Here is a 115343-nt window from a genome sequence, read left to right on the forward strand (position 1 = left end):
TAGGGTTGGGGCAATTAAATCCGAACTTTGAGTATCCGTTTCATCGGTTAATGCCGTATCACTATCACTTGCTGTATTGTTATATGCATCACTACCCACCGATGTAACAATTGAACCATCTTTCACTGCATTAGGATTAAGTGCAACAAGTCCTGTTGTAGGATTAATCGAAACATTGGCTATAGTATTGTCCAAACTCCAAGTACCGTCCTCACCTTTAGTCGCAGTCAAAGTCACTGGATTATCAGATTCATCGGTATAAGTAATGACCTGTTTAACATTGTCCGCTCCAGGTCTAACTGCTACAGCGCCTGTCGCCAGCGCCACGACATCAGGCGTATCCGCAGCATTAGGTGTGCTGTCATCCACCCTAGCAGTATCACTATCAGTTGCAGTATTATTACTTGAGTTGCTCCCCGTAGAAGTCACAGTGCTGCCATCTTTTACAGCATCCATTTCCAAGGTAACTAAACCTGTTGATGGGTCAACACTAACTCCAGTTGGGGTTTGATCGAGACTCCATGTGCCATCAGATGCTTTATTCACAGTCAGCGTGACCGTATTATTTGATTCATCTGTATATACAATGACTTGTTTAACATTATCTGCCCCAGGTTTAATTATGACCTGTCCACCATCTAATGCAACTACATCAGGGTTATCAGCAGTTTTAGCAGGTGTTGATCCCCCACTTCCGCCACCGCCCCCTCCACCAGCCGCGGCTAAACCAATCAAAGGAATTAAGGCCAACAACCAATAAGGATTAAATTCGTATGCAGCTGAAGTTAAAGGCTCTCCGCCTAAGGCCTGACCCGCGCTGACTTGATCTGCGAGCATACTGACCGCGTTTTCTTGTAGACCACTTTCAGGAACATAGGCATAGAAATTGCCATTTTCATGCATGCCAATAATCAGGTTGGTTGTGATTCCATCTGTGCCGTAATAGCCTTGTATGATCAAATCAGGATCGAGCGGGTTTGCATTCCCATCATCAAAGCCAATATACAGATCATTTCCAATACGTTGAATTTTGATATTTTCTGGCGCTCGTTGAGTGGCATCATCAATCAATTCATAATTCACGCCTTTTTGTGCCTGAATGGTGATGGGCTGATCGTGTGTTTTGGTAACCTGAAATGCTGAAATAATTTTTTTTGCATCGTGCAATTTTATGCTGACAGTTTGATTTGGCATGTTATTTATCCTTTTCTTATAGTTTGATTCTTTATTTGGTGAATAAATGCAGAGAGAATGCTTTACTCAGCCTTCATTCCATAAGTTACGATTTCTACCCGTCGGTTCGGGAAATCACACTGCTCACGTGCAGATTTATCTTTGGCATAACGCTGTTCACAATCACTCACAATAAGATCCTGCTCTCCACGCCCTTCGACTAAGATATTATTTTTCATCACATTATTTTGTACAAGTAAACTTCGTACCGTTTCCGCTCGACGTTGTGATAGTTGTTGATTAGAAATTTCAGAACCCACTGGATCGGTATAGCCAATCACTGCAATATGACTAATTCCATCTTGATCACGGCTAATTTCTGATGCAATTGCTGCAACTTCTTGCCGCCCCTTCGGGGTTAAATCATTCGCACCTGATTTTGCATAACTAAATAATGTACTGGCTTCCAACGTATATTTTTTTAATACCGTTTTTACTGGAACAGGCACATAAACTGGTTTTACACATTCTTGAACCTCTTTGACTCGTGAAACAGTATGCACCTCTTCTTTCAAGTTCGGCAGAATGGCTAATGCCTGAGTTTCTTCAAGGGCTTGCAATTGAATAGACTGATGCTCGCCATTCACTAATCTAAAATACTGGGTAACGCCTTCTGATAATTGTTGCTGCGAATTTTGCTGACGAACCTGAGAATAATCTAAGTCACTTCTTGTATATGCCGCTGTAATTCTTGTCGGTTGAGTACAGAGTTGTTGTGTTTTATATCCTCCAGGTAAAAGTGATGTTAAATAATGTCCAGCCACAAATATGTTTGCGGCTGGACCTTTTAAACCCTCTTTATCCCGAATAAAAACTACTCGCGTATGTCCCTCTTTAATCACTTCAGACTGAGAAAATGGCTTTGAGCTAAAGATAGTCCAATGTTCTGAAGAAGGCTGTTTATTAGCAGAAGTGCAACCCACCAAAAATAAGGAGCACCCTAAAATTAATACAAATCTCTTAACCAACATAATATTAACCTCGATTATTTATCTTCTAATTTCCTACCCTATCTTCAGGGATATATTTTTTATTTATACATAAAACCATAAAAAAAATATGTATTTATGTGAATTTTCAATCAAGCTTATTTATAAAGAATATTTTAAAAAATTAAAAAAACAATAGCTTTAGTCATATTTTTTTGATTAATTTTAATTAATCATCATATTTACTTGTAAAAAATAAAAATATTATAAATTTTAAAAAAACCATATTAATAATATGGTTTTTACTGATTATTTTAAAAAATCTATTAAAAAATACATTCAAAATATATTTTAATTATTATAGATAAATATATTTTAATTATTATAGATAAATTTATTTTAACCACATTATGGCCAACTCTTTATATCCAAAAACTATTATAAATTTAATTCATAGTTCTACAATTTATGGATTATCTTTCTTGCAATGCTTGTTTCATTCGCGTAATCGGTTTGATTAAATATTGAAATATTGTCTTCTCTCCTGTTTTAACATCAACGCTAGCAATCATACCTGGGATAATCGGCATCACTTTTCCATTTTTATCCCGTAATGAATTTTGATGAGTTTCAACCAAAATGCGGTAATAAGCTTCTTCTGGATTTAAATTTAACTCACTCGGGCGGGTTTTATCTCTGAGTGTATCTGGACTAATTAAGGTGACTTTACCGTCCAAACCACCATATAAGGCATAGTCATAGGCTGTAATTTTTACAATCGCAGCCAAACCTGGATGCACAAAGGCCACATCTTGAGGGCGGATATAAGCTTCAACTAATAATTTGTCATTCAATGGCACAATTTCCATGATGTCTTGCCCCGCCTGAACAACACCACCAACAGTGTTGATTTTGATATTCTTCACAATCCCGCGTAAGGGTGCCCGAATTAAGGAACGATCCACTGGATCAGCACGCATTGCCATGTTCTCTTTAGCTTGTGCTAATTCTGACTCCACACGTACCAGCTCATTATTGGCATCAGCAGCATATTGATTGCGCTTTTCAGCAATCTGTAAAGCTAAATCTGATGATTGGCGGCGCATACGAAGGAGCTCAACTTCTGACATCACCCCTTCAGCCACCATTGGCGCGGTAATTGAAATTTCCCGATCCAGCATGGATTTACTACTTTGTAAGCCAGCAACAGCATCTTCTACTGCACGACGTCGTGCCGTATATGCTGCACGCTCCCGGTGTTTGAGTGACTCACCAATTCCAGCAGGAAATTGAATACTCGTAGCATAAGACTCTGCTCTAAGACGCGCAGCCATCGCTTCTAAATTTTCCACCTTAGCCTTGCTTTCTCTTAAAATCGCGGAGCTACGGGTATCATCTAGCCGCAATAAAATTTGACCTTTTTCAACAACATCCCCTTCTTTCACTAGCATTTCTTTGATGGTGCCAGGATCTAGACTTTGTAAAATTTGCTCTCGGCTGGTCGGAATGACACTCCCCTGACCACGAGTCACTTCTTCCACAGGACTGTGATAGGCCCAAAATACAAACACCACTAAAAGCACAAATAACAAACTGATGGTCCAGAATAAGCCCGTGTGCTGTTCGGTCTGTAATGCAGCATTCAGATCATTCAATAGCTTGAGATCTTTGGACTGAATTCGTTCTTCAGTAACTGGGTTTTGATATTTTTCCATAATCTTTACTCTGGTCGCTTGATTGTCCCAATCTGCAACTATTCCATATTTACTTTTTGTACTTGCGAATGATTCGTTGGATTCTGATAGGTTTGTGACTGATCTGACTTAACAACGATTGTCCGTCCATGTTGTGGTGCTGTTTGCCCCATAGATGAACCCTGTTCCTTGCTAGTCGATGGTTGTGCTGTTGCCGATTCTTTTTGTTTTTGATCATTTGTGGCTAATTTGTTCAGCACCACATCTCGCGGACCATCCATGACCACTTGCCCTTGATCAATCACAATCACACGATTCACAATACTTAATACCTGAGTTCGATGTGTTACGACCAATAAGGTTTTATCTTTGCTCCATTGGTGTAAAGCAGCCAAAGTTTGTTTTTCCGTAAGCTGATCCAAACCATTGGTCGGTTCATCTAACAGAACGACTTTCGGATGTCTTAACGTTAATCGAGCTAGAGCAATAATTTGCTTCTGCCCTCCTGAAAGCCCTAAGCCATCTTCTCCAAGCGGCATATCTAAACCTCTGGGATGATTCTGAATAAGACTATCCAGACCAAAGCGTTTCAAGGCGATTAATAATTCTTGATCGGTTGAAAATCCATCTTGTCGTGCCAAATCTAGATTTTCCCGCAAACTCCCCAGAAACAAGCGTGGTGCCTGACCTAACATTGCCACTTGATTACGTAAAAAATGAGGATCAAGCTGACGCAAATCTACACCATCCAAAGTGACATTCCCTTCCAACGGCTCGAACATGCCACTTGCAAGTTTCAAAGTCGTGGTCTTACCACTGCCAATTTTGCCTAAAATTCCAATCTTCTCTCCAGCTTCAATATTCAAATTGAGGCCTTTCAATACTGCGGGGATGTCTTGTTGATATTTAAAACTGACATTTTTAAACTTCAGCTCACCCTTCACCTGATCTAGACTGATATATTGCCGATCTGGATGTCGTTCAATTTTACGCTCAATAATGCTTTGTAAACCTTGCAAGCCGATTTTTGCTTGTTGAAAACGGACCGCTAAACTCGCTATTTGAGCCAAAGGTGCTAAGGCTCGGCCTGATAAAATCACAGAAGCAATTAACGCCCCCATACTGATTTTATGGTTTGGGTCTGGGCTATGAATGAGATAAGTCCCCAGTATGACCAAAATGACCGTATTCAATTGCTGAACAGCAACCGAAAAATTCACCACAAAATTACTAAGATCACGCGTTTTGGTACTCGAAGCTGCATTTTTAGCGGTGCAATAGTCCCATTTTTGTTGCGCCCAACTGGTCGCATTATTGGCTTTTAGCGTCTCAATCCCTTCAATTGCCTCGACCGCAAGTCCCTGCCGCTGCGAAGCTTCTTTCATGGACTCATTGATAAAGCGTGCTAAAGGAGCCTGAGCCAAAATTCCGACCAACATTACAATTGGAATTAAAATTAACGGCACCAGTGCTAACTGTCCGCCAATCATCCAGATCACGGTAATAAACAACAACAGGAAAGGTAAATCTACCAACACCAATAAACTGGCACTGGTCATAAATTCACGCACAGATTCAAATTCACGCAAATTATTGGCATAGGAACCAGATGAAACCGGACGTTCTGCTAAATCTAGGCTCATCACTCGTCTAAAAATTGCTGAACTAATAATTAAATCGGCTTTCTTGCCTGCAATGTCGGTCAAATGTCCCCGAATCATTTTTGCTAAAAATTCAAAACTGATGGCCAATATCACGCCAATACTGAGTACCCACAGGGTTTCATACGATTTGTTGGGAATTACCCGATCATATACATTCATGACATATAACGAACTGACCAATGCCAGAAAATTAATCACAAAAGTCGCTAAAATCACCTGTGAATAATAGGCTCGAAAGCGCCAAATCACTTTCCAAAACCATGCTTTCGGCAAATGATATTCAGGCAACTCCGAACGTACGTCACTCGCGAGCTTTGCTTTAATAAACCAACAGTAACCAGCATAAAGCTGCGCCAATTGCAGATGCGTAAATGATTGTTTCAAACCATCCGTTTGTTGTAATTCATATACCCGCGCTGTACCGTTGCCTTCAATCCGCGTAATGACCGCGGCCTCGTCATGCTGCAACACAATCACCGCAGGTACAGCCAAATAAGGGATATCTAGAAGTGCTTTTTTTGCTAAGGTATTTTCAAATCCGTGGCTTTTTAATACCTCAATCAATGCGGAATAATTTACATTCAAATGTTGATCATGCGTTACCTGCGCCATCAATGTAGCGACTGGTAATGGATTACCGAGAAGTCGGGTCACCAAAGCAATGTGTTCTATAATGGATTTCATTTTCTTGATGTCATCCTTTTTTAATTATTAGACCCTCTGGTCATTCAGGCATAATCCACGTCCATATGTGAATCAGATCTCGACTCTTCTATTGCCTCACCCAATTACTAATACCCGCCTGTGCACGTAGATATGCCAACGCAGCCATCCTGTAATCATTTTGTGCCGTTACATACGCCATTTCGACGCCTGCTAATTCGTTATAGGCATTCAGCACATCTATTAAACTTTTTCTGGCAATTTTGAACTGTTTTTCGTTATCACTAACCACTTTGCGAGATGCTTGTATTTGCTCCTGTGAAATATGCATTTTTTGTTGACTTTGAAACATGTCAATTTCAGCCGTTCGGGCACGCTCCTCAATATCCCGCTGAATTTGTTCCAATCGGGCTTGTGCAGCAACTACAGACTGACCACTTTGCTCTACCGAATATTTAGATGCACGATTCAGTAAATTCCAAGACAGATTTAAATACACCTGCCGATCCTCAGTCGTCACATTGCCTTCCAAGTTAATACTTGGATAGCGTTTTGCTTGACGATACTTCACCTCGGATCGAATACTGTCGAGCTCAGCATGTTGCGCCATATAAGAGGGATGTTGCCTTACCTCACTCAGTTGATAACGCTGAATAAACTCACTTGGAGGCATGGCAATAAAAGGATCAACAAGGGTATCTTGATTAATAATTTCTGAGGAATATTTTTTTAAATGACTTAATGCAAAACCCAGTTCACGCTGCAAACTACTGATTGTATGCTCTACCTGCATTTGTCTCGCTTGCGCTTGGGTCAACTCTGAGCGCCGACCTGGGTCATATTGCACAATGACCCCAATGTCATGGGTAAATTTGTTGTGGCGCGCTAAACTTCGCATCTGCACCGCAAGCGCCTCGTGTGCATTCAGGGCTTTTAAATATTCAGTGCCAATGTTGTAGCCCAACTCCTCAGCCGTTTCGTCAATCTTCTGCTCAAAGTATAGTGATTTTTTCACATCCCGATCGACTTGAGCGCTGATCGCCCCAAATGAATACAGATTAACGCTACCTCGAAGCCCAGGAGTGAAATCTTCACTCACATAGTCATATTGACTCTGATGATATTGATCAAGAATCTGATTGGCGGTTACAGCCAAAGTGGGATAATGCAATGACTTTGACTCTTTAACCTTACTTAATGCCGCATCTTCGTTGGCTTGTGCTTCTAACATCATTGGGTCTTGCTCCAAAGCTGTTCTTAACAATGCTTTTAATGGCACGGCATATACCGAAGAGGTACAAAATAATGTCAGCAATAGAGCTATTCCTTTGCCCCAATACACTGATTGAACTTGTTTATTTCGCATTGTCATCTTTTAGCTATAAATACTTCTTATACGTATAAAACATTGTGACTTATATCTCACAAGCCAGTTTAACAACTAAATTCAACAAGTTAATAGTCATTTAGCACAGCCGATAGACAAGCCGTATACTTAAGTTATACTTAATAATTAAAAAATAATTCAGGCTGGATTAGTTGATAAAAAATCAATCGACAATTTTTTATACCGAAAAATGACATCACCATGTCATAAAAATGTGGATGCGTTATCAATTTTTTATAATTTAACCATTTTACTATACATATATGTAACATTGATGATTGAATTTTATTATTATCTATTTTACTTATTTTTAAAACAAAACTAATAATTACATAAAACCAAGTAATTTAGTATACATTTTTTGTTACAAATAAACCAACTGCCAGACTCAACTTTCATGAGTAGCAATAAATTCAATTTCTTATTTTAATCTCTGATTTATCCTTCTTAGGGTATCTCTTACCTTAAAATTGATGAATCAAAATTGATATCCCCATTTTTAGGGATATATGGCTTAACAGCGTATTCCTACCACACACCCCCATCCCCCCTATAAGTTGAAATCATAAAAAAAGCCACCTAAAAGGTGGCTTTTTCTTCAGCGAAGCTGAAAATCAACGATTAACCAAGTTTCTTAGAAACATAGTCAATAGCAGATTGAACTGTCGTGATCTCGTTAGAATCTTCATCAGGGATAGTGATGTCGAAATCATTTTCGAAAGACATAACAAGTTCAACTAGGTCAAGAGAGTCTGCACCTAAGTCATCCATGAAAGATGCTTCGTTTTTGATCTCTTCTACTTTAAGACCAAGTTGTTCTGCAACCGCTTGTTTAACGCGTTGTTCGATATCGCTCACAGGAATTCTCCTCATTGCTTGTGGCGTTTTTAAATGCCGTTAGTTTAATTGAAACTCTAATTTTTTGAAAGTTTATACATCAGCCTTAGCTCATGTATAAACCACCATTTACGTGTAAAACCGTACCTGTAATGTAACTTGCCTTCTCAGAAGCCAAGAAACTTACAGCATTCGCGATATCTTGTGGTTCACCTAAGCGCTGAAGTGCCACTTGATCACTCATTTTTTTGCGAATTTCTTCGCTTAACTGTTCTGTCATTTCCGTTGCAATAAAGCCTGGTGCAACCGAGTTCACAGTAATTTGTCGGCTACCCATTTCTTTTGCAAGACTGCGGCTAAATGCCTCAATACCTGCTTTAGCAGCTGAATAGTTGGCCTGTCCTGGGTTTGCGAAATGCGCAACCACAGAGCTGATGTTAATAATGCGTCCAAAACGGGCTTTAGTCATGCCTTTAAGAACACGCTTAGACAAACGGTATACGGCTTTTAAATGAATGTTCAGAATATCATCCCAATCATCTTCAGACATACGTAGTAACAAATTATCACGGGTAATTCCTGCATTATTTACAAGTGCAAGAACTGGACCATAATTTTGTTCGATATCTGTAACCAATGCATCAATTGCTGCCCCATCGCGAACGTCGAGGACTTTACCCGCCCCATTTTCACCAAATGATGCTGACAATTTTTCTGCGCCGGATTCAGATGTCGCAGTACCCACAACAAAATAACCGTCTTGAATTAACTGTTGAGCGATGGCTGCGCCAATCCCTCTACTCGCGCCTGTCACTAAAGCGACTTTGCGTTCTTGTGTCATGCAATTTTCCCTTCTGCCACTAAAATGGCATTCAGTGCATCCTCCATACGACCTTTGGTGTCGAGTGGGAATGCTTTATCAATATTAGGTAAACGCTTCGCAAGATTGGCAAGTACGTTACCCGGACCACACTCAACAATAAATTGAATGCCCTGATCCTGCACAAACTGCATGGTTTTGGTCCATTGTACGGATTGGTACAATTGTGCAGTTAATGCCTGACGTAATTGCGCTACATCTGTCGCGATTTCCGCGTTGACATTTTGTATTACAGGAATGCTAGGTAGCTCAATGGCAGTTTGTTCCAACGCAAGTGCAAATTGCTCTGCGGCAGGTTTCATTAATGCACAATGTGATGGTACAGACACTGGTAAAGCAATGGCTTTACCTGATTGCTCTTTCGCAATCGCCATTACCGCTTCAACCGCAGCTTTTTCACCCGCAATCACAACTTGACCTTGAGCATTGTAGTTTGCCGCTTGCACTGAGCCTTGACCTTGTGCAGTCACTTCAGCACACAACTCTACAACTTTGGCATCTTCAAGACCCAAAATTGCGGCCATTGCACCTTTGCCTTGAGGCACAGCATTTTGCATGAGTTTGCCGCGCAAATTCACCAACTTAACGGCATCCCCCAAAGTCATTGCACCCGCAGCAACCAAAGCGCTGTATTCACCCAATGAGTGACCTGCAAGGTATTTCGGTACAACCCCACCAAGTTCCAACCATACACGCCACAAAGCAATACTCGCAGTCAATAACACTGGCTGAGTAAATTCAGTTTGGTCTAAGCCTTCACCGCTTTGGGCAATATGCCATAAATCAAAACCTAGAGCTTCTGATGCTTCCGCGAAGGTGTCACGAACACCACTAAACTGTTCAGCAAGTTCAGCCAGCATGCCAGCTTTTTGCGAACCTTGACCTGGAAACACAAATGCAGTTTTTGTTGCTTGAGCTGCTTGTTCAAGTGGTCTAGCAGACATATAAGAATCCTTTATGTAGTCACTGCTCATTCATGGAGCGAAAATTTAACACTTAATTTTGTTTTTGGTAATTGCGAAATACAACAAAAATTGGAGACAAAAAAAGGGAGCTTTCGCTCCCAATTTTTTCACTAAGCCTGTCGCTTAATGCTTCATCAATTATTCAGCAGATGCTTTAGCGAATAATTGACGACCACGGTAGATACCATCTTTAGATACGTGGTGACGACGGTGCGTTTCACCAGTAGCTTGGTCTACAGTTAATGCATTCTCGGTTAAAGCGTCATGTGAACGGCGCATGTCACGGCGAGAGCGACTTTTACGGTTTTGCTGAACGGCCATGATGGCTCCTTACAAATCGAAAAAATGGATCAGAACAAATTCAGTTGTCTTAACTTAACAGTATAACACAAAATTTAGTTAAGTTTACCCTTCAAACCTGCCAAAACATCAAACGGGTTATCCCGTTTTTCTTCGACAACGTCCTGAACGGCAGGTCGATGCTTATGCTCACAAGCGTCGTGCTTAGGAGACAAAGGCAGCAACAATAACAGTTCATCTTCCAAAAGTGCGAGTAAATCGGCAGTGGCAGGAGTTGCAAAATCTCCTTTCGTTGTCGCTTCACTTTCACCTAGTACGATGAAATCAGCATCCTCATCCAAGCGCTCTATCAGTGACTCATCATCAATAAGAGCTAGATGAAAATCTGAAACCAACTCAATTTCTACAGCGCCTAAACAGCGCTGGCATTCCATTGGAACTTTGGTTTCAACATGACCATCCAACCATACAATACGATGATACGCATCCATTGATAGCTTACAGTCTATGTTAATCAATTGATCATCAATTGATCCAACAGCTTCACGAGCGATACGAACAAAGCGAGACAATGGCAGGGTACCTGACCATGTAAAGCCTTGTTCAGCCCATTTAAACGGCTCAATCTGTGCCGGAAAGGTATTTGCTGACATAATTAAGGCGGCAATTCTACAAATTCATCAGTACTCTGTCAAAGATTAAGATACAATTTTGTACTTATTTAGACAGACCTATTGGGTAAATTAAGTCATGCATCTGTTGCAGCCGCAAACAGAAGTGAATAAAAAATCACTTGTTAGCACACTTTCAGCTGTTCATTCTGACATTTCACCAGACCAAGTGCAACTTTTGGACTGGGCGAATTTACAGACAGAAAATGAACAAGTTGACTGGCTCATCTTACACTTTAATTACTGGTTTTCCCACCTTAATGTGAATTTGATTCGCGGTGAGCATGAACCTGAATATTTTCCAGCGACACATGAACAGCCAGCGCGGATTCAATTTGCCCATGGTTTCTTTAATAGCGCCCTGCACGAAATTAGTCACTGGACCATTGCGGGAGAACAACGTCGTCTCCTTCCCGATTTAGGTTACTGGTATGCACCCGATGGTCGCACGGCAGAACAACAAGCCTTGTTTGAACAAGTCGAAATTAAGCCACAAGCCATTGAATGGATGTTTGCACAAGCCTTTGGACGAAAATTTCGCGTATCACTCGACAACCTCACAGGCGAAGGTGGTAATGGAGCAACATTCAAAGATAATGTCTATGCTCAAGTCCAACGTTATTGTGCAGGAGAAATCGCTCTGCCACGTGATGCAAAATACTTCATTGACTGCATTTGTACCTGCACCCGAAGTGGCAAAAGATTACAAAGTGACGAGTTTCAACGCGTAATGCTGGATTAATTACAGAAATTCATCAAAGATTCATGTCAACATACTGTAATTTCAACAGATAATATCTAAAAAATCAGGAGAAAAATATGTTGCACTTAAGAATACATCCTGATAATCCACAACCGCGCTTAATCAGTCAGGCAGTGGAACGTATTCGGGCGGGTGATGTGGTGGTCTACCCGACCGATGCTGCTTATGCGATTGGTTGTCAGATTGGGAATAAAAGTGCCATGGAGCGTATTTCACAAATTCGTGGTTTAGGTCCCAAACATCAATATGCGATTATCTGTTCCGATTTATCCGACATTGCCACTTATGCCAAAGTCGACAATGCCATGTATCGTTTACTGAAAAACAATACCCCTGCGGTCACCACCTTTATCTTACCTGCGACCAGCGAAGTGCCGCGTCGTTTGATGCACCCGAAAAAGAAAACCATCGGTTTACGCATCCCCAGCAATCCGATTTGCCAAATGCTGCTAAAAGAGTTGGGCGAACCTCTACTGACCAGTACCCTGATCTTACCCGGGATAGCAGATCCACTCGATGACCCTTATGAGATTGAAATGCAGCTTGAAAAACGTATTGATGTGTTTATCGATGGCGGCTTGGGCACTTTAAGTACCACCAGTATTGTGGATCTGTCTGGAGATCACCCTGTGGTAATCCGGCATGGTGTGGGTGATGTCAGTGCTTTTGAATAATAAAAGCCATAAACATCTAAGGGGGGAAAACTCCCCTTAGACCTATATAACGTTGTAATGTAAATAATTACAATGTTATAGAACCCTCTGTTTGGTCAATTCTTTCAATTCTGGTATCTATTGGATGAACTCAATTCGAGTCCTGTTTATCATCACTCAAAAAAATACTGCATATTTATTTACTGCTTTTTTTGTGATTTAGTCGGTGAAGTAATTTATTCATCCTGCAATTTGCTTTACACTAAGCCCTATTAAAATTATGTATTTTTTAATCACCTCTACTTTCTCTCCTAAGTGCTGATTCAAAAACGCATAATCATGCCTTTGAAAATTCGCGTGGCCAATAACTGTAATGAATCAATCCGTCCATAATGCAATGGAAGATACGCCTCACATCCGTGTTCTAGATGAATGGCAAGACTCCATCCCTGAGGATTTATATATTCCTCCCGCTGCATTTGAAATTCTTTTAGAGCATTTCGAAGGACCACTCGACTTTTTAATTTATCTGATTCAAAAAAATGGGTTTGACTTATTACAGTTAGACATTGCTCCAATTGCGGCTCAGTATCTGTCCTACATGGATGCGATGAAGTCATTAAACATTGAACTCACCGCAGACTATATGGTGATGGCTGCCTTACTGGCTGATTTAAAATCGCGTTTGTTACTGCCAAAGCCAACGGCAATTGCAGTAGAAAAAGATCCTAAGCAGGAATTGATTGACCGCTTAGAAACTTATTTACGGGTTAAGCAAGCGGCTGAACGTTTGGGTCAAATGAGCATTTTAGAGCGGGATACCTTCGAAACCAATGTCAGCCTAGGCGATGTTGCGGTGCGTCATGAAGGGTTTTCAGTCAATCTGCTGCATGATGCTCTATTTTGTGTGTTTAATCGCCCAGAGCCTGTCATGCATAAAATTGAGCAAGAACCGGTCTTGCTAGAAGAACGGATTGCCTTTATTGAAGAAAAGCTGCAAACCGGTAATGTGCTCGAATTTATTGAATTACTGAAACCAAGTCAGGGTCGCATGGGGGTGGTCGTCACCTTTATGGCGGTACTGGAATTGACCCGCCAACAGCGCGTCAAAATTATTGGTTCAGGGATTGAGGCCCCATTGAGTGTACAAGGAGCACAATCATGAGTGAATCGACTCTGCTTTCGACTTCTGAAACGCATCATGAAATGTTGATGCAACTGGAAGCGATTATTTTTGCCAGTGATGCACCTGTTTCCTTGGCACGTCTGAAAGAAGCATTTCAAGATCAATATTCCAAATCTGAACTGCGCCAATTGATCCAACAATTAATGGTATTACAACATGGTCGCTCGATTGAACTGGTTGAAACTGCTCAAGGTTTCCGCTTTCAAGTCCGCGCCAAATACCGACATATTATTAGTCAAACCTGGCCTGAGCGTCCAACACGCTTATCGCCTGCTCTGCTCGAAATTCTAGCGGTGGTGGCTTACCATCAACCCGTGACTCGTGCGGACATTGAACAAATTCGTGGAGTCTCGAATAATAGTCAAATATTGAGAACCCTATTTGACTGGAACTGGATTAAAGAATCTGGTTTTCGGGAACTCCCTGGAAGACCCGCGTTGTTAGTCACAACGCCTCAATTTTTAAATGCTTTTGGTCTAACCTCTGTTGGCCAATTGCCTCCCCTACAGGATGCCAAGGAAGCTTTTATGACCCTCGATGCGCAAGCACCGAAATCATAAATAGGCGAACTGTTGATGATAATTTCTAAGGTTATGCTGTCATGAGTGAAAAATTGCAAAAGGTACTCGCACGAGTTGGACTCGGCTCTCGCCGTTATATGGAAGAAGTCATTGCTGCTGGTCGTGTGAGTGTCAACGGTCGTGTTGCGCAAGTAGGCGAACGTATTGAGCCAGGCGATGAGCTTCGCATCGATGGTCGTAAAGTGCAGTTCCAAATTGAAGACGAAATTCGTCGTCGCGTTCTGATTTATTACAAACCAGAAGGTGAAATTTGTTCACGTAACGATCCTGAACAACGTCCAACCGTGTTTGATAATTTACCTTCGATTGCCAATGATCGTTGGGTGATGGTAGGTCGTTTGGATATTAACTCTACAGGCTTGTTATTGTTCACAAATGACGGTGAGTTAGCCAATCGTTTAATGCATCCATCGAACGAAATTGAACGTGAATATGCTGTGCGTGTAATGGGTGAAGTGACCCCTCAAATCCGCAACAACATGCTGCGTGGTGTGGTATTGGATGATGGTCCTGCAAAATTCGAATCTTTCTCTGAAATTGGTGGTGACGGGATTAACCGCTGGTATCAAGTGGTTGTGAAAGAAGGCCGTAACCGCGAAGTGCGTCGTATTTTTGAATCTCAAGGTTTAAAAGTCAGCCGCTTATTGCGTACTCGCTATGGCACAGTGATTTTGCCACGTGAATTACGTACAGGTCGCTGGATGGAACTCGACAAAAATGACATCGACAACCTAACCAAGTCGGTTGAGTTAAAACCACGTCAGGGTACTGGTTTGTTCGGTATGGCGAAACGTCGTACTGAACGCATGCAAGACAAACCATTGGCTGCACGCCGTGGTGGTTTCTTACGTCAGCAACGTCGTGACAATGATGATGAAGCTCAACCAAAGCCGACGTTCAACCGCGAACGCCGTGAAAACCCGAATGGCCATACACACCGTCGTCAGGACAATGCACCAGCAGGCTACGGCCAACGTGAGCAACGTCAAAACTCTGGTTACGCACAACGTGACAACCGTTCCGACAACTTTGGCAACAAAGCGGCTTATGGTCAACGTGACTCGCGTGATGAACAAGCACCGCGTAAGCCATTTGGTGCAAACAAAAGCTTTAAGAAGTTTTAATTAGCTTCTCACTGCACATAAAAAAACCGCCTTTGGGCGGTTTTTTTATGTCGTTTAAATCAGGTAACCGACGCAATACCTTTCGGAATCGCACCTAACAAGCGCTTGGTATAGTCATGCTGCGGGGATTGATACAGATCATCTGAATTAGCAATTTCCACTATGTCACCATGATTCATCACCATGACCTGATCGGAAATATATTTCACCACCGACAAATCATGCGAAATAAAAATATAGCTCAATCCAAATTCGTCTTGTAAATCTTGTAACAGATTGAGCACCTGAGCTTGCACTGAAACATCCAGTGCCGAAACAGATTCGTCACAGATTAAGATTTCAGGCTTGAGGGTTAAGCAACGTGCAATCGCAATCCGCTGTCGCTGACCACCTGAAAATTCATGCGGGTAACGATGAAATGCTGATGCGGGCAAACTGACCCGTTCCAGTAAATCCAAGGCTATTTTTTTTCGCTCTACCTCATTTTCGCCAATGCCATGAATCTGCATCGGTTCCATGAGAATCTGTCCTACTGTAAAGCGCGGGTTTAAGGAGGCATAAGGATTCTGAAAAATAATCTGAATTTTACGCTGGAACTGCGCAAACTGCTTGTCTGACATGGCCAAGATATCTTGCCCATCAATCCGTGCTGATCCACCTGTGGCTTGTTGCAAACGCATCAGTAAAAGCCCAATGGTGGTTTTACCTGAACCGGACTCCCCTACCAACCCCAAAGTTTTACCTTTCGCCAACTGAAAAGACACCCCTTTAACCGCCTGGTATTCTTCTCGTCCAAACAGCCCTTTACGACTATAAAATGATTTTTTAAGATCACGAACATCAAGAATAATCTCTTCATTGCCTTTTAGCCCGCGTTGACGCTGAGGGCGTACTTGAAGAGGTGCTGCGGTATTTTCAATCCATGTACTGCCTTCTTGATGCATAAAGTCGCTGATCATCGGCAGGCGATACGGCCGCTGTGACAATTGCGGACGACATTGCAATAAGGCACGGGTATAAATATCCTGCGGCTGTTCTAACACCTGTTGCACTGCACCTTGCTCTCGAATTTCACCATGACGCATCACAATCACGTGATCGGCAATTTCACTGACCAGTGCCAGATCATGGGTAATAAACAGCATCGACATCTTGCGACGCTGCTGTAAATCCTGCAATAAATCTAGAATTTGCTTTTGAATGGTGACATCCAAGGCTGTGGTCGGTTCATCCGCAATCAGCAACTTAGGCTCACAGGCAATCGCCATGGCAATCATCACCCGTTGTTGTTGACCACCCGAGAGCTGGCTCGGATAAGCATCCATCTTAGTTTCAGGCGAAGGAATACCGACTTCTTTGAGTAGCGCTAAGGCACGAGCTTTGGCCTGTTTCCGTCCCATCGCCAAATGTAGTCTGAGTACTTCTGCAATCTGATCTCCCACGGTAAACACAGGATTTAAAGAAGACATCGGTTCCTGAAAAATCATGGCGATGTCTTTTCCACACATCTTGCGCATTTCAGCACGAGACAAAGCCAGTAAGTTTCTGCCTTCAAACAAGATCTTACTATCTGCCGAAATTTGACTTTGTTCTGGCGGCAGCAGCCCCATAGTGGCTAAAGAAGTCACCGATTTCCCGCTCCCCGACTCCCCCACCAAAGCAACAGTGGTATTTTCAGGAATTGAAAATGAAATGCCTTTGACCGTTTCAATATATTGCTTATTTTCGCTTTTAAAACTGACTTTTAGATTTTCAACTTTTAATAATATTGAAGGTTGATGCAGTTCAGCCATATTCATACACCTCTTATTTTAGTTTTGGGTCTAAAGCATCACGCAAGGCATCGGTAAACATCGAAAATGCCGTGACCAAGACTGCCATTGCCACAGAAGCAGCAATCAACTGCCACCATTTGCCTAAAATCAATTCACTTTGCGCTTCATTGAGCATACTGCCCCATGACACCACCCCGACAGGGACGCCAAAGCCCAAGAAACTCAGAATGACTTCAGACTTAATAAATGCCACCACCAAAATTGAGACTTGCACCAAGGCAATATGACTCACATTGGGAAAAATATGCACAAACATACGGCGAAAATGACTCACGCCAATGGCTTTGGCCGCCAGTACATATTCACGGGATGTATGCTTCATATATTCAGCACGGATTAAACGGTAAACCCCCGTCCACCCTGTAAGCCCAAGAATCAGCACAATCGACAGAATACCTTTTTGCTGCAACACCGCGGCAATGGCTAAAATCAGTAACAAATAGGGAATCGAGGTGAAGATGTTATAAAACCAGTTCAAGACATCATCGACCCAACCACCAAAATACCCTGAAATCGCCCCAAGTACCGTACCAATCAAGACGGCCAATAATGCAGCCACCACTCCAACAATAATGGATGTTTCCGCCCCTTTAATGGTTTTTTGCAAAACATCTTGCCCCCATTTATCCGCGCCAAAAGGCAGGGTTTGCTTGAGTTCTGCTTGTTGGTCGAGTAAATGCCCATCCAATTGTTGATCTATCGCCTGCATATCCGCTGCCAGAGGATCAACCACGCCATAGTAGTCAATCGCTGCGGTTGCTCCCTGCTCTTGAGCAATTTCGGCATTGAGTTCACGCATTACATCTTTTAAGGGGTCGACTGAATTTTCAGGCAGAGCTTCTGCTTGTGCCGCTTCTTTTTCAGTGGGTGTACTGACAGGGTCTGCGCCAATAAAGGTTGGTGGCGCATAACTCACCGCGACTTCTTTATTCCAGTTGGAAGCAATCACCCCTGTCATCGATAACAGCAGCATCACAAAATAACACAGCACCACAAACAATGAGATCATGGCAATACGATCCGCTTTAAGGCGACGCAGGGCTAAATGCCAGAGCCCAGTAGATGGGGTTTCAGATGAATCGAGTGCTTTTCTTTTAAATAATACACTGAGCATAATTCACCTACTTCAACTGTACACGTGGGTCGACCAGCTTATAAACCAAATCGGCAATCAGATTAAAAATCATGGTGGCTGCAGCCACATACACGGTAATGGCTTTAATCACAGGAAAATCACTGCGTTCCACTGCAATAATCACTTCACGTCCAATCCCTGGAATACCAAAGAAGCGTTCAATCAAAAAAGCGCCAATCAAGAGTGCGGGTAGACTGGCCATGACATCAGTAATAATCGGGATGGAGGCATTTCTTAAAACATGCACGCCCAAAATGCGACGTTCACCGACCCCTTTGGCACGTGCGGTTCGGACATAATCCTGATTCACTTCATCTAGGACAAAGCTGCGGTAAAGTCTTAAGGTTGGCGCAATACTGACCACCAACATGATCAGAATCGGCAACAAGGCATATTTAAATAGATTTTCGCTCAGGCTATCGCTCCAGCCTTGCACCGGAAACCAGCTTAACTGGTAGGCAAAAACATACTGAAACACAATGATGTAGACCAAAATACTGATCGACATACCAATGGTACACAGCATCATGACCATACGATCCGTTAAAGTGCCGCGTACCGCAGCGACCGCTAAAGCTAAAATAATCGAAATCACGGTTTGTAAAAGGGTAAGCGGAATGAGTAAGGTCAGTGATGGCCCTAAACGGGTGCTGATAATTTGCGAAACTGACTCTCCTGTACTCCAGCTCAAGCCATAATCAAAAGTCAGAATCTGCTTAATAAAAATCCACAATTGCACATAGTAGGGTTGATCTACCCCCAACTGTTGGCGAATATTTTCAATCTGTTCAGGATTGGACATTTTACCCGCCAAAATATAAGCAGGATCTCCACCCACCCAGTTAAACAGAAAGAAAATCAGCAGCACGACACCCAACATGGTGGGAATCATCTGCCAGATACGACGGATAATATATGCCAGCATTCAGATTGCTCCCTATTGAACCCGTTGACCGGTAATTTCATCAAAAAAGGCTTTGCTGTCTGGCTTGCGTCCTAGGAAATCTTTGACCAAGTCTTCAGCAGGTTTTTGACTGCCTTGCGATAAAATGGTTTGACGATAACGCCGCCCCACTGCAGGATTATTTAAATTCTTGCCAAAGGCAGACAACATGTCTAAGGCCATCACTTCAGACCACATATAACCGTAGTAGCCCACTTGATAGCCACCCATGATGTGACCAAACTGTCCAGGAAACTCGGTGCTAGGCACATAACCGAGTGCTGTCGCCCCTTCCATTTTCTTCCAGACCTCGATTGGCTGTGCCTTTAGAGCATCAGGCCCATGTAATGCCATATCGTATTGCGCATATAAAGTTTGACGTGCGTAGTGCAAACCACGCCCATAACGATGCACAGCGTTGAGTTTGGCAATTAAGGCATCATCGACTCGCGGGCAAGCGGATTGGCAATAATCGGCGACCTTCGATAAAGTTTCTTTGCGTCGTGCCCATTCCTCATACATTTGTGACGGTGCTTCGACAAAATCACGCTCAACGGAGGTACCGGATTGCCCTGAGTAACGGGTATTCGACAAAATGCCATGTAAAGCATGTCCAAACTCATGCACAAAGGTTTCCAATTCATCACTGTTTAAACCTTTGCGGTTAAAGTTGGTGACCAAGGCGGCTATTGGTTTACGTCCTGTTAAGCGACTACCACCATATACCCCCCAAACTGCAGCATGTCCATATTTGCCTTCACGCGGAAATTTATCGACATATAAACCACCTAAAAGCTGCCCTGTTTGATTGTCGATGACATCGTAATATTCAACTTCGTTGTGCCAGACCTCAACTTTTACAGGCTTGAATTGAATGCCATACAACTGCGCTGAAATGGCAAACAGCCAGTCTTGTGCGGCTTGAGTGGGAAAGTATTCGCGCATTTTTTCTTGATCAACCTGATACTTGGCTTTGCGCAGCTTTTCACTCCAATAGGCCTCACTCCAGCGCTCAATTTTGGCTTGCTCGATAGGAATATTTAAAGTTTTGGCTTGGAACTCGCGTAAGGTCTGTACTTCTTTTTGTTCCAAAGGCACAACCGTGGCATGTACATCGCTTAAAAACTTATTCACGTTCTCAGGGGTTTCTGCCATGCGTTTATGCAGTGCCCATTCGGCATAACTAGATTTACCAAACAATTGCGCCAGTTCATAACGTAAATCCATGGCTTGCTTCAGCAAAAGTAAATTGCGCTCTCCGCCGCGGCGGGTATAGGCAATTTGGTAACGTTTACGTGCAGCATCGTTGTCGGCCAATTCCATGAAGGGACGGTATTCTGGATATTCAAAGCCAAGTAAATAATTGCCTTGCTTACTTTTCTTTAAGGCATTGAGATAGCTTGCCGGCAATCCCGCCAACTCAGCAGGGGTAAACTCCAGTTTTTCCGGATTATCCCGGACATTGCGTGCATATTCCTGCTCAATCTTCGCCAGTTCTGCCAATATCACTTTTAAACGTGCTTGCTTTTCAGCACTCAGCTGAATCCCTGTTTTTTCAAATTCATTGAGTAAATCTTCACGAAACTTCGCATCAATTGCATCTGTAGCTTTGCTGTTCTTAATTGGTTGATAGAGCTTGGCATTTTGATAAATATCGGTTTGGAACTGACTAATCTTGATTTCACAATCTTCGGCTGCTTTACGCAGTGCTGCATCTGGCGATACGTTACTGTATAAACCTATGGGGCCATAAAAATCTTCAAATGAGGCAAAGATCCGATCCCACTCCGCCAATACGGGGGCAGCATCATGCTGCGCCTGAATGGGTTTAGCTTCAAAGTGCTTGAGCTGTTTTTGAATATCCTGAATTTTAGCCTGACATAATGCTGGAATATCTTGGGCTTGATACTGCGGCAAGGTCTGACGCGTAGGAGAATCTGCAAAAGCAAACTGCTGGGTAGCAAAAGTCAAAATACCGAGTGCGGTCAATTTAAAGGTCGGGTTGTTCATCATTACTCCAGTTTTATTTAATTTCTATTTCTTCATATCAATATCGATGTACATCCATTCCGCAGGCAAAATCGGATGCTTTTTAAAACCCATCACGCGCGGCTGAGCCAAGACGTTGCGATAACGTGCCCCAATAATTTGTACTGGCATATAGACTTCTAGTAAGCGTGACATTTTCCGATATAAGGCATCCCGCTCAGGGCTGGGCGGCATTTTTTGCGTTTGCTCATATAAACGGTCATATTCAGGAATTTTGACGCAGGCATTGTTGGTCACGTTAATGTTTTTGCCATAGAACAACTGCATAAAATTGTCGGCATCTGGATAATCGGCAATCCAAGCCGAGCTTTTAAACATGGTCTTGCACTGCTTTTCTAACTTGAGTGCTTCAGCAAATGGCAAGGACTGGGTACTCATTTTAATTTTGATGCTATCCAGCGTTTTCTTCCAAAATTCGGCTTGTTGCTGGCTGCGTGCACTATTCCCTGAGATCGTCATATTAATTTGCAAAGGTTTACCATTCGGCAAAGTGCGCCATCCATCCGCAGCGACTTTATAGTGATAACGGTCTAACAATAAATTGGCCGCTTTAACTGAGTAAGGGATACTGCTTTTATAGTTTGGATCATAGCCCACCACACCGTTTGGAATCGGGGCTTGTAAGCGTTCGGCATCGCCTTTTTGTAAAATACTGATGTAATTATCCGCCGAAAAGGCCATCGCCATGGCACGTCTTAAAGCAATTTTGTCTTTACTAAAGCCACCCACCACAGGGTTTTGCATGTTCCAATAATGGTAATCAATCGAGGGATCGGTAATCCGCGACAGTTGAACACCTTTTTTCGCCAGTTCAGGTTTGAGTTTACCATTTTGCAAAGCCTGAACCGTTAATTCACCATCCAAGGCAAACAGATCAATTTCATCTTTAATAAAAGACAACCAGCGTGACTGCCCTTCTTCCATGACCTGAATATCAATCACACCAATCTGCGGCATTTTTTTGCCTTGCATGGCTTTCACAATGCGCTGATCTTCTGGCGTGGATGCCTTAAAGTTCCAGACAAAACTGTGAAAATCAGGATTGGCTTTTAAAATAATCCGTGAACCTGGCGTCCAGCGCGTCAGCAGATACGGTCCAGTTCCGACAGGATGCCCCATCACAAATCCAGCTTTATCGCGATATTTTTCGATGACTTCACGTGCCACGGCACCCGCAGGCTGGTGGGCTAGCAACATCGGAAAGTTTTGATCGGGACTGGTGAGTCGAATCACCAAGGTATATCGATCTGGTGTTTGCAGACCGGCAATAGGTTGATCGTAATTAAATTTGCCTGTTTTGGCCGCCTGCTTTAACACGGCATCCATACCTAGAATACGCCCGTCGAGTAACCAGCTATTGGGAGAACGTAAATTCGGGTCGAGTAAGCGTTTAAAGGTATAGACATAATCTGCCGAGGTCAGTTCCCGCTTTTTGCCCTTAAACACGGGATCGGCAGCAAAGTAAATGCCTTTTTGCAGATGAATGGTATAGGTTAAACCATCCGCACTGACTTCTGGTAAGGCGGTTGCGGTACGTGGAACCAACTTAGCCGGTGAAGCCAAATAGTCATAAGTAAATAAAGTTTCAAAGATGGAACCATTCACATGCGCCGAATACAGATCATGCACTCCCGCTGGGTCAAACCCCGTTTCCGCCACAGGAAACACATAGCGCAAGACTTTGTGTGGGTCGGCAGGACTTTGTGCCAGCGCGTTCACCGACATGCTCAATAACAGGCTGCCTGCCAATAGCCCTTTGCCCCAATGTGGCATTTTTTTATTGCAAACGTTCATTCTTATTCCACACTCATTTATTTTTTTCAGACTGGATATCCAGATATGGCCAGTTACTATTCATCATGGGATGCGCTTTAAAGCCCTGAATTTGTGGATGCAGTAACCAGTTACGAATGCGGCTGCTATGAATAATCCACGGATTATCCGCTTCAATTTGGCGGCTTAATTTTTCATAAAAGGGCAAGCGTTGCTGTGGCGCCAAACTCAACATTTGCTTGTACAAAGCATCATAGCTTTTCGATTGATAACAGCTTAAATTACCCTGAGCAGCATTCGGCCCGTACAGTAATTGGGCAAAATTTTCCCCTTCTGGATAATCCGCAATCCATGCCCCGCCCCACATCATATATTTGCATTGGGTTGCTGCTTTTAAGTTATCGGCAAAATTACTGACTTTAAAATCCACCCGAATGCCAATCGCATCCAAATTCTTTTTCCACAACTCGGACTGCACCACAGAACCGGAACTGTTTTCGGTCATAAACATTAACGTCAGTGGTTTACCTGTAGGTAAAGTCCGGTAACCATCTGCGGCCTTTTTATAACCAAAATGGTCGAGCAGTTTATTGGCCAATACAGGATTATAGGCCAAACTACTGCGGTAATTCGGATTGAAACCCTGAACGCCATCTGGAATGAGCATTTCCGACCTCACCGCCTGACCCTTGTAGAGTTGTTTAATGGCTTCGTCTTGATTAAACGACAAAGTAATGGCACGGCGTAAGGCAATTTTGTCTAAGCTGAATCCCCCGACAATCGGATCTTTCATATTGAACATGGTGTAGGTAATTTCAGGATCTTTGTTGGGATAATGCTGGATACCCTGCTTCACCAATTCGGGTTTCAGCTTCTGTCCATCTAAGGCTTGTGGCACAGCATTCGAGGTCAATTTGTCAAAGTCGAGCTGCCCAGTTTTGAAGGCCAGCCAACGCGACTGTTCTTCCTCAATAATACTGACCACAACTTTAGCAATTTGCGGCATCTGTTTACCCGACATCTCTTGCACCAGTCGGTTATCCCAAGCTGTACCTGTGGATTTAAAGTTCCAGACAAAACCACGGTAATGCGGGTTGGCTGTCAATTCTATTTTACTGCGTGGTACGTATTTACTCAGTTGATACGGTCCAGTTCCAACAGGATGCTGCGCGATACGATCTCCATAATATTCAACTACCTCACGTGCCGTTGCGCCAAAGGTGACATAGGCCAGAATGTACTGGAAATTATAATCAGGACGGGTCAAGGTGATTTGTAAGGTATAAGGATCCAGCGCTTTTAAACCTGCAATCGGAGCATCGTAATTAAACTTTCCAGTTTTCTTGGCCAGCGCATGAGCTTCATTGCCCCCGACAATTTTGCCATCAATGAAGGAATAGGTGGTGGAACGGTTTTTGGGATCTAAAATGCGCTGAATACTGTAAATATAATCTTGAGCTTTCAGTTCACGACGCTGCCCTTTAAACGCAGGATCAGGCGCAAAATAAATTCCCGGCTTAATTTTAAAAGTGTATCGCTTGCCATTTTGTTCAATCAGCGGCAACGCCTGTACGGTATTCGGCACCAATTGCACAGGTCGCGCCAAATAATCATATTTCAATAACGGCTCAAAAATGACTTCAGCAATTTTTCCACTGTAAAAATTATAAGTTTTGACCATATCAAAACCATCATCAGGGGCTTCCATTGCTACGTGTAAAATCTTGTTGGACTGCGCTGCGGCATTGGCTAGCTGCATACAGCCCGATGAAATCAGCAGGGTTAAAATGGCAATTCTTAAGTTTTTGGCTTCCAATTTTGACCTTTCCTGTGAGACCTGCATAAACGCCGGTTTATTCATTGTTTTTAAACTGATGTGTTTATTGTTATTCATGTTCCATTTAAGCAAATTCTCTCGAATTAGTCCTCTGCTTATGTCATGAATTAACTATGATTTGCTCCTAAAGCGAATTTCGTGCCATCGCTAAGAACTTGCTAGTTTTTAAAAAACCTACTTAATTTAAAGTTATTTTTTATTAGATATTTATCATATTTTCATCTAACTCAATTTGGAGTCTTATTGACTAAAATGTACAGGAAGAATGCCCACAAAAAGGGTATACATAACGCACAAAAAAAACACACAGTTGATTCATAATTGCACATACCATATTTTTTTATAACAAAAAATATATTCAAATTACTGTTTTTATTAAATTTTAACATTTATACGTTTTATAAAATTTATTTATGATTTAGTGAAAAACCACCAATTAGTTTATTTTTTAAACAAAAAGTATAAAAAGATAAAAACCAAACCTGACCATAAGTTCCAAATTGACGCATTTTTACCCATACCTCAATTTTCATATCCCCTACTTATATAGCTAATAAACATTGTGATTAAAACAACATTTTAATTTTATAAAATACTTATTTTTCAATAATTTAAAATTTTAACAACCCGTTAAAAACAAATTGGCATCGCTATTGCTTAAACCTAGCCAGCAATCTTGCTAAATACAAAAAAAGGATTACTTTTACTATGATAAAGAACAAAAATGCTAAGGTGGTGGCCAAGCCGTCAGTTAGCAAAGCCATTCTTAAATTAAGTACACTTAGTTTAAGTATGATGTGCTTGTCTTTAGCTCATGCCGAAGAAACAGAAAGTACAGAACTACAAGAACAACCGGTAAAAGTTGCCAAAGTTACAGTTACAGGATCTTCAATTAAAGGGGTCTCCGCGCAAAGTGCTTCCCCAATTACCATTATTAAAGGCGAAGACCTCACCAATCAGGGGATTACCACCGTCGAAGAAGCATTGACCAAAGTCAGTGCCAACCAAGCAGGCTATTCAACTGCACAAAACGTCGGGGCAAGCAGTACCGAAGGCTCATCGGCCAACTTACGCGCCTTGGGTACAGATAAGACACTGGTGCTGCTCAATGGCCGCCGACTTGCCTATAGCCCTTTCAGTACCTCCACCACCAACCTGAATATCATTCCAATGGCAATGATTGATCGGATTGAAATTCTGCGTGATGGTGCTTCTGCGGTATATGGTGCCGATGCAATTGCTGGGGTGATTAACTTCATTACCAAAAAAAGTTATGAGGGTTTAAGTATTAGTGGCGGTCTGATTCAACCGGAACAATCAGGCGGTGATAAACAAGACATTCAAATCTTTGGTGGTTATGGCGATCTAGATGAACAAGGCTTTAATGTTTTTGGCGTGGTGGACTATCGTCGTTCTAATGACATTATGGCAAAAGATCGGAAAGTCAGTGAACGTGGTGGATTATTACCAGAACTCGGTATTGATGCCAGTTCTGCCAATGGTTTTCCCGCAAACTTCTATGATCCCACCAGTGGCACACTCGCGAATCCTTATGGCAATAGCAACTGTAATAACACACCGAATGTCGTAGCGGATGGTGGGCTCTGTTATCTCAACACTCAAGCCCTCATTGGGATTGTACCTGAATCAGAAACCCTTTCTGCCATGGGTCGAGGTACGCTCAAACTCAGTGATACCTTCAATGCCATTGGTGAATATATTTATTCTCACAGTGAAGTGACTACCTCAATTGCACCCGATGTCTATAGTCGCTCAGTCACCTTACCTTCTACCAGTCCTTATTACCCAGGCAATGGCATTACCCCCGCGGTCAGCGGTTTAAGTGGCGATCCACTGCAACTGTACTTACGTTCGCAAGGGGGTAACCGTGTTTCACAATCGGTGAATGAATCGCACCGTGCTTTTGCAGGCATTGAGGGTGAAGCTTATGGCTGGGATGTCAATGCAGGAGTCACCTACGCCAAAAGTGAAGCCACCGACAGTTTTGTGAGTGGCTATTTGAACCGCAGCAAATTACAGGCCGCTTTAAATGATGGCTTGATTAACCCCTTTGGTGCCAGTGCTGACCCAAGCTTATGGAATTCCTTTGCTGTGACGGGTGACTCAAATATTGCCAGTCTAGATTCGACCACGGTTGATTTCACATTCAGCCGTCCAATATTTACTTTACCCGCCGGTGATGTCGGCTTTGCGATTGGCGGTAGCTTCACCACTCAAGATTGGGAATCCAAAGTCAATGCAGAAGTAGTCAGCCAAGTCCCGAGCAGCGGTATTGATCCAGATGAACCCGTAAATAAGGGTGACCGTGATATTAAAGCAGTATTTACTGAATTCCAGATTCCAATTACCAAAACCTTAGAAGCACAACTGGCCGCCCGATATGATGACTACAGCGACTTTGGCGATACCTTTAATCCCAAAATTGCCTTTCGTTGGGAACCTTTAAAACAATTGATGTTACGTACTTCTTACAGCACAGGTTTCCGTGCGCCAAGCCTGTGGGAAATGAATGCACCACAAAGCCAAACCTACACTGGGGCAAAATATGATGACCCTGTGCTCTGCCCAGGTGGAGTTGCCAACTCTCCCCAATACCAAACCGAATGTAATACCCAATTCATGCGTATGCAGGGTGGCTCATCCGACTTAGAACCAGAAGAATCCACCTCATTTAATGCAGGCTTCGTATTTGAACCGATGAAGAATCTGGTGTTCACCCTCGATTACTACAATATCGAAATTGAAAATCTGATTGGTCTGATTGGTGAAACCACTATTTTCTCTGACCCAGTGAAATATGCGGACCGCTTTGTACGTGATTCCGATGGACGTATTGAATACATCAACACCACGCTGGTGAATATGGGCGGCATTAAAACCGAAGGTTTAGATGTCTCCCTCAACTATCAAACAGCAATGACAGCGACTGGTCGCTTTGGCTTTGGCATTGATGGTACCTACATCATGAAATATGACCGTCAAGAAGAAAAAGGTGGTGAATGGGAAAGTGTAGTTGGAACTTATGATGATCCAGCGATATTACGCTGGAAACACGTCGCCAACATTAACTGGAGTTATGAAAACTGGAAGCTGATCTTCGAACAAGAATTCTTCCGTGGTTATGACGATCAAAATGCCACAGGTGATGATGCCTATGATCACCACAAAGTCAGCGATTACACGCTCTATAACATTTCTGGCACCTATAAAGGCTTTAAAAACTTAGAATTGACTGCGGGTATTAAAAACATGTTTGATGCTGAACCAGCCGCATCGAACGTACTGGACAACTTCCAATACGGCTATGACCCACGCTATAGCGATCCAACTGGACGTGCTTACTTCTTGCGGGGGACTTACAAATTCTAATTGGCGTTCTGCCCATCCTCACTTGAAATCCTCCAGCGAGTCAGGATGGGCACAACATTTAATCCTTCATTTAGCCAAACAACAAATAGCGTCAATCCGTCCATCTTTCATGAGCAGTGCTGCGTGAACGATTTATTGTTTGTCTCAAATTTCAGGAGTAACAATGGGCACGAGTTTCACAGATTTAGAGAACAATTCAGCCAAACGCCTGATTGGTATTGGGGCAGTCATTTTTCTGCATCTTATTATTTTTTATGCCCTTATGGCAGGTTTATCCAAAACCGTCCATAAGCCAGAAGAACAAACGGTGGAATTGATGATTATTCAAGATAAACCACCTGAACCCGAAAAACCAAAACCGAAAGAGATTCCACCTGAACCTGAAAAGCCAGTAGAAAAAGTCGAGCGCGTACAAAAAGCCGCCCCCGTCACTCCAACACAACCCGTAAAAGCGACAACTGCAACGCCAACGGCAGCCGTTTCTCCGAGTCCTGTGGCAGCACCTGCACCTGTGGTCGCTGCTGCTACACCAGCTCCAGTAGCCAAACCCACAGGTGTGACTCGTGGTGTATCTCGTGGCGAAGCAGGTTGCAAGTCACCCGATTATCCGCGAGATGCATTAATGAATGAAGAACAAGGAGCGGTCACGATTTCTGTACTGGTCGGCACCAATGGCAAGGTCATAGACACTAAAGTCAAAAAATCCAGTGGTAGTAAAAATTTAGACCATGCAGCTTCCAAGGCTTTCAGTCTCTGTAGCTTTAAACCTGCAATGAAAGATGGTGAAGCACAAGAGTCTTGGTATGACATTCCCTACGAATTTGTCTTGGAATAATCAATTAAAAAACAAAATTGGAGCATATTGATGAATAAAATGATGAAACCTGTAAAAAACATCGCAATGGCCAGCTTATTTGCAGCAAGCACGCTACTTCCTATTCATTCGGCATTTGCAGAAGATACAGCCCCTGCTACCACCACGACTACAACATCAAGCAATACAACTGCTACACCACAACCTCCAGCAAAAGCTGATGCCGAACCCGCTTATAACCCTTATGGCTTAGAAGCCATGTGGAAAGAAGGCGACATGGTGGCAAAAACCACCCTGTTTATTCTGGTCATGATGTCGATTGGCACTTGGTACATCATGATTACCAAACTGCTGCAACAATCCAAAATTAAAGGACAAGGACGTAAAGCCGATGCGGAGTTTTGGGATGCCAGCACCCTAGAAAGTGCGACAGAAAGTTTAGACAAAGAAAGTGTATTTCGGTTTATTGCAGAAAAAGGCATTCATTCCACCCAAAACCATGAAGGTACATTATTAGAACGCATTGACTTCAATACTTGGGTGACCATTTCCATCCAACGCGCGATTGACAAAATTCAAAGCCACTTAAGCGGTGGATTGGCTTTTCTAGCAACAGTTGGATCTACTGCACCATTTGTCGGCTTGTTTGGTACGGTGTGGGGAATTTACCACGCACTGACTGCGATTGGCATGTCTGGTCAAGCCTCTATCGACAAAGTGGCAGGTCCAGTTGGTGAAGCGTTAATTATGACGGCAATTGGTCTAGCGGTAGCGGTTCCAGCTGTACTGGGCTACAACTGGTTAACCCGTCGCAACAAAGCCGTGATGGAAAATGTACGTAGCTTTGGCTCCGATTTGCACACCGTTTTACTGAGTGGTGAGATCAGCAGTAATCCGAATCATAAAAAAGTCGTAAATAAATAAAAAAGAGGACTTCAAGCATGGGCATGATGGTCAGTTCAGATGACAGTGAAGATGATGTAATCGGCACCATTAATACCACCCCACTGGTGGATATTATGCTGGTTTTGCTGATTATTTTCCTGATTACAGTACCCGTTGCCATTCATACAGTGCCAGTAAAATTGCCAGAGGAAAAAAACATGCCTTATGCCAATAAGCCTGAAAATATTCAACTGGCAGTGAATAAAAATGGCGATGTATTTTGGAATGAAAAATATATTGGAGATAAAGCTACTTTACTCACACGATTACAAGCAGAAGCGCAAAAGCGCCCACAACCTGAAGTACATATTCGCGGTGATCAGCTCACACACTTCGAAGCCATTGATCAAGTCATCAATGCCACCAAACAGGCAGGAATTGGCAAAATTGCTTTTGTCACCACTCCGCCTTCTTCACCTTAATCGTGTGCGAAGGAGAAAGTTATGGGTATAAATGTTGGCTCAAATGATGACGATGATGTAATGCTTGATGTCAACATGACACCATTAATTGATGTCATGTTGGTGTTGATTATTATGTTTATTATCACCATCCCAATTCCAAATAATGCCATCAATATTAATTTGCCGAATGGTGCTCCGCCACCACAAAGCAATGAAAAACCACCTGAAATCATCAATCTCAAATTAGATGCACAAGGAAAAATCTTTTGGAATGGTCAACCTGTAGAGAATAAGCAGGCTTTAGAAAACTTATTTATGACGGTGTCAAAAAAGTCCGAACAAGACCAAATTAAACTCCAGCCCGACCGTATGACTGAGTACAAACAAGTCGCGATGGTTATGGCGATGGCTCAACGTCTGAATATCAGCAAAATTGGGATTGAAAGTAACGCGACACTTTAATCTTGTCAGAAATAATCCGCATTTCCTGTTATTTGAAATGCGGTTTTTTCTTTTAAAGATATAGATACTGACTTAAGTATATTCAACAGAATCTTGGTAATCCTATTTAAAAAAATTTATTTGTAAATAAAAAATTTAATCTATAAGCATGATTCAGCTAGAAATTAATGCATAAAAAATATTCACTATACAAACCATTCTGTATATAATCCGCTTCGAAATTTAATACTTAATAATTCAATAATTTAACTTAGAGTAATACTAATGAAAAAACTAACTGTTTTAAGTCTTGCTATGTCATTGGCATTTTTAAGTGGATGCGGAGGGGGCTCAAGTGATTCTGCTTCTTCTTCAAATTTATCCTCTTCAAATTCAAGTTCTACAGAAACTACTGAATCTCAATGTAATCGAGGTATCTTACTCAACTCAAAAATTACAGGAACTACTATTTTTGATGAACCTTTATATATTATCGACTATGACTATAAGCTTGAGGAATCTGTTCCCCCTCAAACTGGCTATAATGTAACCGATCAATTGTATAGCGATGAAATTAAACTCAAGGGGCAAATGTTATATATCAACTACAAGCCACTTTATAATATCAGCTTAGAAGAAGTCGAAACTAATATGATGGATATCACCACCAATCATAATATCTTAAATTCATTCGGTCTATTTACGCAAAAATCTTTTAACAAGCAGAATGAAGGTTGGCCTTTAGGTTATCTTTCCTCATCTAAAGGGTTAAATATTTCAACTTCACAATTTAATGACACATGTAATTTTAATGCAGGAAAATTAAATTATGACTTTGAAAAATTTGATCTTTCAGGGAAAAAAATAGCAGATATTTTGCCTAGCAATATCTCAACAGACTACCCAAAAGTTCTAGATTATATTTTCATTAGCGATCAAGTGGGTGGCATCCTCAAAAATAATGCCGATGCGTTTAAAAGCCTCTTAAGCAGTAATGCCACGTTCCCTACTGGTTCATTTGTATATGTGCCAAAAACAGTCATCTATGACGAAAACCAATTTTATTTTTGGAATGATAATATTTCCGAAGCCAAAAGTTTAACTGAATGGATACAAACGAATTATCCACAAAGTAGTCAGCAATATAAAATCGACAAAATGTTTAATCTGAACGTTGCTTATACTGTAGATACCAATGGTAATAGTATTTATACGGGTGCAGATCCAGCAATTGAAAAAGATGGCAAAATCTATGATGGTGAATGGGACATGAAAGGTGACATCATCTCACCGAATTACGGGGAAAACATTGGCACTTGGGTCAATTATGAATCCAAAGGTAGCTATACCTTATTTAATAAAGCTGGTCATGATTTTATTACCCAACAAATTCTAGCTTATTATCACTAAACTAATAGACTAAATTCATAGCACTATTACAAGGTTTCATCAAACTCGATGAAACCTTTTTCAAATAAATCACAACACTGGAATATCAATCCATTGTGCTTCTGGGAAATGCTGCGCCAAATAAGTTTTAAGATATTCCGCTGTATCTTTAGAAATGATAGGGTCTTGCGATTCATCATTTAAGTTATAGGCCAATGCATATAAAGACAAACCGCGTGCTTTTAAGGCTTCCAGACTCAATATGGTATGGTTAATGCTGCCTAAACGTCCTGAACTGACCAAAATTACTGGGAATTTTTTTTCTGCCAGATAATCAATCGTCAGCAATTCGGTCGTCAAAGGCACCATTAAGCCGCCCGCGCCTTCCAGTAACACCACTTCAAATTTATCCGCCAACTGCTGCGTTGCATGTTCAATCTTGGCAAAATCAATCTCACGGCCATCGATTTTCGTGGCTAGATGTGGAGAAGCTGGATAGGTAAAAATTTCAGGCATGGTCAGTTTGCTGTCATCTTCTGGCAAGAAACCTGTACCCATAATTTCACGATGCTGCTCAATATCTTCAGACACATCCACATTGCCAGTTTGAATCAACTTTTGGGTAATAGTGCGTTGACCTTCGGCATTCCATAATTTCGCCAAATATCCAGTGGCGTAAGTTTTGCCAATACCCGTATCAATACCACTCACAAAATAGATGTCTGCGGTCATGTTGTTCTCCGTGCAATACAATAAATTGGGTGATAGCTTAAGCAATAGTGCAACTGCCCAAATTCATCAATCTGTGAAAATTGTTGATAATCTTGATAAAACTTTTGCAGCGATTGTTTGGTCCAACGATAGTGCACGCTGGTTGCCGTTACCCCTGTTGCTTTTAAATGTTTGAGCACCTGTTTAGGATGGGCAAAATTTAACGTACTGACCTGCTCACTCAACTGCAAAATTTCAAAACCCGCCTGCTCTAAGGCTTGCTGCAATTCTGGTAAAGTGGGATAGTGCAAGCCTTGTCCTGTTAAGGCTTTAATTTCTTTTAAATTGTTCTGCCCAAAAATCGAAAAACAGAAATAACCTTGCGGGAGTAACGCCTGTGCCACGCGATGAAACATGGCAGGCAAATCCGTCATCCACTGTAATGCTGAACTGGAAGTCACCAGATTCAAATCTTGCGGCAAATCCAATTGCTCGATATCACCAATCAACCATTCAATCTGCGCTTGCTGTGGAAAATGTTGTTGTACCTCAGCATACAGATCATTCAGAATCAGGTGATCTATGTGCAAATTTTGCATGAGCAAATGGCTTAAATTACCCGAGCCACAACCAATTTCTAACACACGTGCTTGTGGCTTTGCAGGCAAATAATTCAGCATCAATTGCATTAAATGCTGACAAATTTGCTTTTGTACCACAGCATGTTCGCTATAGCTTTGTCCCGCCTGTGCAAAGCGCAAGGCCACACGGGATTTATCTATTTGAGATGGATTCACCACTAAAACTCATAACAAAGCGATAAACTGATCCAGTTCATCTTGCTGAAATTGTGTATTTAAACAAATACGTAAACGTGAACTTTGCACAGGCACCGTTGGTGGACGCACTGGCATAATATAAAAACCTGCCTGTTGTAACTGCACTGCAGTATCGACGGTTTTTTGCGACTCACCAATAATGACAGGCACAATATGGCTGGTCGACGGACAAGCATACCCTTTTGCCCGTACGGCTTGTTGTAAATAAGTGCTTAATTGCTGTAAATGCTGACGACTGGCGTTCAAATTACGCATTTTCTGGAAAATAAAATTGGTCCATGCCATACAAATTGGGGGCTGGGCGGTGCTAAAAATCAGTGATCGCATTCGATTAATCAAAAACTCACGAATTATCGGATGGCAAATCAGGTAGCCACCTACAGACGCCATAGCTTTACCAAAAGTCCCGACCAAAAAGTCAATTTGCTCGATGACTTGATACTGTTCAGCACAGCCAAGACCTTGCTCACCGCGTACCCCGATGGCATGCGCTTCATCCACATATAGCATGACTTTGGCAAATTGGGATTTAATGCGAGCCAACGATGCCAAATCCGTTTCATCGCCATCCATACTGAAAATGGATTCAGTCACCACAATGATTCGATCATAGGCCGCATCATCATGGTATTTCTGTAATAACTGCTGCAAATGCTGCAAGTCATTATGGCGATAACGTACATATTTAGCAGATGAAAGACGAATCCCATCAATCATACTGGCATGGACCAGTTTATCGGCCAGAATTAAGGTTTTGGCATCGCTAACTGCGGGTAAAATCCCGATATTCATATGATAGCCACTGTTAAACAACAGCGCGGCACGTCCAGCAAAAGCCTGACTCAAGCTGGCTTCAAGCTGTTCATATTCCGGAAAATTTCCGGTCAGTAAGCGCGAAGAAGAGGCACTCATGACCCGCTGTGCATTCGGGGTTTCATCAAAAAACTGTTCGCGTAAGCTCAGATCTGAAGCCAAACCCAAATAGTCATTAGAAGCCAAATTCAACATCCGACGCTGTTGAATTTCAATCCATTTGCCCTGTTGGGTATTGGAAGTAAATTGACGTAAATTGCCCTGCTGTTTCAGCTCATTCAGTTGCGCTGCATAATGGTCTAACAAATTCATGCCGCTTCCTCTTGCATATGACGCACTACATCGACTAATTCGGTCAACAAGGTATCTAACTGTGCTTCTGAAATCACATACGGTGGCATCACATACACCAGTTTGCCAAATGGACGAACCCAAATGCCACGTTTAACAAACTCTTGTTGCAGGGTTTTCATATCAACATTGAATTTCAACTCAACCACACCAATTGCCCCCAACACTCGCACATCCTGTACATAACTGAGTTGCGCTAATGGCGCTAAATGCTGCTGCAACTGCTGTCCAATGCGTTGAATGGTGCTTTGCCAATCTTGTGAGACCAAAAGCTGCGTACTGCGAAGTGCCACTGCACAAGCCAAAGGATTTGCCATAAAGGTTGGACCATGCATAAACACGCCGGCTTCACCCTGAGAAATGGTCTCTGCCACATGTTTCGAGGTTAAGGTTGCAGACAGGGTCATATAGCCGCCCGTTAAGCCTTTACCAATACACATAATATCGGGTTCTACCTGTGCATGTTCCCAGGCAAAGAGTTTACCTGTACGCCCAAAACCAGTGGCAATCTCGTCAAAAATCAACAGCACTTGATATTGTTCACACAGCAGTTTGGCTTGGCGTAAATATTCAGGATGATAGAAGCGCATGCCGCCTGCACCCTGCACAATCGGTTCAAGAATCAGTCCTGCAATCGTGTCATGCTGTTGCTTTAAGACTTGTTCTAATTCGGCAATATCGGCAGCATCCCAGTCTTGATCAAAGCGGACTTGCGGCGCAGGAACAAAAATACGATTCGGCAAGCTACTGCCAAAAATCTGATGCATACCCGTCACTGGGTCACACACCGACATGGCATTCCAAGTATCGCCGTGATAGCCTGAGCGTGGCGTGACAAAATTGGTTTTGGCTGTTTTGCCCTGTGAGGTCCAGTATTGCACGGCCATTTTCAAGGCAACTTCGACCGCCACAGAACCTGAATCGGCATAAAAGATTTTATCTAAACTCGGTGGGGTAATCTCTAATAACAGTTTGCCCAGCTCGATCGCCGGATCATGGGTAAAGCCACCAAACATAATATGCGACATATTTTGCAGTTGATCGGTGACGGCCTGATTCAATTCTGGGTGATTATAACCATGAATCGCACACCACCATGAAGACATGCCATCAAGCAACTGACGCCCATCATCTAACTCAATCACTGCGCCATAGGCTTTTTTCACCTTAAAAGTCGGCAGTGGATTAGTCATAGAGGTATAAGGATGCCAGATATGTTCAAGGTCAAATAAATCGGTCATCCATAACTCCTGTGGCGTACTCATTTTTTACAATATCGGCTATCTTAAACCTGCAAGTTTCTAAAAAACATTGCGAGAATGGTCATTCCTAGACAGCCTGAACGGACTCTTGCAGAAAATCAGCAATAATTTGCAAAGTTTGTTCTGCTTCAAAGCATGGAAAGCCATGTGAAACATGATCAATACACATAATTTTTGTATTTTCTGCAAGTAATTGCTGCATATTTTCAACAATTTCACTTGGAACTAGCGCATCTTGTGCTGCAAACAGGTGTAATTGTCTTCCTGTATAATGCGCTAAAGTTTCAGTTAAATTCAACTGCTCTAATAACACTAAACCCTGCTCCAACAGTGAAACTGATTGAGGCTTAATCATTTTTTGCATTTGCACAAAATCTTTCTTGGCAGAATCTGCGCCTTGGCAGACTAAAAAACCAAAGCGTTTTAGGGTGCTAATCGCATCTTGCTGGAATGACTGCTTAAACTGGATAAACGTTTCCTGTGGCATGGCCGTGTCCCAACTCGGTTGCACCACAAAACAAGGATTCGATGCCAAAGTAATCAAGGTTTTCTGTTGTGAAAATTGCTGCTGAAGTTGTTGAACCAATAAGGTGGCTAACTGACCGCCCAGTGACCAGCCCATAATCACCTCAAAACCACGCGCATGTTCGACTTGTTGTTGCAGCGTTTCAGGGTCTAATGCATTAAAAATATTGAGCAGTTCGACCTGATGCCCGTGCTGTTGCAGTTTTTGCTGTAAGGGTTCTAACAGTTGCGTACCACCACCCCAACCTGTGATGAGTAAAATACTTGTGCTCAAGGTTTTGCTCTACGAATCAAACTTTGTCGAGCAGTATAACGACTTTTATTTTTAGACTGAGCTGCATTTCCTATCATTCTGCAACTGTAAAGTCACACATCTGAAACAGTAGGCGGGTTGTATTTCAGGCAGTTTGATTGCCGTATCTGCCATGTCAACGATCTATTTTCTTACACTCAGCATAAGCATTCTTTGCTAAGATAAAACATTCAGTCCATCAAAAATCAGAAAAAATATGCATTTGAACCAACTGTGCCGTGTCGGTTTCCTGAGCATCAGCTGTACCATCGGTAGCTATACGCTCAGTCATGCCGAAAACGCTGTCTTTTCTAAATCGAATTCAAGCCAAAAACAATGGGTTGGGCAAACCGCACCGACTTTCAAGCTACAAGACCAAAATGGTAAATGGCACGACTCCAAACAATACCGTGGTCAATGGATGGTCTTGTATTTCTATCCCAAAGATGACTCTCCTGGTTGCACCCAAGAAGCCAATCAGTTTAAAGCGCTCTATCCCAAATTCTTAAAGTCCAATGCCGTGGTGCTAGGCGTGAGTCTAGATGATGTAAAGTCGCATCAAAAATTTTCCAGCAAATTGGGACTGCCTTTTCCGATTTTGGCCGATCAAAAGCAACAGCTTGCAGGACAATTCGGCATCGTGCGTAACTTTGGTGTGGCACAAATTGCCAAACGGGAAACATTCTTGGTCGATCCACAAGGCACGATTGTTTATCACTACAGCAGCGTAAACACCCAGACCCATGCCAATCAGGTGCTCACGGATATTCAGAAGTTTTCAAAAAAGTAAAAATTTGGCACATAAAAAAAGGTTTTCAAACTCAAGTCTGAAAACCTTTTTGAAATGAAGCGACGTGCTTACATTTGCGATTGAATATAGTTTTGCAAGCCAATCAATTCGATAAGGCGAATCTGTTTTTCTAACCAGTAAGTATGATCTTCTTCCGTGTCAGACATTTGCTGACGCAACATATCTCGGGTGACATAGTCCCCTTTTTCTTCCGCCAATTTCACGCCTTGCGCCAGTTTCTCACGGACATGATATTCCAGCGCCAAGTCGGCTTTTAAGCAGCTCACCACATCTTGACCGACATCAATATCATCACGATTCATATTTGGTGTTCCTTCGAGGAACAATACACGGCGAATGAGGGCATCCGCATGGGAAGCTTCTTCCTGCATTTCATGGTCAATACGTTCGAAGATTTTGCTTAAGCCCCAGTCTTCATACATACGAGAATGAATGAGATATTGATCGCGAGCTGCCAGTTCTCCACCGATCAACATATTTAAATAGTCTACTACTTCTGGATTGCCACGCATCTCGTTATACCCCATACCTTTTTCAAATATTATGGCGACAATTAACTAAGAATGCAAAAGTTAAATTTTGTAAGTTTATGATTTTTATAAAATTAAAATGAGAAACATACGCATTTGCAGTTTAAATTCGCCCATTTTCCACATATAAAATAAGCCTTTGCAGTATTTTGCCTCTTCGGGCAAAGGCTATTTCATGCAGAATTTTGCTTATTTTAAAATTTGTAACTATTTAAAATAGTTCTTATTTCGCCGCATCTTTAAAACATCACGAAGTTTAAATTATCACACCACTATTTTTTATTATTAAAAATAAAAAAGTTACACTCAATTTAGAGCTACGAGCCGCCATTGTTGCATAGTAAGCGTTAAACACACTTTCCAAATATTTTTTATTGATGAGATGATCTATAGTGGCGAAGAAAGTCGTATTTACCTCGCCCAATTGGGTTTTATAAGGCACAGCTACCTCTACGTTGAAATGACGCATCAGTTAGCTACCTGTCCCCCATAAGCAAAGACTTTCATTACATTCGCGTTTACACTATGCCAATACTTAAAACAACAACGGTTGATCTATGACAAACTTAGTAACACAAGCACCTGTACTGGTCACAGGTGCCTCGGGTTATATTGCCAGTTGGGTAATTCAAAAATTATTAACCCAAGGCTATACCGTCCATGCTACTGTCCGTGACCTGAACAAAACGCAAAGCTTCGCGCATTTATCGAAAATTGCAGAAAGCAGTACAGGAACACTCAAACTATTTAAAGCGAATTTGCTCGAACCCAATTCATTTAAAGAAGCCATGCAGGGCTGTGAAATTGTGTTTCATATGGCGTCACCTTTCGTTGTGACCAACTATAAAAATGCCGTGAAGGACATCATTGAACCTGCTGTTTTGGGTACAGAAAATGTTTTAAACACCGTGAATGAAACTGAGTCTGTCAAACGCGTCATTGTCACTTCAAGCATTGCATCGACCTATGGCGATGCCGTGGATATTTTAAAAACTGATCATAATACTTTTGATGAAAGTCACTGGAATACCAGCAGCTCAGAGACCCATCAGCCTTATCCATATTCTAAAGTGATGGCTGAGCGTAAAGCTTGGGAAATGGCAGATGCACAAGAGCGTTGGCAATTGGTTTGCATTAACCCAGCCTTGGTTTTTGGTCGTTCATTAACACCAAATACGCAGTCAGGTTCAATTGAGGTCTTACAACAATTTACCAATGGCTTAACGCTCGCGGGTGTTCCACCCATGTGGAATGGGGTGGTTGATGTTCAAGATGTTGCCGAAGCACATCTACAGGCTGCATTTAATCCCAAAGCAACAGGTCGTTACATCGTCAGTGGCGATACGTTGAGTTTGCTTGAAATTGGTCAATTACTTAAAGCCCATTTTGGTTGGAAGTTTCCATTTCCACGCAATGAATTGCCAAAAACTGCCTTTAAAGTGATTGGTCCGCTCATTGGTTTTAGCCGTGAGTTTGTTGAACTGAATATGGGTTATCCTATTTATTTTGATGCGAGCAAGAGCCAAAAAGAATTAGGCTTACAATATCGTGATGTCAAAGAAAGCTTGATTGAGCACTTTCAACAATTGCTTAACGATGGTGTGATCAAACAATATATTCCGTAATGATCACCATAAAAAAAGACACCTTATCGGTGTCTTTTTTTATTTCATACGAATCAAAAATCTAAGCCTCTAACTGACCATAATCTTGCATCAGTTGAATAAACTCAGCTTCGTTGATCACAGCAATACCAAGCTTCTCCGCTTTATCCAGCTTCGAACCTGCTTTTTCACCCGCAACGACACACTTGGTCTTACTCGATACACTACCACTGACACGTGCGCCCAGTGCTTGCAGGAGCTGTGTGGCTTCATCACGCCCCATGCGACTCAGTGTACCAGTCACCACCCAACTTTCACCATTCAAAGGCTGACGGGTTGGTGCAACTGGTGCGTCCCAGTGTATGCCTGCCGCCAATAACCGCTCTAAAACTTCCAAATTATGCGGGGCTTGGAAAAAGTCATAAATCCACTCTGCGGTGATATTACCGACATCTGGGGTTTTCATTAACGACTCAATGTCGGCTTGTTGTAAGGCTTCAAACGTTTGGAAGGTATTGGCCAACATACGCGCTGTGGTTTCACCCACCCCACGAATCCCCAAGGCGTAAATAAATGCCGCCAAAGTGGTTTTTTTGCTGTTTTCAATCGCATCAATCAGATTTTGAACCGATTTCTCGCCCATTTTTTCAATGGTGAGTAATTTTTCACGATGTTCATGCAAGTGATAAATATCTGCCACATCTTGTAGTAAATCCAGATGCAACAAAGACTCTACCCAACGCTCGCCTAGACCTTCAATATCCATAGCTTTACGCGAAACAAAGTGACGGATGGCTTCAATACGCTGTGCAGCACAATACAAACCGCCAGAGCAACGTGCCAAGGCTTCACCTTCAGGCATCACCACAGGGGAAGCACAAACTGGACACTGTTCGGGTAAATGCACTTCCTGGGTATCATTCGGACGAAACTCAGGCCAAACTTTTTCCACTTTAGGAATCACATCCCCACTGCGATAGACACTGACCGTATCGCCAAGACGTACATCCAAACGGTGAATTTCACCAATATTATGCAAAGTCACATTAGAGACTGTGACCCCACCCACTGCCACAGGATTTAAGCGTGCCACAGGGGTTAGCGTCCCTGTACGCCCCACTTGCCAGTCAATATGTTCAACCGTGGTCAAAGCGGCAACCGCAGGGAATTTATAGGCGGTTGCCCAGCGTGGTTCACGACTGAGAAAACCCAACTGCTGTTGCTGTTTTAAATCATTGACCTTGACCACCATCCCGTCAATTTCAACGCTTAAATTCGGACGCTCAAGATTAATTTTTTCATACGCCTGTTGTACCGCTTGAATACTGTCGCAGACAAAATGACGCTCACCCACGGCAAAGCCAAATCCAGCCAACCAGTCCAGACTCTCGGACATGGTTTTCAAGCCATGATTCGGTTCGCATTGCGCAATGCCGTAGGCATAAAATGCCAGTGGACGCGAAGCCGCAATATTCGGATCAAGCTGTCTTAAACTGCCTGCTGCAGCATTACGCGGGTTGGCAAATGTTTTTTCACCTTTGGCTTCGTTTTCAGCATTCAGCTTTTCAAAGCCCGATTTTGGCATCAGTACTTCGCCACGCACTTCGAGCAGACTTGGTATAACGCCTGAAGCATGGCTCAACACTTTCGGAAGGTTACGAATGGTCTTCACATTCTGGGTAATATCTTCACCCGTTTCACCATCACCACGGGTCACCCCGCGCACTAACACGCCATGTTCATACCAGAGCGAAATCGCGAGTCCATCGAACTTTAATTCAACATCATATTCAATTTTTTGGTTTGGTAAGCGCTCTTCAACACGACGTGCAAAAGCAAATAATTCTTCTTGATTAAACACATTGCCCAAAGACAGCATCGGTACCACATGTGTGACCGATTCAAATTTTGCTAAAGGCTTGCCACCGACTTTATGGGTCGGTGTATCGGCTTGTACCCATTCAGGATATTGTTGTTCTAATGCCTTGAGTTGGTGAAATAACTGGTCATACTCACTGTCGGCAATGGTGGGCTGATCCATCACATAGTAGGCATGATTATGCTGTGCCAGAATCTGAATCAGTTGACGCATTTGTGCGACAACAGTGTTTTGCTGAGTCATAGTTTCACCATAAAAAAGGGCGGTTTTTCCGCCCTTCAACAATCTGATCGGTCTATTATAAAAATCAGACCTTAATTTTCAATTTGATTATACCGTAGCTCGCTGATTTGAGCGGTAATCAATTGCTTGATGACGCCAAAATTCACGCAATTGTGCGGTTAATTCCTGCTGATTCTGATCGTAAATTGTGCCATCAATTTCTCGCGCAATCAGGTTAGAAATACTGACCATGGTATCAAAGGCATTTTGCACATCATTATGCGGTAAAGCCAAGAAGAAGGCTAAACCTTTGACTTGCTCATTGGCTAAAGTTTCCAAATCAAATCCTGCCGCACCTTCATCGGTAATTTGTAAGACCGAGAAAGACAGTTTTTGATGTTCTTCGTCATAACGGTGGAAACATGCCATTTCACCATAACGCAAACCATATTTAAGCAGGACTTTCAACATCTTGTCCCCAGTCAAAATGCGACGTTCTGGGTAAATGTTAAAGACAATAAATTCTTCCGCAGTCTGTAAGACACTTTCCTCATCAACACGCTGCTGTTCATGTAAATGTTCATCCAAGATACTGCTTTCTTCATTAAATTCAGTAATCTCGGCTTTTTCTACATGCGGCTGTAAATGTAAGCCTGAATCTGCATCCGCATGTTCTGCTGCGATTGCAGTATTCGGATCAGCTATGGGCGCTTCTGCCGCTGGCACTTGCTGAGTGTTCGCTTCAGTTTGCGTTTGATCTGCAACGGCTACAGGGGCTACTTTATCTTGTTCTACACTCACTGTAGGTTCTGGCTTTTGTTCTGTATCTTCTGCAACAGCAGCTTCATTTAAAGTTGGTTCTACACGCTCTGTAGATTCCGAAGTTTGCAACTGATCACGCACATGACGCGGAATGATAGGAAGTTGACTATCAGAATTCACCTGTAATGCACTTTCAAGGGATGGTGTTGCTTCAGCTGGCTTTTTCAACAGCATGCGTAAACCAACGAATATTATGATTACGGCGATTACGATACCAACTATTGTAGTGACTTCCATATTATGACTCCGCGACTAAACCGTATTCTTTTGCCTGTTCCAAATTCACACTAACAAGTTTGGATGTACCCGGTTCTGGCATGGTCACGCCCAGTAAATCGGTTGCCATCGTCATTGCTAGCTTATTATGTGTAATGTAAATGAATTGAACTTGTTCAGAAAGCTCTTTTACCAAATTACAGAAACGCCCCACATTGGCATCATCCAAAGGTGCATCCACTTCATCCAAAACGCAAAATGGCGCAGGATTTAAACGGAAAATGGCAAATACCAAGGCCAATGCCGTCAATGCTTTTTCACCACCGGACAATAAGGCCAGTGAACTGTTGCGCTTACCCGGTGGGCGTGCCATCAGTTTCACCCCAGACTGCCAATCATCTTCTAAAGTCAAACAGGCTTCTCCCCCATTAAAGACTTTAGGGAACAAGTCCTGTAACTCGGTATTGACGTGATCGAAAGTCGTCATAAACAACTTACGGGTTTCTTGGTCAATACTTTTCATGGCAGCTTGTAGTTGCGCCACGGTTTTCTCTAGATCTTCAATCTGATGACTGAGTTCATCAAAACGTTTGGAGACTTCTTCATATTCTTCCGAAGCCGCCAAGTTGACTGCACCTAATTTGGCAAACTGCTGTTGGGCTTTTTCCAAACGTGCCTGATGTGCCGGTAAATCAATGTTTAAACCCGTAATCAGCTCACTGTCCATGGCTTTTAACTGCTCAGAATAGTGTTGAAAATCGGATTTGGCTGCCTGCCACGCCAAACGCTTTTCTTCGAGCTGACTGCGTAACCGTTCATCTTGCTGTTGCTGTTGATGACGTTGTTCCGTGACCTGCTGCTGTTTTTCTTGCACACTGTTGAGTTCTAACTGCCATGCATTCCAGTTTTTCTGCAATTTTTCAGTCTGTTGGAACTGTTCGGCAAATTGCGACTCCAGACTTGGCAATTCAAGTTGCACAGGGTCAATAAACTTTTTGGCTTGTTCAATTTGTTGGGTAATTTGCAGATTTTGGGTTTTCAGGAAAGAAGCATCTTTTTCCAATAGCTCTGTTTGCTGTTGAGTTTGCGTCGCATGACGGCGTAACACTTCCAGCTCTTGTTGCGAGTGCAAGGCTTGCTGCTGCGCCAACTCGACTTGCTCAGTCAACTCTTCTAGTTGAAACTGCGTAGTTTTATAGTTTGGCAACACCTGTTCAAGCTTCAGCGTCAATGCATGCAAATCTATTTCCAGATCATCTTTTTGCATAGCATCTTCTTCAAGCTGCTGCTCTAACTGGACAAGTTGATCTCGTAATTGTTGCTGTTGCAAGGCAAATGCTTGGGCACTACTTTGCAGCTTGGCAATATTGACATCCAATTGTTGTAGTGTTTTCTGCTGTTGTTTCAGTAACTCTTGCTGCTCCTTCAACACAGCCTGTTGCTGTTGCATCTGTTGCTGCAACTCAGGTAAATGCTGCTCTGCTTGCTCATACTGGGCTTGTAACAGGCTTAATTCACTCTCAATGCCTTCCAGTCGAATACGATGACTGAGTGCGCCCTGACCTGCTTGGCTGCTTTCATCATAATACAGCGCAATAACCCAATCCGCACCGACATGATAACCGTCTAAGGTTAAAATCGACTGGCCTGGCTGAAGCTCAGATTGATGCACTAAAGCCTGTGTCAGTGAGTTGGCAATAGCGACCTGATTCCACAGCGAATGTGATGCTGAGGCAATCCAGTCTGCCAGACAGGGGAATTGTGGCAAAGTCAGCTGACTACTGCCTGTGCTCATTTTAAGCTGACGTGCAATGCTTTCTTGGAATTCCGCTTCTTCATCCAGCACTTCTGCTGAAAGCCATTTGGTCAGAAACTTTTCAATTAACTGCGCATGCGGTTTGCCTTGCTCATTTAATTTTAAGGACTGCATCAATTGCACATTAGAATTATGCGAATCAGGGCTTTGCTTAGCGACCAATTGCGATAAATTTCGGTGTTCCGATTGTAAAACCTGAATCTCCGACTTGAGCTGTAGCAGCTGGCTTTTTTGCAGGGCATATTGCTCTTGTAACTGCTCGTGTTGCTGAGCTTGCTGCTGAATGTCGAGTTCTAATTGCGCTAATCTTGCCTGAACGCCTTGTTTTTCCAGTTCTAATTGCTGTACATCATCGCCTTGGGTTTGCGATTGAATCTGTGCGGCTTGCAATTGCAAAGTCTGTTTCTGCTGTTCAATCCGCTCAATATTCTTCGTTAACTGTTCAGATTGAGCCAGCATCTGCATTTTTTGCTGTTGTTGCTTTTCAACTTGGGTTTTCAGCTGTTCAAACTGCTGCTGCACCTGTTGCTGTTGTGCTTTAAAATCTTGATAACTTTGGCTCTGCTGTTGGTTCAGCACTTCGCATTGCTGCAACTGCTCGGTCTGATCATCTTGTTGTTGTAACAAGGTTTCTAACTGCAATTCAATCAGTTGCAAACGTTCTTTGGTCTGCGCCTTTTGCTGTTCCAGTTGTACCAGTGTCGACGTATTTTGCTGAAACAGTGACTGTTTTTGTTCTAGGGTCATTTTCAGCTCAGCCAGTTTTTTCTCTGCCTGTTGCCACTCATTTTGTAATGGCGTCGATTGTTGAATCAGACGCTGAAAGAGTTCACTGGTCGAACTTAAGTCATGCTCCAAGGTGCTGAGTTCAGAGCGAACCAACTTAAACTGGTCACCCAACTCATTCATCTGTACCGTATATTCCTGCTGCAAACGGCTACTTTGTTCACATTGGAATGACAACACTTCAACCTTAATGCTCCGAATGGTTTTTTCTAATTCTTTATATTGAATCGCAGTTTCAGACTGACGTTTTAAGGTTTTAAGCTGTGACTTTAACTCTTGGGCAATATCTTCCAAACGCGATAAATTCTGGGTGGTATGATCCAGATGCAGCAAGGTTTCGCGACGACGTGCCTGATAACGCGACACCCCCGCCGCTTCTTCAATAAACACTCGCATTTCTTCAGGTTTGGCATCGACCAAACGGTTAATCATGCCTTGCTCAATAATCGCATAAGAGCGTGGACCTAAACCTGTACCCAAGAAAATATCGGTAATATCACGGCGACGACACTTGGTGCCATTCAGGAAATATTCAGACTTACCATCGCGATTGACCTGACGTCGAACAGCCAGCTCATTATAGGCATTATAGGTACCGCCTAACTTTCCATAGGTATTTTCAAAACGCAGTTCGACACTGGCCACACCCACAGGCTTACGCTTGGCAGTCCCGGTAAAGATGACGTCTTGCATGCTGCCACCACGCAGTTGGCGTGCATTAGACTCACCCATGACCCAGCGAATGGCATCAATCACATTGGATTTACCACAGCCATTGGGTCCAACTACCGCGGTACGGTTGGCTTTAAAATGTAAGGTCGTACTGTCGGCAAACGATTTGAAGCCTGAAAGTTTTAAACTGCTTAAACGCATAATGTCCTGTTAACGTCGTGAACGACGCGCCCATGCTAATTCGATTTGTTTCATGCGTGTTAGAGATTCCAACACCAAGTTACGCAAGTGTCGGCAAAAATCGTCCATAAATAAAGTGGCTTGTTGTGATTTTCGGATTAAAATTGCATCACTCACCAATTTAAACAACTCAAACGACTCTTGTAACTCCCTGCGCGATGTATTTAAGGTTAAGAAATAACTGCGACGAATGGAAGGCAACAACTCCTGATAAAAATTCATTAAATAAGGATTCGCCACCATATCCTGCTGTTGGGCAAAATATTGAAAAATTAAATCATAGAATTTCTCGGTATGTCCTTGTCGGCATTCTTCTTGAATCTGCTCCATTAACCGCTGAAACTGTTCAGCTTCATGCTGCCGCCAAGTTTCCGCAATGCGATGCACAATCTGCCCCGCAAGCATGGCACAACTGTCAAATAATGCACGCACCTGTTGTGCCGACATTTCTGAAACTATCGCTCCACGCCGCGGAAAAATCTGAATCAGATGCGTGCGCTCCAAGAGCAACAAGGCCTCGCGCACCGAACCACGACTCACATCCAGTTCTTTGGCAATTCTGAGCTCCTGAATGCGCTCACCTTCGACCAATTCGCCACTAATGATTTGCTCACTAATATGTTTGGCAATTTGCTCGGACAGGCTTTCTATTTCTTCTTGTTGCATACTTTTCCTATCTTGTTTTTATTAAGATGCAATCTCAAATACATCATTCCACCGATGTCATAGTTTTAACTGATTTCAACGGTCTGGCACCATGTCATTGTCAGACAATATTATGTCTAAAAAGCCAATTCAAACAGCAAAAATTATCACAAATCTTTAGAATAATTTTGAAAAACCTTGGTAAATAAAATAAAGCCCCACCGTCGTCAACAATCCTGAAAAGCAGCGCTTGAGCATTGCTGGTGACAATTGATGTGCAACTTTTGCACCAAGTTTAGCGGTCATAAAACTCATCAAACTGATGCCTAAAAATGCATAGACATGAATATAACCAATGGTATTCGGTACATTAACCTGCGCTTTGGCACCAAACCAGATGAAACCTAAGGCACCTGCAACAGCAATCGGTAAACCACAAGCCGCAGACGTCGCCACCGCTTTTTGCATGACTACCCCGTGACGGTTCAGATAAGGGACGGTTAAGCTACCACCGCCAATGCCAAAAATTGCCGAGGCAACCCCAATTCCACCACCCGCGAGCATCTGTTTGGCTGTCGAAGGTAACTGCTTCGAGGTATCCACTTGGGCTTTTGCCCCTTTAAACATGCGATAAGCCACCCAAAGGGCAAAAAAACCAATAATCAGTTGCAAACCTTGTCCCGGCAATAAATCCGCAATGCCCGCCCCCAAAAAAGAGCCGATGACTAACCCTGGAGCTAAATTGCGAAATACCGACCACAACACCGCACCTTGTTTATGATGTGCAGAAACCGAACTGAAAGAAGTTACAATAATGGTCGCCAAGGATGTGCCCAGCGCCATATGCATAATTACAGCAGGATCATAGTGCAACTGAGTAAATACAATATACAGAATCGGAACAATGATCAGACCGCCACCGACTCCAAACAGCCCTGCGGTAAATCCTGCGATTGCACCAATCAGTAAATATATGATTAACTCCATAAATATTTTCCACTATGCCTAGATTCAAATGGATGCCGAAACTCGCCAACTACAACAAAGACTTCAGGCCGCACAACAACTCCCAGAAGTCCTGCTGCTAAAACCGACCACCACATCGACCAATGATGATGTGCGTGAACTTGCACAAAAAGGAATACACAGTGCATTGGTTTGCAGTGCACAACAAACGCAAGGAAGAGGACAGCGACAACGTCAATGGGTGTCACCCGAAGGAAACGTGTATTTAAGCACATTGCTCAATACACGAACAGCAATAGATGGACGTTTAGCTCTAGAAGTTGCGCTCAATATTCTGCACATGCCGAGTCTAGAGCAACTCAACTTGCAAATTAAATGGCCGAATGACCTGTACAGTGTGCAAGGTAAATGGGGCGGTATTTTGATTGAGCCTATCAGTCCCAACCAGGTCATTGTCGGGGTTGGACTCAATATTGCGCCTGTGGCTGATACCAGCATTGATCAACAAGTGACTTCACTCACCGAGCTGGGGCTACAACTTAGTTCCCGTATAGATTTGATTGCAGAACTCTATTTAGCCATTCACCGTGCTGGAGAATGGTTTGATCACCAAAGCTATAACTTGGCCGCGCGTTTTAATCGCTATGCCGCTTTTCAGCAACAAGCCGTCGAATTCGAACATAGTACTGGTCTGTGCTCGGGGACTTTTGTCGGTATTCAGGACGATGGCGCAGTATTGCTCGAAACTGAAACTGGCCGACAAAGTTTTTACCAAGGTCGTTTACGACTCAGTACAGCAACCGAATAGGATGATGTAATGAAAAGTTTATGGCTCGATATTGGCAATACCCGACTCAAATATTGGCTGACTGAACAGAATCAAATTGTGGATCATGCGGCTGAACTGCATCTACAGTCTCCTGCCGATTTATTACTTGGTTTAATCCAGCATTTTCAAGGTTTGAACATTCAGCAAGTGGGCGTCTCATCGGTACTGGATCAGGAAAATAATCAACGAATCCAAACCATTCTGGAACGCTTAGCAGTACCTGTAATCTTCGCCAAAGTACATACTGAATATGCAGGTTTAAAATGCGGTTATGATGATCCAAAACAATTGGGAATAGACCGCTGGCTACAAGTTTTGGCGGTCGCCAATCCAGATCAAGACCTCTGTGTAATTAGTTGCGGTACAGCCTTGACGATTGACCTTACCCATGGGACACAACACTTAGGCGGATATATCGTTCCTAATTTGTATTTGCAACGGGATTCACTGATTCAAAATACCAAAGGTATTAAAATCCCAGATGCTGCATTTGAAGAACTCAGTCCGGGGCGAAATACCATTGATGCTGTACATCATGGCATTTTCTTAGGTTTACTCAGTACCATTGAACGCGTGATGCAGCACTCACCACGGCAGTTGGTGTTGACGGGTGGTGATGCGGAATTGTTTGCGCAACATTTACAGCAGTATCAACCGATTGTAGAAGCAGATTTACTACTAAAAGGTTTACAGCATTACATGCGTCATCAAGCTAAAAGCATTAAAGCCTGAAAAATCTGAAAAATCTGAAAAGTAATCTTGAATCATAAAAAAAGGTGCATCAAGCACCTTTTTTTAACATCAATTTAAAGCATTATTTTTTCTGGTCATTGTTGCCAAACAAAGGCCCCATGCCACCGCCACCACCAAATTGCTTTTGTAAGCCACCCAGTGAACGCATCATTTTTGCCATACCCGATGGATTCGCAAACTTCTTCATCATTTTCGCCATTTGCGCGTGTTGTTTGATGAGTTTGTTCACTTCTGTCACTTCCATACCGCAGCCAGCTGCAATACGTTTTTTACGGCTCGGGTTCATCAAGTCTGGGTTACGGCGTTCTTTAATGGTCATCGATTGAATAATCGCTTCCATTTTCTTAACTTGCTTTTCAGGGTTCGCTTGCGCAATCGCATCTTGAATACCTGAATTGCTCATGCCAGGCAACTTGTCCAAGAAGCCCATCATGCCGCCCATTTTATTCATTTGTTCAAATTGCATGAGCATGTCTTCAAAGTTGAAGCTTCCGCCTTTCTGCAATTTTTTCGCCATTTTTTCGGCTTTTTCTTTGTCGATTTTACGTTCAACTTCTTCGACCAAAGAAAGTACGTCACCCATACCCAAGATACGTTGTGCAACACGCTCAGGATGGAATGGCTCTAAGGCATCGAGCTTTTCGCCCATACCCAAGAATTTGATTGGCTTGCCGGTAATGGCACGAACTGAAAGTGCCGCACCACCACGTGCATCACCATCAGTCTTAGTCAGGATGACACCGGTTAACGGTAAAGCATCATTAAAGGCTTTGGCTGTATTTGCCGCATCCTGACCCGTCATGGCATCAACCACGAACAAGGTTTCAGTCGGCTTAATCGCAGCATGCAGCTCTTTAATTTCGCCCATCATGTCTTCATCGACATGTAAACGACCTGCGGTATCGACAATCAAGACATCCGCAAACTGGATTTTGGCTTGTTCAATCGCACGGTTAGCAATATCAATTGGCTTTTCATTGGCATTCGATTCAAAGAAAATCGCGCCAACTTCGCCCGCTACAGTTTGTAGCTGTTTAATTGCCGCAGGACGATAAACGTCCGCAGACACCATTGCGACTTTTTTCTTTTGACGTTCTTGTAAAAAACGTGCCAATTTTGCCGCAGTCGTGGTTTTACCTGCACCTTGCAAACCTGCAAGAAGCACGACCACTGGCGGTTTGGCTGCGAGGTCGAGGCTTTCATTGGCCTCACCCATCATCTTGGTTAATTCGTTATAAACAATTTTAACGAAGGCTTGCCCAGGAGATAACTGCGTCATCACTTCCTGGCCTAATGCTTCTTCCTTAACTTTCGCGATGAATTCACGAGTTACAGGTAACGCAACATCGGCTTCAAGAAGTGCCATACGTACTTCACGTAACGTATCTTTAATATTATCTTCGGTTAGCTGCCCTGAGCCAGTAACATTTCTTAAACTCTGCGTGAGTCGTTCTGTTAAGGTATCAAACATTGCAAAATCCGCTTAAAATAGCCAGTAGCAAAAAAATCTTTCTTAAAATAGAAAATTTATGCATAAGATGCTATAGGATACTGTAGTTCGAGTCGAATTTATATAAATGAATATTCATCATCCTGAAAAAGGTTTGACATGATTAGTCTTCCCTTGGTTTATACCATTTTGGCTTTAATTGCCTATACCACCTCCTTTTGGTATTTATTCCTGCATTTAATGTCGAAACGTGAACCAAACCACTGGTTTATTGGCGTGATTTTAGGTTTAGGTCTGCTGCTGCATGCAGGCGTTCTGTATCACGACATGATTACACCACTGGGGGTCAACTATGACGTTTTTGTCCTCATGTCCTTTACCTCAGGCTTGATGCTGCTGCTGAGTCTGATTTTTAGTACTTATCGCCCGATTCTGGCGTTAAATTTAATTGGTATTCCTGTCGCAGCTACAGGTCTCATTCTAGGCTTTGCCTTTAGTAAGCCAGACCAGTTTATTGAACAGCACTCCGTCAGTTTAGATATTCATATTATTTTGTCTTTATCGGCCTATGCCGTTTTGCTGATGGCAACCATACAAGCCGTGATTTTATGGTTTCAAAACCGTGAACTGAAAAACAAGCAAAAGAAACGCATTTGGGTCAATCTACTGCCCTCTTTTCAAGCCATGGAATCGTTGTTATTTGATTTGATCCATACCGGCTTTATTCTTTTAACCGTAGCTTTACTGTTTGGCTTCTTCACCATTGAAGACTTTTTTGCCCAGCATTTAGCGCATAAAACGGCGTTCAGTATTATTTCATGGTTTGTGTATGGTTCCCTGCTAATTGGTCATTACAAGTTTGGCTGGCGTGGGCAAAAAGCGATTCGCTTTACCCTAATTGGCTTTTTCCTTTTGGCCGTTGGTTTTATTGGTTCTAAGTTTGTCTTGGAAATGATTTTGGGGAAATAAGGCTTTTTTTGTTTAACTTGCCTTATTAAATATGTGGAACATATAGATTCAATAGGAAGGCCCAGTTTATATAAATTGGGCTTTTCTTTAATCCGTAATCCATTGCTTTTAAGTGCACTCAATAGTGCATTTCGTATAAGGTGTATTCTGTTGATTTTAGAAAAACTTAAATACTTTTTACTGTGTTGAATACGTTATATGCCGCTTTTATCCGTTCTTCATTTGGTATTCTTTTATTCATTAACATGACTAGCCCAAAGCCTTTTTCAGGAATAAAAAGAACGTAAGTTCCAAAACCATTGGTAGAACCAGTTTTATGAAAAACTTTGGATTTTGACTGACTAATATCATTTATAACTGGATTTGATTGCATAACAACACTTTCAGAATTGCTCTCTTGCAAAATTTCTAAGGTAGTCGGATAAGAGAATGTCTCCCACCCAAGCGCCTGAGTCATGTTTCCAAGCTTGAAATAGCCTTTGTGCGTTTCTAAAATGGCTGTCTTTATCTTTGAACTATTTTTTTCTACATCCAAATTTGAGTTTAAAAAACTCAGCATATCTGGAAGTGTAGATTTAACTCCATATGCTTGAGCATCTAATGCACCAGGATTAACTCGAATAAGATTATTCTTTTGATCATGCCCAAAAGCATAATGTTCTATCTGTTCCTCTGGAACGTTCACATAAGTGTTTTTTAAATGAAGACTTGGAAAAATCACCTGTTCTAGTAATGATGGGAAAGGGACTTTCATTGATCTTGCTGTTAACTCGCCAAACAATCCAATACTTGGGTTTGAATATTGACGATATTTACCAGAAGGATTTTTTATATGCCAATTTTGAAAATAGTCTAAAACTTGCTCATCTGTTTTAACATAATCAGGAAATTGTAAAGGTAAATTACCGCTAGTATAGGTCGCTAATTCCAGCAAACTCACCTTATCAATTTCTGAATTCTTTAAAGCTGGCCAATATTGACTTGGATGATCTTTAAAAGATAATTTTCCTTGAGCCTTAGCATAAGCACCCGCGGTTGCAGTAAAAAGCTTGCTGACAGAACCCAACTCAAAGATAGTCCGACTATCTACTTTTTTATTATCATTATTTGATTGAAGACCATAATAGTGTTCGTAGTTTTCTCCCTTATAGATGACGCCTATCGCCATTCCTGCCACACCATACTGTTCCATAAGTGGTTTAAATGACTGGTTAACAGCAGTTTCAATATCTTTTTGATTTGCTTCTATTTCATATGCATTTGAATGAATACTACATCCCACAGCTAAGGTAAAGAGACTAGTTTTAAATAGTTTTTGGGTTTTAGATAACATTCCTGCTATTAGCCTCAATAATACAAATAACAATGTTCTCACTTATCTAATATATTTTCTGTAATAAATCCTTACCCCTTCTATTTAATGAAGTGGGCGTTATGCGAAATAACATTAAAACTCATCCACGCACTTACAAAAGCCTCACTTAACCAATCGTGTGGGTTGTATTCACATCTACAGGAAGCTTCGACTAGTGTATGACAATATTCCCTAACCAATAGCACTGATCGATAAACCTTAAGTACATAAGAAAGATAATCAAATGGATCATTTTTTATCCATCTGTTATACTGGCTAAATATTTACTCCCCTTCTTCCAATTTAGAGTAACGCCAATGAAGTAAGTCTTATTTTCCGTCAAATCTATTTTATTTGTTTTCTGACGTGCAAAATAAACTTATTTACTACTCTATATCTCTATAAAAATTTATTTTGTATGTCCTGTATAAAGGAGTCTTCAATGACCCAACAGGCCTGTACTGTAAAAAATATCAGCGTTCAATTTGCTCATGAACCACTTTTTCAACATTTAAACTTTGAATTGCCCGCTGCCCAATGTTCAGCTCTGATCGGACGCAATGGTCAAGGCAAATCAATATTAATGTCGCTACTCACTCAGACGCACATGCCCAATTATGCGAGTGGCGAAGTGATTTGGCATATGCCATTTTCCTACTTAAGTCAGCTCGAGCGTTTAAGCAACTGTACGCTTGCCGAAGCCCTTAATATTGCTGACTTACATGCAAGTTTTCAACGTATTGAACAATCGACTGCGAGCTTTGAAGACTATGACTGCGTCGAACATGCATGGCATCAACCCACTGAATGGTTGAAATTGCTAGAAAGTGCAAACTTACCTACAGATCTATCTAGCTCAGTTTCTCAACTGAGTGAAGGTCAGAAAACTAAACTGGCACTGTGTCGCCTTTTTTTACAAACTGAGCATTATTTACTTCTTGATGAGCCCAGTAATCACTTAGACCATGCAAGTCGTGCATGGTTAAGTCAAAAAATCCTTCAGCATCCTGCGGGCTGTTTAGTCATTAGCCACGACCGCACATTGTTAAATCAAATCTCCAATACGTATGTTTTAAATGATTTTGGTTTGCAACACTTCCGTTGCAACTATGCCGAGTATCAGTCACAAGCAGAGCAACAACAGCAGGCACTACAACACAATATCTCGCAAGAGAAACGCGAACTAAAACAATTACAAGTCCAACAGCATGGGCAGCGCATGAAAGCTCAGAAAAGGCAAAAGTCTGGGAAGAAATTACGAAGCTCTGGTTCTCAAGCCAAAATCCTACTCGACTTTAAAAAAGAACGTGCGAGTCAAACCTTATCGGGAGTCGCGCAGCAACAACTTCGCCAAAAGGAACAAGCGCAAGATGAGCTCAAAAACAAGCAGCAGCAACTAGAACAGATTAAGTCACAAAAGTTTGATTTCCATTTTCAACCTAAACAAACAGGTGAAATTCTTCGTTTGAAAGAAGTGGGTTTAGCAACACTTTCTATCTCGCCTATTTCTTTCGCCTTACACAACGGAGAAAAAATCCAACTGCGCGGCCAAAATGGTTCAGGTAAGTCGACCCTACTTCGTGCCATTCAAAATCATAGTCATGTTCAATCGGGAGACATTTTTAAGCGTGGAGCATCGTTATATTTAGATCAAAACTTTAGCCTACTGGATCCAGAACTGAATGCGGTACACAATTTACAATTATTGAATCCGTCTTTGTCCGATGAGGAGTGTCGGAATCAATTGGGGCAACTTCGAATTCGACGAGATAAGGCTCTGCTTCCCATCTCACTACTCAGTGGCGGTGAACAACTCAAAGTCGCTTTACTGTGTATCAGTCTCGCAGCACAGCCTGTGGACTTACTGTTACTGGACGAACCCGAAAATCATCTCGACATCGACTCAAGACAACTGTTGGCACAGGCTATACGCGATTTTACAGGGGCGGTTATTTTAGTTTCGCATGATGATGCCTTTATCGAGGAGACACAGATTGAAAACTATTTCGATTTAACCCAAACACCTTAGACTAGACAGCGTGATCGGATTTGCGTATAACACCGTTCTTCAAATTTAACTGGTGACTCAAACCGTGAAACTCATTCTTGCACCCATGGAAGGCTTAACTGACCCGATTATGCGTGATGTTTTAACATCCGTCGGCAGCTTTGACTGGTGTGTGACCGAGTTTATCCGGGTTACTGATACCGTCCTGCCCGATCACATTTATTACAACTTTTGCCCTGAATTAAAAACAGAGGGTAAAACCGCTGCGGGGACGCCTGTGCATGTGCAGTTTTTGGGAAATAATCCTGAAATGCTGGCAGCCAATGCGGTCAGAGCCGTTGAGCTGGGAGCACCTGCCATCGACATGAACTTTGGCTGCCCTGCCAAAACCGTAAACCGTCACCGCGGTGGATCAGTTTTACTGGATGAACCTGAAGTGGTACATGAATTGGTCAAGGCGGTGCGAGATGCGGTTCCTCAGCATATTCCCGTATCGGCAAAAATGCGTTTGGGTTATATGGACCGTCATTTCATGCTCGACAATGCACATGCCATTGAAGAAGCTGGCGCATCTTGGGTGACGGTACATGCACGAACCAAAGCCGATGGTTACACCCCACCTGCGTTTTGGGACCAATTACAACCGATTCGTGAAGCCTTGAAAATTAATGTGATTGCAAATGGTGAAATCTGGACCAATGCTGATGCCAAACAGTGTCGCCTTGAATCAGGCTGTGAAGATTTAATGATTGGACGTGGTGCGGTCACCACCCCCGATTTGACCCAATGTATTCGTCAAAACTCGGACATGCCTTTACTCAATTGGCAAGATTTACTGGCCTTACAAATTCGCTTTATTAATGGCCCTGCCAAAACTGAAATTGGTATGCTCGGACGTTACAAACAATGGCTCGGCATGATGTCCAAGCATTATCCAGAAGCCAAGTTACTTTGGGATGAAGTGAAACGCATTAAACAACTTGGCGAAATCATCCAAAAGCTAGAAAACGCCTCAGCTTGAAATATTGATCATCATGAGCGCATTGATCGCTCATGATTTTTAAGCGTTCTTACCATTAACTCACTTCACTGAGTAAAATCGGGCGTCCCGTTTCCAGTTGAATAGGCATGGAAATATGTTGATGCGCGACTTTCCACGAATCACCAACTTTTTGAAAGCAAATGGTGGTGCGACACCAGAACACCTCTAAATTGGGTATTGCATCTATTTGATCGACCTTAGAAAAACAATGCAGCACAGCGAGTTCAGGTTGGGCAATAAGTTTGATCGCTTCACGATACACCCGAATATTGCCTGAAATGATCGGTAAATAACGATTCCAGAGTTGTTTATAGGCTTGAATACCTGTGAGATGTGTACTCACATCAATCAAACTAACATCTTCCATACACAGATCAGCCAGCGCTTGAATGTCCATTCTCTCGACAGCCGCATCCCATTGCTTAAGCATGGATAAGACTGCATGGGCACTTTCTTTATCACCCGTAATTTCTATGGTCATGGTGTCATTCCTTTACAGTGCATCAAATATAGATGCAGCATAAACATTAAATCTGACGACATTAAGACGGCAAGACATATCTATACATATCCCAATGATTCAGCAACATTGACGCTGCATTCGACACAGTTTTTTGAAGGTGCACTCCCTACAACCCTCATGAACCGATATGTGAATTCCATCACACTAAAAAAACTATAGCGAAAAAGAATCGTGGAATAAAGCACAATTTGAATTGTACCGACAATCCTTTCTTATACTTGAGCTTTTTATTCAACCCCCAATAATAAAAAAGCATGCCACTCGACATGCTTCATCCAGATCACTCGACATTAATGCGTTAAATCTTTAATTGTTGTCACGCAACCATTATTTTTGACCGACTCTATGCCCTTTTCTCGTGATTGTTCTGAAGCATAAAATTGACTGGTGCCAATCACCTGATGATTCGCAGCTTTCAGATTAAAATAAGGTTTGCCATTACTGGCAATCAGGCGTTCATAGCGACTGTCGAGCCCACTGTTCTTCTGCACCGACTCTATTCCCACATGCGCGGAAGGCTTGGCTTTATATAATTCGCTACTTAAAATAACTTCCCCATTACCAGCCTTTAGCACAAAACGATATTGACCATCTTTTGCTTGACTCAATTCAAACCATCCAGACATATTAAAATACCTCTTGTTGTTTTAAATGTAATTATTGTTGCTTAAAAAGATTTAAGTTCTAAGCAATATAAATGACTTTTATTCAACAAAAAAGAGCATTTTTACTCAACGTCTGGCTAGCCTATACTACTCTGCGGCACTCCGCATTCAAACTGGGCTATTTTAGGGCAAAATAAAATAACCCTTTGATGAGGGAATCTTAAAATGCATCAAGCAATTAAAGTGTTTGCGCTGGAATAATTGTTTTGCCGTAACAAGCTTTTTCCATTTCTAGGATTTCAATACAAAGCTGCACAGTTAAATCCGGCTGAGCAGGCAGCAATTGTTGTAAGGCAAGCAAGAGTTGATCCGAAATTTCTTTTTTAGTGGCTAAATCACGTCCCGACAGTAAGGAGACTTTCACATGCACATAAGCTTGAGAAGTTTCCCCAAGTCCAATCACAAAATCGGTTTGAGCTACGGCACGACTTTTAATGTCTGTTGCTGCTTTTACATGTCCTGTCGCCAGTAAGGCCTGATTTAAACCCAGTAAAATGGGTTGGGGTTGAAACGCTGTTAAATTATTAGAATATTCCAAATGAATGTGCGGCATGCATTAAGCTCGGATTGTTTAAAACTGAACTCTATCTTGCTGTTAATCAATCCCTGATGCAAGGATCAAGCGTAGAGGATTATGCCCTGCACCAGAGATTAGCAGAACCGTATTAAACTTTTTTCACATATTCAGATTTCAGTTTAATCGCACCAATGCCATCAACTTTACAATCAATATCATGCCCATCACTGGCTTCAGGCAATAAACGGATATTCTTGACCTTGGTGCCTACTTTCACCACAGAGGATGAGCCTTTGATTTTCAGATCTTTGATAACGGTCACGCAGTCACCATCACTGAGTAGATTGCCATTGGCATCTTTAATCTGAATCACTTCTTCGTTGGCACTGCTCTCGCCTTCTTTCCACTCATGCGAGCATTCTGGACAAATCAATAAATCGCCATCTTGATAGGTATATTCTGATTGGCATTTCGGGCAATTCGGTAAAGACATAAAAAACTCAAATGATCTAAATTGAAATAATATCGGACTAAGTGTAATAGAAAGCAGGATAAAACCCTAGTTTTTGTAAGACTTATTTCCCAAACAAATAGATGTCACACCCATCGGTTTATAACCAAATTTAATCAGAATGCTGTTGCAGAAGTAAGGCTTTTAACACAAGCGCATGGTTATGCGTTTCATTTTTTGCCGCAGTGATGAGTGTGAGCGTATTGTCCACCGCCAGAGTGCGTAGCTCTGCCAAAATCTCTGGAGACTGGGCCAATTCAAGTAAATACTTTGCTCGAAATGCTTCCCATTGACTCAAATCCTGATGATACCACTGCCTGAGTGCTGTAGAAGGCGTAATGGCTTTGGGCCAAAGATCGATCTTGGCTTGATCTTTTGTAATTCCTCGTGGCCATAAACGGTCGACTAAAATTCGAATACCATCCTCGGGGGAAACGGGGCTATAGACCCGTTTAATCTGTATTTGCATCAACGTCCTTTACTCAGCATAAAAGCCTGGTATTTAACTTTCCATGCTAATGTCTTCAACATCGCCATCTTCATCAAATGAAACACACAGCACATAATCAGTGACGTTGTCTGGCAAACTAAAATCAATCGAATCATCATTTTCTTCGACCGAGTGAAAATCTAAAAATCGCTGCGTAGATAATAACTCAATCACTTGCTTTGCATCAGGACGAGTCAGCCCCGTATGATGTTGCCAGTATTTCGGAGCAATTTCTTGCAAATGGTGCTCGACATATAATCGGACTTGATTATCTGGTGCCGCATCTTGCAAATAAGTTTGCCAAATGGCTTTTTTAGCTTTTTGTTCTCGTTCCTTAAAATTATTAAAATTTTGCATCGCATCCTTGCCTTCTATCCATCGGGTATTTCAGGAGTAATCAGTAATGCCAATAGTTGTAAAGATTCCTGCCATCCCAAATAGCAAGCCTCTGCGGGTATGGTATCTGGAATGCCCGATTGTGTAATCTGAATCTCAGTCCCTACCGCAACTGCTTTAAATTGTACGACCACCTCAATTAAATCAGGCATATTGGGATCTTCAAACTGATCCGTATAACGCAACAATTCATTTGGAATAACTTCATGATAGGTGCCACCAAAACCAATCCGAGTGCCTGTAGAAAAATTGGTGAAATACATTCGATATTTGCCCTCAGGCTTGATTTCAAGCAACTCGACATGGGCAGTAAAACCGTGCGGTGCCATCCATTTAACCAAAGCATCTGCGGTCGTAAAAGCACGATAAACACGCTCAGGCGGTGCTTGAAAGACTCGATGTAATTGAACCGTATTCGACATGAGACACCTATTTTTTATTATTTCGTTTTGATTAGTGTACGGCAAGTTTGGGGGGCTTATGTATAACTTGAGTATGCATTACACATAAACCACGCCCTTGAGTAGCTGCGGCTATTCGTCATCATAATCGTAGAGATAGCTTAGACAGCCCCAACCATCATATTCACCTTGGAACATTTCGGCAATTTTAACAAACCACTCTTCTAAATCTTGCACATCTTGATATTCAGGAATCATATTCACATGAATGTTCAACACCCATAAATCGCTGCCGTCATTTTTCACTTCTTCTTGAAACAACGAGATTTTTTGTTCTTCGTGCAGCAGGTGCAAAGCACATTTTTCTGCCTGCTCTTGTGTGGTAAAAACAATTGAAAATTCAATTTCATGCAACTCGGTTAAGTCATTGCCATCTTCATACATCTGCCAAAGTACGTTACCGTTATCATCATCAGGAAATAATTCATAATTGCGGCTCATGCGTGTGTCCCTGTTTTTTTGCTTATTAATTAGACGTAATTTAGCATGATTTTATGACAGTTTAAGCCCCCAAATAGATATTTTTAGAAAGCAGGCACAGACTGCACATCCACCAGTTCACCACTCAAGGGTTGGGTAAAGCTTAAATGACTGGCATGCAATGCCATCCGTTTTAACGGGCTTTGCGCAGGTTCAGGATGGTATAACTTATCTCCAGTAATTGGATGTCCAATATATTGCATATGAACCCGAAGTTGATGCGAACGTCCTGTAATCGGGGTCAATAACACTCGGCTAATGTCCTGTTGCTGATCATACTCCAAAGCTTCAAACAGCGTTTTAGCAGCTTTTCCTAATTCAAAATGCACGATCTGACGTGGCCGATTTTCCCAGTCTGTAATCAATGGCACATCGACACTGCCTGAAGCTTGAATTTTACCTTGCACCAATGCCTGATAATGCTTAGTGACTGTTCGCGCTTGAAACATTTTACTGACTGCGACCTCTGCATCACGATGCTTGGCAAACATCAAAATACCTGAAGTTGCCATGTCTAAACGATGGGTAATTTTCGCATCAGGAAACTGAGCCAACACTCTGAAATAGGCACTGTCATGATGCTCTGGCAAGCGCCCTGGTACAGACAGTAATCCTGCTGGCTTATTAATCATCACCAAGTCTGCATCTTCATACAAAATCACCAAAGGCTCTTGGGGCGGGGCATAAACAAACTGGTCATTTAAAGGCATGGGAAACAGCAATTGGGAAAAACCAAGGCAAAATATCAAGCCCAATACATGCTGTCAATTTTTGCCTTAATCACACTTCTACATCCACGCCAAACTCCGCTTTTGGCTTATATTGAAGCGCGAAGAAGTTTTAAAACTTAGCGTTTTTTATTCATTTCGGTCAATAAATCCAGTTGGATTTCCTGAATTTGCGCCAAACGTTCCCATTGATGGGACAACAGATGATCCATTTTTTCATGCAAATGACGGATCTCTAATTCGGCCTTGAGGTTAATTTGATAATCATGCTGTGAGCGCAAACGGTCTTTGGCTTCCTGCCGATTTTGACTCATCATAATAATCGGAGCCTGAATTGCAGCCAAACAGGACAAGACCAAATTCAATAGAATAAAAGGATAAGGATCAACAGGGTGAACCAATAACACCACTGTATTCAACAGAATCCACAGCACCAGAAAAATTGCAAAACAGATTAGAAATGTCCAGCTTCCCCCAAACGTGGCGATTTTATCCGCTAGCTTTTCTCCGAAAGTCCAGTTCTGATCAAATTCGGTTTCTATATTTTTACTGATCAGTTCATGGTGCTGCATACTGCTAATCACCTCACGCTCCAAACTGGTCAGCTCACCCTTTTCCGATTTCAGCAATGAATGCACATATTGAATACGGTAATGTGTCAAATCTGGATGACAAATAAAACTGTCCACCGACCATTCAGGATAGTCTTTTTGAATTTCATCACTGATGACATCCCGAATGATATGACCAGAAACGAGGGCTTTATTGGGAAATGGCTTTTTACAGACCAGACAATGGTGAGCTTGGTTTTGTTTATCGATCATCTTTTTAAGTTATTTGGACTTTTATCCTGATCATAGCAATTTTCTCTGCCAATTGAGCATTCTCAAAAAGACGCTGCAATAAATTTCTGAACGTTAATCCAGCAGAAACAACACAATGAGCGGAACTAAATTAAACACAATAATCAGAATTTTATAGACCGCCATCGATACATAATGAATTGCATCAAAAGTTTGATCATTCAGGTTAAACCAGCGTCCATGTAAACGCTTCATCCAAGGTCGCGCATAAATAAAGGCAAAAAACCAAATAAATAAAATCAGATAATTAATGACTAAGGACCAGCCCAAACCTTGACGCAATAGCTCGATATTCATCGCCTTCACCTCTCAGAAATTCATTTAAAGTATCTATCACGCAACTAAACACTAAGCATGACTCTAAAACCTCGTGCAGCATAATAAGACTCAGCACCATTATGATAGGTAAACACTTGCCCATATCGGCGGTCACCAAACAACGCTCCTCCCAGCCCTCGAATCTGCTTTGGGGTCAGAATCCAACTTGAGGTTTTAGTATCAAAATTGCCGAGTTGTTGTAATTGACGGTATTGCTGTTCGTTCAAAAGCATCGTACCCATTTTCTCAGCCAAATTGACTGCACTATCTTGCGGTGCATGTTGCTTGCGGCTTGCCAGGGCCTCTGCGTCGTAGCATAAACTGCGTCGCCCCTTCGGGCTTTCTGCCGCACAATCGATAAATAGATAGGCATCTTTTTGCTGATCATACGCAATCACATCAGGTTCACCACCAGTTTGCTCCATCCAATGCAAGCTTTGCAGTTTGCTGGGGTTTGCCTGAAGTTTCATGAAGATAGTTTCCCATGTCATATCTGCATGCCATGCACGATGCTGCTCAAAGCGCTGCTTTAAACACGCCAATAATTCATGATCACTTAAAGTAACTTGCTTAAAATCAGGCATCGACATTCTTCTTATTTTCACAATCAGCATTATTATCATTTTATATTAATTAAAGTGATGTCTGGGCTTCGTCTAAATTTGTAATTTAGCCGCATGAACGCAGCAGTTTTGCAGGGAGCAAATTGTATTGTGAGTTAAAAAAATATGGAGTCGTTTTATAAAGTTAAGTTTTTATTATTATGTTTTTCTTGGATTTTATTCTAAAAATTTTTTTAGGGTGTCAAGGGAAAACATCAGTGGTTTACTTCAACAACCATGACTTTGTAAGTCATAACCTTGTGCCTATAAACTTTTGGTTTATAGCGTCCTAAGCCGAATCGAGACCTTTTGGGTAAGTACTACACTCACGTTGTACGCAACTGGTAGCAATCTACTCTTTCCGATCCCTATCACACCCTTGAGATATAGTGTAGGTAGTTTCGACTGGGATTGTTTTCCTAAAAATTAAAATTTTCCACCATTTTTAAGCATTTTTCCCACAATATAAAAAATTAAAAGAATTAATTTCCATTTAGTAAAATTTAATCAGATATTAATTTCACTTTTAGTCATTATTTGCGTTTTTTTACCAAACCTAAAACATAACAGAGCGACTGCTCTATGCCCAAATCACCATAATGGCGGCCAGAATAACCAGAAACAGACCGAAATGATCTGAACGCGCTAATTTTTCTTTAAAGAAAAATGCCGAAATCAATAAGCTAAATAAAATTTCGATTTGTCCTAAGGTTTTGACCAACGCCACAGTTTGCATACTCATGGCACTAAACCACCCCAAAGAAGCCAAGAAACTACAGACACTCACTTTGAATGTCAGTCCTAAGCGTTGCCACATGTGAAGCAGAGTCTTTCGGCTAAATAGACTTAAATAAAGCAGCATAATAAGGCATTGAAAGCTGATTAATATGCACAGGACCCATGCTGCTCGATGCAAGAAAGGCAGCATATTCAACTCTAGGCTGGCTTCACGCACCAATAAGGAAGTAATCGCAAAACATAAGCCACTCCCTAAACCAATCCCCAAGGTTTCCAAGGAAAGTTGATTATTTTGGCTGCCCTTACTTAATAAAAATACCGCAATCGCACCGATCAGGACACCTAGCCATCCCCATACAGTCAAGTGTTCTTGCAAACAGATGACCCCGATTAATGCAGCTAAAATAGCTTCACTTTTGGCCAACCCAATACCAATGGCAAAATTCTTTTGCTGAAACAGCTTTACCATTAAAACCGTGGCATAAATCTGACTCAGTGCAGCCAATACCACATATAACCAAAATTGGGTGGAAAAACTGACTGCTTGCGTTACAGGCTGCTGAGTATATAAAAATGCCAGATAACTGAGTGCAAAAATTGGAGAAAATAGAAATCGGGCAAGGGTCGTGCCATAGACATCCACACTGCTACTGAGTTGCTTTTGAAAAGCATTACGCCACGCCTGCATAAATGCAGCCATCATGGTAAACAACACCCACGCCAATGACATAAGCTCAACTTCAAAACTAAATGAGTCGATAATTTACTCGCTTCAATTAAACTTTACGAGCCTTCGCTCAAATTTAATGACCTGAGGCACAGAGATGGATGACCCGCAATCTCTCCAGATCTTTGTTTGGGCATTTCATATAGAAGTGGCAAAATTAACCCTGTGAGCAAATCTTTGTATCAATTATTGGCATTACTTTGCCTTATAAATATTCCCGCAAAGCCGATGTGCAATTTCAAGCAAAATAGTGGAAAATTAAGCGAATTAATTCTTATATACATTGTTGAAGCGAGCATCTCATGAGTACTCTTGCATTTACGGCTTTCACCCTTCAAGGTGTAGACGCGCAAAAATTTCTACAAGGTCAAGTCACCGTTCATGTCGAACGTCTAATTGCAAACCAAACTCGCTATACTGCAATTTGCGACTTAAAAGGTCGTATTCACTTCGGACTCTGGTTAAAAAAAATCAACGATGAAAGCTTCGAAATTGTGACTACTACTGACCAAGCTGAAGAGTTTGCTAAGCACATTAAAAAATTCGGTGCATTTTCCAAGATAAAACTGGAATCAATCGGCACAGTATTTCCAACAATTGTCGACATACATACTGAATTCTCAACCACAGAAACCGATATTCAAGCTTGGCAATTACACGCCATTGAAACGGGACAAGCTTGGATATGTCAAAGTACCGAACATGAATTTCAGCCACAAGAGCTCCGTTTACATCAGCGTGAAGGCGTACACTACGACAAAGGTTGTTATTTGGGACAGGAAATTGTGGCACGTCTTTGGTTTAAAGCAAAACCTAAACATTGGCTGCATTGTGTACAAGGTCAAGGGGATGCTCCAGCGCCTGTGTCTCAACTGAATAATGATATAGAAGTGGTGAATAGTATTGCTCTCGATTCGGGTTATAAAGCCTTAGTGGTAGCCAAACCAACAGCAATTGTGGAGATGGGATTACAAATTCACTCTTTACCAGAAGCTTTAAACGGTGATGTTGCAAGACCAAGTCATTAATATTTCAAACATTCAGCTATAGATCGTATATCAAAAGTATACGATCTATGCATAAATTCTGAATTCAATATCAAAAATAATCACTTAGTCAAAACTATTCCCGAAATATCTCTTCATTTTGAGATCGACTCCACCTTAAAATAAAAAATAAATACCTAGTTTTGGTTATTTTTCAAACAATTGCATTTTAACCTAAAATCTACATTTACAAGTTTAAAGCTATATAATTCAATATCTTAAAATCAATCACCTGATAAAAACTAGGCTTTTTACTCTATTTCGCTTCTTTTTTGAACTAATCAGTTCTCCTAGAGCATTTACTCTTATTTTAATTGTGATATTTTTGTCACATGGAGTAACAAGATAATTTTGGTCGGACCTACCAAAAAATTCCAGATTTTACATAAACATACTTAAAAAATCGTGTACCTCAAGGGAAGATGAAAGAATGAAATTAAAAGCGCTAACCACCGCAATGATTCTCGCAGCATTACCAACAGCTGGAGCATTTGCAGCGGCTCTTGACCGTTCAGGACAATCAATTTCGGCATTCTTACAACCTGGCAACTATTTTGAAGCAGGGATTTCAGTACTTGATCCAGATGTATCTGGTAAAGAAAGTGGCTCCGCGTCTACAAATCGCGAAATTGGCGATATGGCAGGTGATTATTATTTTCCAAGCGCAGCGTTAAAAATTCAACCAACGTCAAACTTCTCTTTTGGTATTATATACGATCAGCCATATGGTGCTGAGGCAGAGTACACCGGTGAAAATATTTTTGTCTCTGATTCTAGCAACACAATTCTCGCACCTGAGTCTCTAGCAGCAATTCGTCAAAGTACAATTAACAATACTTTTAATAGCCTTAGTGCTGAACAGCGTGTTGGTGCCGCCCTAACGGCTCAAGGCGTAGATTTATCAACTGCTGCAGGCCAAACGGCTTATGCAAATACTTTAGCAGCATATAATAGTAATGCTACCGTCAAATCTCAAATTGATGCGGGTGTTCTGGCTGGTGTAACCTCAGCTGTAGATGCTGGTCTAGCAAATGTGAATGGGTTGTTAGGTACAGGGAATACAAAGGTTGAAGTTGATACTCAAAACCTATCTTTTATTCTAGGTTATCAACCAACAGAAAACTGGAACATCTATGGTGGTGCTGTTTACCAGACGATCAAAGGTAGCGTTTCACTTCGTGGTCAAGCATACAGCCTATATAATGGTTATGATGCATCAATTCCAGAAGATGGTGCTTATGGCTGGTTAGCAGGTGTTGCCTATCAAATTCCTGAAATTGCACTCAAAGCCTCGATCACTTATCGCTCGGAAATTGATCACCACGCAACACTAAATGAAAATATTCCGACTTTACCAGCTCTTGCATTACTACCGAATGGTGCAGCAGCAGCAGCAGCGATTGCTTCAGCGAGTGGTGAAACTAAAATCACCACTCCTCAGTCTGTAAACTTAGATTTCCAAACAGGTATTATGGCAAATACCGTGGCCTTTGCTAACTTACGTTGGGTGAACTGGAAAGATTTCTCAATTACACCATATAAATTCGGGCTAGTTTCAGAAGCTGTTGGTCCTTTAGTCAATCGTCCAAATGGCTTTTCACTTGTAGAATATTCAGATGACCAATGGTCTGCAAACGTTGGTTTAGGTCGTAAATTGAATCAACAATGGGCTGGAAACGTTTCTGTAGGTTGGGACTCTGGCGCGGGTAATCCAGTCTCAACGCTTGGTCCAACAGAAGGTTACTGGAACCTTGGCTTAGGTGTTCAATATAGCCCAACTCCTGCAACCTTTATTGCTGGCGGCGTGAAGTATTTCTGGTTAGGTGATGCCAAAGCACAAACTGGTGCTCAAGCTGGTGGCAGTGATTATGTTGCAGAGTTCTCTGATAATAATGCGATTGCATATGGCTTGAAACTAGGCTATCGCTTCTAAGTTAAAAGAAAATTTAAAAAGACCATCTTATCAGATGGTCTTTTTTTGGCAAAAAGTATCATTTTCTATTTTTGAATTTCACTATTAAAACTCAAATGTTGTTAATTTAAACAAATGGTCAAATTTACATTCTTATGCGAAAAATAAATTAATTACTCTATTTTTTTATATAAAAATCATTAATATACATGCGTACCATTAGTACTTTTACTCTATTCAAGTCCTTTTTATAGATTAATCAGTTCATTAAGTAAACGCCCTAGTGCATTTACTCTTTTTTAATTTATGTTACTTTCCCTTCACTTTTAGTTACAAAGCGATATCAGGGAAAATATCCATGAAGCTTAGCATCCTTAAAAAAGCAATTTTACTCAGTCTGATTCCAACCACATCTACATTTGCAGCAGGTCTTGATCGTTCTGGTCAATCGATTGCGGCTTTTCTACAGCCGGGAAACTACTTTGAAGCGGGTATTTCTATTCTAGATCCAGATGTTTCAGGCAAAGATAAAGACAATCAGAATACTGGTGACATGGCAAGTGACTATTACTTCCCTCATGCCGCTTTGAAAATTCAAGCTACCGACCACGTCTCTATCGGCCTAATTTACGATCAACCTTATGGTGCAGATGCAGAATACTCTGGTAATAATAATTTTGTTCAAAATGGAGCTGCTCCTTTTGAAGGTGGAACATCTGTTGTTGTAGATACTCAAAACCTAAATTTATTAGTGGGTTATCAACCGAATGAGAACTGGAATTTATATGCAGGTGCTGTTTATCAAACGGTAGATGGAACCGTCTTACTTCGTGGTAAAACTTATAGCGTTTTCAATGGTTATGATTTTAGAACAGGTGAAGATGAGTCTGTTGGCTGGTTAGCTGGGGTTGCCTATCAAATTCCTGAAATTGCTTTAAAAGCATCAGTAACATATCGTGCTGAAATTGAACATAAAATGAATGCTTATGAGAATTTTGGCTCTACAGCTATTCCGAACAATCCGCTAACTCCTGTAATTTCAGCGATTAGTAGTACTAATTCGGAAACTACTCTTACAACCCCGCAATCTGTAAATATCGATTTCCAAACTGGGATCATGGCTAATACTGTTGCTTTCGCAAATATACGCTGGGTCGATTGGTCAAAATTCAAAGTTCAACCTTATCAATTTGGTAAATTATCTCAGTATTTAGGGCAAAATAATCTTGTTCCTAACAAACCAAATGGCTTTAACCTGATTGATTATAAAGACGACCAAATTTCTGCAACTGTAGGTTTAGGACGTAAATTTAGCGATCGTTGGAGTTCTAATATCTCTGTAGGCTGGGATTCTGGCGCAGGCAATCCTGTGACGACACTCGGTCCAACTGAAGGCTTCTGGAGTGTAGGCACTGGTGTCCGTTTCTCCCCTGCAGAAAATTACTTCATCGGTGCAGGTGTGAAATATTATTGGTTGGGTGATGCAGATGCCGTTACGGGTGCTCATTCTGCAGCAGGCACATTTACCGATAATAACGCTATCGCCTATGGCTTGAATGTCGGTTATAAATTCTAATATTTAGAAATTAGAAAAAAGACGGACTGATATGTCCGTCTTTTTTTGCATTAATTTTAAAAATTAAGCAGGAATATCACGTACCGAAGCGTTACGAATCGCTTCTTTTAATGCAGCATAACCATTGATTGGTGGGAATTGCGGAAATTCAGCAATGACATTATCTGGTGCATCAAATAAGAAACCATGATCTGCCTCCCCCAACATTGTGGTGTCATTATATGAATCACCTGCCGCAATCACACGGAAGTTCAAACCATGCAAGGCTTTCACCGCCTGACGTTTTTGGTCCGGTTGGCGTAATTTATACGCAGAAATCATGCCCTGTTCATCAGTTTCTAACTTATGACAGAAAATCGTTGGCCAGCCCAGTTGCTTCATCAACGGATGCGCAAACTCATAAAAAGTATCAGACAAAATAATTAATTGGAAATGTGTGCTTACCCATTCCACAAATTCTTTCGCCCCTGGGAACGGTCCCATTTCTGCAATCACTTCCTGGATATCATCCAGACCCAAATTATGTTGTTTTAACAGATTCAGACGTTGTGTCATCAACACATCGTAGTCCGGAATATCGCGTGTAGTTGCTTCCAACTCTTTAATTCCAGTTTTTTTCGCAAAGTTAATCCAAATTTCTGGAACTAACACACCTTCCAAATCAAGACATACGACTTCCATGCTTACCCTCAACTGTCTATGAAAAAAATTTGGATTATAATAGCATCAACTTTTGATTCTGTAGTTGACGTTTTTTAAATCTATTTTTTTCATAAGCATTTATTTTTTAATGCTAAGTAGAAATATTCAATTCCATTAGAATATTTTGAAAATCTTTTAATATAGGTTTTGAAGTATCCAAGCCTATAGCCAGGAACTCTCATGACTGCTATCCCTACTGTTGATCATATTGATGCGCTGGCATCTGAATATGCTGATAAATCTCCAAGTGAAATCTTGGAACTTGCACTGAATCAAGAAGGTGAAATTGCGATTTCATTTTCAGGTGCGGAAGATGTGGTACTCATTGATATGGCAGCCAATTTAGGCAAACCATTTCGTGTTTTTAGCTTAGACACAGGGCGTTTACACCCAGAAACCTATCAATTTATTGAAACGGTACGCAAGCATTACAACATCAAGATTGAAATTTGCTTCCCAGAATCTGAAGCAGTTCAAGCTTTAGTGAATGAAAAGGGCTTATTCAGCTTTTATCAAGATGACCACAAAGAATGCTGTGGCATTCGTAAAGTTCAACCGCTGCGTAAAAAACTAGCCACTTTGGATGGCTGGATTACTGGACAACGTAAAGATCAAAGCCCTGGTACACGCACAGAAATTCCTGTGGTTCAAGCTGACCCAGGCTTTTCAGGTCCAAACAAACAGTTGATTAAATATAATCCTTTAGCCAATTGGTCCAGTGCAGATGTTTGGAATTATATTCGTATGATGGAAATTCCATATAATCCATTGCATGAACGCGGTTTCATTTCGATTGGTTGTGAGCCTTGCACACGCCCGGTTCTACCGAATCAGCATGAGCGCGAAGGCCGTTGGTGGTGGGAGGAAGCCACACATAAAGAATGTGGTTTACACGCAGGAAATTTAAAATAATCGTTTGACTAAATAAAGTCACTGAATTGACAGTGACTTTTTTTTCAGTAAATTCAGCGCAGAAAGCAATAACTTTTGCCAAAAAAAAACGCTATACTCAAATCAACTCTTATAATTCTAACAAGGTGACTCAGACAGGAGTTACCCACAGAAATTGCAGTGAGGCAATCAACACTATGCGCCCATTACATCCGATAGATTTTATTTTTCTGTCCTTAGAAAAACGGCAACAACCGATGCATGTTGGGGGACTATTCCTCTTTCAAATTCCCGATAATGCTCCAGAGACCTTCATTCAAGACCTTGTCACTGATATCCGTAATTCTAAATGTAAGCCAATTCCACCCTTCAATAACAAATTAAATGGTCTTTTGTGGGATGAGGATGAAGAATTTGATCTCGACCATCATTTCCGCCACATTGCGCTGCCGCATCCTGGACGTATTCGCGAATTACTCACTTATATTTCTCAAGAACACAGCGCCTTGATTGATCGTGCAAAGCCTCTCTGGACTTGTCATATTATTGAAGGCATTGAAGGCAATCGTTTTGCCATGTACTTTAAAATCCACCATGCCATGGTAGATGGTATTGCTGGCATGCGTCTGGTTGAAAAATCATTATCTCACGATCCAAATGCCAAAAGTATTGTGCCACCGTGGTGTGTCGAAGGTCCACGTGCTAAACGTTTAAAAGAGCCTAAAGCCAGTCGTTTCAAAAGGATTCTGGGCGGTCTTAAACAACAAATGGAAGCAACACCGATTGTTGCACGCGAATTATCTAAAACTGTTATGCAGGATATGGGACGTAATCCCGATTATGTTTCAAGCTTTCAAGCCCCTAGCAGTATTTTAAATCAACGCGTGAGTTCTTCTCGTCGCTTTGCTGCACAATCTTTCGAATTTGATCGTTTACGCCACATTGCATCATCATTAAGCGTCACCATTAACGATGTGGTCTTGGCAATTTGCTCAGGCGCATTACGTGAATATTTACTCAGCCAGAATGCCTTACCGAAAAAGCCACTGATTGCTATGGTGCCCGCTTCAATTCGTGATGATGATTCAGAAGTCTCCAATCGCATTACCATGATTTTAGCGAACTTAGGCACACATAAAGAAGATCCGTTGGAACGCTTGCAGATTGTCCGCCGCAGTGTATTGAATGCGAAAGAGCGCTTTAAGCGCATGAATTCAAGCCAAATCATGAATTACAGTGCTTTTGTTTATACCGCAGCGGGATTAAACATTGCCTCTGGACTGATGCCGAAACGCCAAGCGTTCAACCTAGTCATTTCTAACGTCCCTGGACCGCGCGAACCACTGTATTGGAATGGTGCGAAGTTAGACGCTTTATATCCTGCATCGATTGTTCTTGATGGTCAGGCACTCAACATTACCATGACCAGTTATTTAGATAAACTTGAAGTGGGTTTAACTGCATGCCGCAATGCTTTGCCAAAAATGCAAAACCTACTGACACATCTAGAAGAAGAAATTCAACGTTTTGAAAATATTGTTGGGGTAAAAAACCCAAAGTTGAAAGCGGTAAGTTAACCGCTGAAACTGAACAAAAAAATTGACTAGAATAAATTAAGGGGCTTCACATGAGCCCCTTAAGCTTTAATACTACGACACTGTTTCAGTAACTGGTGGCACACCGAACGAATCATGGCTGTTGTAATTTGGGTCTCTTTACCCTGTTCGTCCACGATGTAACCTGTATGTACATTCTTGTTATCTAGCACGTGCTTGATACCTTGTTTGATAATTTTTTCACTCATGCCCATATCACACCTCTTCTTGCTAAGACCAAATGTTCAAAAAATGAAAATTTAGTTTGGCTACTTGGTATGAGTAGTATTGAAAAAACCAGCTCGAAAGTAAAATTTCAGTTGTAACAAGTGTTTAACGACATCCTGTTACAATTTCAGCTCAGAATGATATCGTATTGCTCTTGCGTATATAAATTTTCCACCTGAAATTTAATGACGCGATTAATAAAATGCTCTAAATCCGCGACGGCTGGGGCTTCGGCGGTTAACAGCCGGTCAATTACCGAAGGATGTGCAACGACAGTAAAGCCACTCTGTGACTCAAAAGCACGGGTATAGCGTAAGATTTCTCGAAAGATTTCGTAACATACCGTCTCTGCTGTTTTCACATATCCCCGCCCCTGACAGGTTGGACACGATTCACATAACAAGTGCTCTAACGATTCACGCGTTCGTTTGCGCGTCATTTCTACTAAACCTAGCTCAGATACCTGAGTAATCTTGGTTTTGGCATGATCACGCTCTAGCATGCGTTCAAACTGGCTCATCACCTCTTCACGATGCTGAGCTTCTTGCATGTCAATGAAATCAATAATAATGATGCCACCCAAATTACGTAAACGTAACTGCCGTGCAATAACCTGTGTCGCCTCCATATTGGTTTTGAACACAGTATCTTCCAGTGTTCTCCCACCGACATAAGACCCTGTATTCACATCAATTGTGGTCATGGCTTCGGTCTGGTCAATCATTAAATAACCACCAGACTTTAAAGCCACACGGGTTTGCAAGGCTTTTTGAATGTCTTCTTCAACATTATAGAGATCAAAGATCGGGCGTTCGCCTGGATAATGAATCAGACGATTTTGAATATTCGGGACAAATTCACCTACAAATTCTTGTAATTTGGCATGAATCTCACGGGAATCGACATAAATTTTTGAGGTATTTTCATTCGCCAGATCACGAATAATCCGCTGTGGTAAAGGCAGCTCTTCAAAAATCAGCGAAGGCACCGCAATGCTTTTTTGCTTGCGTTGAATGTATTCCCATAATTTCGCCAAATACGCCATATCCTGCGCGATGCATGCTTCATCAATGCCTTCGGCAGCGGTTCGTACAATCACAGAACCCGGCAGCTCATGTTCAGCCTGAATTTTTTCAATAATCGAACGTAAGCGATCACGTTCTTCTTCCGATTCAATGCGTTGCGAAACACCAATATGGTTACCAAATGGCATCAGTACCAAATAGCGAGAAGGAATAGAAAGATCGGTACTAAGACGAGCGCCTTTGGTGCCCAGCATATCTTTCATGACTTGAACTGTCAGAATCTGTCCAGGCTGAAGCAACTCAAACACATTCGGAATGGGTTGATTGCGTGGCCAAACCATATCATTGATATGTAAAAAAGCCGTCCGAGACAGCCCAATATCCACAAAAGCGGCCTGCATACCTGGCAAAACTCGAACGACTTTGCCTTTATAAATATTGCCGACCAAACCCCGTTTTACCGTACGCTCAACATATAGTTCGTTGACTGTACCATTTTGGATTAACGCCACACGACACTCCATAGGTGTGACATTAATCAGTAACTCGTCAGACATAATAAGACTCAAAACATTATAAAAATTTTTGTTTCACCATTAATTTAGGACCTTAATGGCTTTGAATAATTCGACGGTCTCATGTAAAGGCAAGCCCACCACATTGGTGTAACTGCCTTCAATACGAGGGATAAAACGTGCCGCAAGCCCTTGTATGGCATACGCACCCGCCTTCCCTTCAGGTTCCCCTGTTGCCCAATAGTCTTCCATATCTTTCAGGCTGAGCTGTTGAAATTCGACTTGGGTACGAACCACTATACTTGAAATTTGCGCTGAAGTGCGAACACAAACACCGGAAAACACATCATGTTTGCGACCCGAAATTTTTTTCCACATTTCAAAGGCGTGGGCTTTGGATTCCGGCTTGCCTAAAATCTCACCATCGACACTTAAGCTGGTGTCTGCGGCAATAATTACGGCCTCTGGATAAAGCTGCTGGACGACCGCTGCTTTTTCGCAGGCTAAACGCTGTACATAGGCTGCAACGCTTTCGCCTTGCAGGACCGACTCATCAATATCAGGACTAAAAATAGAGAAATCGAGACCGAGCTGCTGGAGCAGCTCGCGTCTTCGAGGAGAACTAGAGGCTAAAACTAAACGCGCCATCTTTTCAGCACAAAATAGACCAGTGGCCACATTAAAATACTGGTAACTAAGGGCTGCCAGTGTCGTGCGAAGGGGAACTGAATTCCTCCCATAATTTGCGCAACCCACATCATGAACAGATAAGCCAAAATAGCCAAGGCTGCAATAATCCATAGATTGGCAAAAGTCAGCACTCGACGCTCACGAATCAGGAAACGCGCAACAAAGCTAATCACGACAAAGCATAAGGCGTTCAGTCCAAGCGGAGCATCCATGAGCAAGTCAACGAAGATGCCTGTACCAAATGCAAACCACACACCGCACCAAGTCGGCTGACACAGCACCCAGAACAGTACCACCATCATCATAAACAACGGCCGCCAGCCAGAAACCGCATAAGCCAATGGATAAACCATCAGCACCGAAGCGATAATGACCGAAAAAATGATGGGAAATAATGGGTCTTTACGTTTTTCTTGTCGAAGTTTAGCGATTGGCATGTGGTTGCTCCATCGCTAGTGAGTCAGAAAACAGAATCACGACATGATGTCCACTAGCCAATTGCGCCGCAGGAATGACATCAATTTGGGCAAATTCACCCGTGGTATGTCGACTGACTTTAGATACGGTTCCGACCAAATATCCAGCAGGAAAATGCGCCCCTAGACCGGAGCTATACACTTTTTCACCCACCTTAATATTGGCACTGGTTGGCACATATTCCATTTTCAAATGACCTAAATCACCTGTACCCGAAACAATGGCACGCATGCCTGTGTATTCTAGACGCACAGACAAGGAATGATCTTTATCGGACAGCAACATGACTCGGCTACTATGCGGATAAACATTGATGATCTGCCCCATAATCCCCTTATCATCCAACACGGTTTGTCCAACCTTCAAGTTGTTGGTTGAACCCCGGTTAATGACAATAATATGGCGTAACGGGTCAGCATCGGTGCCGATCACTTCTGCAATTTCCATACGACCATCGATGATTAATGGCGTATCCAGTAAACCACGCAAACGCGTATTTTCAGCCGAAAGCTCTGACAACTTTTGTAAACGGACTTGCGCTTGTAGCAGTTCAGCTTGCATCGCGGTATTTTCACGGCGCAACTGTGCTTCTGACTTGGTCTGCTGAGTCAGCCATTCACTGGACAGCACAGGATAACTCGCCAAGGCATAGATAGGATTGTATGCCGCGTACAAGACATCTCTTGCAGGCTGTATCACATGTGGTAAGCGCCAGTTAAAAAATAGCACCACCAAACATGTTACAACCGCAATGATAAATGAGCGAAATGATGGGGGCTGCCTAGAAAACAAATTTGTTTGCACAGCCAAATCCTTAATTAACCAACAAATAACATGTCGTGATTTGGATTATCAAAGAATTCTAAAACTTTACCACCACCACGGGTTACGCAAGTTAAAGGATCTTCAGCAACAACCACTGGTAAACCAGTCTCTTGAGCCAGCAATTTATCCAGATTACGAAGTAAAGCACCACCACCGGTCAAGACAATACCACGCTCGGCAATATCAGAAGATAATTCTGGCGGTGTTTGTTCCAATGCAGATTTCACTGCTGAAACAATGCTTTGCAATGGATCAGAAATCGCTTGGGTAATTTCGTCTGAAGTTACAGTAATGGCACGAGGCACACCTTCAGCCAAGTTACGACCGCGAACTTCAATCTCTAAAGTTTTACCATTTTCGTCTGGTAAAGCCATGCCCACTTCTTTCTTGATGTTTTCTGCTGTGGTTTCACCAATCACGCAACCGTGTGCTTTACGAACATAGTTAATGATTTGTTCATCAAAGACATCACCACCGACACGTAAAGAGTCTGCGTAGACACAACCTTGTAATGAAATGATTGCAATTTCAGTGGTACCACCACCGACATCCACGACCATCGAACCGCATGCTTGTTCTACAGGTAAGCCTGCACCAATTGCCGCAGCCATTGGTTCTTCAATTAAACGTACATCACGCGCACCTGCATTAAATACAGCCTCACGAATTGCACGACGCTCGACCAAAGTCGATTTACAAGGTACACATACTACAACACGAGGTGCAGGTGGGAATAAACGCTTTTCATGCACTTTACCAATAAATTGGTTGAGCATGGTTTCAGTCACTTCAAAATCAGCAATTACACCATCTTTCATCGGGCGAATTGCAGAGATGTTCGCAGGAGTACGACCAAGCATTTGCTTCGCATCAAGACCAACAGCGGCAACAATTTTTTGTGAACCACTGTGACGAATCGCCACAACCGTTGGTTCATTTAATATAATGCCACGTCCTGGTGCATAGATAAGTGTATTTGCTGTACCTAAATCAATGGCGAGATCTGGCGAAAACAAGCCAATTAGTCGTTTTAGAATCACGGGGTCGTTCTCAGTTTAACTATATGTGGACGCAAGGTGGCAACTTTAACTAAATGTGATGATTTGAACAAGTCAATCGCTTATTATAACGCACGATATTTTGAAATTTTTTGATACTGAATTAGGTGATGTTATGTCTACACCGGATGCACAGCATTCAGCAGATTTAAATGCACAAACAGTTTCAGCAATCGCCAATCTTGCTCGATTGTCGCTAGATGATACGCAATCTGCTGAATATGCTCAAAGTCTAAATAAAATTTTAGGCATGATGGAAACCCTAAAAGGCATCAACACCGATGGTGTTGAACCGCTAAAAAGCCCTTTCGATAATCCTCAGCCATTACGTGAAGACGTGGTTACTGAACAGAATCATCGTGAAGAATATCAAGCTATTGCACCTGCAACCGAAGCAGGTTTGTACCTTGTACCACGCGTGATTGAATAATTTGCATTCAGTTGAACCATTTTTTTTAAATTTAACGTAAAGAATTATTTCTCATGACCGATTTACATCGCTTATCGATTCGCGAACTGACAGAGGGCTTAGCCAATGCGCAATTCTCCTCTCGCGAACTGACTGCACATTATTTAAAACGTATTGAAAAAATTGATGCTCAAGTCCAGTCCTATGTGACCGTGACCGCTGAACAAGCATTGGCACAAGCCGATGCAGCCGATGCTTTACGTCAAGCAGGTCAAGCCACTGCCCTTACTGGTGTGCCGATTGCGCATAAAGATATTTTTTGTACCCAAGGTATTCGTACCTCTGCGGGTTCAAAAATGTTGGACAACTTTATCTCACCATATGACGCGACTGTAGTTGCCAAAGGCAAAGCCGCAGGTTTGGTGACTTTAGGTAAAGTCAACATGGACGAATTTGCCATGGGTTCAACGTCTGAGTCGTCTTACTACGGTGCAACCAAAAACCCGTGGGCGCTGGATCACGTTCCAGGCGGTTCATCGGGTGGTTCTGCGGCAGTGATTGCAGCGGATCTTGCTCCGTTTGCAACAGGCACAGATACCGGCGGTTCAATCCGTCAGCCTGCATCTTTCTGTGGTTTAACCGGTTTAAAACCGACTTATGGTCGCGTATCGCGTTTCGGGATGATTGCTTATGCCTCATCACTCGATCAAGGCGGTCCAATGGCACGTTCGGCAGAAGACTGTGCTTACCTGATGAATGTCATGGCAGGTCACGATGCCAAAGACTCAACTTCGGTAGAGAAAGACGTTGATGACTATGTCGCAAACCTGAATGCCACCTCGGTGAAAGGCTTACGCATTGGTATTCCAAAGCAATACTTTAATGTGGCAGGTTTGGATGCTGCGGTAAAAGCACGCGTTGAAGAATCTTTAAAGAAATTGGAAGAGATGGGCGCGATCTTGGTTGAGATTGATCTCAACATGACCGAAGCCTATGTGCCGACCTATTATCTGATTGCTCCTGCGGAAGCATCTTCTAACTTGTCACGTTTTGATGGCGTGCGTTATGGCTACCGCTGTGAAAACCCAACCGACATTTTAGACCTGTATAAACGTTCACGTTCTGAAGGTTTTGGTCCAGAAGTACAACGTCGTATCTTGATTGGTACCTATGCGTTATCTGCGGGTTACTACGATGCGTACTATGTGAAAGCACAGAAAGTCCGTCGCTTAATTCAGCAAGACTTCTTAAAAGCTTTTGAAAATGTCGATGTGATTGCTGCGCCTTCTGCGCCAACGACAGCGTACCGCATTGGTGCATCGTTAGACCCAGTGGAAATGTACTTGGGCGACATTTATACCATCGCAGTGAACTTGGCGGGTCTCCCGGCTATCAATGCCCCTGTGGGCTTTGACCAAGACCACTTGCCTGTTGGTTTACAGTTAATTGGGAACTACTGGTCTGAATCACAATTATTGTCGATTGTGCATCAATACCAACAACACACGGACTTCCACACGCAACGTGCGGCGATTGCTGAGGAGAATGCATAATGGCACAAGCTCAAAAACAATCCCCAAAATCAGCTAAATCAAACCTGATTGATGGTTGGGAAGTCGTGATCGGGATTGAGATTCACACTCAACTTGCCACCAACTCTAAAATTTTCTCAGGTTCTTCGACTGAATTTGGTCAAGACCCGAATACACAAGCCAGTTTGGTTGATTTAGCCATGCCGGGTGTGCTGCCTGTGTTAAACAAGCAAGTGGTAGATTTAGCCATTCGTTTCGGTTTAGGCATTGATGCCTACATCGACCAAGCATCGGTGTTTGCGCGTAAAAACTACTTCTACCCAGACTCACCAAAAGGCTACCAAATTAGCCAGATGGACAACCCGATTGTGGGCTTGGGTCATATCGACATTCAACTGGATGACGGTACGGTGAAACGTATTGGTATTACCCGTGCCCATCTTGAAGAAGATGCCGGTAAATCCATTCACGACCAATTTGAAGGCATGTCAGGCATCGACTTGAACCGTGCAGGTACGCCTCTACTTGAAATCGTGTCTGAACCAGACATGCGTTCGGTAGAAGAAGCCGTTGCCTACATTAAAGCGATTCATACCTTGGTGCGTTGGCTCGGTATTTCTGACGGTAACATGGCAGAAGGTTCTTTCCGTGCCGACTGTAACGTGTCTTTACGTCGTCCGGGTCAGCCGTTTGGTACGCGTTGTGAATTGAAAAACCTCAACTCATTCCGTTTCATTGAGCAAGCGATCAATGTTGAAATTGAACGCCAAATGGAAATTTTGGAATGGGATGGCACAGTTGATCAAGAAACTCGTTTATTCGACCCTGTGAAAATGGAAACGCGTTCAATGCGTTCGAAAGAAGAAGCGAACGATTACCGCTACTTCCCAGACCCAGACTTGTTGCCTGTGATTATTCCAGATGCGCAAATTGAAGCAGCACGTGCGGCATTGCCAGAGTTACCTGCGGCACGTCGTGCGCGTTTCGTGGCGGACTTTGGCGTAACTGAATACGATGCACACGTGTTAACACTGACCCGTGAAATGTCTGAGTTTTATGAAGCCGTAGTTCAAGCTGCTGGCGGTGCTGCACAAGGTAAAGTGTCTGCAAACTGGGTGATGGGCGAATTCTCAGGTGCTTTAAATAAAGCAGGCTTAGAGTTGGCGGATTCCCCTGTTTCGGCTGAACTTTTAGGCGGCATGATTGCACGTATTGTGGACAACACCATTAACGGTAAGATTGCGAAGCAAGTGTTTGGCTTTATGTGGGAAGAAGGCAAAACTGCCGATGCCATTATTGCTGAAAAAGGCTTGAAGCAAGAAACTGACACAGGTGCGATTGAAGCGATTATTAAAGAAGTGCTTGCAGCCAACGAGAAGATGGTTGAGGAATACAAGTCTGGTAAAGAGAAAGCCTTTAACGGTCTTGTGGGTCAAGTGATGAAAGCTGCAAAAGGTAAAGCTAACCCTGCGCAAGTAAATGAATTAATGAAGAAATTGATTGGTTAATCTGATCTAGTTTCAAAAGAAAACCCGCTTTAGAGCGGGTTTTTTTATAAGAACTTTTGATTAACTTTCAATTCAATAAAATCTAATACACGTTTAGCCAAAAAACCCTTATATAATATTACATCCCAACGATTCTCAGACTTTGACTGAAATTTTGCTCCTTTTAACAATATATTAATTGATCGTTTTATTTCATTTCTACTCATTTTTTCATCAATACTAAAAGCCTCAAAAGGGTTAATTAACATTTCAGAGATATGATTTCTCATGTAATTATTGATATCTGAATACTTTAAAATATGATTTTTTAAGTGATTTTCTAAAATATCCTTTATTTTTGGGATGTTATTAACTTTTATCTCAAATTCAAAGAGTATTTGACTATTGGTTTCTGAAATATTGTCTATATCTAAATAATACAATTCAGCATCACACTCTTTATAAAAATGTGGATTCAATGCTGATGATAAATTAGTACTTTTTTTAGAGTTACATTCACAAGAAGGGACCAAATTTTTCGAGAAAAATGAAAACTCTGGGTAAATATCTTTAGGTAAAATATGATCTAAGGTTCCTGCATTCATACCACCACACATATAACAAAAATCCGATCTATTTTTCTCCCTAAAATTATTTATAAAATCTGAAAAAATTTTTGGGTTATCATAATGTTCAATGAAACTTTTCTTTCCTATTTCTTTAATAGATGAATTAACAGGAACATCTAATAACCTATATCTTCTAGTAAAAAATATATAATTTATATATGATTGTTTTAAATCATCCCTATGATTGTAGACATTCTTAATATGATAATGACGTGGATCTGATGGTAAATATATTTTATCTAAATTTTCAAAATCATCAACATTTAGAATATTTTCATTAATAAATTTCATTTTATCTTTCCAACTTTCTAAAAATTTCAAGAATAAGCTCTGGACTTAAATTTTTTGATAACTCTCTTATAATTTCATCTTCAGTATCTACATCCCTATTATTTTTGTATGTATCTATGAAGTTTTTTACTAATTCTTGTTCAAGTTCCATTAAATCATTATTACCAAAAACAAACTGAGAAATAGTTTCCACATTAGCACCCAAAGTATTAAATGTTATTTTTTCAGCAACTATATTTCTATTTTTTTTCTTGAGAACAACAATATTTTCCTTTAACAGGTTTTTAATTATAAATGGGGAATGTGTAGCCATAACTGCATATGAGCTTGAGGGATATAAAATTTTATTGATAAAATTCATTAATTGAGAGATAAAATTTGGATGTAAATGATTTTCAGGCTCATCAAATATAAATAGATTTTCTCCACCATTTTTTAAAACAGTTAAAGTCATATTAAAAACAACATTTAAAACAACCTTTTCCCCACTACTTAAACTATAGTTTTGGCCATCAAAAATTCTAGAAATACTGACTTTTGAAAAATCAGGTTCATAAAAAAAATCACCTCTCCCTAATTTTTCAAAAAAATTTTTTAGACTTAAGTTTTCACTAAAAGGTAGTCTATTAATAAAAACATTATTATATCTTTCATCAGAAAAAATATCTGCTAATAGGAAGAAGAGCATTGAAGATAAATTCTCCCCTCTAAAAAGAAGCAACTCTGAAATCAAATAATTTAAATTTGAATTTTTTGAAACATTTATATACGAATCATCATTTTTCGCAAGCCCTTGAAAGTAAGATTGCGAAATTAAGCCACTTGAAAAAACTTGAATTTTATTGAAGTTATTTATATATTTTGTATAAATTTCTTTTAAAGCTATACTTTTACCAAGACCATTTTTCCCTACAATAGAATATATCGACTGAGGAAATATTGCATCACTTTCTTTATTTATCTTAAAAGATAATTTCGTTCCATTATTATTTTCAACATAAATCTCCTCCAAAATGTTAAATTTATTAATTCCATCGAATCCACTACCATAAGCTTTCAATCTTTCTTTACTTGCCAAAAACTCATTTATAAAGAAATCAGTATTCTTAAATTTATAAAAATCCCCTCTTTCACTTCTTTCATAAAAATTTAAATAGGAAACGTCTTTTATTGTACTAAGAATATTTTTGAAATATCTTAGGTCTCTAATTTTATCATATTCTTCAATATTTTCTAAAATAGTGAATAAGCTATAGCTTCCTAAAAAAAGGCTTTCTAATTTATCACCTTGATGATTTAAAAATTGCAATAGGTCTAATCGCTCTCCCCTATGATAAAAACAAATTAAACCATAAACCTTTGCTACTGAATGAAAATTTTCAAAAACTTCTATTTCACAAAAAAGTGAACCATCTTTCTTCTCATTAGGTGAAATCAGCACAAAATTTTCTTCATCTACATTTTTATATAGGCTTTTATTTTTAGCCACAAAAATCTTATACATAAATCACCTTAGAATCAGTCACATAAATTATATTATTAATGTAAGAATTTTCAAAATTATTTAATTTAGAACATGACCATCACAAAAGTTTCTTATATCACCAAATTTAAAGACTTTGGACGCATCCAACTAACAAAGTTCTTTTTTTATAAGTAATTGATAGCCCCCATCATCCCCTATGCGCAACAGTGTTTCTCATCCCAATGGGAGACGGGACTTTCATTACATATCTAATGCTTTCTCCAATTTAATATTGAACACTCCCTCTCCTGAGCAAGTTTTAAAGCAGTGCTTTAAAGCGAAGCGCAAGTGAGGGTTAGAGAGAGGTACAACTACCTTACTACACCTAACTTATTCCAAATATCAGGCGTCAAAAACGTCGTCACCATCTTGTTTAAATCCACATAACGCAACAAACCATTCAACTGCTGCTTCACTTCGGTATTCTTCACAATTTCTTCGCCTGTAATACGCCCCAACTGCTGAAAACTTTCCCCAACTGCTTGTATGCCATCCGCCTGAATCACTGCTTTGGTCTGTGCCGAACATTGCTCGACCAAAATGCGCTGCAACACCTGCGCTACGTTTTTATCCAGTGCGGTTTTCTGATCTTCCGTGACCTGACTAAACTGTTTTAATTCAGGGTGAGTGGATAGCGCTACAAAGGTCCATTGCAACACGGCGGTTTTGTCCGTGGCGGTGGTCGACTTTACCAAACAGTCACTCAGTTGATCGACTGTGGTACTGGCTTGCGACATTTGTGCCGTACCCAAAACAGCCGCAGCCAGTAACACTGCACGCGTTAGATAAGACCATTTCCCTTGAACATGGGCAACCTGAGCAGACATATGCTGAATTCCATTAAATGATTGGCTTCTTTGTAGCACAGGACTTTAGCCTTGGTTGTTATGACTCTGTATCTCGCTGGACTGCTTGCCTAAAAGTTGCAACACATGCTGTAAACGTACATTGTCTGGGTTGTCTTTATACACCGCATAAATCGGGGCGATACACGGGTTATCTGCTTTTAAAGGTTTATACACAATTTGCTTGTTCCAAAAATCTCGAATCGCTTCAGGCACAATCGACAGCCCAATACCAGCGGCAATCAAGTTTAAGCTGGAAGTTAAACGCGGGGCTTCTTGGACAATCTTGGGACTAAAGCCTGCCTGATAACAACTCGCCATAATATTGTCGAATAAATCTTGCCCTGCTAAACGGCGATACAACACAAAGTCATAAGGCTCTAAAGCCAATAGCTCAATGACACCAGTCTGTGCCACCAGCGGATGGTTATTGGGCATTGCCACAATTAATGGCTCATCCAGCACATGCCAGCTATTTAAACCCAGACCAATCGGAGCAGGTTTACGTAAAAATACGAGGTCATTTTTATCATTGCGGATAGAGTCGACCAGTGCATTACTGCCATCTTCTTCCAGATAAATAGAAACCGCAGGAAAGGCTTCACGAAAATTGCGCAGCAAAGCCGGTAAAAAGGGATGTAAACCAACGGAGTTGGTAATGCCAATATTCAACTGCCCTTCCAACCCCTGCGTGATGTTCTGCACTCGCTGTGAAATGGTTTGTGCATGCGCCAAGATGGTTAAGGCTTCCTGATACAGGACTTTACCCGCTTCTGTAACCTCGACCCCTCGCGGCAAGCGCTTCAACAACTGGGCGTTCAGTTCATCTTCCAGACCTTTAATAATTCGGGTTAAAGGCGGTTGTTGCATATTTAAACGCACAGCAGCACGCGAAATATTGCTCTCTTCCACCACGGCAACAAAGGCTTTGAGCTTGTGAATATCCATCATCATCCCGTTTATAAACATACTTTTTAGGTATGGATAACATCATAATTAGCATTTTTCATTATAACGCAACAGGCGCATACTTTTGACATGCAAGATTGAGAGCGAAACCATGAAAACAGAAGTTATTCCCTTGGAGCAAGAGATTCATCCCAATGCGCAGGAATTATTTATGGGGTTTATGAAGCTCGGTCTGATGGGTTTTGGTGGCGTGCTGCCACTGGCTCACCGCATGATTGTGGATGATCGAAAATGGCTGACGATTGAGGAATTTACCCATTTACTTGGCGTGTGCCAATTGCTGCCCGGTGGCAATATTATCAATATGTCCGTGGCGATCGGCTATCAATTTCAGGGTGTGAAAGGTGCCATCAGTGCTGTGGTGGGCTTAATCTCGGCACCCACTTTCATTGTGATTTTGCTGTATGAACTGTATGCCCGATTTCAATCCATTGCTCTGGTAAAGCATATGCTGGAAGGCTTGGCTGCGGCTGCCGCGGGTCTGCTGTTTGCCATGGGCTTGAAAATGCTGCGCCCGATCTTAAATCGTGCGATGACATGGTTCAGCATCGCCTTGACCTTTGTTTTTATGCTGCTGATGAAAGTGCCTTTACTGCTGACTTTAATCATTTTAATCGCCATCAATCTCAGCCTATTAAGCCTAAATAAAGGAGCCAAAAACGCATGATTCTGATTGTCTTAGCCATCGTTTTTACTCAACTGTCCTTACTGGCTTTTGGCGGTGGTCCCGCGATTTTGCCTGAAATGCAACATCAGGTGGTTGAAGTTCATCACTGGTTAACCGCAGCCGAGTTTAGCACCATGTTTGCCATGGCTCAGGCAGCACCCGGCCCGAATATGATGATTGTGCCTTTGGTTGGTTGGCATGTGGCAGGTCCTGCGGGGCTATTGGTGACCTCCTTTGCCAAATTTGGCCCCTCATCAGTGATTACCGTGTTCGCACTGAAATTCTGGAATCAGTTTAAGGACCATCCACTGCGTGAACGCTTTGAAAAAGCCTTAAAACCGATTACGGTCGGACTGGTACTGGTTAGTGCATGGATTATTGCTGATGCTTCTGCGCAAAATTCTTTATTGGTCGCCATCATTGTGATTGCAACGGTGATGAGTCTGTTTAAAAAAGTGCATCCGCTGTGGGTGATGTTGTTTGGTGCAACCGCAGGGGCTTGTTTTCTATAAAAAATATTATAAAGACCTATCAACCCGCATTATGCGGGTTTGATCATTTACAATCATCGGTACGGAGTTGATTCAACCCCTAGATTGACAGACTACTGTGCGCAACAGGATTAATATTGCGCCAGATCTCGCTCGCGGCAAGACAACTCATAATATTCTGCGCGCGGATAACTTTTTAGGCTGTGATCATAATAATCCGATGCTTCTTCATTTCTCGGTTTTAAAGAGCACTGATGCTTTTTGGTAAATTGCTGCAAAGCAGCCAAATCCGATTTTTTGCTCAATACAGCGCCCCAACCTTCACTGACACAACAGCCTATATATTCAGACATATATTCATCTGATACGGCCACTACCGTCTGCCCCAAAAACTTGATTGGCTTTTTGACTGTATAAACATCATTGTAGTCATAACGGGATATTTCAGGTTTTTTGGTAATAAAACCACCTGCTTTTAATGCTTTAAAGGTTGGAAAATCATGTTTTGCAACGCCCATACCACGGTAGGTTGCCCTCTCTTCGGCGATGGCGAAACAAGAAAAACCCATGGTGAATAACAGAAAACCACAGTGCAGCCAATGTTTCATATGCATTTTGATCCATTGTTATGATTGTTAAGTGAACTGCATTTTAAATTAGCGTGCCTAGAAAGCAACCAATCCTCGCTCCAACATGAATCTCTTTGAATTTTTAAAACCTGAATGCAATATTTTTAGTTACGACTAAAGACAACAAATGGCAACTTAACCCTGACATCGGTCTATGCTAAGTTGATTTAAAAACCATCCATACATAACAACACCGAGGGAAAACCATGTCCAAACAAATACTCATGCTGGTCGGTGACTATGCCGAAGACTATGAAACCATGGTGCCGTTTCAGTTCCTGACAGGACTCGGCTATAACGTACATGCGGTCTGCCCCGATAAAAAAGCGGGTGACAGCATTGCCACTGCCATTCACGACTTTGAAGGCGAACAAACCTATAGTGAAAAACGTGGACATAACTTTGCCATTAACTATGATTTTGATGCCGTGAATACGGCAGATTATGTCGGTTTGCTTATTCCCGGTGGACGAGCACCAGAATATTTACGTATGAATGCTCGCGTGATTGAAATTGTGCAGGAGTTTGATGCAGCCAAGAAACCAATTGCTGCTGTGTGTCACGGCGCGCAAATTTTAGCTGCAGCAAATGTGCTCAAAGGACGTACCTGTTCGGCTTACCCTGCCTGTGCGGCAGAAGTCAAACTGGCTGGAGGTGAATATGCCGATATTGCCGTCACTGAAGCCGTGACGGATGGGCACTTGGTTACCGCCCCTGCATGGCCGGCACATCCCGCGTGGCTGGCGCAGTTTGTTAAAGTCTTAGGCGCGCACATTCAGATTTAATACATTTTCGTTAAAGCAAACAGGGTTGTGTTCCAAACCGAATCGATGGAACTCAACCCTGTATTGATCGAATTGATTCAAGATAACTGATGATGGATGGTCGGAGATTGGTTCCAATACCAATAGAAATAGCCGCCCTGATTTTGTAATAAAGTATGGGTTTTTAATTGGGTTTGCTGTTGATTGCCCCAACAGGCATGTGCCGAATTTCGGTTATTGTGCAAGTTGATATATTCACGTTCTGTATGAGCGGGCTGCGGTGGCAAATACAGTGCCGAACCGACAGGTATCCATAAATCAGCCAAATAGATTTTCTTGCGCTTAGGCCAATAACGCGCCACGCTAATCACAAGCGGCAAGCTTTCATCGGTAGATGCGAAAACATGCGGAAAATCATGATGTTCTAAATCGGTGCAAATAAAAGGAAATAAGGTTTTGCCACTGCCCGTAGGTTTGCCAGCATCCAAATAAGGACACCAGTAACTTGCCCACATACCGTAGTCATATTCAATCTGCGACAGTGTGGTCACCGGACTTTGAATCTCTATCGCTTGTCCAGCTTCCACCAAGGTAAAACCAAACGCTGCGGCATTTTCGCGAGTTGCCCATAGTGCTTCAAACTCAAACTGCGAACCTTCAAATTCAAGTTGTGTCTCTAGGCCATAGGGGGCATTATCCTTGCTGCCTAGACTGCGGGGTACCCGATAAACTTGACCTTTATGGCTAGCACTTTCTGCTGCCAAACGAAGCACTTCAACTTGATCGGGTAAGCAAGCGAGATAGCTGGGTCGGCCTGCATCATTATAAAAGTATGGGGTTTTTCGGATATCAAGCACAGACTCCCCGACTTCCTGTTCTAATAAGGGCCCTGCAAAATAAACGGCGTTCTGCGTAGTACTGCTCATCTCATTCTTCCTATTTACCCATCTAAGGTGCTAGCTGAGAGCATACGCAGTCGGGATTCACTCTTTACGACGATAAACTCATTTGCCCTGAGCCAACATGCGTTTTGCCCCTGCATGATTATAGTTACTGGCAAGGTTTTGCAGAATTTTATTGGCCTGTCCTTTCGGATTTGAGAACCGGCTGCGGTATGCAGGCACACTGGTTAAACAGCGTGCAACGAGCATGCCTGAATCGGTATAGACATTGGCATTGGTGCCAGTCAATTTGCCATAGTTATAGGCACGTTGCGCATTATTACAGGCATTCAGCTGATTTTTGCCTTTACTTAAATCACGGCGTGCCGCGACATAGGCTTTTAACTGTTGTTGCTGCGGAGTTTCCACTACAGAAGCCGCGACTGGTTCGGCTTTGCTGTCTTTCTTTTTTTCACTGTCTTTTTTATTCTCGGCTTCCTTCACTTCAAGCTTATTGGCTTTCGCTGTGGTGGTTTTATTGGACTTTTTTTCCGAAACATTTGAGCCCGTATTTCGATACAACTGCTTCGCTTCTTCTAGGCTTAAAATTCGGGTCTGCAAGCGCACCACCCGTGCTTTCGCATTCGAGTCCAATTTATTCTCAGCGGTAGGCTCGATGGAAACAATCCAGCGCGCATCAGGCAAGACACACTGATAAGCCCCGATGCCTTGTTTAACATTACTGTGTGCATTTAGGCGTTTTTTTTGCGCCTGCTCTTTAACCAAACTCATATTACTTTTATACAACAAGGCAAATTTTCCACCTTTGGCATGACAGTAATTGCCTAAATATTTACGCGGATAAAGCGCCTGTGGTTCACTCGAGTTTTGCTCATTTCCCCAGTCATAGACATATTCTTTGCCAGAACCATCCGCTGCATTCAGCTGTTTCTGATCAATCAATACCTGTGGTGTCGCATATTTACCGATTGAATCTGCACTCATTCCCCCCAAATGACTACAGCCTTGCACCACGATTCCTGCCACCCCAATCAAGATCAATGCTTGTAAATTCACGTCTTTTTTCTCAATAATTTTTTTATTGTTTAAAAATATCGCAAAAAAAATAAAATAACAAACATAGACTACTGATTTTATTATTCATTTTTAAAAATTTACCCAATTGAAATCAAATATATTCAGGTTTATGCAAATTAAACCTAATTTTAGCCTAGTTATTTGATTTAATTAACAAATCCAAAAGATAGTTGTGGTAGCAGTTAAATTTCAATCAGCAGAATCCAGTTGCTCACACAGTGCAATGAGCAATGGGGCATCACACTGTGTTGAACAAGAATCCTCAGCAAGCAATTACTGAACCACGGCCTCAATTTTATCCAGATTCCATACACCGCCAGCCGCCAGACCTTTACACATGCCTGTCCAGCGGTCCTGCGTCTGAACAAACCGTTGCCCATTCCAGACCCATTCCGCAATACTCCAGCAGTCACCAATACCTCGTCCTTTTTGTGCACTGTGGATGCGGCCTTCACTAAAGTCAGAAGCCGTTTCCGTCACAAAGGTGGCGGGGCCTTTTAAACTCGCATCCATGACCCACATGCCATAACCTTCGTTATAGGCGGCACGCCAACACAATGTACTGACCAGCACTTTCTGCCCACTCAGTTTATACACTTCAATGGCTTGAGATTCGACCTCACCGTCCTGATAAATGCCCTCACAGAATCCTTCAGAAACTTCATCGCCTTTGGGTTGTGCTGTAATTAAGGTCTGATACAGGTTGGAATACTTTGCCTGTTTGGGGGTCAAGGTTAAGTACGGAGTATTGGCTGTTTTGACTGCTTGCACCTGTAAAGGGGGGACTGCGGACAAGACTTTTGCCTCACTGTTCTGCCCGGTTTTAATTAAAGCGCCAACTGTGCCGACACGTCCTTGAAAATCATCCATTTTTAAGAGTGTGGCGGTCATGCCTGCATCGGAAATTTGCCAATGGTAATGCTGATTTTTAAACTCAATCTTGGCATTTTTGCCAGCCACTTGAAGTAGCGCCTGAACTTGCGCGGCAGATAATGTTCCCATCAACGGTACTTCACGCCCATCAATCCGAACTGCCCCCAAGTCACGACCATTCAGATAAAAATGAATATTTTGCAGTTGTTGCGCTGGCAGACGGTCATGCTCAAAACTCCCCAAGGCAAACTCGGCTTTAAGCGCTTGTTTGGCTCCGGCCTGACGCGTCAATAATAATGATGCAGGATCAACTTCACTGCCTGAATCATCTTGATAACCTGCGGCACGACAGGTCCCAGTATTGCTGCAATACATCTCCCAGTCTTGATGATAAAAAGACATTCCTTTGAGATCTTGCGCGATCACAGAGGCACTCACCACACTCAACAGGCTGCTGGATATCAGCGTTGGAATAAATTTCATGATGCATTCACTTTTAGTTATTGCCCTCAGTTAAAGCGAGTTTAGCGTTTTTTTAAGTGCGCTTTGTAGCCACTGATCAAGAAAAAACCTGCCGCAGCAGGTTTTAACATGACAGTGCGAGAAGTGTTAGTCGTGTAAAATAGACTCAAACGCTTTAAGACGCTTATAAATCGACAGCAGTTCAATAATGGTTTTCCAAGACATAATCAAATATTGAAATGATTCACGAACTTTATCAAATACATTTCCAATCTGGTTCACGAGACCTAAGGTCATGGTGCCTGCGGCAATGGATGGGAACAGCACCACCAAGCTATATAAAATATCGAGTTGTCGATACCACGTGGCCACTAAATTAAAATAGGCATAATGAAAGTAAAGGCGGAAATAGTTTTGACGAACTCGGCTAAACAATTCCGTCAGGGTTGCAGGTTGCGCACGATCGGCATGGTCTTCGCCATACACCAACTCTTTACGATAAGCCGCTTCTACCTTTTGATTATTAAATTCCAAACCAGGGAGTTTACTGCCCACCAGCATCAATAACACCGTCCCGAAAATGGCCCAGATAATCGAAGCCCAGACCAATGAATGCTTCAATTCACCGACTAAAGGCAATACTGGCACATGTTTGGAGAGTTCAAACAGAATTGGTAAGAATGCCACCAATACCATCACGGCCTTGATCAGCTCTACCCCTAAGTCTTCCATGATGGTGGCAAAGCGCATGGTGTCTTCCTGTACACGCTGCGAAGCCCCTTCAATCTGGCGTAACCGCTCCCAATGCTCGGTATAATATTCGTTCATGGCAGTACGCCAACGGAATACATAATGGCTGGTAAAAAAAGAATTGACCACCGCAAAGGTGACTGCCACCATGGCAATATACAAAAAGGTCAACGTGCCCAGGTACAGGTCTTTAATATCACCGCCACTGCCCAGCATTTTTTGAATTAAGTCCCAAAACGGACCATACCAGGCATTAATGGCAACACTGACTTGGACGCCGAACCAGATATTAAACAGAATAAAGGCTGAGCCCCAAATCGACCAGCGTTGCCATTTGTTGTCGGAAAAAAATTTCCAGAACATAGCAAAAAGTGTGGTGGACACAAAAAACCAGAGGTAAAACCATAAGAATGAGGGTGACCAGAACCGACTCACACCAATTGGTAATTCGGCAGTTGCATATCCCTGTGGCCATCCAATGGCACTTCCCCAAGTACTCCCTCCCGTATACCACAGGATTACATTAACCACTGACCAGATCAGTACAGAAAGGAAAAACCATTTGGGATTTGGAAAAAATGATTTAAACATCGAACCCGAAAATCCTTGAATTATTGGAATGAATATCTTTGGAATACTAATCTTAAATGTGTAATTTCGGGTACGAACTTTTACATATATTTGTACTTTTCTTTATTTGAATCACTCACTTATGCAAACAATTCTCATTTACCTGCATGCTTTAGTGGATCAATCCGCTAATTTTAGCCATTTTCAGCTTAACCCCGACTATCGGTCTAAAATGCGAAAAACAGCCCGCTAAAGTTACACAATTGTTATATTCCTGCTTTTTATCTCGCTCTATATTTCGACTTTAATAGGCTTTTTCTGAAAAAATTTGAACGTTTGGCATAAAATTTTGGTTTTTATACGATAAATCCAGGTTCGCTCTCTGACCGAGAGATTTTATGACCCAATTCACCATTCAGATAAAGAGCGATAAATACACTCCACAATGAATGCTACACTATTGCCACAATACAAACTCAATATATAAGGAGAAAAATATGGAGTCTTTTGTCATCGAATTGATTCAACCTGTGACTTTAGAAAAAGATGATCATGTGCCGAAGGTTTTTGATGAAGGCACAGTCCTGAAAGTGCTGATGAAAACACCGACCTCATTACTGGTTCGGGATGATCATAAATTCAGTTTTACTGTTGACTTAAATGATGAAGATGTGACTTGGCGTAAACTTTAAAGCCTCATGCATCTGCTCTGAAAGACGATATTTTTCTGCTGCTCCCTCTCCATATCCTGTATATGGAGATGTTTTGCTCGCCCAACTCACCTCTAATGCGCTTGATCGAATCTATCTATGTAAATCGATTACGAGAGTGATTTATTTATTCACAATACACAAATCCCATATTTACATTCGAACAATTCAACCTATTATGGAAATGTTTCTGTCCCGACACACAGACGGAATTGTGTGCATGTTTGTATAAGGTTTTAATCATGAAAAAAATAATTCTTGCTGGTCTAATCGCTGTATCTTCTCAATTTGCACTAGCCGAAACTCAATCCAAAATTGATCCTGCCTTTGTGCAAGTTGAAGAGATGGTGAAAGCCAACAATATGACTGGCGCCTATCAAGCCTTAGAAAAACTGGGGAAAGCAGGCAATGCACAAGCGCTCTACAATTTGGCCTATTTAACTCAAACAGGTCAAGGCAGCACCAAAGATGAAAAGAAAGCGCTTCAGTTGTATCAGCAATCTGCCAATAAAGGCTATCCCGTAGCCAACTATGTCTTGGGTAAAAATTATTTGGCGGGTTCCCTCGGCTTAAAACAAGACACCGCCAAAGCCAAACAATATCTTGAAAAAGCCTCAGCACAAGGCTTTAGCGATGCAACCGTAGATTTAGCTGTTTTACTGTTTTCTGAAAACACGGCAGCCTCAGATAAATTAGCCCTACAAAAGCTGGATCCTTTAATTAAAAAAGGCAATTTCCAAGCCATGCATGCCAAAGCCCTGTATGACATCAGTACCGGTTTTAAAAACAAAGATGAAGCCCCGATTAAGCAAGGACTTGCCAGCATCCAAGATTTAGCAAAAAAAGGCTATATTCCTGCGTTAATGGCGGTGGGCAATATGTTTACCAATGGCAACATCGTGCCGCAAAACTTGCCTGAAGCGAAAAAAATCTTTTCTGCTTTAGCGCAAGAAAATGTACCTCAAGCCCAAGAATCACTGGCTGTTGTGGAAAAAATGATGGCTGAACAGGCAAAAGCCCCGAGTAAAACAGCGAAAAAAAGCTAAAGCTGTACCAGTCGCATTCCCCCTATACATCACACTCAGCCTAAACTTGCTGAGTGTGATTTTTTAGCATTTAAGGATGCTATTTTAATACCACCAAAATGCAATCAGCGCACTCATCACTGCAAAGCCACACAGGGTGCTCAGCATTAATGGTGTCAGTGCTTTTTCATTCAGCCCATAGGTTTGTCCAAAAATCCCAAAGGCAATCGGCATTGGTAATGCTGCCAGTAACGTGCCCGCATATAGCATTTCCCGACTTACATTCGGCAACACCGACAACAATCCAAATATGGTCAGCGGCATCAAGACAATTTTGAACAACACTAAAAGAAGGCTTTGGAGATCGACGGCTTTTAAGCCAATTCCGACCAGACTACCACCAATCACAAACAGGGCAATCGGAGAGGCCGTTTTCCCCAACATCTCTAAAATCTGATTGAGGGCATTGGGCAAGCGGAGTTCGAGCAGTACGCAGCCCATGCCCAAAATGATCGCTAAAATGACAGGATTTTTCAGTAAATTGATCAGTGTAGAGCCAGCGACCTGCTTTACACTTCCCTGCTGCAAGCCAGCCTCTGCAATCAGCAGCACCAAGGCAACAATCACCAGATTTTCGATAATCAAAGTCAGAGAAATATAAATGGCCGCATGTTGCCCAATCAACATGGTTAAAATTGCAGTCCCAATAAAGCCGGTATTCGACATGGAAGCCCCCATCGCCATGACAGCAGAAGCCGTTAGGCGATGCTGAAAATAATGGCGATACACGGCAAAAGCAACAATGAAGAGCAGTAAAGAACCACCTCCATAAGCAATAAAATAACTGGGATGCCAAATTTCCTGCAGATTGCGACTCGCCAACGCATGTAATAAAAATGCAGGTAAGGACACTTTAATCACAAAGGCACTTAGGGCTTTGATCTGGTCGGGCAGAATTAATCCACCCTTAACACAGGCAAACCCCAACAACACCAGCAAGAGAATAGGTAAAATAATACTCAAAACCATACATTCGCTCCGCAGGGTTGCTGCCTAAAAATCACGTCCTCATTCTTTTCTATATAGATCTACATGCGATTGGTCGGTTTTACAGTAAGCCCGCTTAATTCGCAAAAGGTTTAAACAATTGCTTCAGTTGATGAGGCTGACAACGCAAATATTGCGGTGCAATTTCTAGAGTTTCGCCCAGTTCTGCCGCAGCATGCCAAGGCCAACGCGGGTCATACAGCATGGCTCGCGCCAATCCAATCGCATCGGCCTGTTCATGTTGCAAGACCTGCTCAGCCTGCTGTGCCTCAGTAATCAAACCGACTGCAATCACGGGAATATCTACCGCCTGCTTAACGGCTTGGGCAAATGGAACTTGATAATTTGCACCAATTTGAATGGCTTGCTCGACGTGCAGTCCACCACTGGAAACGTGAATATACACGGCTCCTAATTGCTCTAGGCGTTTAGACAGTTCAACCGTTTCTGCCAGCGTCCAGCCGCCATCAAACCAGTCTTGAGCAGAGAGTCGCACACCAATTGGATAACCCTGCGGAACGCTATCCAGCATGGCTTGTAAGGTTTCTAGCGTCATACGGATACGATTTTCAAATTCTCCACCATATTCGTCCTGACGCTGATTCGCCAATGGCGACAGGAATTGATGCAACAAATATCCATGTGCTGCATGCAACTCAATTAAATCAAATCCTGCTGCAACCGCTCGTTTGGCGGCATTCGCAAAGTCCTGTTGAACCTGTTTTAACTCTGAAATGGATAAGGCATGTGGCGCAATATCTTGCGGATTAAATGCAACGTCACTGGCCGAAACAGTTTGCCAGCCATGCACGTGTGCTGGCGGAATTTGACCACGACCTAACCAAGGCTTGTCCGTCGATGCTTTACGCCCCGCATGAGCCAACTGAATAGCAAAAGGCATAGGCGACAGACTACGCACTTTCTGCAACAGTTGCTGCATGTGATCGCGTTGCTGATCGTTCCAGAGACCTAAATCCGCAAAGCTAATGCGCCCTTCTGCCTGTACCGCAGTGGCCTCGACGATACACAGCCCAGCACCCGACAAGGCATAGTTTGCCCATTGCTGTTCGTGCCAATAACTTAATTCACCCTGCTCGTTAGCCGAATATTGGCACATCGGAGCAATCACAATGCGATTTTTTAGGGCTAAAGAACCAAACTCAATCGGCTGAAATAAACGGGACATCTGCTGCTTCATCCATAAAATTTCCGTGACTTCTCACGTTATACAGATTAAAGCCCAGCTGCAAATATTCTTTTTATATATTCTTGGCGAACTGCTGTCATTCGGCAGCACAGTTGGCTTTAAAACACTTGCAATCCTTGCTCATCAGCCCAATATTAGCCTAGTTGTCTTTGATCTGTTGTTTTAAAGCCCATGCCCGAATTACCTGAAGTCGAAACCACTAAAACCAGCCTACTGCCCTTAATTGGGCAAACTGTCCAAGCCGTTACCGTGCATGAGTCTCGCTTACGTTGGCCTATTCCTGCCGACATTCAACGCCTGCAAGGGCAAAAGCTGCTGAAATTAACCCGGCGCTCAAAATACATTCTGGCAGAATTTGAACAAGATCGGATGTTGTGGCATTTAGGCATGTCGGGAAGTTTCCGGCTCTGTGAAGCAACAGCAGATCAACGCAAGCATGATCATTTGATTATTCAATTTGATGATATGCAATTACGCTACCACGACCCGCGTCGCTTCGGCTGCATCTTGTGGTGGGACACTGAAACTGAAGCGAAATTGCTTGCCCCTTTAGGACCTGAACCCTTAAGTGACGCGTTTAATGCCGAATATTTAACTCAAAAACTAAAAAACAAACAGGTCGGCATAAAAGTTGCAGTAATGGATAATCATGTTGTGGTTGGTGTGGGCAATATTTATGCGACCGAGAGCCTGTTCAATTTAGGGATTCACCCTGCGCAACAGGCCTCTAGCTTAACCACAATGCAAATTCAGCAATTGGTGGTTGAAATTAAGCGGATTTTACAACAAGCCATTCAACTGGGGGGGTCAACCCTACGGGATTATAGTAATGCCATGGGGGAAAATGGTTATTTCCAGCAGACCTTATTGGCCTATGGACGCGCAGGCGAAATGTGTGTGAACTGTGAAACCACACTGGAAAATTTGAAACTGGGACAACGTGCCAGTGTCTTCTGCCCTCAATGCCAACCCTTGAAACCAACATCAACAGCGATCAAGCGAGGTAAGATCAAATGAAAACAGCCATTGTTCGACATATTCTGGTCAAAGATAAAGACTTAGCCGACCAGTTAAAAAAGAAGATTTTAGATGGTGCCGATTTTGCCAAAATTGCAAAACAATATTCAACCTGTAACTCGGCTAAACGCGGTGGAGAATTGGGCGAAGTTAAAAAAGGACAATTAGTGCCTGTGATTGATAAATTGGTATTTAGTGCTGCTGAACATGTATTGCATGGCCCAATTAAAAGCCAGTTCGGTTTTCATTTGGTAGAAATTAAATTCCGTATGGCATTTTAAGATGCTAACCAGAAGTGCCTGATTGATGATTAGGCACTTCTCAAAGCATCGATTATGCCGCTTTCATCTGGTAAATCCAGGCCTCAGTCTGCTCACCCGACTCAAGTTCAACCTGTACAGGGACACGCTGGTATTGTATGCCTTCAAAATCATCCAAATCTGCCCAGTGTTCAGTCAGTTTCTCAGTACTAAAGAAATAACCTTCCACTTTGGGTGCATTTTGATCAAGAACAATCGCAGGCAAACCTTGATCGGGTCCCCAATCCAAAATATGTACCACGCCATTCACATAGCCTTTTTGCCATGTTCCTTCACCAATTCGCTCTAGGATATGGGCATTTTCATGATTCGGGCGTAAAGTCCCATAGACAAATAATCGATTCATCCAACATTCATCGCTCAACTGAAACTGCGCGCATCTTAATGGGAAAATTGCACAAAAAAAAGCCCTTTCAATCAATTCTCAGGCATAAAAAAACGGCAACTGACATGCCGTTTTATCTTTTTTTAAATTAAGATTTATTTTTCAACTGATCACGAATTTCACGTAACAATTGAATATCTTCAGGCGTTGGTGCTGGTTCAGCCGCAGCGGCTTCTTGTTTACGGCGCATACGATTCAACATTTTCACCATTAAAAACACCACCCACGCCAGAATAATGAAATTAATCGCAACCGTTAAAAAATTACCATAAGTCAGTACATTCACACCAGCTTTGGTCAGTTCATCCAAAGATTGTAAATTGTTCGGATTATCCCCCAAGACAATGAATTTCTGCGTAAAATCCACACCGCCACCTGTAATGACCGTGATTAAAGGCATAATAATATCTTTGACCAATGAATCGACAATTTTACCGAATGCCCCACCAATAATGACACCCACAGCGAGGTCAATCATGTTGCCTTTGACTGCAAATTCGCGAAACTCTTGTACAATACTCATTTAAATCTCCAGTTCTTCTTTGACTTGCATTTATGTGACGAAGTATACATTATGTATATGTATTTCCTTCTAATTTACTTGGTTTTTTTGCTTTTTCGAATGTTTTTTAGAATAACTTATACAAAAAAAAGCCGCTAAATGAATTTAGCGGCTTTTATCATCCAAAGATAAGAATAACTTACTTGTTACGCTTACGTTCGTTTTCAGTCAACCAGCGCTTACGGATACGGATTGACTTAGGTGTTACTTCAACTAATTCATCATCTTCAATGAATTCAAGCGCTTGTTCAAGCGTGTATTCAACCGCAGGAACAAGAGTCAACGCATCATCAGTACCAGAAGCACGTACGTTCGTTAACTGTTTCGCTTTAGTTGGGTTAACCACCATATCGTCTGAACGTGAGTTAATCCCTACGATCATACCTTCGTAAACTTCTAACTGTGGTTTAGCGAATAGACGACCACGGTCTTGTAAGCTGAACAATGCATAGCCAAGGCAAGTACCCTGAACCATAGAAATCAACACACCGTTTTGACGCTTCGCAACAGTACCTTGTTTCATTGGACCGTAGTGAGAGAAGCTTGAAGTCATGATCCCTGTACCAGAAGTCATGGTCAAGAATTCAGAACGGAAACCAATTAAGCCACGTGAAGGTACAGTTGCTTCAATACGGATACGGCCTTTACCGTCAACTTCCATATTGGTCATTTCACCTTTACGGCTACCCATTTGTTCCATTACAGCGCCTTGGTGCTGTTCTTCAACGTCAAATGTTACGTTTTCGTATGGTTCTTGCTTTTCACCGTCAACTTCTTTCAAGATTACTTGTGGACGAGATACGCCCATTTCGAAACCTTCGCGACGCATGTTTTCAATTAAAACTGAAAGGTGAAGTTCACCACGACCAGATACTTTAAAACGGTCTGGACTGTCAGTGTCTTCTACACGTAATGCTACGTTGTGAATTAATTCACGGTCTAAACGTTCACGGATGTTACGTGAAGTAACGAATTTACCTTCTTTACCTGCAAACGGTGAGTTGTTTACTTGGAAAGTCATTGTCACGGTAGGTTCATCTACAGACAATGGTGGTAAAGCTTCAACATTTTTCGGATCACAAATCGTGTCAGAAATATGAAGTTCATCAATACCTGTAATACATACGATATCGCCTGCTTGAGCAGATTCAACATCAATACGCTCTAGACCGTGGTAACCCATGATTTTTAAGATACGGCCGTTACGTGTCTTACCGTCTTTATCAATAACAGTTACAGGTGTATTTAATTTTACTGAACCACGTTGAATACGACCAACACCGATAACACCAACGAAGCTGTTATAGTCAAGTGAAGAGATCTGCATTTGGAATGGACCATCAACATCAACTGCTGGTGGTTCAACAATATCAACGATTGTTTGGAACAATGGCGTCATGTCTTCAGCCAATTCTTCTGGAGAAGGGCCAGCAACACCACGAAGACCAGATGCATAAACAACTGGGAAGTCTAGCTGTTCGTCAGTACCGCCTAAGTTGTCAAACAAGTCAAATACTTGGTCAATAACCCAGTCTGGACGCGCGCTTGGCTTGTCTACTTTGTTGATAATCACGATTGGTTTCAAACCACGCGCGAACGCTTTTTGCGTTACGAAACGAGTTTGTGGCATTGGACCTTCTTGAGAGTCTACAAGAAGCAATACACAGTCAACCATCGACATTACACGTTCAACTTCACCACCGAAGTCGGCGTGTCCCGGGGTGTCGACGATGTTAATACGGTATTCTGTATTGGTACGTTCATCTAACCATTTGATTGCAGTGTTTTTTGCAAGAATGGTAATACCACGTTCACTTTCAATAGCTCCCGAATCCATGACACGCTCAATCTCACCTGCGCGATCACCAAGAGCACCTGATTGTTGAAGTAATTTATCGACAAGTGTGGTTTTACCGTGGTCGACGTGGGCAATAATTGCAATATTGCGGAGATTTTTGATATCTGACATAGAATTCGATAAGCCTAAAACTTGAGGGCAAATTATACAGAAAAATTATAGATTTTAGTAGTGACAGTTTATTGACAAGCTCATTTTTTTTCACAAGCAGTCGGCATTTTGTTTTGTAAAGCTGTGTATCTCGATTAGAATAGCGCCATCTTGCTAACGCCTTTTGACATATGTCTGATCAAAATCTCTCTCCCAATCAACCAGATCAGCTTGATTTGGTTTATGGTTTAAATGACCGCCCGCAACCCTTTATTGCTTTCCTTGCTGCCTTTCAACACCTACTCGCAATCATTGTCCCAATTGTTACACCTGGCTTACTCATTTGTTTAGCTTTGGGGGTGTCCAAACAAGACACCAACATGATTTTATCCATGTCTTTGGTGATTTCCGGGATTGCGACTTTCTTACAATGTAAAAAAGTTGGACCTTTTGGTGCAGGCTTACTCATTGTGCAAGGCACCAGTTTTAACTTTATTGGACCTATCATCGGGATTGGCTCTGCCATGGTGGCTGCGGGTACTCCTGTAGAGTCTGTTATGGCGGCAATTTTTGGCGTGGTGATTGCAGGTTCATTTATTGAAATGGGCGTTTCAAGGATTTTACCTTGGATCAAAATGTTAATTACCCCATTGGTGACAGGCATTGTGGTGCTGTTGATTGGTCTGACTTTGATTAAAGAAGGCTTAATTAGCATGGGTGGTGGCTATCAAGCCATGTCAAACAATACCTTTGCCAACACAGACAACTTAATTATGTCATGTACGGTATTGGGTTTAATTATCTTGCTCAACCGTATTCGTATTACTTGGGTAAAAAGCTCAGCGATCTTAATTGCCTTGGTCGTGGGCTATATTCTTGCTGGCTTTATGGGACATCTGGATTTTTCCGGTTTAAAAGATGCGCCATTAGTGCAAGTTCCAACACCGATGCACTTTGGCCTGAGCTTCTCTTGGAGCCTGTTTATTCCAATGGCCTTCATCTATTTAGTGACGTCTTTGGAAGCCATTGGTGATATCACCGCAACTTCAAAACTTTCCAACCAGCCTGTGGATGGTGCCACTTGGATGGAGCGTATTAAAGGCGGGGTCTTGGTGAATGGGGCTAACTCATTTCTTGCCGGTATTTTTAATACGTTCCCTAGCTCGGTGTTTGCGCAAAACAACGGGGTAATTCAGTTGACTGGTGTCGCAAGCCGTTATGTCGGAATCTGGATTGCTGCAATGTTAGTGATTTTAGGTTTATTACCCGCTGTTGCAGGTGTAATTCAAGCGGTTCCGCAAGCGGTATTAGGTGGTGCTGTAATGGTGATGTTCGGTGCAGTTGCGGCATCTGGCATTAATATTCTGTCTGGGGTTCACCTTGACCGTCGCGCCCTACTCATTATTGCCATTTCACTGGCACTCGGACTGGGTGTTGCACAAGTACCGCAAATTTTGGAACATCTCCCTGAATTGTTCCGTAACATTTTTAGTTCGGGTGTTGCGACCGGTGGTATTGCCGCACTGATTTTAAATATTGTGCTTCCTGAAACGAAGAAATAAATTTTCATTTCTGTATGCACCTTGCCCAGCATTGTCTGGGCATCGTTTTTACTATGGAGTAAATAAGATGGATCCACGAAGTGAAGTTGTTCTTCGTCAGCACGCGTTTCTTTCCGGCTCAATTCTGTTGGTCAATGCGCCTTGTGATGCATTAAGTTCAGAACTCGCAGGGACGGTTACCCCCCATTTTTGGACATGGAATTTTAACGAATTACAATATTTTGAGGCTCAACAAAGCTCTGTACATTTTGGCACTGATTTACCAGAGGTTAGCTTTGAACAAGCTATTGTTTTTGTTCCAAAATCAAAAGAACTACTTAACTATGTGCTACACCAACTGGTCAGTCGTATGGCGGTGGGTTCTTCTATCTTTTTAGTTGGTGAAAAAAAAGGGGGCGTGGAACGTGCTGCCAAGCAGCTACAACCTTTTGGTAAAAGCCTCAAATTAGATAGCGCCCGACATTGTCAAATGTGGCAACTGGTCACCGAAAAGACCGTAACCGCAAAACCTTTGGCTGAGTGGGCACAACACTACACCGTGCAAACCCCGAAAGGTGAGTTACAAATTAGTGCGTTACCAGGTGTGTTTAGCCAGAATCGCCTAGATGTCGGTACAGCCGTTTTACTCCCGTATCTATCGGAAGTCACATCGGGGAAAATTGCAGACTTTGGTTGTGGTGCAGGTGTTATCAGTGCCTATTTAGCCAAGTTAAATCCGAAAAATCGCATTTTTGCTTTAGATGTTGATGCCTTTGCACTTGCATCTACAAAAATGACTTTTGAAAAAAATAATCTTTTACCAGAACAACTTGAGATTAAAGCAGTACGCGGCATTGAAGATGCACCACTGTTTTTACACGCAATCGTCAGCAATCCCCCATTCCATCAAGGCATTCATACAGATTACAATGCCAGCGAAAATTTATGCAAAACCTCTCGCCGTCATCTGAAATCAGATGGCGAATTGTGGATTGTTGCCAATCGCTTTTTAAATTATCCATTACTTATTGAGCAAAGTTTTGGTCAATGTACAACCAAAGCCGATCAACAAGGCTTTAAAGTGCTTTTTGCAAGCACGCAAAAGAAATCTTAAGGAATAACGATGAGCGAAACGACTCAACCAGCTCAACTCAAGCGTAAGCTTGGAGCTCGTCATCTGAATATGATCGCCATTGGTGGTTCTATTGGTACAGGTTTATTCCTTGCCTCAGGTGCGACCATTGCAAATGCAGGTCCTGGCGGTGCATTGCTCGCCTATTGCTTAATTGGCGTGATGATCTACTTTCTTATGACCAGCCTAGGCGAACTTGCAACTCATAACCCAACTTCAGGTGCTTTTTTTACTTATGGCACTAAATATGTTGAAGGCGGTTTTGGTTTTGCCCTTGGTTGGAACTATTGGTACAACTGGGCGATTACGGTTGCATTTGAATTGGTTGCCGTCCAATTCATCATGAAATTCTGGTTTCCAGATATCCCTGGCTTTTACTGGAGTGCACTGTTCCTAGCCGTTGTCTTTGGGATCAATGCGCTGACAGTGAAAGGCTTTGGTGAAAGCGAGTTCTTCTTCTCATTGGTCAAAGTCCTTGCGATTATTGTGTTCATCATTATTGGTATCTTCACAATTGCCAAAATCATGATGACTTCAGGTGCCTCAACATTTGCAAACTGGACCAAGGGTGAAGCGCCTTTTGTTGGCGGCCTATCCGCACTCATCGGTGTAGCCATGATTGCTGGATTCTCATTTCAAGGGACGGAAATGGTTGGGGTTGCCGCAGGAGAATCCAAAGATCCTCAAAAAACCATTCCGATTGCCATTAAACAAATTTTCTGGCGTATCTTGTTATTTTATATCGTGTGTATTTTCATCATCGGCACTCTAATTTCATACGATGACCCGATGCTTTTACAGGCGGCTTCGTCTGAAAATATTGCTTTATCCCCTTTCACCCTACTCTACGAAAAAGCGGGTTTTGCCTTCGCTGCGAGTGCAATGAATGCGGTGATTTTGACTGCAATTCTTTCAGCAGGTAACTCAGGTATGTATACCTCAACCCGGATGCTGTTTAACATGGCACAGAACGGTAGCGCACCTAAGCTGTTTGGCAAACTTGATCCGCGTGGCGTACCAATGAATGCACTTTATGCAACAACAGTAATTGCTGCACTGTGCTTCTTAACCACTTTTATTGGTGAAGAACAAGTATTCAACTGGTTGCTCAACATGTCTGGGATGTGTGGTTTTATCGTTTGGCTGGGAATTGCTGTTTCACACTATCGCTTCCGTAAAGGGTATATTGCACAAGGACATAAAATTGAAGATTTAGCTTATCGTGCAAAATTCTTCCCCTTTGCACCATGGTTTGCCTTTATCCTATGTTCAATTGTTGTCCTCGGTCAGAATTACCAAGCGGTACTTGCGGGTGAGTGGTTATCCGTTCTATCAACGTATATCGGTATTTTCTTATTCTTGGTGATTTGGCTTGGTTATAAATGGAAATACAAAACCAAGTTGATTTCCTACCACGACATGGATGTTAAGCCAATGAATCTAGACCGCGAATAATTTCCCTATTAAAAAACAGCCTTCGGGCTGTTTTTTATGGGTGAATTTAAAGTTAAGCTAAAAAATAAATTCCCAAGCGACAACCTGTTATGGCGCTTTTAGTACTCCTGTATTTAGCCAAGCGTATTAAAATTGCCGATCAAATCACTAAAAAGCCCCGACATCCTGTCGAGGCTTTTTTAGATCTTGCGAAGGTATAACTCCTGTCGTACCGTTTGCATCCATTCTTCACTGTTATTGTTATTCTAATGAAACATCCTGTTCCTGATGAGTTCATCATATGCACATTCGCCTCTCCAACCTAGAGGTAAAAAGACCTAAATCGTGTCAGCCAAAAGCTACAAATTACATCTAGGATTTAGTTTGAGCATAATCTCGTGCTCCAAAGAGTGCTGTACCTATCCGTACTATGGTTGAGCCTGCGGCAATTGCAGCATTAAGATCCCCCGACATGCCCATGCTTAAGGTGTCCCAATCTTCTGGATGAGCATGGCATTCTTTGACTTGATTAAACAGCTTTTTTGCCTCCATGAAAGCGGCGCTATTATTCGGTGCAGGAATCACCATAATTCCACGAAGTTTTAAATGCGGAAGTTGGCTGATTTCACGCACCAACTCAGCAACCTGATCTGGCTGACACCCATCTTTTGTATCTTGAGCATCAATATTTACCTGCAGGCAAATATTTAAAACCCGCTGTGTCGCTGAGCGTTGACTGGATAGACGCTCAGCAATAATCAAGCGATCAACCCCATGCACCCAAGCAAATTTTTCTGCCAAATGTTTGGTCTTATTCCGTTGCACATGCCCGATAAAGTGCCACTCAATCTCTAAATCTTTTAAAGCCTCCATCTTATCCAAGGCTTCTTGCAAATAGTTTTCACCAAATGCATGCTGCCCCGCGGCATACATCTCGCGCAATGCTTCGCTTGGATGAGTTTTAGAAACCGCAAGTAACTCTACTGTTGCAGTATCTCGTTTCGCACTTTCACAGGCTGCCTTAATGTGCTCTAAAACTTGATTTCGCGACTCTTTCAAACTATTCATTGACGATATTCTCATTTCATTCATCTTTTTTTACGTTCAAGCCACTCTAACTGTTGGTTACGCGGCAGGAAAGCCTTATTATTCTATCAAAATAATTAAGATTTATATGATCTCGGGGAACTTATGGACATTACAGAATTATTGGCATTTTCTGCAAAAAACGGGGCTTCAGACTTACACTTATCTGCGGGCATGCCACCAATGATTCGCGTCGACGGTGAAGTTCGTCGTATTAATTTACCAGCACTGGAACACAAAGAAGTACACAAATTGGTGTACGACATCATGAATGACAAACAACGTCGTGATTATGAAGAACTGCTTGAAACTGACTTTTCCTTTGAAGTGCCGGGGGTGGCGCGTTTCCGTGTCAATGCCTTCAACCAAAACCGCGGTGCAGGTGCCGTATTCCGTACCATTCCATCCAAAGTATTAACAATGGATGACTTGGGTCTTGGCAATATCTTTAAAGAAATTTGTGACTACCCTCGTGGCATTGTCTTGGTGACAGGTCCTACAGGTTCAGGTAAATCAACCACACTCGCAGCCATGCTCGACTATATTAACGATCGTCGCTACGATCACATTTTAACGGTCGAAGACCCGATCGAATTTGTACACCAATCCAAAAAATGCCTCATCAACCAGCGAGAAGTACATCGTGATACGCATGGCTTTAATGAAGCATTACGCTCGGCCTTACGTGAAGACCCTGACATTATCTTGGTCGGTGAGATGCGTGACCTTGAAACCATCCGCTTAGCGTTAACTGCGGCAGAAACAGGTCACTTGGTTTTCGGTACATTACATACCACATCTGCTGCAAAAACCATTGACCGTGTAATTGACGTCTTTCCTGCCGAAGAAAAAGACATGGTTCGTGCCATGTTATCCGAATCGTTACAAGCGGTGATTTCACAAACCTTATTAAAGAAAAACGGTGGCGGACGTGTTGCCGCACATGAAATCATGATCGGTATTCCTGCAATTCGTAACTTAATTCGTGAAAACAAAGTTGCTCAAATGTACTCTGCCATCCAAACAGGTGCAAACTATGGCATGACCACACTTGATCAAAGCTTAAAGACCCTTGTTTCAAAAGGTGTAATCAGTCCGCAAACAGCTCGTACTGTCGCAAAACAACCAGAATCATTCTTATAAGAATACTGAAACGGAATTAGGAAAACGGTTATGGACTTTAATGACTTATTAAATTTAATGATTCAACAGAAAGCCTCAGATCTTTTTGTCACGGCTGAAGTTGAACCATCGATGAAGATCAATGGACAAATTGTGCCTGTAGCAAAAACCAAGTTAACAGGTGAAATTGTTGGGCAACTTCTCAACTCGATCATGAGCGAGAAGCAAAGAAAAGAGTTCGCAGACACACGCGAATGCAACTTTGCCATCATGAACCGAGAAAAAACAGCACGATTCCGTGTCAGCGCATTTCAACAGCGTGATCAGCCAGGCATGGTGCTACGTCGTATTGAAACCAAAATCCCAACCATGGATGAGCTCAAACTTCCTGCTGTACTAAAAGATTTAGCCATGACCAAGCGTGGAATTATTATCTTCGTTGGTGCAACAGGTACTGGTAAATCGACTTCTCTGGCATCTATTATTGGCTATCGCAACCAGAACTCTCAAGGTCATATCATTACCATTGAAGACCCAATTGAATTTATTCATGAACATGCTGGTTGTATTATTACCCAACGCGAAGTGGGTATCGATACCGATTCTTTTGAAGTTGCTTTAAAGAATACTTTACGTCAAGCCCCCGATGTCATTTTAATTGGTGAGATTCGTTCGCGTGAAACCATGGATTACGCGATAGCCTTTGCAGAAACAGGTCATTTAGTTTTTGCAACGCTACATGCCAACAACGCAAACCAAGCGATTGACCGGATTATTCACTTCTTCGAAGCTGATCGTCACGGCCAGTTATTTATGGACCTATCTTTAAACCTAAAAGCCATGGTGGCGCAGCAACTGATTCCAACCATTGATGGAAATTCACGTCGTGCCGCAATTGAAATTCTCATTAACTCCCCTTTAATTTCTGATCTCATTCGTAAGGGTGATGTACATGAAATTAAAGACTTAATGAAGCGTTCACGTGAACTTGGTATGCAAACCTTTGACCAAGCGCTATATGATTTATACAAAGCTAAGCAAATTACCTATAAAGACGCATTAAAACATGCCGATTCACCAAACGACTTACGTCTACAAATCAAACTTTCTGAAGAAGGGGCAGATCGTTTAATGAATGCCAGCTCGCATATCACTTTTGATGGTCAATAAGCATACTGAGTAAATTAAGATAAAAAAAGCGAGCATTTAGCTCGCTTTTTTTATCAATCTACATAAAAGCAATTAATACTAATAAAGAAAATACCTTATAAAAAAAGCAGCCTTAAGGCTGCTTTTTTAAATCAAATTCAATAATGAATTATTGAGCTTGACCAGGTTGTACTGTAACAGTACGGCTACCAGTGATTGTCGCGAATACACGACGGTTCATAGCACGACCTTCTTTAGTTTTGTTGTCAGCAATCGGTTGATCCCAAGCGAAACCTTGAGTTGACAAACGAGACGCGTCAACGTTGTATTCATTTACAAGAGCAGTTTTAACAGAGTTAGCACGAGCTAAAGATAAACGTTCATTCAATGCACGTGGACCAGTGTTATCTGTGTGACCTTCGATGCGAGCAGTAGCGTTTGGATATTCAACTAACTTCTCAGCAACTTTAGCAATTTCTGGCTTGTATTGGTCTTTGATGTTTGATTTGTTCGTATCAAAGAACACACGAAGTTCCATGTTAAGATCTTCAGTCAATTGCTCAGGAACTGGCTCAACTGGAGCAACTGGCTCAACTTCTACTACAGGCGCAGCAGGTTTTAAGTGACCACCAAGAACTACGTTAAGACCAGCTAAAGCTGTGTAGTTCCAGAAGTCTTCATCAATGTTATATGTAGCACGTGCTTCAGTACGAAGAGACAATGCATCATTTAAACGCCAGAAAGCGCCTAAACCAGCATTACCAAGTGTACCTTCTTCACCATCACGGTAACCCAAAGCAGCATTGTCAAAATCGTATTCGTAGTGACCAGCACCTAATAATACGTATGGCTTGATTTTGCTGTCATAATTTTTAGTGAACAAATCAGAAGTAGCATAGAAGTTACCGTTGATTTGCTTTTGCTTGTATTCACCAGCGTTTGGATCAACATCACCTTTCACTTGGTTATATTCAGCTTCAAAACCTAACCATGGAGTAAGCTCAACACCCAAAGCAGCACCAACAAATAGGTCATCTTGTAATTCATGACTATCTGTTAAGTTACTGTTGTTATGGTCTGTGCCAAACATTGTATAACCAAGCATTAATGGCGTGATAGTTACACCAGCGTTAGCAGCAGCCAAAGGTGCAGCAACGAGCATCGCTAAAGCAATACGACTCATTTTCATGGATTTATCCTCCAGAGATAAACAATTGTTGTTCAAGCTAAGCCTAAAATTTTTGCTATCCTGAGATAGGCTTTTTTAAATACCCCAGTTTTATTTTTAAGCTACTCACCTTGAATAATACAAACACTGAGTTCGTTTGTCCAAGTGTTTGATAATTTTAATCAAGTAAATTATTGACAAAATTACTTACAATTTCAGTTGTAGTTCAGTAAATTTATAATCTCTTTCTTTTTAAGAATAGCTTATTGTCACTTGCGCTTCACTATAGCATTTTCATGTTGTTAGAGAAACACTTTTTTCATTATAAAATGAATAAAAAACAATGCATTAATATTCATTATTAAACTAAAAAATACAGATACTTAGGTTGTTTTATATGCACCTCTATAAAAATTTGGCTTTTACGTTAGTAGAACTTGCCATTACATTATTAGTATTGTCAATACTCTTTACGTTAGCTGCGCCTTATTACCATGAGATAAGAGCACAACAAGAACGTCGTGCAATCTATCGACAAATTATTAACAACGTCCAAATTGCTAAACAGCATGCGCTCATCCATCACACAAATGTCGTGATATGTTCCACAGCAGACAATAAAACCTGTAAAAACTCAATGTGGCAACATGGTTTTATCGTATTTCTAGATTCCAATAAAAACCGACAAATAGACAGTCAAGAGATGCTGATTAACAGCGAAAATACCCATTTACATTACGGCAGTCTAAATTGGCGTGGCACCTTAAATTTTTCTAGCTTGAATTTTCTCTCCGAGCACGGACTTCCTATCGGGTCGAATGGTAGTTTTTATTATTGTTCATCTCAAACCCATGATCATATGAAAATTATTCTTAATAAAATGGGACATGTCCGCAGTGAAAATCTTGCAAATTGTTGAGAACCGTCCAGTCTACAGCAAATACAACATCTGATTTATTGTTTTCAATATACTGCTATAGATTGAACAAAAACTGATTATATTCATTCGGAGTTATATCAATGACGGATATCGTGATTGTAAATGGTGCACGCACCGCTATGGGCGGATTTCAAGGCAGTCTTTCAGGATTAACCGCTCCTGAACTCGGTGCTGCTTCAATTAAAGAGGCCATCGCACGTGCAGGTCTACAACCTAGCGATGTAGAAGAAGTCATTATGGGCTGTGTTTTACCTGCGGGTTTAAAACAAGGCCCAGCACGTCAAGCCATGCGTAAAGCAGGACTACCTGATTCAACGGGTGCGGTTACCATCAACAAATTATGTGGTTCAGGCATGAAAGCCGTGATGCAAGCTGCCGACATGATTAAAGCAGATTCGGCTGAAATTGTAGTTGCAGGCGGTATGGAATCCATGACCAATGCACCATACATTCTCACCAAAGCACGTGCGGGTTACCGTATGGGGCATGGCGATGTAAAAGATCATATGTTCCTTGATGGCTTAGAAGATGCTGAAACAGGCCGCTTAATGGGTTCTTTTGCGCAAGATATGGCCAACACGCGCGGCTATACTCGTGAACAAATGGATGAATTCGCAATTCGTTCTTTACAACGTGCACAAACGGCAGTTCAAGAAGGCTATTTTGCTGATGAAATCGTTCCTGTGACGGTGTCTACACGTAAGGGTGATGTCGTTATTGATAAAGACGAACAGCCATTCAATGCCAATATCGATAAAATTCCGACTTTACGCCCTGCATTTGCCAAAGATGGCACGATTACCGCAGCCAATGCCAGCTCCATTTCTGATGGTGCCTCAGCTTTAGTATTAACTTCTGCCAATAATGCAGCCGCTAAAGGTTTACAGCCATTGGCTAAAATCATGGCATACGCATCTAACTCTCAACACCCTTCTGAATTCACCATTGCACCAGTTGGCGCGATTGAGAAAGTTTTGAAAAAGACCGGTTGGGATGCACAAGAAGTTGACCTTTGGGAAATCAATGAAGCCTTTGCTATGGTCACCATGTGCCCAATGGATGACTTTAAACTTGATCCCGCTAAAGTGAACATCAATGGTGGTGCATGTGCACTTGGACACCCTGTAGGTTCAACAGGTTCTCGTATTATCCTGACCCTGATTCATGCCTTAAAACGTACTGGTGGCAAAAAAGGGATTGCCGCACTCTGTATCGGTGGCGGTGAAGCAACTGCTGTTGCAATCGAACTGCTCTAAGTTATAAAAGATGGTGTTAAAAAAATCTCCCAAACGGGAGATTTTTTTATGCTTACATTTTTTTTCATTATTGATTGGATAGCCTGCTAAATTAAAATACTCAAAAATAAAATGGAACAATAAAATGCATCTAAACCATTATCTCAATTTCCAAGGTCAAGCTGAAGCTGCTTTTAATTTTTACAAGTCTGTCTTTGGCGGTGAGTTTTCCATGCTGAGTCGTTATGGAGATATGCCACCCAGTGAAGGCGTGACCTTATCAGAAGCAGATAAAAATTTGATCCTGCATGTTTCATTACCGATTAATGACTTTACCGTGCTCATGGCATCCGATACATCGGAGCAGCTTTGTGCACCGAATGCGGTATTTATTCAAGGAACTAATCACTATATTTCGATTAATCTTGAACAAAATGAACAAGAAGAAGCTCAACGCTTATTTGACGCACTCTCGGTCAATGGTCAGATTGAAATGCCTTTAGAGAAAACCTTTTGGGGTGCCTTGTATGGTGCTTTTACCGATCAATTTGGCGTGAAATGGATGGTGAACTGTCAACTTGTAGAGATATAGCGCTATACACCCTCATAAATTGATGAATCTACAAATAAAAAAGCCAGATTAAATCTGGCTTTTCCCACTGAAAAGCTGATTAAGCTCCAGTTTGATAACTTGCTTGAGCAACTGCAGTGGAGGCTTGGTAAGGATTGGTAAAATCAGCTAAACCTGCTGCCGCTTCCTGAACATCTTTACCTTCTTTAATCACAAAAGTATCGAAACCAGAACGCTTCATATAGTTTAAGACATCCTTAAACACATCACCTGTCGCACGCAATTCGCCTTGAAAACCTTGACGACGTAGCAATGCAGCAAATGAATAGCCACGACCATCGTTAAAACCTGCGAAATCGATAAAGATCGCATCTAACTGATCTAACGGAAATTCATTGACTTCAGGAGAAGCATCTACCGTAATCAGTAAGGCTTTTTTACCTGTAATGTTCGCCAGTTGATCCAATTGATCAACAGTCAGCACCACATCACCTTGTGGTAAGACAGCATCTTCACCAATCAACTGGTAGCTATTGTCTGCAATTGTGCCATCTTTAGAGAGCACTTGTAGTGCGGTATTAAGCATAAGCACGCTCCTTAAATGGTTGAATGCCAACACGGCGATAAGTCTCAATGAACTCTTCACCCTCTTGACGCAAATCAAGATAAGTATTCAGAATTTCTTCAATGATGTCTGGCACAGCTTCAGCCGCAAATGATGGCCCTAAGATGTCACCAATCGAAGCATCATGGTCTGCATTCCCGCCCAACGTAATTTGGTAGAATTCAGCACCTTTTTTATCCACACCTAAAATACCAATATTGCCGACATGGTGATGACCACAAGCATTCATACAGCCAGAAATGTTCAAATCAATATGACCAAGATTGTAAACCGTATCTAGATCATCAAAACGACGTGAAATCGCTTCAGAAATTGGAATTGATTTCGCATTGGCTAATGAACAGAAATCACCGCCTGGGCAGCAGATAATATCGGTAATAAAGCCAATGTGCGCACGCGCCAAGTCATGCTGTTCAAGCGTTTGCCATAATTCGAACAGGTCTTTCTGCGGTACATCGACCAAAGAAATGTTTTGTTCGTGGGTGGTACGTAATTCACCGAAAGTATATTTGTCTGCAAGATCTGCAATCAAATTCATTTCCGCAGTAGTCACATCACCTGGTGCAATACCTGCGCGTTTTAATGAAATGGTTACAACACGGTAACCCGCCACTTTATGCGCATTGGTATTGATGTTAAACCATTGTTTGAACTTAGGATGTTCTGCAAATACTGCCGTAAAGTCTTCATCTGCCAATTGCTGATAAGCAAATGGTGTAAATTCTTCATCGAGTTTTGCTAAAGTTTCAGCATCCACTTTCAGTGTTTTAATCGTGTGAGCAAATTCTGCTTCCACTTTTTCAGCAAACACTTCTGGTGTAAGTGCTTTCACTAAAATTTTGATACGCGCTTTATATTTATTGTCACGGCGACCATGTAGGTTATAAACACGAAGTACCGCTTCAAGATAAGCAATTAAATCTTCACGGGGTAGCCATTCTTTGATGATTGAACCAATAATTGGGGTACGACCTAAACCACCACCCACTTTGATTTTATAGCCAATCTCACCTGCTGCATTTTTCACGATATACACACCGATATCGTGGAAAGAAGTTGCAGCACGATCCACTTCTTCTAAAGCTGACACGGCAATTTTAAATTTACGTGGCAAGAAAGCGAATTCAGGATGGAAAGTTGACCATTGACGGATCAATTCACACGTTGGACGCGGGTCAGCAATTTCACCCGCAACCACGCCTGCATATTGGTCGGTGGTAGTGTTACGGATACAGTTACCTGATGTTTGAATCGCGTGCATCTGTACTGTTGCCAATTCGGCAAGCATATCAGGCACGTTTTCAAGCGCTGGCCAGTTAAACTGAATGTTTTGACGTGTTGACACATGGGCATAGCCACGGTCATATTCTTTCGCCAATTCCGCAACCTTGCGTAACTGGGTTGAACTCATCAAACCATAAGGAACGGCAATACGTAACATTGGCGCATAGCGTTGTACGTATAAACCATTTTGAAGACGTAGCGGGCGGTATTCATCTTCAGTGAGTTTACCTGCTAAATAACGTTCCGTTTGATCACGGAACTGTGCAACACGTTCATTGATCAGTTGCTGATCAAAATCAGTATATAAATACATGGCGTACAGCTAGTAGTTTAATTATAACGACTGACAGCATAACGACATTTAAACTATCAACAAAATGCGTTTTTTACATATTTCATAGCGGTTTTATTGATAAAGATAAATATTCGTGACATTTCCGCCAAATCCTTGAACTTTTTTTAGCTTTTATTCTTTTTGATTAGATGCTTATGCAATATTAATCTAACTCACCGCCACTCTCTCCAAACTCATATTTTATTGCTGTTGCTGCTGTTCTTTCCACTAAAATGAGGTGTTGCAATCACGGAATCACGCCCATCTTCGTTGATCATTTTTAAAATTTATGCCCAAAGTCCAATCAATCAAATTCCCCTCAATACTGGCTTGACGGTTTAGGGAGTTTTACCTCAAAAACATCCTTAAGGTGAAATAGAAATCCTATTTTTGCTGGTGATCAAGGCTCAGCCTATGTACAGGTGACAAGACAATCTCAAGCAGAACTGCAGGATCAATGATTTATCGCATTAAAAATACATGTATTGATTTTATCGTCATACGACTACAGTCGTTAAAATGTACTCGACGGCATTAGGCAATCCTTTTCAATTGCTTTTTAACAGCAAAAGCCTGGCGAATCAGGCTTTTGCGTTTAAACAAAGATCTTTTACGGTAATGCATAAGCCACGACAGAATCGCCCATTTTGGTACCAAAAGAGCCATGACCACCCGCCATAATGACGACATACTGTTTACCATTCGCTTCATAGGTCATGGGTGTAGCTTGTCCACCTGCAGGTAACCGCCCTTCCCACAACTGCTCGCCATTGCTGACATTAAAAGCACGCAGATAATTGTCTTGTGTGGCCGCAACAAACATAACATTGCCCGCAGTAGAAATAGGACCGCCGAGTCCAGGTACACCAATTTTTAACGGTGGTAACTGAAACAATTGCGGCAAACTGTCGCGGATGGTGCCAATGCGTTTTTTCCAGACCACTTGATGGGTTTTTAAATCTACCCCTGCCACATAACCCCAAGCTGGCTGCTTACATGGCAGACCAAGGGGTGATAAGAATGCGCTGATTTCTACGCCATATGGCACGCCATACATCGGTTGAATGCCCTGTTCAGTGCCTGCCCCTTTGGCGGTTTCCTGACGGTTCGGGTCGGCTGGAATTAAGCGACTCACAAATGGCAAGCCAATCGGATTCATGACTGCCACCTGACGATCG

General features: G+C 42.0%; 109 protein-coding genes (1 of these 109 running past the window's edge). 41 read left to right on the plus strand and 68 right to left on the minus strand.

Features of this window, described 5'->3' with window-relative positions:
- The 10 genes from AC6CHI_RS13630 to AC6CHI_RS13675 all read right to left on the minus strand — a co-directional run.
- On the minus strand, positions 1-1194 hold a 1194-nt coding region (locus AC6CHI_RS13630), incomplete at its 3' end, for a hypothetical protein (protein ID WP_498121900.1).
- 62 nt (positions 1195-1256) lie between these two features.
- The gene (locus AC6CHI_RS13635; protein WP_498121902.1) at positions 1257-2204 is read right to left on the minus strand and encodes an OmpA family protein; all 948 of its coding nucleotides are present in this window, start codon (positions 2202-2204) and stop codon (positions 1257-1259) included.
- Positions 2205-2635: 431 nt separating this feature from the next.
- On the minus strand, positions 2636-3877 hold the full coding sequence (locus tag AC6CHI_RS13640; protein WP_498121904.1) for an HlyD family type I secretion periplasmic adaptor subunit: 1242 nt from the start codon (positions 3875-3877) through the stop codon (positions 2636-2638).
- Between the two features lie 38 nt (positions 3878-3915).
- Positions 3916-6204: a type I secretion system permease/ATPase gene (locus AC6CHI_RS13645; RefSeq protein ID WP_498121906.1), complete on the minus strand. Its 2289-nt coding sequence runs from the start codon at positions 6202-6204 to the stop codon at positions 3916-3918.
- Between the two features lie 88 nt (positions 6205-6292).
- On the minus strand, positions 6293-7498 hold the full coding sequence (locus tag AC6CHI_RS13650) for a TolC family protein (RefSeq protein WP_498121908.1): 1206 nt from the start codon (positions 7496-7498) through the stop codon (positions 6293-6295).
- Positions 7499-8191: 693 nt separating this feature from the next.
- The gene (gene acpP, locus AC6CHI_RS13655) at positions 8192-8428 is read right to left on the minus strand and encodes an acyl carrier protein (protein WP_016166057.1); all 237 of its coding nucleotides are present in this window, start codon (positions 8426-8428) and stop codon (positions 8192-8194) included.
- A gap of 85 nt (positions 8429-8513) precedes the next feature.
- The gene (fabG, locus tag AC6CHI_RS13660) at positions 8514-9248 is read right to left on the minus strand and encodes a 3-oxoacyl-ACP reductase FabG (RefSeq protein ID WP_458893191.1); all 735 of its coding nucleotides are present in this window, start codon (positions 9246-9248) and stop codon (positions 8514-8516) included.
- A complete protein-coding gene (gene fabD, locus AC6CHI_RS13665; protein ID WP_458893192.1) occupies positions 9245-10231 on the minus strand; it encodes an ACP S-malonyltransferase in 987 nt (328 codons plus the stop codon). Before fabD ends, fabG begins: the two co-directional genes overlap by 4 nt.
- A 159-nt stretch (positions 10232-10390) precedes the next feature.
- On the minus strand, positions 10391-10573 hold the full coding sequence (gene rpmF / locus AC6CHI_RS13670; protein ID WP_004279227.1) for a 50S ribosomal protein L32: 183 nt from the start codon (positions 10571-10573) through the stop codon (positions 10391-10393).
- A 74-nt stretch (positions 10574-10647) separates the two neighbouring features.
- Positions 10648-11205 (minus strand): YceD family protein, encoded by a 558-nt coding sequence (locus AC6CHI_RS13675; RefSeq protein WP_498121910.1) that lies wholly within the window; start codon positions 11203-11205, stop codon positions 10648-10650.
- Between the two features lie 97 nt (positions 11206-11302).
- Between AC6CHI_RS13675 and AC6CHI_RS13680 the strand changes: the two genes are divergently transcribed.
- From AC6CHI_RS13680 to rluB, 5 genes are all read left to right on the plus strand, one after another.
- Positions 11303-11965 carry an elongation factor P hydroxylase gene (locus AC6CHI_RS13680; RefSeq protein ID WP_498121912.1) on the plus strand — a complete coding sequence of 221 codons (663 nt, stop codon included), beginning with the start codon at positions 11303-11305 and terminating at the stop codon, positions 11963-11965.
- A 77-nt stretch (positions 11966-12042) separates the two neighbouring features.
- A complete protein-coding gene (locus tag AC6CHI_RS13685) occupies positions 12043-12660 on the plus strand; it encodes an L-threonylcarbamoyladenylate synthase (protein ID WP_498121914.1) in 618 nt (205 codons plus the stop codon).
- Between the two features lie 352 nt (positions 12661-13012).
- Complete coding sequence (locus AC6CHI_RS13690; RefSeq protein WP_498121916.1) at positions 13013-13804, plus strand: segregation and condensation protein A; 792 nt, start codon at positions 13013-13015, stop codon at positions 13802-13804.
- Complete coding sequence (gene scpB / locus AC6CHI_RS13695; protein WP_498121918.1) at positions 13801-14385, plus strand: SMC-Scp complex subunit ScpB; 585 nt, start codon at positions 13801-13803, stop codon at positions 14383-14385. Before AC6CHI_RS13690 ends, scpB begins: the two co-directional genes overlap by 4 nt.
- Before the next feature lie 41 nt (positions 14386-14426).
- Positions 14427-15530, plus strand: a complete 1104-nt coding sequence (rluB, locus tag AC6CHI_RS13700; protein ID WP_498121920.1) for a 23S rRNA pseudouridine(2605) synthase RluB — start codon at positions 14427-14429, stop codon at positions 15528-15530.
- A gap of 59 nt (positions 15531-15589) precedes the next feature.
- On the opposite strand, the gene AC6CHI_RS13705 is transcribed toward rluB, so the two are convergent.
- From AC6CHI_RS13705 to AC6CHI_RS13730, 6 genes are read right to left on the minus strand one after another with little or no spacing between them, the layout of a single operon-like run.
- On the minus strand, positions 15590-17323 hold the full coding sequence (locus AC6CHI_RS13705; RefSeq protein WP_498121921.1) for an ABC transporter ATP-binding protein: 1734 nt from the start codon (positions 17321-17323) through the stop codon (positions 15590-15592).
- Positions 17324-17336: 13 nt separating this feature from the next.
- On the minus strand, positions 17337-18479 hold the full coding sequence (locus tag AC6CHI_RS13710) for an ABC transporter permease (protein ID WP_498121923.1): 1143 nt from the start codon (positions 18477-18479) through the stop codon (positions 17337-17339).
- A gap of 7 nt (positions 18480-18486) precedes the next feature.
- On the minus strand, positions 18487-19425 hold the full coding sequence (locus AC6CHI_RS13715) for an ABC transporter permease (protein ID WP_458893201.1): 939 nt from the start codon (positions 19423-19425) through the stop codon (positions 18487-18489).
- Between the two features lie 12 nt (positions 19426-19437).
- Complete coding sequence (locus AC6CHI_RS13720; protein ID WP_498121924.1) at positions 19438-21453, minus strand: M3 family metallopeptidase; 2016 nt, start codon at positions 21451-21453, stop codon at positions 19438-19440.
- A 24-nt stretch (positions 21454-21477) separates the two neighbouring features.
- Positions 21478-23265, minus strand: a complete 1788-nt coding sequence (locus AC6CHI_RS13725; RefSeq protein ID WP_498122074.1) for an ABC transporter substrate-binding protein — start codon at positions 23263-23265, stop codon at positions 21478-21480.
- Between the two features lie 34 nt (positions 23266-23299).
- Positions 23300-25108: an ABC transporter substrate-binding protein gene (locus AC6CHI_RS13730; protein WP_498122075.1), complete on the minus strand. Its 1809-nt coding sequence runs from the start codon at positions 25106-25108 to the stop codon at positions 23300-23302.
- 702 nt (positions 25109-25810) lie between these two features.
- Between AC6CHI_RS13730 and AC6CHI_RS13735 the strand changes: the two genes are divergently transcribed.
- From AC6CHI_RS13735 to AC6CHI_RS13760, 6 genes are all read left to right on the plus strand, one after another.
- Positions 25811-28492 (plus strand): TonB-dependent receptor, encoded by a 2682-nt coding sequence (locus AC6CHI_RS13735; RefSeq protein WP_498121925.1) that lies wholly within the window; start codon positions 25811-25813, stop codon positions 28490-28492.
- A gap of 163 nt (positions 28493-28655) precedes the next feature.
- A complete protein-coding gene (locus AC6CHI_RS13740; RefSeq protein ID WP_498121927.1) occupies positions 28656-29327 on the plus strand; it encodes an energy transducer TonB in 672 nt (223 codons plus the stop codon).
- Positions 29328-29357: 30 nt separating this feature from the next.
- Positions 29358-30230 (plus strand): MotA/TolQ/ExbB proton channel family protein, encoded by an 873-nt coding sequence (locus AC6CHI_RS13745; protein ID WP_498121928.1) that lies wholly within the window; start codon positions 29358-29360, stop codon positions 30228-30230.
- A gap of 17 nt (positions 30231-30247) precedes the next feature.
- On the plus strand, positions 30248-30673 hold the full coding sequence (locus AC6CHI_RS13750) for an ExbD/TolR family protein (RefSeq protein ID WP_498121929.1): 426 nt from the start codon (positions 30248-30250) through the stop codon (positions 30671-30673).
- 21 nt (positions 30674-30694) lie between these two features.
- A complete protein-coding gene (locus AC6CHI_RS13755) occupies positions 30695-31117 on the plus strand; it encodes an ExbD/TolR family protein (protein ID WP_498121930.1) in 423 nt (140 codons plus the stop codon).
- A gap of 264 nt (positions 31118-31381) precedes the next feature.
- Complete coding sequence (locus AC6CHI_RS13760) at positions 31382-32506, plus strand: hypothetical protein (RefSeq protein ID WP_498121931.1); 1125 nt, start codon at positions 31382-31384, stop codon at positions 32504-32506.
- Positions 32507-32575: 69 nt separating this feature from the next.
- Here AC6CHI_RS13760 and bioD read toward each other — a convergent pair whose 3' ends face one another.
- The 5 genes from bioD to AC6CHI_RS13785 form a co-directional block, all read right to left on the minus strand.
- Positions 32576-33217, minus strand: a complete 642-nt coding sequence (bioD, locus tag AC6CHI_RS13765) for a dethiobiotin synthase (protein WP_498121932.1) — start codon at positions 33215-33217, stop codon at positions 32576-32578.
- The gene (gene bioC / locus AC6CHI_RS13770) at positions 33214-33993 is read right to left on the minus strand and encodes a malonyl-ACP O-methyltransferase BioC (RefSeq protein WP_498121934.1); all 780 of its coding nucleotides are present in this window, start codon (positions 33991-33993) and stop codon (positions 33214-33216) included. The genes bioD and bioC overlap by 4 nt, the downstream gene beginning before the upstream one ends.
- Before the next feature lie 9 nt (positions 33994-34002).
- Positions 34003-35160 (minus strand): 8-amino-7-oxononanoate synthase, encoded by a 1158-nt coding sequence (locus tag AC6CHI_RS13775; RefSeq protein WP_498121935.1) that lies wholly within the window; start codon positions 35158-35160, stop codon positions 34003-34005.
- Positions 35157-36440 carry an adenosylmethionine--8-amino-7-oxononanoate transaminase gene (bioA, locus tag AC6CHI_RS13780; protein ID WP_498121937.1) on the minus strand — a complete coding sequence of 428 codons (1284 nt, stop codon included), beginning with the start codon at positions 36438-36440 and terminating at the stop codon, positions 35157-35159. The genes AC6CHI_RS13775 and bioA overlap by 4 nt, the downstream gene beginning before the upstream one ends.
- 88 nt (positions 36441-36528) lie before the next feature.
- Positions 36529-37260, minus strand: a complete 732-nt coding sequence (locus tag AC6CHI_RS13785; RefSeq protein WP_498121939.1) for an alpha/beta hydrolase family protein — start codon at positions 37258-37260, stop codon at positions 36529-36531.
- 235 nt (positions 37261-37495) lie between these two features.
- Between AC6CHI_RS13785 and AC6CHI_RS13790 the strand changes: the two genes are divergently transcribed.
- Positions 37496-38068, plus strand: coding sequence for a peroxiredoxin (locus tag AC6CHI_RS13790; RefSeq protein ID WP_498121940.1), 573 nt, complete (start codon positions 37496-37498; stop codon positions 38066-38068).
- 68 nt (positions 38069-38136) lie between these two features.
- Here AC6CHI_RS13790 and ftn read toward each other — a convergent pair whose 3' ends face one another.
- Positions 38137-38601, minus strand: a complete 465-nt coding sequence (ftn, locus tag AC6CHI_RS13795; RefSeq protein WP_458893309.1) for a heteropolymeric bacterioferritin subunit Ftn — start codon at positions 38599-38601, stop codon at positions 38137-38139.
- Between the two features lie 575 nt (positions 38602-39176).
- Here ftn and AC6CHI_RS13800 point away from each other — a divergent pair.
- Positions 39177-40244, plus strand: coding sequence for an SDR family oxidoreductase (locus AC6CHI_RS13800; RefSeq protein WP_498121942.1), 1068 nt, complete (start codon positions 39177-39179; stop codon positions 40242-40244).
- Between the two features lie 61 nt (positions 40245-40305).
- On the opposite strand, the gene ligA is transcribed toward AC6CHI_RS13800, so the two are convergent.
- The 5 genes from ligA to AC6CHI_RS13825 form a co-directional block, all read right to left on the minus strand.
- Complete coding sequence (gene ligA, locus AC6CHI_RS13805; protein WP_498121944.1) at positions 40306-42345, minus strand: NAD-dependent DNA ligase LigA; 2040 nt, start codon at positions 42343-42345, stop codon at positions 40306-40308.
- Positions 42346-42432: 87 nt separating this feature from the next.
- A complete protein-coding gene (locus tag AC6CHI_RS13810; protein WP_498121946.1) occupies positions 42433-43383 on the minus strand; it encodes a cell division protein ZipA C-terminal FtsZ-binding domain-containing protein in 951 nt (316 codons plus the stop codon).
- Between the two features lies 1 nt (position 43384).
- Complete coding sequence (gene smc / locus AC6CHI_RS13815; RefSeq protein WP_498121948.1) at positions 43385-46837, minus strand: chromosome segregation protein SMC; 3453 nt, start codon at positions 46835-46837, stop codon at positions 43385-43387.
- A gap of 9 nt (positions 46838-46846) precedes the next feature.
- A complete protein-coding gene (locus tag AC6CHI_RS13820) occupies positions 46847-47542 on the minus strand; it encodes a GntR family transcriptional regulator (protein ID WP_498121949.1) in 696 nt (231 codons plus the stop codon).
- A 156-nt stretch (positions 47543-47698) separates the two neighbouring features.
- On the minus strand, positions 47699-48508 hold the full coding sequence (locus AC6CHI_RS13825; RefSeq protein WP_498121951.1) for a sulfite exporter TauE/SafE family protein: 810 nt from the start codon (positions 48506-48508) through the stop codon (positions 47699-47701).
- A 28-nt stretch (positions 48509-48536) separates the two neighbouring features.
- Between AC6CHI_RS13825 and AC6CHI_RS13830 the strand changes: the two genes are divergently transcribed.
- Both AC6CHI_RS13830 and AC6CHI_RS13835 read left to right on the plus strand, forming a co-directional pair.
- On the plus strand, positions 48537-49295 hold the full coding sequence (locus tag AC6CHI_RS13830; RefSeq protein ID WP_498121952.1) for a biotin--[acetyl-CoA-carboxylase] ligase: 759 nt from the start codon (positions 48537-48539) through the stop codon (positions 49293-49295).
- Positions 49296-49304: 9 nt separating this feature from the next.
- Complete coding sequence (locus AC6CHI_RS13835) at positions 49305-50048, plus strand: type III pantothenate kinase (protein ID WP_498121953.1); 744 nt, start codon at positions 49305-49307, stop codon at positions 50046-50048.
- Between the two features lie 82 nt (positions 50049-50130).
- Here AC6CHI_RS13835 and ffh read toward each other — a convergent pair whose 3' ends face one another.
- The gene (gene ffh, locus AC6CHI_RS13840) at positions 50131-51540 is read right to left on the minus strand and encodes a signal recognition particle protein (RefSeq protein WP_458893217.1); all 1410 of its coding nucleotides are present in this window, start codon (positions 51538-51540) and stop codon (positions 50131-50133) included.
- Between the two features lie 138 nt (positions 51541-51678).
- On the opposite strand from ffh, the gene AC6CHI_RS13845 reads away from it, so the two are divergent.
- Complete coding sequence (locus AC6CHI_RS13845; RefSeq protein WP_498121955.1) at positions 51679-52488, plus strand: cytochrome C assembly family protein; 810 nt, start codon at positions 51679-51681, stop codon at positions 52486-52488.
- A gap of 166 nt (positions 52489-52654) precedes the next feature.
- Here the strand turns inward: AC6CHI_RS13845 and ampC are convergent, their stop codons facing one another.
- Positions 52655-53821: a class C beta-lactamase gene (ampC, locus tag AC6CHI_RS13850; RefSeq protein ID WP_498121957.1), complete on the minus strand. Its 1167-nt coding sequence runs from the start codon at positions 53819-53821 to the stop codon at positions 52655-52657.
- Between the two features lie 463 nt (positions 53822-54284).
- Here ampC and AC6CHI_RS13855 point away from each other — a divergent pair, with 463 nt between their 5' ends.
- Together AC6CHI_RS13855 and AC6CHI_RS13860 are read left to right on the plus strand one after the other, a co-directional pair.
- Positions 54285-55871 (plus strand): ATP-binding cassette domain-containing protein, encoded by a 1587-nt coding sequence (locus tag AC6CHI_RS13855; protein ID WP_498121959.1) that lies wholly within the window; start codon positions 54285-54287, stop codon positions 55869-55871.
- A 64-nt stretch (positions 55872-55935) separates the two neighbouring features.
- Positions 55936-56871, plus strand: a complete 936-nt coding sequence (locus AC6CHI_RS13860; RefSeq protein WP_498121960.1) for a tRNA dihydrouridine synthase — start codon at positions 55936-55938, stop codon at positions 56869-56871.
- A 55-nt stretch (positions 56872-56926) separates the two neighbouring features.
- Here AC6CHI_RS13860 and AC6CHI_RS13865 read toward each other — a convergent pair whose 3' ends face one another.
- The 13 genes from AC6CHI_RS13865 to AC6CHI_RS13925 form a co-directional block, all read right to left on the minus strand.
- The gene (locus AC6CHI_RS13865) at positions 56927-57373 is read right to left on the minus strand and encodes a YybH family protein (protein ID WP_458893221.1); all 447 of its coding nucleotides are present in this window, start codon (positions 57371-57373) and stop codon (positions 56927-56929) included.
- A gap of 332 nt (positions 57374-57705) precedes the next feature.
- Positions 57706-58041, minus strand: a complete 336-nt coding sequence (locus tag AC6CHI_RS13870; RefSeq protein ID WP_458893222.1) for a YegP family protein — start codon at positions 58039-58041, stop codon at positions 57706-57708.
- 217 nt (positions 58042-58258) lie between these two features.
- Positions 58259-58633, minus strand: coding sequence for a 5-carboxymethyl-2-hydroxymuconate Delta-isomerase (locus AC6CHI_RS13875; RefSeq protein WP_498121963.1), 375 nt, complete (start codon positions 58631-58633; stop codon positions 58259-58261).
- A gap of 112 nt (positions 58634-58745) precedes the next feature.
- The gene (locus AC6CHI_RS13880) at positions 58746-59090 is read right to left on the minus strand and encodes a zinc ribbon domain-containing protein YjdM (RefSeq protein WP_498121965.1); all 345 of its coding nucleotides are present in this window, start codon (positions 59088-59090) and stop codon (positions 58746-58748) included.
- Positions 59091-59220: 130 nt separating this feature from the next.
- On the minus strand, positions 59221-59577 hold the full coding sequence (locus tag AC6CHI_RS13885) for a DUF488 domain-containing protein (RefSeq protein ID WP_498121967.1): 357 nt from the start codon (positions 59575-59577) through the stop codon (positions 59221-59223).
- 33 nt (positions 59578-59610) lie between these two features.
- On the minus strand, positions 59611-59955 hold the full coding sequence (locus AC6CHI_RS13890) for a DUF2004 domain-containing protein (protein ID WP_498121968.1): 345 nt from the start codon (positions 59953-59955) through the stop codon (positions 59611-59613).
- 14 nt (positions 59956-59969) lie between these two features.
- Positions 59970-60416 (minus strand): SRPBCC family protein, encoded by a 447-nt coding sequence (locus tag AC6CHI_RS13895; RefSeq protein ID WP_498121969.1) that lies wholly within the window; start codon positions 60414-60416, stop codon positions 59970-59972.
- A gap of 111 nt (positions 60417-60527) precedes the next feature.
- Positions 60528-60896: a ribonuclease E inhibitor RraB gene (locus AC6CHI_RS13900; protein WP_458893228.1), complete on the minus strand. Its 369-nt coding sequence runs from the start codon at positions 60894-60896 to the stop codon at positions 60528-60530.
- Positions 60897-60979: 83 nt separating this feature from the next.
- On the minus strand, positions 60980-61645 hold the full coding sequence (locus AC6CHI_RS13905) for an RluA family pseudouridine synthase (RefSeq protein WP_498121970.1): 666 nt from the start codon (positions 61643-61645) through the stop codon (positions 60980-60982).
- Between the two features lie 137 nt (positions 61646-61782).
- Positions 61783-62487: a DUF1003 domain-containing protein gene (locus AC6CHI_RS13910; RefSeq protein ID WP_498121972.1), complete on the minus strand. Its 705-nt coding sequence runs from the start codon at positions 62485-62487 to the stop codon at positions 61783-61785.
- A 93-nt stretch (positions 62488-62580) separates the two neighbouring features.
- Positions 62581-62823: a DUF6868 family protein gene (locus AC6CHI_RS13915; RefSeq protein ID WP_498121973.1), complete on the minus strand. Its 243-nt coding sequence runs from the start codon at positions 62821-62823 to the stop codon at positions 62581-62583.
- Positions 62824-62867: 44 nt separating this feature from the next.
- Entirely contained in the window at positions 62868-63428 is a 561-nt protein-coding gene (locus AC6CHI_RS13920) for a DUF4256 domain-containing protein (RefSeq protein WP_498121975.1), read from the minus strand.
- Positions 63429-64026: 598 nt separating this feature from the next.
- Positions 64027-64914: a DMT family transporter gene (locus AC6CHI_RS13925; RefSeq protein ID WP_498121976.1), complete on the minus strand. Its 888-nt coding sequence runs from the start codon at positions 64912-64914 to the stop codon at positions 64027-64029.
- 299 nt (positions 64915-65213) lie between these two features.
- Between AC6CHI_RS13925 and ygfZ the strand changes: the two genes are divergently transcribed.
- From ygfZ to AC6CHI_RS13940, 3 genes are all read left to right on the plus strand, one after another.
- Positions 65214-65939: a CAF17-like 4Fe-4S cluster assembly/insertion protein YgfZ gene (gene ygfZ / locus AC6CHI_RS13930; RefSeq protein ID WP_498121978.1), complete on the plus strand. Its 726-nt coding sequence runs from the start codon at positions 65214-65216 to the stop codon at positions 65937-65939.
- A gap of 448 nt (positions 65940-66387) precedes the next feature.
- Positions 66388-67890 carry a long-chain fatty acid transporter gene (locus AC6CHI_RS13935; protein ID WP_498121979.1) on the plus strand — a complete coding sequence of 501 codons (1503 nt, stop codon included), beginning with the start codon at positions 66388-66390 and terminating at the stop codon, positions 67888-67890.
- 337 nt (positions 67891-68227) lie between these two features.
- Positions 68228-69445, plus strand: coding sequence for an OmpP1/FadL family transporter (locus AC6CHI_RS13940; RefSeq protein ID WP_498121981.1), 1218 nt, complete (start codon positions 68228-68230; stop codon positions 69443-69445).
- A gap of 63 nt (positions 69446-69508) precedes the next feature.
- Here the strand turns inward: AC6CHI_RS13940 and thrH are convergent, their stop codons facing one another.
- On the minus strand, positions 69509-70126 hold the full coding sequence (thrH, locus tag AC6CHI_RS13945; RefSeq protein ID WP_458893237.1) for a bifunctional phosphoserine phosphatase/homoserine phosphotransferase ThrH: 618 nt from the start codon (positions 70124-70126) through the stop codon (positions 69509-69511).
- 201 nt (positions 70127-70327) lie between these two features.
- Between thrH and AC6CHI_RS13950 the strand changes: the two genes are divergently transcribed.
- Both AC6CHI_RS13950 and AC6CHI_RS13955 read left to right on the plus strand, forming a co-directional pair.
- On the plus strand, positions 70328-71059 hold the full coding sequence (locus tag AC6CHI_RS13950; protein WP_498121983.1) for a phosphoadenylyl-sulfate reductase: 732 nt from the start codon (positions 70328-70330) through the stop codon (positions 71057-71059).
- A 176-nt stretch (positions 71060-71235) separates the two neighbouring features.
- Positions 71236-72615: a WS/DGAT/MGAT family O-acyltransferase gene (locus AC6CHI_RS13955; protein ID WP_498121985.1), complete on the plus strand. Its 1380-nt coding sequence runs from the start codon at positions 71236-71238 to the stop codon at positions 72613-72615.
- Between the two features lie 59 nt (positions 72616-72674).
- Here AC6CHI_RS13955 and AC6CHI_RS13960 read toward each other — a convergent pair whose 3' ends face one another.
- From AC6CHI_RS13960 to AC6CHI_RS13985, 6 genes are all read right to left on the minus strand, one after another.
- Positions 72675-72848 carry a PA1571 family protein gene (locus AC6CHI_RS13960; RefSeq protein WP_458893240.1) on the minus strand — a complete coding sequence of 58 codons (174 nt, stop codon included), beginning with the start codon at positions 72846-72848 and terminating at the stop codon, positions 72675-72677.
- Positions 72849-72988: 140 nt separating this feature from the next.
- On the minus strand, positions 72989-74443 hold the full coding sequence (gene rng, locus AC6CHI_RS13965) for a ribonuclease G (RefSeq protein WP_458893241.1): 1455 nt from the start codon (positions 74441-74443) through the stop codon (positions 72989-72991).
- Positions 74444-74482: 39 nt separating this feature from the next.
- Positions 74483-75049, minus strand: coding sequence for a Maf family nucleotide pyrophosphatase (locus AC6CHI_RS13970; protein ID WP_458893242.1), 567 nt, complete (start codon positions 75047-75049; stop codon positions 74483-74485).
- Positions 75037-75528 (minus strand): rod shape-determining protein MreD, encoded by a 492-nt coding sequence (gene mreD, locus AC6CHI_RS13975; RefSeq protein ID WP_498121986.1) that lies wholly within the window; start codon positions 75526-75528, stop codon positions 75037-75039. The genes AC6CHI_RS13970 and mreD overlap by 13 nt, the downstream gene beginning before the upstream one ends.
- Positions 75515-76372, minus strand: coding sequence for a rod shape-determining protein MreC (gene mreC, locus AC6CHI_RS13980; RefSeq protein WP_458893244.1), 858 nt, complete (start codon positions 76370-76372; stop codon positions 75515-75517). The genes mreD and mreC overlap by 14 nt, the downstream gene beginning before the upstream one ends.
- A 14-nt stretch (positions 76373-76386) precedes the next feature.
- Positions 76387-77433 carry a rod shape-determining protein gene (locus AC6CHI_RS13985; protein ID WP_016165348.1) on the minus strand — a complete coding sequence of 349 codons (1047 nt, stop codon included), beginning with the start codon at positions 77431-77433 and terminating at the stop codon, positions 76387-76389.
- Between the two features lie 133 nt (positions 77434-77566).
- Between AC6CHI_RS13985 and gatC the strand changes: the two genes are divergently transcribed.
- Genes gatC through gatB form a run of 3 tightly spaced genes read left to right on the plus strand, consistent with a single transcriptional unit; the run spans position 77567 to position 80900 of the window.
- Positions 77567-77881, plus strand: a complete 315-nt coding sequence (gatC, locus tag AC6CHI_RS13990; RefSeq protein ID WP_498121988.1) for an Asp-tRNA(Asn)/Glu-tRNA(Gln) amidotransferase subunit GatC — start codon at positions 77567-77569, stop codon at positions 77879-77881.
- Between the two features lie 53 nt (positions 77882-77934).
- Positions 77935-79413 (plus strand): Asp-tRNA(Asn)/Glu-tRNA(Gln) amidotransferase subunit GatA, encoded by a 1479-nt coding sequence (gene gatA, locus AC6CHI_RS13995; RefSeq protein ID WP_498121990.1) that lies wholly within the window; start codon positions 77935-77937, stop codon positions 79411-79413.
- Entirely contained in the window at positions 79413-80900 is a 1488-nt protein-coding gene (gene gatB, locus AC6CHI_RS14000; RefSeq protein WP_498121991.1) for an Asp-tRNA(Asn)/Glu-tRNA(Gln) amidotransferase subunit GatB, read from the plus strand. Before gatA ends, gatB begins: the two co-directional genes overlap by 1 nt.
- Positions 80901-80944: 44 nt before the next feature.
- On the opposite strand, the gene AC6CHI_RS14005 is transcribed toward gatB, so the two are convergent.
- From AC6CHI_RS14005 to AC6CHI_RS14020, 4 genes are all read right to left on the minus strand, one after another.
- Positions 80945-81799, minus strand: coding sequence for a hypothetical protein (locus tag AC6CHI_RS14005; protein WP_498121993.1), 855 nt, complete (start codon positions 81797-81799; stop codon positions 80945-80947).
- Position 81800: 1 nt separating this feature from the next.
- Entirely contained in the window at positions 81801-83303 is a 1503-nt protein-coding gene (locus AC6CHI_RS14010) for an AAA family ATPase (RefSeq protein ID WP_498121994.1), read from the minus strand.
- A 332-nt stretch (positions 83304-83635) separates the two neighbouring features.
- The gene (locus tag AC6CHI_RS14015; RefSeq protein WP_498121996.1) at positions 83636-84151 is read right to left on the minus strand and encodes a hypothetical protein; all 516 of its coding nucleotides are present in this window, start codon (positions 84149-84151) and stop codon (positions 83636-83638) included.
- Positions 84152-84196: 45 nt separating this feature from the next.
- A complete protein-coding gene (locus tag AC6CHI_RS14020; RefSeq protein WP_498122077.1) occupies positions 84197-85120 on the minus strand; it encodes a LysR family transcriptional regulator in 924 nt (307 codons plus the stop codon).
- A 109-nt stretch (positions 85121-85229) separates the two neighbouring features.
- Between AC6CHI_RS14020 and AC6CHI_RS14025 the strand changes: the two genes are divergently transcribed.
- Both AC6CHI_RS14025 and AC6CHI_RS14030 read left to right on the plus strand, forming a co-directional pair.
- Positions 85230-85805, plus strand: coding sequence for a chromate transporter (locus AC6CHI_RS14025; RefSeq protein WP_498121998.1), 576 nt, complete (start codon positions 85230-85232; stop codon positions 85803-85805).
- On the plus strand, positions 85802-86317 hold the full coding sequence (locus tag AC6CHI_RS14030; protein ID WP_498121999.1) for a chromate transporter: 516 nt from the start codon (positions 85802-85804) through the stop codon (positions 86315-86317). The genes AC6CHI_RS14025 and AC6CHI_RS14030 overlap by 4 nt, the downstream gene beginning before the upstream one ends.
- Before the next feature lie 110 nt (positions 86318-86427).
- On the opposite strand, the gene AC6CHI_RS14035 is transcribed toward AC6CHI_RS14030, so the two are convergent.
- Entirely contained in the window at positions 86428-86904 is a 477-nt protein-coding gene (locus tag AC6CHI_RS14035) for a hypothetical protein (RefSeq protein WP_498122001.1), read from the minus strand.
- A 227-nt stretch (positions 86905-87131) separates the two neighbouring features.
- Between AC6CHI_RS14035 and AC6CHI_RS14040 the strand changes: the two genes are divergently transcribed.
- Positions 87132-87710, plus strand: a complete 579-nt coding sequence (locus AC6CHI_RS14040) for a DJ-1/PfpI family protein (RefSeq protein WP_498122002.1) — start codon at positions 87132-87134, stop codon at positions 87708-87710.
- Positions 87711-87787: 77 nt separating this feature from the next.
- On the opposite strand, the gene AC6CHI_RS14045 is transcribed toward AC6CHI_RS14040, so the two are convergent.
- The 4 genes from AC6CHI_RS14045 to sbmA form a co-directional block, all read right to left on the minus strand.
- Positions 87788-88615, minus strand: coding sequence for a hypothetical protein (locus AC6CHI_RS14045; RefSeq protein WP_498122004.1), 828 nt, complete (start codon positions 88613-88615; stop codon positions 87788-87790).
- A 78-nt stretch (positions 88616-88693) separates the two neighbouring features.
- Complete coding sequence (locus AC6CHI_RS14050) at positions 88694-89575, minus strand: hypothetical protein (protein WP_498122079.1); 882 nt, start codon at positions 89573-89575, stop codon at positions 88694-88696.
- A gap of 366 nt (positions 89576-89941) precedes the next feature.
- A complete protein-coding gene (locus AC6CHI_RS14055) occupies positions 89942-91024 on the minus strand; it encodes a DUF1176 domain-containing protein (protein WP_498122006.1) in 1083 nt (360 codons plus the stop codon).
- A gap of 126 nt (positions 91025-91150) precedes the next feature.
- Entirely contained in the window at positions 91151-92344 is a 1194-nt protein-coding gene (sbmA, locus tag AC6CHI_RS14060) for a peptide antibiotic transporter SbmA (protein WP_498122008.1), read from the minus strand.
- A gap of 476 nt (positions 92345-92820) precedes the next feature.
- Between sbmA and AC6CHI_RS14065 the strand changes: the two genes are divergently transcribed.
- Positions 92821-93015 carry a hypothetical protein gene (locus AC6CHI_RS14065; RefSeq protein ID WP_458893259.1) on the plus strand — a complete coding sequence of 65 codons (195 nt, stop codon included), beginning with the start codon at positions 92821-92823 and terminating at the stop codon, positions 93013-93015.
- Positions 93016-93275: 260 nt separating this feature from the next.
- The gene (locus AC6CHI_RS14070) at positions 93276-94079 is read left to right on the plus strand and encodes a tetratricopeptide repeat protein (protein ID WP_498122010.1); all 804 of its coding nucleotides are present in this window, start codon (positions 93276-93278) and stop codon (positions 94077-94079) included.
- Positions 94080-94163: 84 nt separating this feature from the next.
- Here the strand turns inward: AC6CHI_RS14070 and AC6CHI_RS14075 are convergent, their stop codons facing one another.
- Both AC6CHI_RS14075 and AC6CHI_RS14080 read right to left on the minus strand, forming a co-directional pair.
- The gene (locus AC6CHI_RS14075) at positions 94164-95087 is read right to left on the minus strand and encodes an AEC family transporter (protein ID WP_498122012.1); all 924 of its coding nucleotides are present in this window, start codon (positions 95085-95087) and stop codon (positions 94164-94166) included.
- A 94-nt stretch (positions 95088-95181) separates the two neighbouring features.
- The gene (locus tag AC6CHI_RS14080; RefSeq protein ID WP_458893262.1) at positions 95182-96291 is read right to left on the minus strand and encodes an NADH:flavin oxidoreductase/NADH oxidase; all 1110 of its coding nucleotides are present in this window, start codon (positions 96289-96291) and stop codon (positions 95182-95184) included.
- 192 nt (positions 96292-96483) lie between these two features.
- Between AC6CHI_RS14080 and mutM the strand changes: the two genes are divergently transcribed.
- Together mutM and AC6CHI_RS14090 are read left to right on the plus strand one after the other, a co-directional pair.
- Positions 96484-97329 carry a bifunctional DNA-formamidopyrimidine glycosylase/DNA-(apurinic or apyrimidinic site) lyase gene (gene mutM, locus AC6CHI_RS14085; RefSeq protein ID WP_498122014.1) on the plus strand — a complete coding sequence of 282 codons (846 nt, stop codon included), beginning with the start codon at positions 96484-96486 and terminating at the stop codon, positions 97327-97329.
- Entirely contained in the window at positions 97326-97610 is a 285-nt protein-coding gene (locus tag AC6CHI_RS14090) for a peptidylprolyl isomerase (protein WP_458893264.1), read from the plus strand. The genes mutM and AC6CHI_RS14090 overlap by 4 nt, the downstream gene beginning before the upstream one ends.
- Before the next feature lie 52 nt (positions 97611-97662).
- Here the strand turns inward: AC6CHI_RS14090 and AC6CHI_RS14095 are convergent, their stop codons facing one another.
- The 3 genes from AC6CHI_RS14095 to typA all read right to left on the minus strand — a co-directional run bounded on the left by AC6CHI_RS14095 (position 97663) and on the right by typA (position 100565).
- On the minus strand, positions 97663-97995 hold the full coding sequence (locus AC6CHI_RS14095; RefSeq protein ID WP_498122016.1) for a gamma-glutamylcyclotransferase family protein: 333 nt from the start codon (positions 97993-97995) through the stop codon (positions 97663-97665).
- A 127-nt stretch (positions 97996-98122) separates the two neighbouring features.
- The gene (mscL, locus tag AC6CHI_RS14100; RefSeq protein WP_458893266.1) at positions 98123-98557 is read right to left on the minus strand and encodes a large conductance mechanosensitive channel protein MscL; all 435 of its coding nucleotides are present in this window, start codon (positions 98555-98557) and stop codon (positions 98123-98125) included.
- A 178-nt stretch (positions 98558-98735) separates the two neighbouring features.
- Positions 98736-100565 (minus strand): translational GTPase TypA, encoded by a 1830-nt coding sequence (gene typA, locus AC6CHI_RS14105; RefSeq protein ID WP_458893267.1) that lies wholly within the window; start codon positions 100563-100565, stop codon positions 98736-98738.
- Between the two features lie 170 nt (positions 100566-100735).
- On the opposite strand from typA, the gene AC6CHI_RS14110 reads away from it, so the two are divergent.
- The 3 genes from AC6CHI_RS14110 (at position 100736) to AC6CHI_RS14120 (ending at position 104672) form a co-directional block, all read left to right on the plus strand.
- On the plus strand, positions 100736-102106 hold the full coding sequence (locus tag AC6CHI_RS14110; protein ID WP_458893268.1) for a uracil-xanthine permease family protein: 1371 nt from the start codon (positions 100736-100738) through the stop codon (positions 102104-102106).
- A 67-nt stretch (positions 102107-102173) separates the two neighbouring features.
- Positions 102174-103199 carry a methyltransferase gene (locus tag AC6CHI_RS14115; RefSeq protein ID WP_498122018.1) on the plus strand — a complete coding sequence of 342 codons (1026 nt, stop codon included), beginning with the start codon at positions 102174-102176 and terminating at the stop codon, positions 103197-103199.
- A gap of 9 nt (positions 103200-103208) precedes the next feature.
- Positions 103209-104672 (plus strand): amino acid permease, encoded by a 1464-nt coding sequence (locus tag AC6CHI_RS14120; protein WP_498122020.1) that lies wholly within the window; start codon positions 103209-103211, stop codon positions 104670-104672.
- A 351-nt stretch (positions 104673-105023) separates the two neighbouring features.
- On the opposite strand, the gene AC6CHI_RS14125 is transcribed toward AC6CHI_RS14120, so the two are convergent.
- On the minus strand, positions 105024-105719 hold the full coding sequence (locus AC6CHI_RS14125; RefSeq protein ID WP_498122022.1) for a YggS family pyridoxal phosphate-dependent enzyme: 696 nt from the start codon (positions 105717-105719) through the stop codon (positions 105024-105026).
- 123 nt (positions 105720-105842) lie between these two features.
- Between AC6CHI_RS14125 and AC6CHI_RS14130 the strand changes: the two genes are divergently transcribed.
- Both AC6CHI_RS14130 and AC6CHI_RS14135 read left to right on the plus strand, forming a co-directional pair.
- Entirely contained in the window at positions 105843-106880 is a 1038-nt protein-coding gene (locus tag AC6CHI_RS14130) for a type IV pilus twitching motility protein PilT (protein WP_498122024.1), read from the plus strand.
- A gap of 30 nt (positions 106881-106910) precedes the next feature.
- Positions 106911-108029 (plus strand): PilT/PilU family type 4a pilus ATPase, encoded by a 1119-nt coding sequence (locus AC6CHI_RS14135; protein WP_498122026.1) that lies wholly within the window; start codon positions 106911-106913, stop codon positions 108027-108029.
- Between the two features lie 148 nt (positions 108030-108177).
- Here the strand turns inward: AC6CHI_RS14135 and omp38 are convergent, their stop codons facing one another.
- Positions 108178-109197 (minus strand): outer membrane protein Omp38, encoded by a 1020-nt coding sequence (gene omp38, locus AC6CHI_RS14140; protein ID WP_498122028.1) that lies wholly within the window; start codon positions 109195-109197, stop codon positions 108178-108180.
- Positions 109198-109573: 376 nt separating this feature from the next.
- Here omp38 and AC6CHI_RS14145 point away from each other — a divergent pair, with 376 nt between their 5' ends.
- The 3 genes from AC6CHI_RS14145 (at position 109574) to AC6CHI_RS14155 (ending at position 111943) form a co-directional block, all read left to right on the plus strand.
- Complete coding sequence (locus tag AC6CHI_RS14145) at positions 109574-110095, plus strand: GspH/FimT family pseudopilin (RefSeq protein WP_498122029.1); 522 nt, start codon at positions 109574-109576, stop codon at positions 110093-110095.
- A 101-nt stretch (positions 110096-110196) separates the two neighbouring features.
- On the plus strand, positions 110197-111372 hold the full coding sequence (locus AC6CHI_RS14150) for a thiolase family protein (RefSeq protein WP_498122031.1): 1176 nt from the start codon (positions 110197-110199) through the stop codon (positions 111370-111372).
- 124 nt (positions 111373-111496) lie between these two features.
- Positions 111497-111943, plus strand: a complete 447-nt coding sequence (locus AC6CHI_RS14155; RefSeq protein ID WP_498122033.1) for a VOC family protein — start codon at positions 111497-111499, stop codon at positions 111941-111943.
- A gap of 79 nt (positions 111944-112022) precedes the next feature.
- Here AC6CHI_RS14155 and AC6CHI_RS14160 read toward each other — a convergent pair whose 3' ends face one another.
- The 3 genes from AC6CHI_RS14160 to AC6CHI_RS14170 all read right to left on the minus strand — a co-directional run.
- Entirely contained in the window at positions 112023-112508 is a 486-nt protein-coding gene (locus AC6CHI_RS14160; protein ID WP_458893277.1) for a DUF934 domain-containing protein, read from the minus strand.
- Positions 112501-114144: a nitrite/sulfite reductase gene (locus AC6CHI_RS14165; RefSeq protein WP_498122035.1), complete on the minus strand. Its 1644-nt coding sequence runs from the start codon at positions 114142-114144 to the stop codon at positions 112501-112503. The genes AC6CHI_RS14160 and AC6CHI_RS14165 overlap by 8 nt, the downstream gene beginning before the upstream one ends.
- A 631-nt stretch (positions 114145-114775) precedes the next feature.
- Positions 114776-115343, minus strand: partial view of a glucose/quinate/shikimate family membrane-bound PQQ-dependent dehydrogenase gene (locus AC6CHI_RS14170; protein WP_498122037.1) — the final stretch only. Its footprint extends 1823 nt past the window's final position; only the last 568 of its 2391 coding nucleotides appear in the window; its start codon lies beyond the right edge, outside the window — the gene reads right to left on this strand; it ends in the stop codon at positions 114776-114778.

It is taken from the genome of Acinetobacter sp. GQ146, assembly GCF_059758585.1.

Excerpts from the sequence above, each read along its gene's own strand:
- AC6CHI_RS13635 (WP_498121902.1), bottom strand. The coding sequence starts at position 2,204 with ATGTTGGTTAAGAGATTTGTATTAATTTTAGGGTGCTCCTTATTTTTG.
- AC6CHI_RS13640 (WP_498121904.1), bottom strand. The coding sequence starts at position 3,877 with ATGGAAAAATATCAAAACCCAGTTACTGAAGAACGAATTCAGTCCAAA.
- AC6CHI_RS13645 (WP_498121906.1), bottom strand. The coding sequence starts at position 6,204 with ATGAAATCCATTATAGAACACATTGCTTTGGTGACCCGACTTCTCGGT.
- fabG (WP_458893191.1), bottom strand. The coding sequence starts at position 9,248 with ATGACACAAGAACGCAAAGTCGCTTTAGTGACAGGCGCGAGTAGAGGG.
- fabD (WP_458893192.1), bottom strand. The coding sequence starts at position 10,231 with ATGTCTGCTAGACCACTTGAACAAGCAGCTCAAGCAACAAAAACTGCA.
- rpmF (WP_004279227.1), bottom strand. The coding sequence starts at position 10,573 with ATGGCCGTTCAGCAAAACCGTAAAAGTCGCTCTCGCCGTGACATGCGC.
- AC6CHI_RS13675 (WP_498121910.1), bottom strand. The coding sequence starts at position 11,205 with ATGTCAGCAAATACCTTTCCGGCACAGATTGAGCCGTTTAAATGGGCT.
- AC6CHI_RS13680 (WP_498121912.1), top strand. The coding sequence starts at position 11,303 with ATGCATCTGTTGCAGCCGCAAACAGAAGTGAATAAAAAATCACTTGTT.
- AC6CHI_RS13685 (WP_498121914.1), top strand. The coding sequence starts at position 12,043 with ATGTTGCACTTAAGAATACATCCTGATAATCCACAACCGCGCTTAATC.
- AC6CHI_RS13690 (WP_498121916.1), top strand. The coding sequence starts at position 13,013 with ATGAATCAATCCGTCCATAATGCAATGGAAGATACGCCTCACATCCGT.
- scpB (WP_498121918.1), top strand. The coding sequence starts at position 13,801 with ATGAGTGAATCGACTCTGCTTTCGACTTCTGAAACGCATCATGAAATG.
- rluB (WP_498121920.1), top strand. The coding sequence starts at position 14,427 with ATGAGTGAAAAATTGCAAAAGGTACTCGCACGAGTTGGACTCGGCTCT.
- AC6CHI_RS13705 (WP_498121921.1), bottom strand. The coding sequence starts at position 17,323 with ATGGCTGAACTGCATCAACCTTCAATATTATTAAAAGTTGAAAATCTA.
- AC6CHI_RS13710 (WP_498121923.1), bottom strand. The coding sequence starts at position 18,479 with ATGCTCAGTGTATTATTTAAAAGAAAAGCACTCGATTCATCTGAAACC.
- AC6CHI_RS13715 (WP_458893201.1), bottom strand. The coding sequence starts at position 19,425 with ATGCTGGCATATATTATCCGTCGTATCTGGCAGATGATTCCCACCATG.
- AC6CHI_RS13720 (WP_498121924.1), bottom strand. The coding sequence starts at position 21,453 with ATGAACAACCCGACCTTTAAATTGACCGCACTCGGTATTTTGACTTTT.
- AC6CHI_RS13725 (WP_498122074.1), bottom strand. The coding sequence starts at position 23,265 with ATGCCACATTGGGGCAAAGGGCTATTGGCAGGCAGCCTGTTATTGAGC.
- AC6CHI_RS13730 (WP_498122075.1), bottom strand. The coding sequence starts at position 25,108 with ATGCAGGTCTCACAGGAAAGGTCAAAATTGGAAGCCAAAAACTTAAGA.
- AC6CHI_RS13735 (WP_498121925.1), top strand. The coding sequence starts at position 25,811 with ATGATAAAGAACAAAAATGCTAAGGTGGTGGCCAAGCCGTCAGTTAGC.
- AC6CHI_RS13740 (WP_498121927.1), top strand. The coding sequence starts at position 28,656 with ATGGGCACGAGTTTCACAGATTTAGAGAACAATTCAGCCAAACGCCTG.
- AC6CHI_RS13745 (WP_498121928.1), top strand. The coding sequence starts at position 29,358 with ATGAATAAAATGATGAAACCTGTAAAAAACATCGCAATGGCCAGCTTA.
- AC6CHI_RS13750 (WP_498121929.1), top strand. The coding sequence starts at position 30,248 with ATGGGCATGATGGTCAGTTCAGATGACAGTGAAGATGATGTAATCGGC.
- AC6CHI_RS13755 (WP_498121930.1), top strand. The coding sequence starts at position 30,695 with ATGGGTATAAATGTTGGCTCAAATGATGACGATGATGTAATGCTTGAT.
- AC6CHI_RS13760 (WP_498121931.1), top strand. The coding sequence starts at position 31,382 with ATGAAAAAACTAACTGTTTTAAGTCTTGCTATGTCATTGGCATTTTTA.
- bioD (WP_498121932.1), bottom strand. The coding sequence starts at position 33,217 with ATGACCGCAGACATCTATTTTGTGAGTGGTATTGATACGGGTATTGGC.
- AC6CHI_RS13775 (WP_498121935.1), bottom strand. The coding sequence starts at position 35,160 with ATGAATTTGTTAGACCATTATGCAGCGCAACTGAATGAGCTGAAACAG.
- bioA (WP_498121937.1), bottom strand. The coding sequence starts at position 36,440 with ATGACCGATTTATTTGACCTTGAACATATCTGGCATCCTTATACCTCT.
- AC6CHI_RS13790 (WP_498121940.1), top strand. The coding sequence starts at position 37,496 with ATGCATTTGAACCAACTGTGCCGTGTCGGTTTCCTGAGCATCAGCTGT.
- ftn (WP_458893309.1), bottom strand. The coding sequence starts at position 38,601 with ATGCGTGGCAATCCAGAAGTAGTAGACTATTTAAATATGTTGATCGGT.
- AC6CHI_RS13800 (WP_498121942.1), top strand. The coding sequence starts at position 39,177 with ATGACAAACTTAGTAACACAAGCACCTGTACTGGTCACAGGTGCCTCG.
- ligA (WP_498121944.1), bottom strand. The coding sequence starts at position 42,345 with ATGACTCAGCAAAACACTGTTGTCGCACAAATGCGTCAACTGATTCAG.
- AC6CHI_RS13810 (WP_498121946.1), bottom strand. The coding sequence starts at position 43,383 with ATGGAAGTCACTACAATAGTTGGTATCGTAATCGCCGTAATCATAATA.
- smc (WP_498121948.1), bottom strand. The coding sequence starts at position 46,837 with ATGCGTTTAAGCAGTTTAAAACTTTCAGGCTTCAAATCGTTTGCCGAC.
- AC6CHI_RS13820 (WP_498121949.1), bottom strand. The coding sequence starts at position 47,542 with ATGCAACAAGAAGAAATAGAAAGCCTGTCCGAGCAAATTGCCAAACAT.
- AC6CHI_RS13825 (WP_498121951.1), bottom strand. The coding sequence starts at position 48,508 with ATGGAGTTAATCATATATTTACTGATTGGTGCAATCGCAGGATTTACC.
- AC6CHI_RS13830 (WP_498121952.1), top strand. The coding sequence starts at position 48,537 with ATGGATGCCGAAACTCGCCAACTACAACAAAGACTTCAGGCCGCACAA.
- AC6CHI_RS13835 (WP_498121953.1), top strand. The coding sequence starts at position 49,305 with ATGAAAAGTTTATGGCTCGATATTGGCAATACCCGACTCAAATATTGG.
- ffh (WP_458893217.1), bottom strand. The coding sequence starts at position 51,540 with ATGTTTGATACCTTAACAGAACGACTCACGCAGAGTTTAAGAAATGTT.
- AC6CHI_RS13845 (WP_498121955.1), top strand. The coding sequence starts at position 51,679 with ATGATTAGTCTTCCCTTGGTTTATACCATTTTGGCTTTAATTGCCTAT.
- ampC (WP_498121957.1), bottom strand. The coding sequence starts at position 53,821 with ATGTTATCTAAAACCCAAAAACTATTTAAAACTAGTCTCTTTACCTTA.
- AC6CHI_RS13855 (WP_498121959.1), top strand. The coding sequence starts at position 54,285 with ATGACCCAACAGGCCTGTACTGTAAAAAATATCAGCGTTCAATTTGCT.
- AC6CHI_RS13865 (WP_458893221.1), bottom strand. The coding sequence starts at position 57,373 with ATGACCATAGAAATTACGGGTGATAAAGAAAGTGCCCATGCAGTCTTA.
- AC6CHI_RS13870 (WP_458893222.1), bottom strand. The coding sequence starts at position 58,041 with ATGTCTGGATGGTTTGAATTGAGTCAAGCAAAAGATGGTCAATATCGT.
- AC6CHI_RS13875 (WP_498121963.1), bottom strand. The coding sequence starts at position 58,633 with ATGCCGCACATTCATTTGGAATATTCTAATAATTTAACAGCGTTTCAA.
- AC6CHI_RS13880 (WP_498121965.1), bottom strand. The coding sequence starts at position 59,090 with ATGTCTTTACCGAATTGCCCGAAATGCCAATCAGAATATACCTATCAA.
- AC6CHI_RS13885 (WP_498121967.1), bottom strand. The coding sequence starts at position 59,577 with ATGCAAATACAGATTAAACGGGTCTATAGCCCCGTTTCCCCCGAGGAT.
- AC6CHI_RS13890 (WP_498121968.1), bottom strand. The coding sequence starts at position 59,955 with ATGCAAAATTTTAATAATTTTAAGGAACGAGAACAAAAAGCTAAAAAA.
- AC6CHI_RS13895 (WP_498121969.1), bottom strand. The coding sequence starts at position 60,416 with ATGTCGAATACGGTTCAATTACATCGAGTCTTTCAAGCACCGCCTGAG.
- AC6CHI_RS13900 (WP_458893228.1), bottom strand. The coding sequence starts at position 60,896 with ATGAGCCGCAATTATGAATTATTTCCTGATGATGATAACGGTAACGTA.
- AC6CHI_RS13905 (WP_498121970.1), bottom strand. The coding sequence starts at position 61,645 with ATGCCTTTAAATGACCAGTTTGTTTATGCCCCGCCCCAAGAGCCTTTG.
- AC6CHI_RS13910 (WP_498121972.1), bottom strand. The coding sequence starts at position 62,487 with ATGATCGATAAACAAAACCAAGCTCACCATTGTCTGGTCTGTAAAAAG.
- AC6CHI_RS13915 (WP_498121973.1), bottom strand. The coding sequence starts at position 62,823 with ATGAATATCGAGCTATTGCGTCAAGGTTTGGGCTGGTCCTTAGTCATT.
- AC6CHI_RS13920 (WP_498121975.1), bottom strand. The coding sequence starts at position 63,428 with ATGCCTGATTTTAAGCAAGTTACTTTAAGTGATCATGAATTATTGGCG.
- AC6CHI_RS13925 (WP_498121976.1), bottom strand. The coding sequence starts at position 64,914 with ATGTCATTGGCGTGGGTGTTGTTTACCATGATGGCTGCATTTATGCAG.
- ygfZ (WP_498121978.1), top strand. The coding sequence starts at position 65,214 with ATGAGTACTCTTGCATTTACGGCTTTCACCCTTCAAGGTGTAGACGCG.
- AC6CHI_RS13935 (WP_498121979.1), top strand. The coding sequence starts at position 66,388 with ATGAAATTAAAAGCGCTAACCACCGCAATGATTCTCGCAGCATTACCA.
- AC6CHI_RS13940 (WP_498121981.1), top strand. The coding sequence starts at position 68,228 with ATGAAGCTTAGCATCCTTAAAAAAGCAATTTTACTCAGTCTGATTCCA.
- thrH (WP_458893237.1), bottom strand. The coding sequence starts at position 70,126 with ATGGAAGTCGTATGTCTTGATTTGGAAGGTGTGTTAGTTCCAGAAATT.
- AC6CHI_RS13950 (WP_498121983.1), top strand. The coding sequence starts at position 70,328 with ATGACTGCTATCCCTACTGTTGATCATATTGATGCGCTGGCATCTGAA.
- AC6CHI_RS13955 (WP_498121985.1), top strand. The coding sequence starts at position 71,236 with ATGCGCCCATTACATCCGATAGATTTTATTTTTCTGTCCTTAGAAAAA.
- AC6CHI_RS13960 (WP_458893240.1), bottom strand. The coding sequence starts at position 72,848 with ATGGGCATGAGTGAAAAAATTATCAAACAAGGTATCAAGCACGTGCTA.
- rng (WP_458893241.1), bottom strand. The coding sequence starts at position 74,443 with ATGTCTGACGAGTTACTGATTAATGTCACACCTATGGAGTGTCGTGTG.
- AC6CHI_RS13970 (WP_458893242.1), bottom strand. The coding sequence starts at position 75,049 with ATGGCGCGTTTAGTTTTAGCCTCTAGTTCTCCTCGAAGACGCGAGCTG.
- mreD (WP_498121986.1), bottom strand. The coding sequence starts at position 75,528 with ATGCCAATCGCTAAACTTCGACAAGAAAAACGTAAAGACCCATTATTT.
- gatC (WP_498121988.1), top strand. The coding sequence starts at position 77,567 with ATGTCTACACCGGATGCACAGCATTCAGCAGATTTAAATGCACAAACA.
- gatA (WP_498121990.1), top strand. The coding sequence starts at position 77,935 with ATGACCGATTTACATCGCTTATCGATTCGCGAACTGACAGAGGGCTTA.
- gatB (WP_498121991.1), top strand. The coding sequence starts at position 79,413 with ATGGCACAAGCTCAAAAACAATCCCCAAAATCAGCTAAATCAAACCTG.
- AC6CHI_RS14005 (WP_498121993.1), bottom strand. The coding sequence starts at position 81,799 with ATGAAATTTATTAATGAAAATATTCTAAATGTTGATGATTTTGAAAAT.
- AC6CHI_RS14010 (WP_498121994.1), bottom strand. The coding sequence starts at position 83,303 with ATGTATAAGATTTTTGTGGCTAAAAATAAAAGCCTATATAAAAATGTA.
- AC6CHI_RS14015 (WP_498121996.1), bottom strand. The coding sequence starts at position 84,151 with ATGTCTGCTCAGGTTGCCCATGTTCAAGGGAAATGGTCTTATCTAACG.
- AC6CHI_RS14020 (WP_498122077.1), bottom strand. The coding sequence starts at position 85,120 with ATGATGGATATTCACAAGCTCAAAGCCTTTGTTGCCGTGGTGGAAGAG.
- AC6CHI_RS14025 (WP_498121998.1), top strand. The coding sequence starts at position 85,230 with ATGAAAACAGAAGTTATTCCCTTGGAGCAAGAGATTCATCCCAATGCG.
- AC6CHI_RS14030 (WP_498121999.1), top strand. The coding sequence starts at position 85,802 with ATGATTCTGATTGTCTTAGCCATCGTTTTTACTCAACTGTCCTTACTG.
- AC6CHI_RS14035 (WP_498122001.1), bottom strand. The coding sequence starts at position 86,904 with ATGAAACATTGGCTGCACTGTGGTTTTCTGTTATTCACCATGGGTTTT.
- AC6CHI_RS14040 (WP_498122002.1), top strand. The coding sequence starts at position 87,132 with ATGTCCAAACAAATACTCATGCTGGTCGGTGACTATGCCGAAGACTAT.
- AC6CHI_RS14045 (WP_498122004.1), bottom strand. The coding sequence starts at position 88,615 with ATGAGCAGTACTACGCAGAACGCCGTTTATTTTGCAGGGCCCTTATTA.
- AC6CHI_RS14050 (WP_498122079.1), bottom strand. The coding sequence starts at position 89,575 with ATGAGTGCAGATTCAATCGGTAAATATGCGACACCACAGGTATTGATT.
- AC6CHI_RS14055 (WP_498122006.1), bottom strand. The coding sequence starts at position 91,024 with ATGAAATTTATTCCAACGCTGATATCCAGCAGCCTGTTGAGTGTGGTG.
- sbmA (WP_498122008.1), bottom strand. The coding sequence starts at position 92,344 with ATGTTTAAATCATTTTTTCCAAATCCCAAATGGTTTTTCCTTTCTGTA.
- AC6CHI_RS14065 (WP_458893259.1), top strand. The coding sequence starts at position 92,821 with ATGGAGTCTTTTGTCATCGAATTGATTCAACCTGTGACTTTAGAAAAA.
- AC6CHI_RS14070 (WP_498122010.1), top strand. The coding sequence starts at position 93,276 with ATGAAAAAAATAATTCTTGCTGGTCTAATCGCTGTATCTTCTCAATTT.
- AC6CHI_RS14075 (WP_498122012.1), bottom strand. The coding sequence starts at position 95,087 with ATGGTTTTGAGTATTATTTTACCTATTCTCTTGCTGGTGTTGTTGGGG.
- AC6CHI_RS14080 (WP_458893262.1), bottom strand. The coding sequence starts at position 96,291 with ATGTCCCGTTTATTTCAGCCGATTGAGTTTGGTTCTTTAGCCCTAAAA.
- mutM (WP_498122014.1), top strand. The coding sequence starts at position 96,484 with ATGCCCGAATTACCTGAAGTCGAAACCACTAAAACCAGCCTACTGCCC.
- AC6CHI_RS14090 (WP_458893264.1), top strand. The coding sequence starts at position 97,326 with ATGAAAACAGCCATTGTTCGACATATTCTGGTCAAAGATAAAGACTTA.
- AC6CHI_RS14095 (WP_498122016.1), bottom strand. The coding sequence starts at position 97,995 with ATGAATCGATTATTTGTCTATGGGACTTTACGCCCGAATCATGAAAAT.
- mscL (WP_458893266.1), bottom strand. The coding sequence starts at position 98,557 with ATGAGTATTGTACAAGAGTTTCGCGAATTTGCAGTCAAAGGCAACATG.
- typA (WP_458893267.1), bottom strand. The coding sequence starts at position 100,565 with ATGTCAGATATCAAAAATCTCCGCAATATTGCAATTATTGCCCACGTC.
- AC6CHI_RS14110 (WP_458893268.1), top strand. The coding sequence starts at position 100,736 with ATGTCTGATCAAAATCTCTCTCCCAATCAACCAGATCAGCTTGATTTG.
- AC6CHI_RS14115 (WP_498122018.1), top strand. The coding sequence starts at position 102,174 with ATGGATCCACGAAGTGAAGTTGTTCTTCGTCAGCACGCGTTTCTTTCC.
- AC6CHI_RS14120 (WP_498122020.1), top strand. The coding sequence starts at position 103,209 with ATGAGCGAAACGACTCAACCAGCTCAACTCAAGCGTAAGCTTGGAGCT.
- AC6CHI_RS14125 (WP_498122022.1), bottom strand. The coding sequence starts at position 105,719 with ATGAATAGTTTGAAAGAGTCGCGAAATCAAGTTTTAGAGCACATTAAG.
- AC6CHI_RS14130 (WP_498122024.1), top strand. The coding sequence starts at position 105,843 with ATGGACATTACAGAATTATTGGCATTTTCTGCAAAAAACGGGGCTTCA.
- AC6CHI_RS14135 (WP_498122026.1), top strand. The coding sequence starts at position 106,911 with ATGGACTTTAATGACTTATTAAATTTAATGATTCAACAGAAAGCCTCA.
- omp38 (WP_498122028.1), bottom strand. The coding sequence starts at position 109,197 with ATGAAAATGAGTCGTATTGCTTTAGCGATGCTCGTTGCTGCACCTTTG.
- AC6CHI_RS14145 (WP_498122029.1), top strand. The coding sequence starts at position 109,574 with ATGCACCTCTATAAAAATTTGGCTTTTACGTTAGTAGAACTTGCCATT.
- AC6CHI_RS14150 (WP_498122031.1), top strand. The coding sequence starts at position 110,197 with ATGACGGATATCGTGATTGTAAATGGTGCACGCACCGCTATGGGCGGA.
- AC6CHI_RS14155 (WP_498122033.1), top strand. The coding sequence starts at position 111,497 with ATGCATCTAAACCATTATCTCAATTTCCAAGGTCAAGCTGAAGCTGCT.
- AC6CHI_RS14160 (WP_458893277.1), bottom strand. The coding sequence starts at position 112,508 with ATGCTTAATACCGCACTACAAGTGCTCTCTAAAGATGGCACAATTGCA.
- AC6CHI_RS14165 (WP_498122035.1), bottom strand. The coding sequence starts at position 114,144 with ATGTATTTATATACTGATTTTGATCAGCAACTGATCAATGAACGTGTT.